This is a genomic window from Desulfomicrobium aestuarii, assembly GCF_055385525.1.
Map to the genome: position 1 here is coordinate 1 of NZ_AP042427.1, position 113609 is coordinate 113609.

The window sequence follows — 113609 nt, forward strand, 5'->3', positions numbered from 1 at the left end:
AAAAGGGAGGGGCTTTCCCCCTCCCTTTTTGACGGTAACTAGATGTGTTTTAATGGAATGACTGATCTTGGGATTCTTGCTCGCTGGAGTGGCAGGGACAGCGATTTTGGAGTTTTGGGCGTGGCTATCGCCATATGGACAAGCCTGGATATTGAATGAACCGACAGGCAATTGGAGACCACTCCTATGACTGATACAATAAAAATTACATCCTTCGCCGGCCAACCCGTCCCCGACGACGGCCTGGTCGTTCATCCACCACAGGGCGGGGAACTGACCATATGGCCCGACGGAGGCTATGCGTTCATGCCTCCGGAAGGGGGCGTGGTCGTCGACGGGCAGGCGCCTGTGACGACCTATTACAGCTTTGTCATGGAAGACATCGACGGTTCGACCTCCATCGGCACTTTCGCTCTCAATCCGGCGGAGGAAGTGCCCGGGTCGATGGACGACTTTCGGGCGTGGTCGTTGCCGGAGTTGTTGCAGGATGAGGTCGATGCGGCTTTGCTCTTGGAAGGCGGGCAGGATGTGCATGTCGATACCGCCGGCGTCGATGCGCATGGGCCGCTTCTGCATGTGGAGTTCGCGGCGGCCGATTCTTTTGACGACGATCTGACGCAACTAATCATGCAATCGCAGCAATCATGAAGGGTCTTACGGAAATGTAGGGCGGATTTTTTTGTAAAAAAGGGTGCGTAGCGCCCTTTTTTCGTTTACAAAGACTCATAGCGTAGTTACAGGGGCAACAATATCGGAATTCATTCTGAACTCACCGAGACCTCATCAAGGAGAGGAAGTTATGTCCACATCGAAAATCGGTCTTTCCCTCGCATTCGCGATGTTATTGACTGGCAGCGCTGCCTACGCCGAGGACCAGATCACCGTGCAGAAAAGCGTGATCGATACCTTGCGCTACGCCCCTCGCCTGGAAATGATCAAGCAGAACCGCCATGCGGTCGAGCAGGACCTCGAAAAGTCACGGGGCCGCTGGTACCCCAAGGTCGACGTGCGCGGCGGGTACGGCGCGGATTCGTTCCATGACGGGCTCGACAACGGCAACGACTATTCCGAAGACTGGCACGAGCGCTCCGAGCTGGGCGGCTATCTGACCCAGCGCCTCTATGACGGCGGCGAGGCCTCGAGCCAGATCCGCCTGGACGAATCCCGCCTGGAATCCCTGCAGTACAGGGTTTTCGACAACGCCGAATCCCTGGCCCTGGACGCCATCATCGCCTCCCTGGAAGTCTACCGGCAGCGCGAGCTGCTCTTCCTGGCCGAAGAGAACGTCAAGGCGCACAAGGACATCCTGGCATCCCTCAAGGAACGTGAGAAGGCAGGCGCCGGCAGCGTGGCCGATGTGACCCAGACCCAGGCCCGCCTGTCCATGGCCCAGGCCTCCCTGGAAAAGACCCACACCAACCTGCGCGACGCCCTGTATGAATTCCAGCGCCTGACCGGCTACATGCCCGGCCAGATCGAAATGACCCCGTACCCGGCCGACAAGCTTCCCGGCACCCTCGAAGATATGACCGCCCAGGCCAAGGCCGGCAACCCCAAGATCAGCGCCGGTACCCAGGACGTGAACTCCGAGCAGGAACGCGTCAACGCTGCCAAGGCCAACTACCACCCCTATGTCTACGGCGAGCTGTCCTCGCAGTACTCCGACGGCGTGCAGGATTCGGAAGACTGGGAACGCACCGACGCGGCCATGCTCCGCTTCAACTGGAACCTCTACAACGGCGGGTCCGATGTGGCCGCGACCAAGGCCGCCAAGGCCCGCAAGCGCCAGAGCCAGGCCGACCTGGAAGACCTGACCCTGGCCGTCGAGGACGAAACCAAGGTCACCTGGGCGCAGTTCAACTCGGCCCAGAAGGAAGTGGCGGAATACACCGAGGCCGTGAAGCAGAACCGCGCCACCAAGGAAGTCTACCTCGAACAGTTCGGCGTGGCCCAGCGCAGCCTGCTGGACGTGCTGGATTCCGAGAACGAAGTCTTCCAGTCCTCCAACCAGCTGGTGACCTCCTCGGTCAACGAGCACATCGCTGCTTACAAGCTCATGGCCCTGTCCGGTTCCCTCATCAAGAACCTGGGCGTGGACCCCGAACTGTACAAGAGCGCCGCCCGGAACCAGGAAGACTAACCGCTTTTGCCCAGGCACACCAAAGGAGGCGCAAGCCTCCTTTTTTTATGAATTTTTCCGATTTTTGCGGCGTGTATGCATATACCCATGGACGAGCGGTCAGCGCCATGGTAGGCGCTGGTGCGTTCCGGCCGTTCGTGAAGGCTGATGACCGTCACGGATGCCACGCGCTGATCATTAATTTTTTTTCACTCAATATATCCATGGGTTGTCGCCTTGGGGCCGAGTGGGCGCAGACGCGCCTACGAGGCCGGCGAAGGCTGGGGCTGATACAGAATTGTCCGCAACATTGAAGGAGGGGAACGTGCTGGCAGATTTTGGAAAGAAACTGATTTTGGGGCTTATCGCCGCCGCCTGCGTGGTCGGCGTGCACGCAGCCATGATCTCTTCCGTGGCGGGATGACGTTTCACAGCATTCCGCCAGACGATATATTCCGCGCAGTTAAGACGCGCGACGAAGACCCCGGGCCGACAAGGCTCGGGGTCTTCGCGTATGGATGGCAATGAGGAAGGGGGGCAGGACTGTGCGCCTGCCGCCCCGTGCGGAGGGAGGATGGCGAGACGTTGTTACGCGGCCAGGCTGTCCCTGTTGGCTGCGATGCGGGCGTAGAGCCAGTTGTCCGTACCCACGTGCCCGGCGACGATGCGCAGGGACGAGGACAGGCAGCGTCTGGCCTGGAGGTGCCTGTTCTGCTGGGCGTAGACCAGGGCCAGGCTGTTCAGGATCTTGGCCTTCATCATGGGCATTCCGGCCCGGCGCAGGCCGCCCATGGCCGTCTTGAGCAGGGCTTCGGCCTCGCCCGCCCTGCCGTCGTTGGCCATGGCCATGGCCGTCTTGCATTGTTTGGCGGCCTTGATGGCCGGGTGGCTGCATCCGGAACAGGGAGAAAACAGCGGGGTCATGGTGCCTCCTTGATGTGCGATTGGCTGACTGGTGAAAAACTCAAACTATACAGGCCGTTCAAAAATGGTGAGATGCAAGGACGCAAAAAAAGCCAGGGCGCGCAGTGTACTCTCGCATACATGAGCGGTCTGGCTTTTTTCGCTGACGCAGCAGATTGCCGTTTTGGGGCGGCCTGTTAGAGGGCCGAGCCGAATTGATAGATGCCCGTGGATACGCCGAAGGCCAGGACCGTGTTGAAGGTCACGGAGAAGGCCGCCCATTTCCAGCCCAGCTCCCGGCCGATGACGGCCACGGTCACGAAGCAGGGCGCGTAGAGGAGCACGAAGGCGATGAGGCTCGCGGCCGTCCACACGCTCCAGGCCGGGTCGGTGCGCAGCTGTTCCGAGAGGCCCGCGCTTTCCTCGGGGTCCACCTCGCCCAGGGAGTAGGCCGTACCCAGGGTCGAGACGATGACTTCCTTGGCCGCGAAGCCGCCGACCAGGGCGATGTTGGTCCGCCAGTCGAAGCCCGCCAGGCTGGAGACGGGCTCCAGGGCCGTGCCGATCCGGCCCGCCACGGAGGCGCGCAGTTCCTGCTGGGGCTGGGCGTTGTCCACCAGGGTCAGCGCTTCGCTCCTGGCTTCGTCGGAATCCCAGACCGAGGCCTCGATGCTGACACGCTGGGCGTCGAATTCCGCGATCGTCTCCTCGGACGGGCCCGGGAAGGTCATGGCCGCCCAGAGGAGGATGGAGATGGCCAGGATGACCGTGCCGGCCTTCTTGACGTACTGCCAGACGCGCTCCCAGGTGTGCAGGCACAGGCCCTTGAGGGTGGGCATGCGGTAGGGCGGCAGCTCCATGACGAAGGGGGTCGCCTCGCCCTTGATGATGGTCGAGCGCAGGAGACGGGCCGTGAGCAGGGCCATGACCCATCCGCCCAGGGTGATCCAGAACAGGGCGCTGGCGCCGGAGTTCGGGAAGAAGGCCGCGGCCAGGAGCAGGAAGACCGGCACCTTGGCGCCGCAGCTTAAGAAAGGCGCCGTCAGGACCGTGGCGATCTTCTCCTTGGGGCTTCTGAGGGTGCGCGCGGCCATGACGCCGGGCACGGCGCAGCCGCCGGGGATGCCGCCGGAAATGATGAAGGGCATGACCGAGCAGCCGTGCAGCCCGAAGACGCGGAAGACGCGGTCGAGCATATAGGCCATGCGGGCCATGTAGCCCGAGTCCTCCAGGAAGGACAGGAAGAAGAACATGATCATGATCAGCGGCGTGAAGCCGAGCACGCCGCCCACGCCGTCGATGATGCCCGAGACCACCAGCGAGGCCAGGAGCCCTTCGGGCAGGATGGCCGTGGCCGTGTCGCCGAGCCAGCCGAAGAAGGCCTCCAGCCAGCCCATGGGCACCTCGCCCAGTGCGAAGGTCAGCTGAAACATGCCGTAGATGATGGCGAACATGAGTACCGGGCCGGCCAGGCGGTTTGTCAGGACGCTGTCGAGCCTGTCCGTCAGGTCGAAGCGGGCCCGGGACGTGGGCCGCGTGATCACGCCGTCCTTGAGCAGGGCCGCGATGAAGCCGTAGCGGTAGTCGGCGATGATGGCCTCGGGGTCCGCGTCGAGGGTTTTGCGGCAGTGTTCTGCCAGGCCGGCGGCCATTTCCCGCAGGCGGTCGTGCACCTGGGGCGACGCCGCGCCCTGGGCCATGACCTCGGCGTCGTTCTCGAGGTACTTGAGGCCGACCCAGCGGGCGGGGTAGCGGCCTTCCAGAAAATTCGAGGATTCGATGAGGGCCTGCATGCGGTCCAGGGTTTCGTCCAGGTCGTGCCCGTAGGATATGCGCAGGCCAGGGTGCGGGGTCCTGTCGCGCATGGCCTTGCGGGCCTCGGCCAGCAGGCTGTCCCGGCCCTCGCCCGTGCGCGCGACCATCTCCAGGATGGGGGTGCCCAGCAGCGCGGACAGGCGCTTGGTATCGATGGTCACGCCCTTGCGGCGGACCTCGTCCATCATGTTCAGGGCGATGATGGCCGGCGTGCCGAGCTCCAGGATCTGGAGCACGAGGTAGAGGGAGCGCTCCAGGTTGGTCGCGTCGAGGACCGTGACCACCGCGTCGGGGCTCGTGTCCACGAGGAAGTTGCGGGCCACCAGCTCGTCCTGGGTGTAGGCCGTCAGGGAGTAGGTGCCGGGCAGGTCGACCACGGTGATGTCCGTGTCCTCGATGCGCAGCCGCCCTTCGCGCTTCTCGACGGTGATGCCGGGGTAGTTGCCGACATGCTGCCGGGCGCCGGTCAGGTTGTTGAAAAGGGTCGTCTTGCCGGAATTGGGGTTGCCCATGAGGGCCATGGTCGCGTTCATTGCAGGGTTTCTCCGTTTTCGCCGACGCGGACGGTGATCAGGTCGGCCTCGTTGTTGCGCAGGGTCAGGGTGAAGTCGCGCAGGCGCAGGGCCACGGGGTCTTTGAGGGGCGCGCGGCCGACGATGGTGACGGCGGTCCCGGGCACGAGGCCCATGTCGCGGATGCGCCGCCCCAGCTCGCCCGTCGCGCTGACGGAGAGGATGGTTCCGGACTGGTTTTCCTGCATGTGTCTGAGTGGGATGGAGAGAAACATGGGGACTCCTGAATTAGATATGGCTAACTATGTGCGTAAAAAAAGGCCTCTGCGACGAGAGGCTGATTGTCGTGGGACTGCGGTCAGTCTTTGCGGGATGGGCACGAGCCGTCGGGCCTGGGTTGGATCTCCCCGGAGCAGCCCGAACAGCCGCAACACCCGCCACTCTTCTTCCGGAAACGGGAGACCAGGTATATCCCTGCGACGAGAATGACGCCGATGGTGACGAGAAGGTCGAAATTCATGGTGGCTCCGTAAAAAGTTTGTCTTGATGAACTCTTTATGAGGTCGAGAGAGGGGAAGTCAATAGAAAAGTTAGGCATGGTGAAAAATATCGAATGCCATTTCCAAGCCATCGGCGAAAGGGAGGAGTGCGAAGGACATCATCGCGGAGGGGGAGAAGATGTGGCCCGCGTCGGCGAGAAAATGCGCCGTCGCTCTGGGGCCATGGCCGATGCGGCGGCCGATTCCAGTCTGATGAGACGATGTGTCACCTACAAAAAATGACGATCTCGAATTTCTGTGGGTGATTCCGGGATTGATGAAGCACATGGATCCCCGTCTTCACGGGAATGACGCGGGGCGTGGCGGACGTGCGGTTTGTCATTCCCGCGCAGGCGGGAATCCATGTATTTGGTCATTCGAGGACCATGGATCCCCGTCTTCACGGGGATGACGCGGAGGCATGGTGGACGTGCGGCTCGTCATTCCCGCGCAGGCGGGAATCCATTCCTTTCCGCGTTCTTGCTGCGATTTCGCGTGATTTACGGCTTGATGTAGGCGCAGCCCTGCTGCTGGAGCTTGATCAGGGCGACGACGCCGGCCGGGATGGGAGAACAGCCTGGGCAGAGGGCGTCTTCGGGGATGTCGAAGGCGCGCAGGGCGTTCTGGCAGACGAAGATCATCACGTCTTTGTCCAGCAGACCCTTGACACGGCTCAGGTGCTCTTCGGCGAAGTCGGCACGGAAGAATTTCACCGCCGGGCCGTTGACCACGAGGTTGATGCGGGCCTCGGGTTTGGCCGTGCGCAGGTTTTCCATGTTGGTCAGTGCGATGCGCAGAATTTTTTCCTCGTCCAGGTCCAGGTGGAAGACGACCTTCATCGGGCACTCCTTATTCGCGGTTGCATGTCCGCGTGATGCATACGATTCAACGGCTCAGATTGCAATTGCGCAGGTTGTCCAGGTGGGTCGAGACATAGAAGGGCGCGGCGTCCGGCGGGAGCGGCAGGGGCCGGTGCCGGCGCAGACCGTCGAGGTAGGCTACGGTCCGTTCGATGATCTCCGTGCCGCCGCACGGGCCGTGCGAGGGGATGACGGTGCGTATCCGCGTGTCCGCGCGCCAGCGTTCGAGCTCGTCGATCCAGCCGTCGAGATCGCATCCGCGGGGCACGCAGGGGCAGGGCAGTTCGACGGTGTCCCCGGCCAGCAGGAGGTTCAGTTCCGGCACCAAGGCCACGACGGCGTCGGGCGTGTGCCCGGGAAGGGCCCGCAAGGAGACGGTGACGCCGCCGAGGTCGAGGTCCAGGCTGTGCTCGAAGGTGATGTCAGGGGTCAGCAGCCGGACGGCGTCCCACTTTCCGGGACTCGCGTTCCGAAGCTCGGTGAGGGCCGCCGGGGCCTCGGTCTGAAAGCGCTTGACGGCCGCCCGCTGGGCGATGATCAGTGGGGAGGCGAAGGCGCCCGTGCCCAGGATGTGGTCCCAGTCCGCGTGGCTGTATACCACGATGGGCGGCGCGTCCGCGCAGGCCCCGGCGAAAGGGGCCATGTCGTCGGGATGGGTCAGGGTGTCCCAGACGAGGCGGCGCTTGGAGCCCTGGAGGAGGACGCTGCGGACCCGGAAGTCCCCAGCGTCGACTTCATGGATGACTGGACTGGTGTGCATGCGGTTTTTGTACGGATTTTCGTGCCGGCAGGGAAGGGGAGGCGGTCATGACGGATGAGTGCACGAACACGGGCCTGGCGCCCAAGGACGATGCCGCGCGGCGATGGGACATGCTCCTGGACCGGCTGCGCGGCTTGGGCCGGCTGACCATAGCCTTCTCCGGGGGCGTGGACAGCCGCTTTCTGGCTTACGCGGCCTTGTCCGCCGGGATGGTCCCGGAGCTCGTCCATGTGCGGGGCCCCCATGTGGCGCCGGCCGAAACCGCCTACGCCCTGCGCTGGGCCCGGCGTCAGGGGCTTGAGGCGCGCGTCCTGGACCTCGACCCACTGGCCCTGCCCGAGGTTGCGGCCGGCGACAGGGAGCGCTGCTACGCCTGCAAGTCCTTCCTGTTCCGCCGGATCGCGGATTGCGCCCGCGGGGCGCTGTGCGACGGCTCCAACGCCTCGGACGCCGCGCAGTATCGGCCCGGTCTGCGCGCCCTGCGGGAGCTAGGCGTAATGTCCCCACTGGCCGAGGCGGGCCTGGCCAAGGACGACATCCGCGGGTTCGGCCGGCGGACGGGCCTGGAGTGGCCCGACCAGCAGTCCAGGGCCTGCCTGTTGACCCGGCTCCCCTACGGGATGTCCCCGGAACGGGGACTGCTGGCGCGTCTGGCCGAGGGCGAGCGGGTTGTGGAGGGCATTCTGCATCAGGCCGGGCTTACGGACGCACCGTTTCGCCTGCGCGTCCGCGACACGGACAGTTATGAACTGCATGTGGCCGCCGCGTCACTGTCCGTGAACGTGATTGAACAGCTGATCGGTACGCTTCGCGACCTCGGCTTTCCATCCAGTGCGGTACGCTGCATGAGCGCTGTCAGCGGCTATTTCGATGCGACAAGCCCCGCATGAAATTCACATCCCTGAGCTTGCACAGCGTGGCGCAGTGATGTTAGATGCAGGACGAGACGATTGATCAGTTCCGTTGCGTGCGCGTCATGGTGGCGCCGCGCTCCTATCCATGCTTGGAGTGATCAGTCGTCTCTTTTTTTTCAGAGCCAGCGGTTGCGCTTGAAGATGATGACGATGCCCACGGCCACCGCCATCGTTCCCAGACAGAAGGCCGCGAACCCCATGGGGCTCTCCGCGCCGGGAATCCCGCCCACGTTGATGCCGAAGAGCCCCGTCAGAAACCCCAGGGGCAGAAAGACGACCGTGACCACGGACAGCAGGAACATGCGCCGATTCAGCTTTTCCGAGAAGTGATTGACGAATTCCTCGTGGGCCAGGGCCGCGCGTTCGCGTACGGCGTCCAGGTCCTCGATGTGGCGGATGAGTTCGTCGGCGGTTTCGCGGATGCGGAAGTGGTCGTCGGTGCCCATCCACGGCACGCGCTCCGTGACCAGCCGCGAGAGGGCCTCGCGCTGTGGGCCGAGATAGCGGCGCAGAGCCACGGCCTCGCGGCGGACGTCGGCCAGAATCTGCCGCGTTTGGGGCTGCGGGTTTTGCAGGAGCTGTTCCTCAACGTCGGCCATGCGGTCTTCGAGTTCCTCGATGACGCCGCCGATGTTCTCCGTCATGCGGGCCAGGAGTGTGACCAGGAACTCCCCGCAGTTGCGCGGCCCCGAACCGGCCTCCAGGTCGGCCTGGATTTCCTTGACGGATTTGAGCTGGCGCTTGCGCGTGGAGATGATGCGTCCGTCCTCGATCCACAACCTGATGGAGACCATGTCCTCGGGCTCGGCGCCGGGATTGAGGTTCACGCCGCGCAGGGTCAGCAGAAGCCCGTTCTTGTGGTGCAGCACCCGCGGGCGAGTCTCCTCGTCGCAGAGGGCCTCGGCCACGGGCGTGTCCAGCAGGCCCGAGCCGAGAAGCCACGTGCGGGCCGTCTCGTCGGCGTAGTTCAGGTGCAGCCAGGGCAGGCCTTGCGCCTGGGGCAGGCTGTCGCCGGGTTGCCAGGGCAGGCGCTCGCCGCGTCCCTGCCCGTCAAGGGACCAGAGGCTGCTCGGGATGGGGGATGGGTCCATGTCAATCGCTGCCGAAGGGTAAAAAATGGTGAAGGATTGCCGAGGGTTCTGCTGCGACTTTGGCATTGCTTTTTGGCCCTGGCAAGCGTAAAGGCGAAGCGTCTCACGTATGATGATCCGGGCATCCCGCCCGGACGAATGAACAGGAGAACAGACAGTGGATTCTGGCGACAGTTGCGGCCCTAGGCCCTGCTTCCGACATTTCAATCTTTTCTGCCGAGCCCCCCGTCCCCACGCCTGATCAGGCCGCCTGACGGAGCCTCGGCGTTCCGGCAGGTGGACCATGTTTTCAATCTTTCTTTCCCGTCGCCTGGCCTTCCGGCATCTTTTCGTCCGGACCGGCCGGGCAGTGACTGCCGCGGGTCGCGCCGCGGACCCCTACTCGCGATTTCCTGAACGGTCTTAGGCATCCGGGCCCGCCCTGCGTCAAGCGGGTGCGTCCGCCAGCGCATCTTCAGCCACCGCAAGGAATCGCATCATGATCACCATCCGCAAGACCATCGACGGGAAACTCGTTCCCATCGACCATCTCGACTTCGACTGCTGGGTCAACCTGATCAACCCGTCCCAGGAGGAACTGCAGCGGATCTCCATCCTGCTGGGCGTGCCCCTGGACCACCTCTCGGACCCTCTCGACGCCGACGAGCGCGCCCGCATCGAGATGGAGGACGGGGTGCTTCTGCTGGTCATCCGCGTGCCCCTGGAGAACGAGGGCGACGCGCGGGTACCGTACCAGACCCTGCCCATCGGCGTGGTCATCACGCCCACGGCCGTCATCACCGTCTGCCGCTCGGGCCGCGACCTGGTCACGGAGCTCCTGAACGGCCGCACGCGCATCGTGGACACGGCCCAGCGCATGCGCTTCGCCATCCACCTCATGCAGCGCACGGCCCTGCAGTACCTGCACTGCCTCAAGGACATCAACCGCCGCTCCGACGTCATCGAGCAGCGTCTGCAGGCCTCCACGCGCAACCAGGAGCTCGTCGACCTCCTGGGCATCGAGAAGAGCCTCGTCTACTTCGCCACGTCCCTCAAGGCCAACGACATCATCATGGACAAGGTCCTGCGCATGCGCAGCGTCCAGCTCTCCGAGGACGACTCGGACCTGCTGGAGGACGCCATCACCGAGAACCGCCAGGCCATCGGCATGACGAGCATCTACAGCGACATCCTGTCCGGGACCATGGACGCGTTTGCTTCCATCATCTCCAACAACATGAACACGGTCATGAAGTTCCTGACCGGGTTCACCATCATCATGATGATCCCCAACATCGTCAGCGGCATCTACGGCATGAACATCCCCCTGCCGTTCCAGGCCGAGGCCCACGCCTTCTCCATCGTCTCGGCCATCACTGCCGGGGCCTGCCTGCTGGCCTGGATGGTCTTCATCAAGAAGCGCTGGCTCTAGGCGACCGCCCAGAAAACGTTCTGGACTGCGTTGCTCCCCGATTTTGAAGGGCTCATGTAGACGGCTACACCTCACCCTTCAAAATCGGCTCGCGCCTTGCCAGAACGCTTTCTGGACGGTCGCCGGCGACTTAAAGAAGAAAACGTTCTGGACTGCGTTGCTCCCCGATTTTGAAGGGCTCATGTAGACGGCTACACCTCACCCTTCAAAATCGGCTCGCGCCTTGCCAGAACGCTTTCTGGACGGTCGCCGGCGACTTAAAGAAGAAAACGTTCTGGACTGCGTTGCTCCCCGATTTTGAAGGGCTCATGTAGACGGCTACACCTCACCCTTCAAAATCGGCTCGCGCCTTGCCAGAACGCTTTCTGGACGGTCGCCGGCGACTTAAAGAAGAAAGCGTTCCGGACTGCGTTGCTCCCCGATTTTGAAGGGCTCATGTAGACGGCTACACCTCACCCTTCAAAATCGGCTCGCGCCTTGCCAGAACGCTTTCTGGACGGTCGCCGGCGACTTAAAGAAGAAAGCGTTCCGGACTGCGTTGCTCCCCTATTTTGAAGGGCTCATGTAGTCGGCTACACCTCACCCTTCAAAATTTGGGAATCGGCTCGCGTCCCCTCCATTGCCGGAGAAGCTTGCTTCACACTTCGAATACCCCTGGATTGCCGCGCTTCGCTCGCAATGACTTGGGTGTCAAATCGTCATTGCGAGGAGTCTTCGACGTGGCAATCCATGCTTTTCCGGGGCCTTCTTCGTCCCGCCGCGAGGATTTTGCGGGACAAGGCCCTTGTCCTTGAGCGTGGTCGGGATTACATTTCAATATCTCGAAACGAATGAACGTAGCGCATTCTTCATCAAGGAGGCCGAGGGGTTGCTGGTGGTTGTATGCAGGAAACCAGGACATGTGATTGCCCTCTAAAATGTCTTGCGCTGAGAGTTCCATGTCCGTTCATGTCAAAGGTTGAGGGGCGCTATGCTGCATATATCCTGGACAAAAACACGTAATACATCGGCTTTTATCCGTGCTTTGTGCATGCAGTGCATCGTGTTTTGCCTTGTCTTGCTCTCCGTTTCCGGTTTGTGCGGCGAACTTGTCGTGGGCAATGAGCCCAGTTACCCTCTCTCCCAGGCCGTCACGAGCCTCGAAGATCCAGATGGGCAACTGACAGTCGAAGAGGTGGCCGAAGCTTCCGCGCAGGGGCGCTTCGTCCCGCTGGGGCCGGATTCGCGGCAGACCAATTTCGGGCTGACCCACTCCGCGTTCTGGCTGCGGGTGTCCCTGCTCAGGGGACCGGATGCCCCTGCGGACTGGCTGCTGGAGGTGGACTACCCTTCCCTGGACAGCGTGGAACTCTACCTCCCGCGGGAGGGCGGCTTCGACCGCCAGGTCTCCGGGGACCTGCTGCCCTTCGCGGCCCGCCCTGTGGAGCACGTCAGCCATGTCTTCCCGGTCAGCCTCCAAGATGCCTCACCCCGGGTCATCTTTCTGCGAATCCAGTCCCAAGGCACCGTCAGCGCGCCTTTGCGCCTCTGGCAGCCCGAGGCTCTCTGGAAGAGCGATCACAGGAAATATGCGGCCCTGAGCCTCTATTTCGGCATGCTGGCGGGTTTGGCTCTCTACAACCTCCTGCTGTATCTGTCGCTTCGAGACAGGATCTATCTTCTCTATGTCCTGTTTGTGGCGTTCATGGCCCTCGGACAATCAGCCCTGACAGGGTTCGGCGCTCAGTTCCTTTGGCCGAACCTTGCGTGGTGGACCAATGTCTCACTGCCAGTGGGTATCGGCTTTACGGGCATTTTCGCGACGATTTTCGCACGCGAGTTTCTTTCCACGGCCACAAAGCTCCCTCGTCTCGACAAGGGAATGATGCTGCTCGTCATCTCCTTCGCGATGTGCGTTCTTTTTTCGTTTTTTCTCCCGTACTGGATTCCGGCATGGCTCATCAACATCATCGGCGTGCTTTTTTCCGTGTACATCGTTCTAGTCGGCATCGTCAGCTACAAGCGCAAACACCCCGGCGCCCGCTACTTCATCCTCGCCTGGACACTGCTGCTGCTGAGCGCCGCGGTGCTCTCGGTGCACAACATGGGCAAGCTGCCGTCGAACCTGCTGACGACCAATGCCCTGCTCATCGGTTCCGCCTTCGAGATGCTCCTGCTGTCCTTCGCCCTGGCGGACCGCATCCATGCGGCCAGGCAGGAAACGGCCCTGGCCCAGGCAGAGGCCATCAGTGCCAAGCAGGCCATGGTCGACACGCTGCTCGAGACGGAGCGCATGCTCGAATGCCGTGTGACCGAGAGGACGCAGGAACTGGTGCAGGCCAATGAACGTCTCAAGGAGAAGGAGGAGCAACTCAGGCATCTGGCGCACTTCGACGCCCTCACGGGGCTGCCCAACAGGAAGCTTTTCACCGATCGCATGGATAGCGCCCTCAAGCGGGCGCGCCGCAATTCCGCACGGCTGGCCCTGCTCATGGTCGATCTCGACGACTTCAAGGCCATCAACGACACGTACGGCCACTTTGCCGGGGACATGGTCCTCGTGGAGGTGGCCAGGCGTTTCGAGCCCCTGCTCCGCGACACGGACACCGTGGCGCGTCTGGGCGGGGATGAGTTTGTCGTCATCGTCGAGTCGCCGGAAGACCGCTCGGCGGCTGAGGTGGTCGCGGCCAAGGTCGTGCGGGCCATGCGCGAGCCCATCGAACTGGGCGACGGGCAGGAGGTCCGTGTCGGGATGAGCGTCGGTGTGGCGCTTTACCCGGACGACGCCCGCAACGCGCGCGGGTTGATGGTCCATGCGGACCAGTCCATGTACCGGGTTAAGGCCGGGCGTCGTCAGGACGCCTGACTGCGAAGAGGCCTCAGCGGTCCGCCCAGACCAGACGCAACCCCAGCAGCACGAGGACGGCCCCGGCGCCCTTGTGCAGCCAGGCCGAGAGGGACGGGCGCGCGGCCAGGCGGGTGTTCAGAGCCCCGGCCCCCAGCGCCACAAGGCCGAAGCCGAGCATGGTCAGGACGACGAAGGTCAGCCCCAGGATCAGCATCTGCATGGCCGGGTTTCCCTGGGCCGGGCGCACGAACTGCGGGAAGAAGGCCAGGAAGAAGATGGCCACCTTGGGGTTCAGGAGGTTGGCCAGGACGGACTGGCGGAAGATGAGCCGGGCCGTCTTGTGCTCCCCCGCCGGGTTCAGGGCCAGGGCTGGGTCGGCGGACCAGAGCTTCCAGCCGATATAGATCAGGTACATTCCGCCGGCGATCTTGACCGCCGTGAAGGCCACGGCCGACGAGGCCAGGATGGCCGAGAGCCCGAAGACGGCCAGCAGGGTGTGGCCGATGTTGCCCAGGCTGAAGCCCAGGGCCGCGGCCAGGGCTGCAGTACGGCCCTGGGCCACGCCGCGGGTCAGGACGTAGATGATGTCCGGGCCGGGCGTGAAGATGAGGATGAGCGACGCGAGGCTGAAGAGGGCAAGCTGGTCGATGCTGATCATGAGTGCTCCGGGGTTGATCCAGGGTCGATAATCGATGACCCGGCCAGGGGCAAGACCGACTGCCCGACGAAAAAAAAGAATCCCCGCCGGCGCAAGCAGGCGGGGATTCGTGTCGTCATGGTTCGCGGACTATTTGGCAAAGGTGCACTTGGGGTAAGTGCACGTGTTGCACTGCAGGCAGACGCCGCCCTCAGCCAGCCGGGCCAGGTCGCGCCGCGTGATGGGCGCGCCGGCCAGCAGGCGCGGCAGGAGCACGTCCAGGCTCGTGGTCTTGAAGAACAGTGCGCAGGCCGGCACGCCCAGGACCTGGGCCTGGCCGATGCGGCCCACCAGGGTCATGGCTCCGGGCAGCAGGGGGACGCCGTGCAGGGCGTCGGTCAGCCCGGCGTCCTCCAGGCCGCCGCGGGTCACGTCGTCGGGGTCCACGGACAGGCCGGCCGTGGTCACGATGAGGTCCGCGCCCAGGCTCAGGAGCTTCTTCACGCCGTCGGCGATGGCCTGGCGGTCGTCGGGGGCGAATTCCTCCCCGATGACTGTGGAACCCAGGGCCTCGGCCTTGGCGCGGATGATGGGCGCGAATCGGTCCTCGATGAGGCCCTGGAAGACCTCGGTGCCCGTGACCAGGGTGCCGATCCGTGCCCGGCGCAGGGGCAGGATGGACAGGAGCGGGGTTTCGCCCAGGGCGGCCAGGGCCCGGCTGAAGTTTTCGCGCGAGAGGAAGAGGGGGATGGCCCGGGTCCCGGCCACGAGGCGGCCTTCCTCGACCAGCGCGTACTGCTGGCGCGTGGCGCACATGACGTGGGGCACGAGATTGAAGCGCTCCAGGGCCTCCAGGTCCACCTGCAGCAGGCCCGCCGACGCGGCATGGAAGTCGATCTTCCCTTCACGCGGAGTGTCCGAGCAGGCGATCCCCTCCCCGGCCATCCTTTTCGCGAAGGCCAGGGCCGCGTCGTTCTCGTGGATCCAGGCGCCTTCCGGCAGGCTCTCGTCCTGGACGTAGACGGTGTTTCGGCCCATCTGCTGCAGGCGGCAGACGTCCCCGGCCGTGATGGTCTGGCCGGCGGTGAACTCGGCGCCCTTGCTCTCGCCGGCCACGATGCGCGTCATGTCGTGCAGGGCCTTGCGGCCCACGGCCTCGGTCACGGGCACGCGCGTGGGGCGGGCGATTTCGCAGGCGGCCGCCGCAGCCCCGGACTCGACGTAGGGCGCCTCGCCCTGGCAGCCGCGGCAGATGGCCCCGTCGCTGACCGGGTAGGCCTCGCGGCAGACCGGACAGGCCTCGATGCGGGTCATGTGCGCATGTCCGAGCAGGCGCGGCTGGACCGTGACCTTTTCCAGGCGCAGGATGCCGTCCCCGGCGTCCTCGATCTCGCGGAAAAGGGCCTCGGTGTCCTGCTCCTTCTTGGGCGTGAGCTTCAGGAACCAGCCCTTGATGTTGGGCCAGGCTTCGAGCTTGTCCAGGTCCACGCTGACGCGAACCCCCTCGCCCGTGTACTTGTCGAACAGGGACACGGCGTAGCGGCCGAGATTGACGATCTTCATCCAGTTGTTGCCGGTGCTGCACAGGGTCAGGAGCTGCACCGCGTCGGGCAGGCATTTCTTGCTTTCGACCACGGCCTCGAAGAGGATGCCCGCAGGCAGGGCGGCCTTGGCCATCTCGACCATGTACCCGCCGATCAGCAGCCCCGGGGCCGGGTAGCCGTGGAACGCGGCGGCCCTGTCCTTGAATTCCTGGAAGGTGTATTGTCCAATATTCATGAATACCTCACGATTTGAGAAAGTTTCGTGACCGGGAAGACCTAGCAGGCGTGGCGGCAAAAGAGAAGCTTGTGAAAAAGATTCGTAGCGCGGCGGTGCTTCGGGGCCTCCCATCGGCTGGCGCCCCAAAACAAAAAAGCCGGTCGCGATGACCGGCTTTGATGTCTGGAGCCCACAAGCAGGATTGAACTGCTGACCTCGTCCTTACCAAGGACGCGCTCTGCCGACTGAGCTATGTGGGCTTGTGTCTGGTCGGGATGAGAGGATTTGAACCTCCGGCCCCTTGAACCCCATTCAATTCTTGTATGGTGGATTGGGATGGGTTGGGAAGGTATTTGTCATTTAATATTGGGAAGATGAGGTTTTAAAGTTTCCCAATGCTTCCCAATGTGAGATTGTGTTTCCATCAAAAAAGTGGCACAAAAGTGGCACAACTGGATTGCCAACGCCGTATTGTCTAGCCGGAGAATTTCTGATGGAAGAGAAAGTTGAAAGAAAATGGGTGAGGGTTGAAAGAGGGATTCGTTACCGCGAGCACCCTTCTCGAAAGCATGGTCTCAAACCGGACAGGTACTATATCCTGCGCTACATAGTCGATGGTGTAAAACGGCAAGAGGCGCTTGGCTGGGCATCTGAAGGAGTAACCTTGGAAAAAGCTCGGATCGAATTAAGCAGGCTCAAAGAAGCAAATCGATTAGGCGAAGGACCGCGAACTTTGGCCGAAAGGAGGGATTTGGCGAAAATTAAGAAAGCTCAAGAGGATGCGTTGCGGTTGTTGGAACTCAGAAATTCCATGACGTTTTCCGAGTTCTGGGAGCGGTATTACTGGCCAGCCCAAGGGCATAAGGCGGATGGAAGCTTGGTCGCAGAAAAAGCTCTTTATTCCAAATGGATTGTGCCTGTACTTCGGGATAAAGTTCTGTCGCAAATTTCTGCGAACGATGTTGAGCGAATAAAAATAGCAATGTCCCGAGCAAAGAAAGCACCATCAAGTATAAAGTACGTGATGGCAATTATTTCACAAGTTTGGACACTTGCAACAAGAGACTGCTATGTCACAGAAAAATGCCCTGTTCGTCAAATTTCTCTGCCAAAAAAAGATAACAAAAGGCAAAGATATTTGACAAAAGTTGAATCTTTGAAATTATTAAGCGAACTGCAAAAACATTCTCCAGTTGTTTACGAAATGGCATTATTAGCTCTTGATTGTGGTTTGAGATTCGGAGAAATTTCTGCTTTAAAGTGGAATGACTGCAATTTTTCAAATGGTGTCATGCTGATACGTGATCCGAAGTCATCAGTAAATCGATTTGCATTTATGACAGATCGTGTCCGAAAAATGTTAGAAAAATATGAAAAAAAGGAAAATGGGCTAATATTCGTTGATAAATATGGAGGTCGCGTAGCAAGAGTGTCAAATACATTTCGTAGAATTGCTGACGAGATGTTTAATGAAGGGATAAAAGATTCACGTATGAGGGTGTGTTTTCACACGTTACGCCATACTTTTGCTTCTCGACTGGTTCAGAATGGAGTATCTTTGTTTGAAGTAAAGGAGTTGTTAGGACATTCTGATTTTTCTATGACTCAAAGATATAGCCACCTCTCTCCAGAGGGATTACAGCGAGTGGTTAAAATTCTTGATGGTGATTTATGAGTAATGTAAAGAAAATCGATGAAGAGTTTATTAAAATCGCAAAAGATGCTGCTGGGATATATTTTTGGGAGTCTGAATATTGGAAGCGTAAATTTTTATTAGACAATGAAGGCAGTATAGATTCGATTAAATCTGATATATGTCTTTTGAATGAATATTTTGACGAATTAGCAAGTTCTGTTGATAAAAAAAATCCGATCATGTATCCGTTGACTCCAATAAAGATAATGCAAAGAGAATTTTATAGAAAAGCCAATAATGCTCAAGTGGTATACGGAGACAATGAAAAATTAATATCCAGCTTGTTGCTGACGTTGCAAGAAAGAGAATTTCCTGACGATATAGATAAAATTCTCAAGAAATTTAATCACTTGAGTTTTTGCTATCATTATTATGTCGATGATTTGATTGCTCCTGCGGATATGGACGAATTGGCCCCATTAATATTGGATGATAGTAGCTCGCTTCCTCCAGCGCCATGTCCTTTTCACCACAAGGATGCTGTTTGTGAGATTAGCGAAAATGTATATCGAAGCGGTTTTTCGGTTCATAGTGATGAAAAGATAAACATATTAACCGTTAAGGGTGAGTTTGAATGCGATTTTATGGCGTTAATAAATTTTAGACATCGAAAATTTAATTATAGCGATGTTGTCAATACATTTCGAAAACAATTGGCATACTTAATATACTGTCAAAAGGGGTTCGGTAATTTGACGGATGAAGAAAAAAAAGATCTTATATATACGTTTAAATCAGATGCTGGGAAGGGATATGGTTCAGAATTTATAGTTTCACGGGCAGTTGGGTTGTGGCTTTGGGATTATAGATTTAAGAATAAAGATATTAAAACGAGCATAAAGATTTTTAGAGAAATAGAGAATACGAAGTACCATAAACATTTTGATGTGAAAAATTTAAATTCTCACAGTGGTGTTTATGCAAAATTAAGTAGAATTTTGGACAAGACTAATCGATGTGTTGAGTCAGGAAAAGTTTTAGGGTTGTAATATTTTTGCGTTTACGGTTGAGTGATCTTGTTTTCCTGCTTCGACACAAGCCGAAGCAGGATTTTTTTTGTGTAACTTTTGACACCCCTTATATCATATGCGTTTATTAAGTCTGACAGATTGCTATAAGTATAATAGTAATATCCTTATTCTATTTATATAGTAATTAATATATATTAAATATATATAGAAAGAATTATTAGAATATTCATTTCTTAAACACAAAAAGAAATACAGTATGCGATACGATACGATATTTTTCTAGGAAAATTAAAATTTCTTAACTCAAGGAGGGCTCTTATGTGTTAATCAGTGGTGGTGTATTCAATGGCTTGAATGTGAACTGTGGTCGTAATAACCAGTTCGAATTAAGGGATGACATTTTGGAAGCGATTGATTCGAGACTTCGCTTTATGACAGAATGCCATCCCTTTGTTTTGATCCTTCGATATGACCTGCGTTTTCCTCAGTATGCCCAGTTTCAGGATTATAGGCATGCGCTTCAGAACTTCATGAATTCCTTCTCTGTCTATCTCAAAAGACGAAATATTCACTACCATTATGTTTGGGTCAAAGAAATTGAGAGCAGTGTAAATCCTCATTATCACTGTGTCTTCATCATTAGTGCTGGTCAGTACAGTTCTTACTTTTTGACATGTGAGGCTCAGAACATTTGGTCAAGGATTTGTTCTGAGTCTTCCGGTTACGCTTCTGATTCGCTTTTGCATTGTTGTCCGCGAATACTTCGTGATGGATCTTTTCAATGGGATGTGCTGATTTCCAGAGATGATCCAAATTTTGAAGTCGAGCTCAGAGACATTTTTTATTGGCTAAGTTATCTGGCAAAGATTAATACGAAAACTTTAAATCCAGGGAGGGGCAATCGATGGTGGGGAAGTTCTAGATGTGACTTGTGTGGCTAGTGTCTCAAATGTTTGTTCTTTATTCACAATTAATTGGAGGTAGTTGGTATGTCTGATTCGAATAATTTATTTGCTGCTGTTGTCAGTTCTTCCAATCCTGCTGAGATAGCTGATTATGTCCGCGAATTTGAGGACGGCTTGGCTGTTTACATTCATCAGAAGTGCAATGATCTGAATATAGCGAATGTTAAACAGACCTTAGAGGCTTTTTTGCATGAGACGACGGGTAATACTGTTATTGCTAAATCGGAGGTCATTTTGATGGATGGTCGTCATGTCTCTAGTCTCGGTTACGCGAATGCTCAGAACTTTCAGACGAACAATATCGAGTTGTTATCGTCTCTGGCTACCGCTGACTCTTTTGTCAAAGTAATATCTTCTATCGAGTCCTTTCCAGATCCCGGTCGGAATGTCCCTGAAGTGCCGGTTCGTCGTTCCACGAACATATAGGTGGCGAGTGCTGCTCCTCAAACTATTTTGCTAATCGTCTTCAAAAAGACATTCCTTTCGATATCTCCCAATTTTTCTTAAAACATCTGTAATAACTAATAAAATTGCTCTTAGCATGGCGATTCTATTGCTGTTCAGTTGAAGTTTACTGCTTTGAGGAATTCCAGTCCTTTTTGCAGTAATCTTTGTCGCGGAATTAATTGGGAAAATTTTATTTGATGGAAACTAAAGGCTGGCACCGCGTACTTCTAGCCTTTTTTGTCCTTAATGGTCAGGGCCAGAACTAGCATACCGGGTTACTCCATGACCGTGGAGACGTGGCGCTTTTGTGTATTATCCACGCCAATTTGGTGTCAAAAAAATTTATTTCAGAGGATATCGATCAGAAGATTGCTATCCTCGTGAGGTTTATCATGTCTAGCAATTACGATGATTTTAGTGGCGATGTCTCTCCTGTTTCCAATGATTCTTCTGCTGATTCTAAGTTGACCGACTTCATTTTACGCAAGGCTCAAGAGTTGAAGATTCGTAAGGTAGGGCAGGATATGCCGATGGCTCCCACGGAACGTAATGGTTTTACGGTCGTGACAAAGACCACTGTTGTCCTTGATGATCAACGTGAGTTCACGAAGCTCAATTGTATTTGTGGTCAAAAGCGAGGGATTCAGGATATCGAGATGCTGGTCTATGAATCCCTTGCTCGGTCCACTGCGCAGGCCATCGGATTGGTGGAACACCTGCCTGCTGCTCCGACGGTGGTGGAAACTCCGCCTGTGGCAAGTAGATTTGTTCCTGTTGGAGCTCCTCAGGAACAGAAAGTCTACAATCATCGTCGTGACAAACCTATGTCTCCAAAACAGTTGAAGACTATTCGAGACATGGCTAAACAGAAGCTATTGCATCCTGAAACTTTTGTGAGTGACAATATGAGTAGCCGAGAGTTGAGTAAGTTGAACAGCGCAGAGGCTAACGAGGTTATCCAAGCTCTAATGAAAGTGAGGACATTCAAGAATTAGATAAATAAGGGCAATTACTTTTGATTCTCTGCTTTTACTCCTTCCTTCTGCCTTTCCCTTTACAACACTCCGAATTCATTGTGTTGGCATAACATTTTTCATTGGTATGCTGATAATTCTTGCTATTCAGTAGCATTCTATTGCCATGGGATTTTCCGATCTTCTAATGCAAAGTGATGTTGCGAAAATAGCATCGACTGGTTGACGTGTCACAATAGCATAAAGTGGGTAGTTAATCGCGTAACTATCCGCTTCAGTTGCCCGATTAGAGCAGTCAAAATTCTAATACAAGAATAGATATATGATCAATTGATTTCTTATTGCTTGTGCCTGTTAAGTCACAACTCCATTAGATGTTTGTCTATTAAAAATGAGAAAGGCTGGCAGTAAGTGATAATCTGCCAGCCTTCATTGCCCCAATGGACTAAAAACATCAGATATTTTACTCGACTTTCGGGGTTGTTAGCAAAGTCGCTGAAAAAGAAATCTATCCGGAATAATTGAATATTTCGATTGAGGGAATCCCCCTTCTGTAGTAGTTCTTTTGTTACCACACACAAGAACGTCAAAAAAAGGATTCCCGCATGCAAACTACAAATAATGCCATCGATTTGCAACTCATTAAAAACGAGTGTGAGAGCAGAATCGATTCGTTTTTCAGTCAGTTCGGAATTGCGACCATTGCGCGAAATTCAAGCATCAAGAAAGCAAGAGGATATTCTGCTTTGACTATTCTTCTGAACATCTTTGTTCTTCCGTTTATCGGAAAGAATATCTATCGAAGCATCGTCATCAATCCAAAAAGCGATGTCGGAAAAGATGCCATCTATGAGTTCATGCGCTCAAGCAATTTCGGTTGGAGACGATTCTTGCTCAAACTGGCCTTTGGCATTCATGAATTCATTGACGGGTTGACCAGTAAAGATCGCGAATCCGTGCTTATTCTCGATGATTCCACCATTGAGCGCCCCAGATCGAAGAAGGTTGAACTGCTGGCCAAAGTTCATGACCATACGACTGGGCGATTCCTCAAGGGTTTCAAGTTGCTCACCCTGGCATGGTCCGATGGATCGACCCTGTTGCCTCTCGACTTTGTGCTGCGCTCTTCTGCGAACAAAAATCAACGATACCAGGAGGTTTCTAAAGATCTTGATAAGAGATCATGCGGCGCACGGCGGCGCCAGGAGGCTGTGACCAAATCCACGGAACTGATCGAACCCATGATCGAGCGCGCACTGAAAGCTGGCATCAAGGCCAAGTTCCTGCTCATGGACAGTTGGTTCGCCATGCCTGCCCTGATTTCCGAGGTTTGCAAGCACATCCCCGTCATCTGCATGGTCAAGCGCACTCCCAAGGTCCACTACATCTTCGAAGGACAGGTGGTGGACGTGACGCAGATTTACAGCCAGATCCGAAAACGTAGAGGCAGGGCCAAGATCCTGGCCAACGCACAGGTTGAGTTCAAGGGCGGCCTCAAAGCCAAACTCGTCTTCGTGCGGAACAAGCACAAGAGAGACTGGCTGGTCTTGCTTACCACTGACCTCATCCTTGCCGATGAAGACGTTGTCCGCATTTACGGCAAGCGCTGGGACATCGAAGTGTTCTTCCGCACGGCCAAGCAGCACTTGGAATTGGAGAAAGGCTGCCAGGGCCGGGACTTCGACGCTCTCATTGCTCACACGACCATCGTGATGACCCGATACATCTTCCTGAGCATCGAGAAACGCAGGACGGAAGATCCAAGAACCCTCGGCCTGCTGTTCCATCGTTGCTGCGAGGAGGCCGAGGACTGCACTCTTGTCAAAGCACTGTGCCAAATCCTAGGCATCACCCTGGAAAACCTAAAGAAGCTTGGCGAAGCTCAGAGCCAGGCAGAACGCATACTGCTTGAGGCATTTCAAGAAGGAATGCGGAGTTTGGGGCGCAATTTCGATTATATCTTCAATGAACAAAGGTTGTTAGCTGCTAATGGCTAACCCCGAAAGTCGAGTATTTTATTCGCTATGTTGAGCTGGCGAAGTTATTTTTCTTTCGATTTTTGTTATCGATATGGCATCTGAGGGCACCTTTATGACCTTCGACGCGTCGATTTTTTGGTTTAACCCAATGAATTTATTGAGAATATTTTCAATGCTCATTTTTAAGTCGACCATTTCGTTGCTTAGTGAGCTCAATTCCTGAAATTTGTCTTCAGCGGCCATCTTCGTGAAGTACTCTTGCATTGACTGAATTTTCTTGCGGTGAAGATCTGCGCCTTTTAACAGCCCGTTGATTTATTCATGATCAACACCGCTCGACGGTAATCTGAGTTCCGACGAATTCTTCGCCGGTCTCGCTCTTCATCTCGACTAAAATCATCGAAACGACCATCCATCCCCAAGCGAAAACAAAAATTTGCGCTGAATTGAGGTAAAAATACCCCTTCGGGGTCCCGAAACCTATCAACTGGCGCATCAGCAGGCCGAGATTGAACCCGGCTACGCACAGGAGATATCGTTTGTGGACGTTTTCCTGCCCACGAAGGTGCGTTCGCCGCATTCCTCCACGATCGAGCACATGCTGGAAACTTCGCTCGACCAACTCCGTTCTTCGCTTTGCCAACTCGCGCCCTGTGGATGACTTCAGCCGAGCGCGGTTGTTGTAAACGGCCCGCCGCGCCTCGTGGTCACCCTTCCAGTTGTACAGCCCGTTCGCCTTCGGCTCAGCGATCCTTGTCTTCCAGACTCCACCATCCAGCTCTTTCACTACTTCCCGAGAATGGTAGCCTTTGTCCGCAATGACTTCCGTCGGGGCCGTGGTTATCGGCGTACAACCGATGTCGGAAAGATTCTTCCTGGCGGATTCCAGCGTCTTGTCGATCGTCGTCGTATCCCCTTGGTCGGCCTTGTGGATGTCGGCGGAAACAATCGCTCCGGTGTCCAGATCCACGGCGTGCTCGGGCTTGTAGGCGAGGTGAGTACGACCGTCCTTCATCTTGGTGATACGCGCGTCCTCGTCGCTCTCCGACTTCCAGTCCTTGTTCGAAAGCTTCTTTCCCTTGCGCTTGCGATCCATGCGAGCCAGTTCTTCACGGGTCGGCGTTTTAATCCCACTGTCCTTGGCAATGCGCTCAAGCATCTGCTGGTATGTTTCGCCTGTATCCCGGCGCACGATCGAGCGCATGGCCGCGTTGGCTTCCATGGTCGAAGCGTCGATTCCGAGACGCTCCCCAACTATCAGGCCGGACTTGGTCAGCGCCTGCAACACCCAGCCGAATACTTCCTGATGGATTTCCAAGGGCAACCGTTGCCGGATTCTGCTCAGGCTGGAGTGATCTGGAACCCTCTGGGTCAGGGAGAGTCGCAGAAACTTTCGCAGCGACAAGGAGTCGGAACACCGCCACTCAAGCCCGCGCTCGCTCTCGATTCCCTCGAAATAGCCAATCAAGTGCATCCTGAAATATCTACCTGGAGGAATGGATTTCCTGCCAGGACCGGACGCATAATACGGTTCACAGAGCTTCTCGACAAAGCGGTCAAAGCCGCCCTTGATCAAGACAGACTGCAAGCGGTCATAAAAAACGTGTCCAGGCGAGCGCGGTAAATCCGCACACATGACAAACACCTGACTCTGATCATCACCCTGGTTGCCAAGTCCCATAACAGCTCCTTGTTCATGGCAACCTTCTATATTTTTGAGATTTTTTCAATATATAAATAGTTTCGTATATAAGAAAATCATTTGTTAAAATTTGGCAAGATGCTTGTCTTGTTTAAAATTTTGTCCGCCAACTGACGAACGTCTGAAAGACATCAGCGACCTTTCGGATTTTTTTCAGCACACTGGCATCCGCCAGCCTTTTTTTCATTCATAATACGTTCAAAAATTGTAGATTTTCCGTTTTGAATAACATCCTGCTCGATATCATCTGATGTATAGCTAAAACAATAGCATACGAGTTCTGACATAATCAAACTCCTTAAAGAATTTTTTTGATGAATGCATGATTTTCTCTGAATGGATTACGGCCAGGATGACGGCGATGTCAATTTTTGGCTCTGACGTCGGAAGGAATTTTTCAACACGCTGTTAATCTGCCTCGGGTTGCCTTTTCCTGGGATTCTGCTTCAACCTTGGCCTCGTAGGCAGAAAAGAGTTTTTCCTGCGCTTCATGGGTGCGTTTTGTTGCGATTTTTTTCAGTTCACGAAGGGCAAACCGCTTATCTCCACGGACTTTTTTTCGAATATTTTCTGAAAGGCAGTTGAGCGACAATATTTCGGAGACAGTATTCGAGGCCTTCCCAATTATTTTCCCAAGATTTTCGTGGGTTTTGTCGCCAAATCTATCAGCAAGTTTTTTGAGAGCCTCTGCCGTTTCCATAACCGACAGGTCCTCTCGGACCAGATTTTCCACTAGGGCAAGTTCTTCAGCGTCCCCTGTCGTAAACCATGCTGGTATTGTTTCACGTTTCAGAAATTGATGAGCCCGGAATCGGCGTTCGCCAGATACGATGATGATTTGCCCGTCTTCCAGTTTCTTGACCAGGATGGGCTGGAGAAGTCCTTTATCATTGATCGAATCTGCGAGGTTTTTGAATTCATCTTCTGAGAAAACTTTTCGGGACTGATCAGGATTTGGCACTAGTTTGCTCAGTTCGAGATTGTAGAGTTGGCCGCATTCAAACTTATCCATGGTGTCTCCTCGTAGATGAATCATTTGATGGTGTTGAACATCGGCTTTGGTCATAATGCAATATTTGCTATTTCGACAATCAGATTTGGAATCGCTGGAGGCCATGATCTGGTTTTGGTGCTGGGTGCATTAATAGCTTGCAACTCCCCGAAATAATGTCTTGTGTCTTACGCTTACTCTGCGCTATGGCCCTGAAAGTTTTGTTGACAGGAGGAGCTTTGACGCCGCTTTTGTTTGTTTCGAATAGCATCTTTTTTCCTGGAGATTTGATTTTCATGGCTCGTCCCAAAAAAAATGACACCAAACCCACGGCCAACCTTGGTTTCGAGGCCAAGCTCTGGCTCGCTGCCGACAAGCTGCGGAACAACATGGACGCGGCGGAATACAAGCACGTTGTCCTTGGGCTTATTTTTCTCAAATATATTTCAGACACTTTTGAGGAGCACCGCGCCAAGTTGATCGCAGGCGTTGGTGATTATGAGGGCGCGAATCCCGAAGATCCGGATGAGTACAAAGCCGAGAACGTCTTTTGGGTTCCGGCGGATGCCCGTTGGCCCTATCTCCAGGCCAATGCCAAGCAGCCCACCATCGGCAAGATCGTGGATGATGCCATGGTCGCCATTGAGCGCGACAATCCGCGCTTGAAAGGCGTACTGCCAAAGGACTACGCCCGGCCCGGTCTCGACAAGCACAGACTTGGCGAACTCATCGACCTAATCGCCACCATCACCCTCACGGCCGCCAGCGAGGGTGAACAGACGCACCGTTCAGTCGATCTGCTTGGACGCGTGTATGAGTATTTCCTGACCCGCTTTGCCAGCGCCGAGGGCAAGAACGGAGGGCAGTTCTACACGCCATCCTGTGTCGTGCGTTGTCTGGTCGAGATGCTCGCGCCGTACAAAGGGCGCATTTATGATCCATGCTGCGGTTCCGGCGGCATGTTTGTGCAGTCCGAAAAATTCGTGGAAGCCCACGGCGGCAAAGTTGGGGACATCAGCATCTACGGTCAGGAGAGCAATTCGACCACTCGGCGTCTGGCGGTGATGAACCTGGCCCTACGCGGCATCGAAGCCGACTTCGGTCCTGAACACGCCGACACATTTCGCCGAGACCTGCATCCTGACCTGCGAGCCGACTATGTTCTGGCCAATCCGCCCTTCAATGATTCGGATTGGTTCCGCAAGGACGATGACGTACGCTGGCAGTTCGGCATCCCGCCCAAGGGCAATGCTAACTTTGCCTGGGTGCAGCATTTTATCCATCATCTTGCGGCCCAGGGCATGGCCGGTTTTGTCCTGGCCAATGGCAGCATGTCATCCAACCAGTCAGGAGAGGGCGACATCCGCCGCGCCCTGATCGAGGCCGACCTCGTGGACTGCATGGTGGCGCTGCCCGGCCAGCTTTTCTACAGCACTCAGATTCCGGTCTGTTTGTGGTTCCTGACGAAAAACAAAGGTGCCGAAAGCAAACGCGGTTTCCGCGACCGCCGCAAACAGACCCTGTTCATAGATGCTCGCAAACTTGGCATCCTCATCGACCGCGTTCACCGCGAGCTGACCGACGCCGACATGGCCAAGATCGTGGGCGTGTATCATGCGTGGCGACGTGCCGAGAACGTGGACGTGATGGGCTACGCGGACGTAGCCGGATTCTGTAAATCCGCCACCACAAGCGAAATCGCCAGTCATGGATTTGTGCTCACTCCGGGGCGTTATGTCGGAGCCGAGGAAGTGGAAGACGACGGCGAACCCTTTGAGGACAAGATGAATCGGTTGGTGGTCGAACTGCAGGGAGCGTTCGAGGAGTCCGCGAAACTGGAGCAGGCCATTAAGGCGAATTTGAAGGGGTTGGGTTATGGGGGGTAACGAGACAGCCGAGATCTCGGTTGGTGAAATCGCCGCGCCAATCAAGAACGCGCTCGTCGGAGGGCCATTTGGTTCCGATCTGGGAACTGCCGATTACGTCGCGTCGGGCGTGCCTGTTATACGCGGCCAAAACTTGAGTAATGGTAAGTTCGTGGGGGGGGAGTTCGTCTTCGTATCCGAAGAAAAGGCCGACAAGCTCAAATCTAATTTGGCGCGTCCAGGGGACCTCGTATTCACACAGCGAGGGAATGCAGTCCTGCACGGCGGGCAGGTTGCGATTGTCCCTGACAAACCTTTCGAACGTTACCTCGTTTCGCAGAGCCAGATGAAGCTCACGCCTGACCAAACTAAGGTCGAGTCGCGGTTTCTATACTTCGTCTTCACGTCGAAAAACTACAGGCACTATCTGCGGAGTAACGCCGTTGTGACCGGCGTTCCGCACATCAATCTTGGATTACTGCGGGAATACCCGCTGTCACTCCCACCTCTCACCGAGCAAAAAGCCATCGCGGAGGTTCTTGGGGCGCTGGACGACAAAATCGAATTGAACCGGCGAATGAACGCAACGCTGGAGGCGATGGCGCGGGCGCTGTTCCAGAGTTGGTTCGTGGATTTCGACCCCGTCCGCGCCAAACTTGATGGCCGCAAGCCTGTGGGGATGGATGAGGCTACGGCGGCGTTGTTTCCGGATTCGTTTGAAGATAATGAGGCTGGGCACATTCCAAGAGGATGGGAGGAGCGAACGATTGAGAGCGTGTGCAAGACGGTCACTCGTGGCGTTACCCCCGAGTATGGCGAAGGAACCGGTCGGTTCATCATCAACCAAAGAGTTAATCGTGGTTCCGACCTCGACTGGTCTTCACTCAAGGAGCTGTCGCAAGGTTTGGAAGTGCCGCCCGAGCGATTCGCAAAACGCTGGGACGTCCTCGTAAACTGTCTTGGAGAAGGAACACTTGGCAGAATCCATCTCTACAAAGGGGAATCGGACGTCTATGCCATCGACCAACACATGTCGATTTGCCGCGCTGAACACCGGTCTGGTGGAGCTTACATCTACCAAGTTCTTTCAGGTGCTGACGGTCAGGCGAAGATCGAGTGCCTGAAAACAGGGAGCACCGGAATGACAATGTTCAACATATCAAAATTGCGGACGTTCGACCTAGTGTGGCCGTCGGCAGACATTCTTGCCGCCTACTTCAAAACCGTTGAGCCGCTCTGGCTTAAAATCGCCAACAACGACCAAGAATCCCGCACCCTCGCCACCCTGCGCGACACACTGCTGCCGAAGCTGCTGAGCGGGGAGTTGAGCACCATAAAAGATGTCTCCAAATGAGCGCGTCATACCCAACAAAAGTTCTTTTGGCATTCCGCAGCGGTGACCGCTGCGCATTCCCTGGCTGTCCACGTCAACTCACTGTTGATGCGCCTGCCGGTGGAGATCCTGTCGTCCTTGGGGAGGCCGCCCACATTGCCGGCGAGCAAGAAAAGGCGGCCCGCTATGATGCGTCGATGACCGACGAACAAAGAAATCATTTCAGCAATTTGATCTATTTGTGTGGCGATCATCATACGCAGATCGACAAACAAGTGACCCACTTTCCCGTCGATGCGTTGTATCGGCTCAAGTCAGAGCATGAGGCAAAGGTTCGAGAAGGCCTGAACGCTGCTTTTGCACAGATCGGATTCACTGAGCTTCAGCTCGCGACGGCTTGGGTGAACAGGTATCAGCCAGATGCTGATCTCGCAGACCTTTCACTGCTCGCTCCCGAGGACAAGATTCGACGCAATGACCTTACAAATGGAAGCCGAGTAACCATCACGATGGGTCTCAGCGTTGCTCGGTTAGTTGGAGACTTCGTCCAGAACGAGGCGTTGATTGATTCAGACTACCCTGAACGATTGAAAGCAGGGTTTCTGGAGGAATATTTTCGCCTCTGGCGAGAAGGGCACCGTGCAGACGAGCTTTTCGACCTGATGTGTGAGTTCTCTCAGCGTGGACTGAAAGGGCAGTCTCAGCGGTCAGCCGGGTTAGCGGTGCTCGTTTACCTCTTCGAAAAATGTGACGTGTTCGAAAAATGATTCTGCCCACCAAACATATTCCTCTCGATCGGTCGCTACTCGGAGCTGGTGCGGTGCTTCTCTTACTTTTGGAAGCGCCCGTCACGCCGACGGCCATCTGGGACCGGGCAAAACACGCCCCCGAGATTGGAACGTATGGCAGGTTCGTTCTCACCCTCGATTTTCTCTATGCAGTTGGCGCGATCGACATGCTCGATGGCCTCGTCGTTAAAGGTGAACTCCCATGATCAAGAAGCTTTCGGCAAATCACCCGTCGTTTAAGACCATCGAGTTCAGCGCAGGGTTCAACGTTGTCTGGGCGGACCGGACGCAGGAGTCCACAAAGCGCGATTCTCGCAATGGCCTCGGGAAATCGACGCTGATCGAGATCATTCACTTCTGCCTAGGCGCGAAATCTTCGAAAGGGAAAGGTCTGCTCGTCGAGGCGCTGAAGGGATGGGAGTTTACCCTCGACCTCGAAGTCGATGGGAAAGAGTTCTCTGTCACGCGGTGCGTCGATGACCCGAACAATTTCTACGTCGAGGGCGATACGAGCGCTTGGCCGGTGAAGCCAAAAAAGAAGAAGGGTGAATACGCCTTTGGTCTGCGAGATTGGAACGCTCTTTTGGGTGACCTGTTTTACAAACTACCGCTCGAAACGGAGGAAAAATATCAGCCAACATTCCGCAGCCTTGTCTCCTACAGTATCAGGCGCGGAAAAGATGCATTCTCGACGCCGTTCGAGCACCACAGGAAACAGGTCGAGTGGGATAAGCAGGTCCACAACGCCTTTCTGCTTGGGCTGGCGTGGGCGGATGCTTCGGAGCTTCAGTTGCTCAAGGACCGCAAGAAGGGACTAGAAAGCCTGAAGAAGGCAGCGAAAACTGGCGTGGTAAAAGGGTTCGTCGGTTCCCTTGGAGATTTGGAGGCCAGACGAGTAAGGCTCCAGAAGAAGGGCGACGCAGAAGCCGCGGACTTGGCTTCCTTTAAGGTTCACCCTCAATACACCGAAATTCGAACCCAGGCGAATCAGTTGACGGGCGAGATTCATGAGGCTTCCAACAAAAACGCTGTGGATCAGCGAATGTTGTCCCTCTACGAGAAGGCCCTCACGGAGGAAAACGTTCCGGTGCCGAACGCCATCGAGAAGTTGTATGCTGACGCCGGCATTTCACTGCCGGGAGTGACTTTGCGCCGGATAGAGGAAGTGCAGGCATTTCACCACGACATCATCGAGAACCGCCGTGGGTTCCTCGCTGCAGAAGTGTCGCGACTGAAACGGGACGTGCTGGCCCGCGAACAGATAATCAAGGAGAAGAGCAACGAGCGAGCTACGGTGATGGCGGTTTTGCAAACTCATGGTGCCCTTGAGGAATACACGCTGATTCAAAAGCGGCATCTTGAGACGGTCAACGAACTCAACTCGGTTACTTCATCGATCGACAACTTGAAAGCCTGTGAGATCGGCTTGAGCCAACTGAAGATTGATCAGGAAGTCCTGCAGCAGAAGGCACGGCGCGACTACGATGAACGGCGTGAGATTTGGGAGAAAGCCATCGAGCTATTCAATGCGTTCACAGAACGCCTTTACAACGTGCCGGGGCGTTTGGTTATTGATGTCGCTGCGACAGGATTCAAGTTTGATGTCGAAATCGAGAGGTCGGGCAGCAGCGGTGTCGGAAACATGAAGGTCTTCTGCTACGACATGACGATCGCATCCTTGTGGGCGGAAAAATCTCCATCACCAAAGCTCGTAGTTCACGACAGCGCGATCTTCGACGGCGTTGATGAACGCCAGCGGGCGTTGGCGCTGGAGGTTGCGGCGAAAGAGGCGGAGGCCCGTCAGTTTCAATACATCTGCACCCTCAATTCCGACGAGGTTCCCTGGTCCGAATTTACAGAAGGCTTCGATCTTCGCGCTTTCGTCAAAGCGACGCTCACAGATGCAAATGTGAGCGGCTCACTCTTGGGTCTCCGTTTCTGACACCATGAGCACCAGCACCCCAATCAACGAAAACAGTCTTGAGGTCTATTTTAAGGGACTGGATGAACTCGTAGTTGAATGCCAAAATGCGAACACTGCTGCTCATGCAAAACTAGAAGTGCTTCTCCAGGAGAATCCATCCCTTGTGTGGCGAATGGTGGCTGCTCGCAAAGGTTTCATATCGGATTCCGACAAGGAAAAGGCATCACCATTTTTGCCCATAGGATTTTTCAGAGATTTAGACGTCGAGGACCGGGTAGTTCTGTATACGATCACGTTTGACGCTTTAGAGCGGATTCACACCGAGCAGATGATGGCGAGGCTTGAGCATTACAGCAAAGAGCAACCTCTTTTCAAAGCGCTGCCTGAGCTTTGGGCGCAAATCCGCGTGTCAGGTGAGCGGGACGCAGATCTTATCAACGCTGGGGAACTCGAGTTCGTGGATGGGACTGCGTTCGCAAGATTTAAGGGCCGATTTGTGGAACTGGATCGAGGGCTAAATCCGGGACTCTTGAGGTGGATGAGGCACCAATTTCGAACTTCACCGCTCTACGTTCGTCTCCACCCTCATCGAGTTTTTGATGAGTTGCCAAGGTCACTACTCCAAGAAGCCATCATCAGACCCATTGACCCCAATTGGTGGACAACTCTAAAAGTCTACCCAGGAAACAAAGATGGCTTAGCTCATGAGCTGTTTCCGCCAGCGACGCCGAAAGAGGACTTGGAATCATGGTGGGAATATCATGCGAAAGGCATCCGTCGTTTAGAAATGTCCGTCGGCAGGCGGAACCGCGGCAATCTTTCGGTGATGATCGAAGAGCTGACCCGCCCGGTTGGGAGTCATGAGGAAGTTCTTGGCTTGTGTGTGCATATGGATACGGATTCAGCCGTCGGAACTGCCGCCCTTGATGCCCGCCTCAACCACCTTGATTTGGCGCTTAATTGGTATCCCGGTGCGGATGGTGAATCGCGGTTAAATCAGCGCCTTGATGCTGGTATGGTTCAGACAGCTACTCGCTCCCATCTGCTGCGAGTTGAAGGCATTCCATTTACAGCGCTGTTCGAGATCACCTCGGCATTTTTTACGTCACGAGTTCTAGTGAGAGAATGGCTCTCCGCTCAGTCATTCACGATTCCACCTGCAACGCCGTAGAGAACCATGAGTCTCAACGAATCCCTCATCGAAGAAGCCACCCTCCAATGGTTCAAGGAACTGGGTTATGCAGCCCAGTACGGCCCGATGCTCGCGCCCGGTGAACTTGCGGCGGAGCGGGATTCGTTTGGTGATGTGGTTCTTGGTGCACGTCTGCGTGATGCTATCCGACGTCTGAACCCGGCCATGCCCGAAGAGGCGCTGGAAGATGCCGTGCGCAAGGTTTTACTGGTGGCAACGCCGTCATTAACGCAGACGAATCGCGCTTTTCACAAAATGCTCCGTGACGGAGTGCCGGTGGAGTATTCGCGGTCTGATGGCAGCATCGCGGGTGACCATGCGCGACTGGTAAATTTTGAAGATGTGCATGCCAATGATTGGTTGGCGGTCAACCAGTTCACGGTCATTGAGGGCCAGCATAACCGCAGGCCCGATATCGTGATCTTCGTTAACGGACTCCCGCTTGGACTGATCGAACTCAAAAACGCGGCGGATGAGGACGCGACGATTTGGAGCGCTTATGCTCAGCTCCAAACCTACAAGGCGCAGATTCCCTCGCTGCTGCATTACAATGCGCTGCTTGTGGTCAGTGACGGCTTGCAGGCCCGCATGGGCTCGCTGACCGCGAACCAGGAATGGTTCAAGGTCTGGCGCACCATTGATGGGGACGCAGATGCGCCGAAGTCGGCTCTTGAACTGGAAGTGCTGGTGCGCGGAGTGTTCGAGCGACAGCGGTTTCTCGACCTGCTGCAGCATTTCATTGTCTTCGAGGAGGACCCGGACTCCGGCGCGTTGCACAAGATCATCGCGGGCTACCATCAGTTCCACGCTGTGAACGCAGCGGTGGAAGAGACCATTCGCGCCTCGCTCACTTCGCATGATTTCGCGGAAAAAAGCGCAACGCTCAGCGAGAGCGCGGGTACCTACTGGGCGGGTCGCATGCATGGCGGCAAGCCGGGTGATCGGCGTGCGGGTGTTGTCTGGCACACGCAGGGTAGCGGCAAGAGTTTCACCATGCTGTTCTTTGCCGCTCGGGTGATCCGCGAGAGCGCGATGCAGAATCCGACTCTGGTGGTCTTGACCGACCGTAACGATCTTGATGACCAGCTTTTCGGTCAATTTCAGCGCTGCCATGACATTCTCGGTCAGACGCCGGTGCAGGCCGCGAATCGTGAAAAGATGCGCGAATTGCTGGCCGTGGCGAGTGGGGGAGTGGTCTTCACCACGATCCAGAAATTTTTGCCCGAGCGGGGAGAGCGGATGCCCTGCCTGAGCGAACGCCGGAACATCATCGTCATCGCCGACGAAGCGCACCGCAGCCAATACGACCTTATCGACGGCCTGGCCCGGCATATGCGGGACGCCTTGCCAAACGCCTCCTTCATCGGTTTCACCGGCACGCCCATCGAGAAGACGGATGCCAACACGCGGGCGGTATTTGGCGATTACATTTCCATCTACGACATTCAGCGTGCCGTTGCCGACAAGGCCACGGTACCGATCTACTACGAGAGCCGCATCTCGAAGCTTGGCCTGAACGCCAGCGAGTTGCCGACGCTCGACGCGGATTTTGAAGAGATCACCGAAGGCGAAGAAGAGACGAAGAAGGAAAAACTGAAATCCAAGTGGGCAGCCTTGGAAGCGTTGGTGGGTGATCCGAAACGCGTCGCGCTCATCGCCGCCGATCTGGTTGCGCATTTCGAGAAGCGCGTGGAGGCCATGGACGGCAAGGCCATGATCGTTTGCATGAGCCGCCGCATCTGCGTGGATTTTTACGAGGCGCTCATCAAGCTTCGGCCAGATTGGGCCAGCGCCACCAATGACGACATCGAGGCCGAGAAAGGCAAAGACTGCGTGGTCAAGGTGGTGATGACCGGCAGTGCCGAAGACGGCCCGGACTGGCAACCGCATATCCGCAACAAGGACAAGCGCCGCAAGCTGGCCAACCGTTTCAAGGACAGCAAAGACCCCTTCCGGATTGTGATCGTGCGCGACATGTGGCTGACCGGTTTTGACGCCCCTTGTCTGCACACCATGTATGCCGACAAGCCCATGCAGGGGCACGGGCTCATGCAGGCCATCGCCCGCGTGAACCGCGTCTTCCGTGACAAGCCGGGCGGTCTGGTGGTTGATTATCTGGGCCTTGCCGATCAGCTCAAGCATGCCCTGGCCAACTACACGGAGAGCGGCGGCAAAGGCGACCCGACGTTTGATACCAGACAGGCCATCGCCGTGATGCTGGAAAAGCACAATATCGCCTGCGACATCATGCACGGTTTCAATTGGGAATTATGGACTACCGGCAAACCCTCCGAACGCCTTGCCCTTATCCCTGCCGGTCAGGAGCACATCCTGAGCCAGGAAGACGGCAAGAAGCGCTGGGTGCAGGTAGTGACCGAACTTTCCCGCGCCTTTGCCCTCTGCGCCGCGAGCGATGAAGCGACGGAGATTCGTGAAGACGTTTCATTCTTCCAGGCCCTGCAAGCCGCGCTGAACAAGCAAAGCAGCAACAACCGCAAGACCCCCGAACAGATCGACGCGGCCATTCGCCAGCTCGTCTCGAAAGCCATCACCACCGAAGGCCAGGTCATCGACGTTTTCACCGCTGCCGGACTCCCAAGGCCCGACATATCCATCCTGAGCGACCAGTTCCTTGCCGAAGTGCGCGGCCTCAAACACAAGAACGTCGCCGCCGAGCTGCTGGAGAAGCTGCTCAAGGATGAACTCAAGATCCGCGCAAAACGGAACATCGTCCAGAGCCAGATGTTCAGCGAAAAGCTCAAGAAGACGCTCAACGCCTATCATAACCGTGCCATCTCGACGATGGAGGTTATTGAAGAGCTCATCACGCTGGCCAAGGAAATGGAATCCGCGACAAAACGGGGTGAGAATCTCGGGCTGACGGATGACGAAATTGCGTTCTACGACGCACTCGCAGCCAACGAGTCGGCAGTGAAGGCCCTAGGTGACGACAAATTGAAGGTCATTGCCACGGAGCTCATTACCCAAATTCGCAAGAGCGTGGCCATTGATTGGACGCTACGCGAAGGCGCTCGGGCGAAGATCCGGGTGATGGTCAAGCGCATCCTGAACAAGTACGGCTATCCGCCGGACCTCCAGGCAGAGGCGGTGAAGACTGTGCTGATGCAGGCGGAGTTGCTGTGCAAGGAGTGGGCGGCGTAACGGGTCAATAGAATGTTAGTTCACTCAATGATGCGTAAATGCCCTTTGGGAGGAATCAAATATGCCCCGTATCCTCGCGTTTACGTCTGGTCCTCAGGACTGGAAAGATCTGTTGGCCGCCCCAGTCAAACAATGGAAACGGGGATATTCAGCTCGGACTTTGGCGCATTGTTGGGAAGCTTCAGATGGCTTTCCGCCTGAGGTGGCGCAGCCATTTGCGATGAGCAATGAGCAATTGCTGGCAGGTTTGACTCCGATCCTCGCAGTTCCCGAATTCAAGGTGTGCCTGCCCGGTGGCAACCGAGCATCCCAAAATGATATTTTCGTTCTCGCCCGATCCGTGGCTGGGCCGGTCGTTGTCATGGTGGAAGGCAAAGTGAATGAGTCCTTTGGCCCGACCATTGAGGCATGGCGAAAGGATGCCTCTGCCGGGAAAAAGGCACGTCTGGAATTCCTTTCACGCACGCTCGGTCTTGAATCCAGTCCTTCCGGGTTGGTTCGATATCAACTCTTGCACAGAGCCGCATCGGCCATCATCGTTGGAGAACAATACAGAGCTGCCGCCGCAGTATTGGCGATCCACTCCTTCAGCCCCAAAAAAGCAGGTTGGAGGGATTATCAAGTTTTCACGCGATTGTTTGGGCTTGAGGCTCAAATGGGTGAAATTCAGCGCATTGGGTCGGCAACGCGCATTCCATTTTTTGGGGTTTGGGTTGCCGGGAATACAACATATTTAGATGATTGATTGTATTTTAGGCGTTCCTGATGCCTTGCCCTCCTTCTTCTATCTGTTGAAAGCCAGGGCTATACAATCCCGAAACTTGATTATAAAAAAATTGTAAGGATACTTTTTCCGACCCAATGTTCGGCCAGAGCATGCTTGTGCCTGATGGGCCGCTTTTAGAGTTTTTCTGGACTGACTATTGTAAAACCATTTATAAAATTCTCTACTGTTCAAGTAAAGAATTATTATTTCATATTTGTAAAATAATTTTTCTGTATAACATGATGAATATGAAAAAAATTAACTGAATAATATTGAGATTCAGGCCTTCCTGGTCCATTTTTTTGAGGCATTAAAATTTTACTAATAGCATTAGCATAAATCAGTGTGTCTAGAGCGATAATTATGTCCGCTCTATTTATGTTAGGAAGCATTCTCTGGATATCTCTTTGCTGAAATTGCATGATTTTTTTATCGATAATTCTCTGAGCAATAATATATGCTATGTCCTGAGAATTGTGTGGAAACGTATAATTGTTGAATGATCTCATATTTTCTGCAAGCCAATAGAAAAAATTCTCTGCCGTTTCGAATGTTTTTGACGTGATTATGTCGCAGTTTTCGTCTTGATTTTCGTATAGTTGAATAAGACCGGCAATAGTTGAAATATGGTAGCTAGCTTTTGCTCCCCAGTCACGAATGTCATAAAGAAATCCACCCTCTCTAATGGAAATTTCTATATTTGATATGAACAAATTAAATCGTTCTTTTGCTCTTTTGTCTAGACGCATTATCTTATATTGACTTTTTTTCTCTCTGACAGTTGATAAAACATGTTTTATGGTATTTTCGTAACTTCTGTATGCATAGTCTGGGAATGCGATGTCGCTGTAATGTCTGTTTCCGATATTTCTCTCATCAGCTATGCAAATTAAGCATCTTGATCGTAAGCCGCTGCTTACTATGACGTTATTTCTAAAAGTTTCACTCAGGATGCTTGGTTGTGCTGCAACGCACGGTGATATTATCGGATTAACTAGGTTTATTGGAGGTTCTTTTTTCCTTGTTTGATCTATGGGATCTCCATTGAAAAGTCTTAACATTTTGTCGAGATTGTTAGAACTTCCATCTGCTGATTTTAATGTTCGGAGAAAACCAGCTTCGCTGGTCATGACCGCTATCCGTTCATCCTGTTCTGATAGTAGTTTGATTATGCCTGGAATTGTGAAGTCATCTGTAAATAATGAAAGTTTAACTTTATTTAATGATTCCAGCTTTATTTCGAGCGCTTTAATTTCATGTTTCATTTCTTCTAATTTTGATTGGTTTGTTATTTTTCTTGATACTTTGTAAAGATGGTTAATTCTATTTGTGCAAATTTTTGCTTCTATCTCATTGTCTTTTTTTTGTTTTTCGATTTCTTCATTGATTTCATTTTGAAAATCGAGATGAGGGCGCACCAAAAAGTTGTTTATAGGTGATTTTCCGTATCCAGAAGATGCGCAAAAAATAAAAAAAGCGTTTATTACGGATTTGAATATTCCGTTATCTACCCTGTAGAACCCTCTAACTGCGCAATTCATTGCTGCTAGCATTAGAGTAATTATATACATCGGTGAAATATTGAATTTTGTTTGTGCAAAATACGCACATTCTCTTATGATAAACGGAATATTAGTGAGGTCTGGTTGATCTATATGTTGCGGACAATTTATCCCGTCTGTATTATTAGAGTTGTATTGTACTGTTTCGTTCCATTTTTGCATTATTTCATAAAATGAAGGATAGTCTTTTTCAGAATCTTGAAGACTTGAAACCATTCGTAGCGCCATGCTGCCTCCTCGTTATTGCTGATGCTTGCTATCAATTAAATAATTTTTGAACCATTCTAAAAAACTGTCTTTTTCGTAAATAACGTGCCTTTTTAATCTCATTCTTGGCGGGCCGAGTTTGGCTGCATCGATATTCGACATATGGCCGACAGTTAATATTCCGCCAATTAGTCTCGGAAGTTCCTTTCGTGTAAAAACTGGTGGCATTGACTCTTGTAATTTGTTGATGATATGCATTATGTCCATATGAGCTTGCCTCGTTTCAGGGTTATATTCTTGTATATGTCTTTGATACCTCTCCTATCCCATATTGAAAGCAAATCTATCCCCAGCGTAGTTCTCGTCCTTTTGGTCGCTTTTTTTGGAGTGTTGCAATTTTTGGTATAAATTTCAGTGTGATAGAAAATGCTCGATTTTTCTAAGCTGGATGTCTTCTTGGGGAGTTGTGAATTCGATGCCAAATTAACTCTCATCAACGTGCTGGAGCTTGCTGGTCTTTCCTAGATTGTCGTTCATCAAATTTCAGATACATATTACTCCTTTGAATGCGCAGCCATATTTCCTCTCATAGGGCAAAAAACTGTGTGAGGATCATTTTTAAAGGAGTGACCATGCACCATCAAGATTACTGTTCCCCTGAAACCACGAAACTGGCCAAAGCCCTGATCCAGGTGCAGCGCACCTTGCAGCCTGCGACCAAGGACCGTCTCAATCCTTTCACCCATTCCAACTACGCCACCTTGAACAGCGTCATGGATTCCTGCCGTGAAGCACTGCTCACCAACGGTATCTGGCTCACCCAGTATCCAGTCCCTGCTGAATCTGGTCATCTCGGCCTAGTAACCAAACTGGTCCATGCTGAATCCGGACAGTGGCAATCGTCCCATGCCGTTGTCCCTTTGCCGAAAAACGATCCCCAGGGCCTTGGCATCGCCATGACCTACATCCGGCGCTACTCCATTTCCGCCATGCTCGGCATCGTGACCGAGGAAGATACCGATGGAAACTTGCCCAAGGATTCCGGCAAGGGTGGACTGCGTCAGAAAAAGGCTCCAGCCATGCAAGACTCTGGAGTATCATCCCCTCATCCTCCCAGCCGATCACAACCAACCCAACTCCCCAAACTCGACGGGATCACCTACCAGGAGATCACCGCCACTGACGGGCAGGTATGCATCGTGGCCACCGGCAACACCCAAGCCAAGAAGGAACTCCTGGCCGGCGCCGGATTCAAATGGAATCCTCAACGCAAGATGTGGTGGAAATATGCGCAAGCGTCATGAAAATCGGGACACAAAACACAAGCGAAGGCTGCTCCACTCGGGCAGCCTTCGTCATTTTGGAGGGTAGTAAATGCCAGCACAAACTCATGAGGAGAGGGCTCAAGGGCTCATGTCGCTCTTAGCCAGGGGGCTTGTAGAAACGTCGGCTCAAAGAACCGCGTCCTCATTGGGGGACCGGAGCCGGTATATCGGCATGTCGGATATCGGCCGTGCCCTAGAATGCCCAAGGGCAGCAGTGGGGAACAAGCTTTTCGGGAATAGCGCCGAGCTGCAACCGAATCCGGATGGCCTCTCGTCAATGCTTAGCAAACAACTCCGTCTGCAGCGGGGGCATTGGTTCGAGGCAGGCGTTTCCCAGGTCTTTCAAAATCAGGGGCTTCCCGTGATCGAGCAGCTGGAAATTCAAGCCACCCATAACCAAGTGCCGATCAAGGCCCATTTGGACTTCACGTTTGTAAGCGCAGTAGGACAACCCACAGTCCGGATTCTGGAACTCAAAAGCTGCGAAAGTATCCCGTCAACGCTGTATTCTTCTTACGAAACTCAGGTCTATGGCCAAGTCGGGCTTCTACGCGCACTTTGGGATCAACCAGCTTTTGGTGTGAATGGTGAACCGGGTAGGGCGGAATGTTCCGGGCTCACTTTTCCGGAACTCTGCCGGGAGAGGCTTGGGGTAGAAATGCCAGCGGATGCATCCCTCGTGGATATCGAGGCATGGGTGCTTTGTTTGTCCATGTCCGAGGCGAAGGCATTTGGTCCGTATCTGCCTGATAAATCCATGCTGGGTCTTTGTCTGCAAACGGCGGTTGAACTTTGGACGCTCACTGATGAGGTACGGTCAAACGGTGGCGATATTTTCGAAGTGCCCACCGCCAAGGGTTTTCATGCCCTGTGCCCGTGGTGTGAATTCAATGCGGATTGCCCGAAGTTTGAAGGTGTGGATCAGCCGCAGTGGTGTCCGGATCTGGAAAGACTGGCAACGCTCAAGGGCGAATTGGCACGGCTGGATGTGGAAATATCCGCAATCGAAGATGGGCTCAAAACAGCCTACAGACTCTCCGATGTCAGCGGCAACTGGATCAATGCCGATAATCAGCGTTTTCGGGTGTCGTCCCAATCCGGACGGCGCACCCTGAACCGTGAGCAACTCCGGTGGGAACTTGCCGCCATAATGGGGGAGGACAAGACAGAGGCAATGCTTGCTCGTTGCGAATCGGAGGGAAAACCCTTTGAGCGCTTGATGGTCAGCAAAATCAACAACCGTTCATAATTCTGCATCCGCATAACAAACAGGTCCCGACTTCCCTTCACTGGGAGGCCGGGATTTTCTATTTTCTAGGAGGAAATAAACATGGCCAATACGATTCACGAGGAATTTGCGAAATTGCAGCCTGTCGACTTGGACGCCGGCAACGTCTTCAGCGGTAGCCCATCCGGCAGGATGATCAAAGGTTTTGCAACCCCTTGCTCCTACACGCCAAATCCTGATCCCGAGTACATCTTCCATGAGACCAGCCGCGACATCGTGGTCTGGCTCATGAGCACATCCGATCCCCTGTATGTTTTCGGTCCCACTGGTTCAGGAAAAACCAGCGCCATCAAGCAGCTTGCCTCCAGGCTCAACTATCCGGTCTTTGAGGTCACGGGGCACAGCCGCCTGGAATTTCCCGACTTGGTTGGGCACTTGTCCGTGCGAAACGGCAGCATGGAATACGAGTATGGTCCATTGGCCCTGGCCATGAAGTTTGGGGGGATATTTTTACTCAACGAAATCGATCTGCTCGAACCCTCAACGGCCACCGGGTTAAACGGTGTCCTTGACGGTGAGCCTCTGTGCATCGCCGAGAACGGCGGTGAGCTTATAAACCCGCATCCCATGTTCCGATTCGCGTCCACAGCCAATACCAACGGTGGATCCGATGAAACCGGATTATACCAGGGCACACTCAGGCAAAACTTGGCTTTTCTCGATCGATTTTGGCTGTGTGAGATGGGCTATCCTGCGCGGGACGCAGAGGAGAAACTTCTGGGCGGATGCTGCCCGAAACTCCCTGAGGCTGTCCGTAAAAAGATGGTCGAATACGCAACCGAAATTCGCAGGCTCTTCATGGGCGAAGCTGGTGCTGGTATCGCAAACAGTATCGAGGTCACGTTCTCGACCAGGACGCTGCTGCGTTGGGCTGATCTGACGGTCCGATTCCAGCCACTTTCTCGTCAGGGCATTCAACCTGTGACCTACGCCTTGGACCGGGCTTTGGGATTTCGCGCCACTCGGGAAACCCGCGCCATGCTCCACGAACTTGCACAGCGCATTTTTCCGCAGTCCATGGGGGAGTAGGTGGGAGTGTAACTGCTGATACCAATACAGGTGCGAGCACTCCTGATGATATGACCAAAGTGCGCATGGCCCTGACTTCGGTCCTATTGGCCATGTCCGTCGATTCGTCTTTTCTTTCGACCTGCCAAACTCCTCCTTCCATCATTCTTAAAAAATCAAATCCCCATGGCGGCAAATTCTGGAAAGGCTGTGCGCTACCGCATGGTCTGTCCATCCGCTTTGGGAGAATTGCCACTGTCGGCCAAGAACGACTCCTTGGGTTGGATCGGTGCATCCGCGCCAATCCCGTTCAGGAATTGATGAACCGGGCGCTTACCAAAATTCACGAAGGCTATCGGCTGGAGTTCGATACGGCCTGATTTTCAAAACCCAACCCGTTGAAGGGGTAATAGATATGGAATTTACAAATCTTGATTTCCCTTTTTGCCAGTCCATTGAGCTGGCCAAACAAATCCCCACGACCGGATTCCGCTACCACTGGAAAGCTGAAGCCGACGCCCTTGGCCTGACCATCCGTATCTGGCTTAGAGATACCGAAGGCGTGCCATTTCAGACATGCATCACCCGCATCATTAAGAGCCAAGAGTGCAAGAACGAAAGCCCCATCCAGGAGATGTGGCGTAGGGTGCTGGAAAAAATAGACCGGCAGGATTTCATCATTGTGAACGGAAATTAGGGCGCCACACCAGGCGCTCTTTTCATTTTAAGGAGAAGAAAATGAACACGCAAACCGACATCAAGGTCCTGGACAATATTCTCGCCCTGCACCTTGAAGTGAATATCTGGACCGCTCGCAAGAAATTAAGCCCTGAGGATTTTGACGGAGCGACTCTCCCACCTGATGATCTTGCTTCCCTGGGCAGCAAGCGGATCTGTGACCCGGAGGACTTGAGGGTATTCGGAACGCTCAAGGCCAGAGCCGTGAGCCTGTTGGACCGGCATGGTGTCCGGTTCCTTGGTGGTTGGGCCATCCCAGAGAATCAGGCAGACGCCATCGTGACAGAACTTGAAGAGATCCTGCACGACTTCAACACAGCCAAAGAGGATTTCCTGGCCCGCTATGACGAATCCGTGCGCGAATGGATCGCCAAGCATCCGGGCTGGGAGCAGATCATCTTCGATTCCACGGTCAGTGCCGACTATGTGCGCAGTCGCATGGGTTTCCTCTGGAGGCTGTATCGCATCATGCCGCCAGATCCCGCAGACCCGGTCATGGTCGGTATCAAGGACGAAGTGGAGGGCTTGGGGCAAACGCTTTTCGGAGAAGTGTCCAAGGCTGCCACTGAAGCCTGGCACAAATGCTTTGCCGGAAAGACCGAGATCACGCGCAAGGCCCTCTCGCCCTTGAAAACCATTCATCAGAAGCTCTCGGGTCTGAGCTTTGTCGAGCCACGGGTTGCTCCGGTTGCGGACCTCATTCATACCGCGTTCGAACACCTGCCCAAGCGTGGCAAAATTGAGGGTGCGAACCTGCTCATGCTCCAGGGCTTAGTGTCCCTGCTGCGAGATACGGACGCCCTCATTGAGCATGGACAGAAGATCATGGACGGGACGACCTCCAAAGACGTTTTGGCCATCCTGGTCGAAGGGCAGGGGGAGATGCCGGAGTTGGATGTCCAGGAGGAGTTGGGCATCGTGCCCACGGTGGACGATTTGCCGCCGATCTTTCGGGACATACCCATGCAGCCTGTGCTGCCCAGCTGCGGGTTGTGGTGATAGCAAACCTATTGAAACGATCGAACGCCCTGGAGTCACAAGCTCCGGGGCTTTTCGCATTTGGAGGTCTGATGATCGACACAAGAGCCGTGATGCGCTCGCTGCCATTAGTGGCAAGCGTGCTCGGCAGAAAATACGGGGTTAAGGTCGAGATCGGTGGGATGGATGCCTATACTGACGGCAAGACCATTCATCTTCCGGCCCTGCCAAGTGAGGTTCCGGACTCGTTGCTGGCAATGGCCAGAGGCTACCTTGACCACGAAGCAGCTCATGTCCGGGAAACGGATTTCTCGGTACTGGAAGAGGCCAAGCTCTCACCATTAGAGATGTTCGTTTGGAACACCGTTGAAGATTGGAGGGCCGAACACAAACTCGCGTCCATATTTCCAGGGTGCCGCCAGAACTTCGATTGGCTCATCGCGCATATCTTCGGCTCGGAAGAAAGGGACGAGTCTGTTCAGCCTGCAATGAATATCCTCAATTGGCTGCTGCTGGAAGTTCGGTCCTGGGATGTCCAGGCTCTGTCCAACAAGCGGGACACTCTGGCTGGACAGTTGGACATGGACTTTCCAGGAGTGCGGCCAAAGATCGAACGTGTGCTGAAGTCGGTTCGAGCCAATTGTCGTTCGACCCAAGACGCTATCGACTTCGCCCGTGAAATCGCGCGCGTTCTGGATCAGTTCGCGAATCCTTCCACACGGCCGGTGCCGACCGATCAGGTCGACCCCGAACAACAGAATACCCAAGGGGAAGGGAAGTCTCCGGCCTCAACCAGTTCAGGCAGTGGAGAAGTTGGCAATAATCAACAGAAGCAGGAAAATCCTTTGGAAACTGAGGGCACTTTCTCGGGCGGAGATGCCCAAGAAGGGTCAGCAGTAGAGGACTACTCACCCACTACCGATCAAGCGGATTCCTCAAGAGATGATCGCTTAGATGACCCCGGTGAAATCGGGGAGGATGCTCGGGATCACCTTCTAGATCTGCTCGGGGCTGGAGAGGATGAACTCCCGCAAAGCCTAGGGGATATCCTGGCTGACGCCCTGCAGGTCAATTCGAGTCGGTCGAAAGAAAGCGCTGTCACCGTGGCCGTTCCGACGACAAAAAATGCAGGCCCACTTTCCGTAGATGATGTTCTGGAGGCAAAGCAGGCGTCCATGGCACTACGGACCAGGCTGCAGGGACTTCTGCAAACCAAGATCCTTTCCAGAGCTTCAAGCGGAAGAAGAGGGCGATTGGATACCGGTCAACTTCATCGGCTGGCCGTTTCGGATCCTCGGGTGTTTCACGTCAAAGCCGAGCGGGTTGGGATTGATACCGCCGTGCACATCCTACTCGACTGCTCCGGGTCCATGGTGCGCAGGATTCGTCTGGCCTGCCAGGCCTGTTACGCTGTCGCTTCGGCCCTGGATGCATCGAAGATCAATGTTGCCGTGACCGCCTTTCCCAGTTCGCAATTACCAAGCGGATCCTATTCGACTGTTGCCCCCATTATCGCGCACGGCCAGAAAGTGCACATCGGTCTGGACCTTACGCCTGCAGGCGGGACGCCCATGGGGGAAGCCTTGTGGTGGGTCATGCAGGATATGCTGCCTCTGAGCGAGAGGCGAAAAATCATCCTCGTCGTGACCGACGGAGAACCGGATTCCATGGACTGCGCCGTCCAGGCAATTGAGCAGGGGAGCAGGGCAGGGTTCGAAATATACGGCATCGGAATCACCAGCCCAGGCATCAATATGCTGCTATCCGGCCGCAGCGTCGTCGTGAATTCCATGGCTGACTTGGCGCCTGCCATGTTTGTACTGCTTGAGAACGCGATTCTGAGGCGCTGACTTGTTTTCCAGAAAACCAACAATCACACGGGGGGCCAATGGTCCCCCGATTTGTTTCAACCATAGAAAATGGAGGCGTTATGAATTCAAGGTACTTCAAGGAGCTGATCTTTGGTCCGCCTGACAGGATTATCCGTTTGGGCCATACCCTGCACAATCGCCCCGGTGGGCTTTCAAAAGGAGGAAAGACCATATGAGTTGGGGACCAGCCATAGCTATCGCGATCGCAGTGCTTGAAATCGTTAGGGAGACTCTCGATGACTGAAGAAATCATGCCTATGGAGGACAGGATGGGAAAAATACTGAGTTTTATTGGTGGATGCATCGCCGGAGTTGCCGGCGTGTTCGCGGTGGCGGTGATGTCGGAACTTTCAACATCTGGTGAGAGAAATGATGGCGACAATCCGTCAGTCACCGCTCATAGTGTGGAGGTCGATATGAAGTAATTGTTATGAGGGATGGAAGGCTTATGCCTCCATCCCTATTCAGGGGTGCGGTGTAATGCTGATTGGCTATGGCCTGTAGCACCGAGTACTGCTACAACAATTTATGTTAAGTCTATGTCTGCAGTATTGTACGGGTGCATGGTGATAGTCTGGGTGTGAATTGATATAGATTGTGCGCTAAGATGATTTTCAGTCTTGGTGTATAAATAGATTTCTCGTGCATGCAACGTCAACTGGAACGAGCGAAAGCTGTTGAGCTTATGAAAAAAAATCTTTTTACGTCGTTTTAGCGCTAGATGTTAACAACAGAAAAGGAATTTTCCCTACAATTTATTGTGTCAGATGGGCCGTAAACAATAAACAAATGGAGGTGTTGTCTTCTACTTAACGTTGCAGCTTTGCCAAGAGAGTCTTCCTGGTTATCCCAAGTTTTTTTGCCGCCTCAGTTTTATTTCCTTTTGTGATTTCTAAGGCGGCCAGAATAGCCTCTCTCTCAACTTCATCCAAGGGAAGAATGTCTTCACTTTGGACAATCTTGGATGTTGCATTGTCATGACTTTCAAGGGATTGATCTATGCTCAACGGTAGTTCCCGCTCAGTCACATACTCACCCGGCACGAGCACAACAGCTCGCTCCACAGCGTTCTCCAGTTCTCGGATGTTGCCGGGCCAGTCGTACTTGAGGAGCATGTCCATGGCCTGGGGCGTGAAGCCTTTGACAATTTTTCTGTTGGTATCCGCAAACTTGTGCAGGAAATGCATGGCTAGGAGCGGGATGTCCTCTCTTCGATCTCGAAGTGGTGGAACGACGACCGTCATCACGTTCAGTCGGTAGTAAAGGTCTTGTCTAAAATTGCCCGCTTCGACCTCCTCCTTGAGATCCCGGTTCGTCGCCGCCACAATCCGTACGTCCACTTGGATGGTCTGATCGTTACCCACCCGTTGGATCTCCCTGGACTGTATCGTCCGCAGGAGTTTGACTTGCATGGCAGGGGAGATCTCGCCGATCTCATCGAGGAAGATGGTACCCTTGTGGGCATGCATGAAGCGCCCCTCCCGCCGCTTGTCGGCACCGGTGAATGCTCCCTTCTCATGCCCAAACAATTCTGATTCCAAGAGTGTTTCGCTTAGGGCCGCGCAATTGACGGTGACGAGAGGACCGTTTTTGCGAGAACTGTTGAAATGGATGGATTTGGCGATAAGTTCCTTGCCAGTGCCGGACTCGCCGGTAATGAGTACTGTGGCTTCACTTGGCGCGATCATGGCCACCATATCCATGAGCCGTCGTATGGCTTCGCTCCGGCCGACGATATTTCCGGGGTCGAAAGAAGAAACCAAGCGCTCCTTAAGCTCCTGATTCTCAGCCTTCAAGGAAACATGCTCCAAGGCCCGTTCCATGGTGAGTCGGAGCATGTCAAAGTCGAGAGGCTTGGTCAGATAGTCATAAGCCCCAGCTTTGATCGCCTCGACTGCGGACTCTACGTTTGAGTAGGCCGTCATGATGATGATTGGGATGGAAGGATTGTACGACTTGATCTCCTTTAGGGCTTCGATTCCGCCCATTACGGCCATACGGACATCCATGAGGATCAGGTCAAAGGGTTTTTCCTTGGCTAGTTCCACGGCTTTTGATCCGTCATCGACCCCCTCCAATTTATACCCCCAACCCTTGATGAGAGCCTGAAGGATGGTTCGGTGGCTCTCATCATCGTCTACGACGAGAACGGTCGTTTCATGCCTGGCGGCCATGTATTTCTCCTTATTTTCTCTGAGTGGGGATCAAGATGCTGAACGCCGTGCCCTTGCCTGCGACACTCCTGACTTTGATCTCTCCCCGGTGCGATTCGATTACCTTATGAACGATGGCGAGCCCAAGGCCGGTGCCCGAGGATTTCGTGGTGAAATACGGGTTGAATATGCTTCCGAGGTTTTCTGACGGGATGCCCTTACCTGAGTCCTCTATTTCAATGCAAATTTCTTTCACGCCAGTGGCAGATGCTCGAACGGCAAGTATTCCACCGCTTTCCATAGCTTGGACTGCGTTCAGGTAGAGGTTGAGCAATGCCTGCGTAAAACGATCAGGATCAATCTCAGCGTTGGGGAGTTGTTCGTCCCGAGTAAATTCTACTCGAATTCTCTTGGCATTAGCATCTTGGCGGATGAGGCGAAGTGAGTGTTCAATGATGTCGTTTACATTTGTCGGCCGGGTCTTCAGGTCAGAAGGTTTGGCAAACTCCAGCAGTTCAGTAATGACTCTGTTCAAACGGTCCACTTCCTTGGTCATGACCGCAACAAGTTTCCGTCCTTCACTGCCTTCTTCGCACTGACCTTCAAAATATTTAGCGAATCCTTTGATTGATGAAAGCGGATTCCTGATTTCATGAGCAATGCCGGCCGCGAGGCTGCCCAATGCGGCAAGTTTCTCCTTGCGGCGCACCTCCTCCTGGAGCCTTTTAACTTCTCCAAGATCTCTGAGGATCAAGATGTTTCCGAGAAAGTCTCCCATTTCGTTGGCGATCTTTGCGGCGCTCACACTCAATGGTATGGCCTTGCTGTCAACGGCGCACTCGATTTCACGCTCAATGATCGCTTCTCCGCTATCGATGACATCATTCAAATTGCACAAGTTCGTCGGCAGTATTTCATCAGGCAGTTTGCCCGATACGAGGGACGCTTCAAGCCCGAATATTTTTTCTGCTGCCTCATTCACGACTGCCACGCGTCCATCGCTTCCTGTAGTGATGAGACCGACTGGAAGATTTTTGATGATTTCTGATGAGAATGCTTGGGTGTTTTGGAGTTGTCTCCTGGATAGGCGGTAGCTTTGTGCCCCGAAAAGCATCATGACGCCACCGATTCCAAGTAGGAGAAGAACGGAGGAAAGAACTACAGTGTTACGAAAGTCCTCGGCTTGGGCCTCCTCGAATGGTGTAACATCGAAGCCGGCGAAGATGATTTGTCGGGCCGGACTGCGTGTGCCTCCTCCTTGCCCCCAGTCGCACCAATCTTGTCCGCCCATTCTACCGCTATGGCCAAGCGCAGGTCGCCCAGTCATAGGGGCAAAGTTGCGATAGATTTCAAAGACTCGCTGTTTGTTTGAACCGTCCTCAATCCGCCATTTTTCAACGGTGTTCACTTCCAGGGACTGAATCTTCTGCCGATCATACAATTTCTCCCCAACCTTGGTCTGATCGCTGTGGGCCAGGATCGTCCCTTCCTCGTCAGTCACTGCCATGTAAAGGATACCGGCTTGGCCTGCGGTCTCGTGGAGGAGAATTTGAAGTTGGCGTCCACTCCAGCGCATACCCATGCCAGTCCTGGCTGCCGATTCGAAGGCTCTTATTATGGTCGCTCCCTTTTCCATTAGCGTCTGGGAAGTCAAAGCCTTTTCCCGGTGTGTGTTCCGAACGGCCATGACAACGACAATTGCGGTCATGATTCCGGCCGCTCCGATGATAAGCCAAGGGGGAATTTTCATCCAGGAACGTTGTGCATCCAGGGATTTCTTCATCATTTCCAACCTCTTTAATCTGAAGGGCCAGCGCTGGTTAACGTTTGAAACAGATATATCCTGCGCGTAAAAAGTACGCGTCGCGCCACCGCTTGGCGAGTAAAATTTACGCAAAATTGGCCTTAGTTTCCATTAATAGTTTTTTCTAAAAATAAAAATAGTCATTAATTTCATGCTTTTACTCTAAAACTGCCATTTTGGCACGCCTGTTGCCTACAGTAAGATAACGAGGGCGAGTCTGGCGGTGGCTAAGGCTCATAAGCAAAAGGAGATTAATTTATGTGGAATTGCGGATATTTTCACTCTTCTCAATGGGGCAGCTTCAGTGCTCACTGGATATTTGGTGTATTTTTAACTGTAATAGTATTATTGCTGATTGGAATATTTTTACGGGGATTTTTAAGAGCGAGTAGAACTAGATTCCACGATAGGGACGACTCTTTACAGATCATAAAACATCGTTTTGCAAATGGAGATATTACGCACGAGACATATCTCGAAATGAAAAAAATTATTAAGCAATCGTAATCGTTTTAAAATAAAAAAAATCAACATCAATTTGGAGGATATTATGTTTAGCAAGATCTTAAATCGTATTTCTGTTAGTTTTGCTGCTGTGCTTGTTGTTGGAGCTATGGTTGTTTCAAATGCCGACACAGCTCGCGCACAGGATTCTGCGAATAAGCAGGCCGCGAATGTCGTGACGAGTCAGGCAACTTATGGTCAGCCTAGCAATAACAACTACCCGCACCCCATGACGGGTGCAGGGTACACCCAGACAGGCCAGCACGGTTATGGTCACGGTGGGGGAAATGGAATGTTTTGCCCCACGATGGGAGGCATGAGCCATGGTGGCGGCATGACGGGCAACATGAACCATGGTGGCGGCATGACGGGCAACATGAACCATGGTGGCGGCATGATGGGCAACATGGGCCACGGTGGAGGTATGATGGGTGGTTGGAATCGTTAATAGGTCATCCCGCTCTCTAAGGCGAGTCCGAAATTTGAATCTATAATCCCCGATGTCGCCTGATTTGGAGGCATCGGGGCAAAAGAAAGGAGTACGACAATGAAACGCACTTTAATTATCGCTTTGATGGCTGCTTTTTTGATGGCTACCGGACTTTCTACGGGCGCGTTCGCCCAAGGCATGGGTCATATGGGGATGGGCATGGGGAATGCCCAACTCTCGGTTGAACAGCAGGCCGTTTTACAGAAAATCTACCAGGAACAAGGGCAAGCCATCTCTAATCTTAGTCAGCAACTCATGGACAAGCAGTATGAATTGAACGCCCAGCTTGCAAGTCCGAATGCCGATGAAAAGCGAACCCAGGTCCTGGCAAAGGAGATCACCGAACTCAACGGCAAGATTCTTGAGGCCCGTATCAGCTTGCAGAAACAGCTCATCAAGGAGGGTTTGCCTGTCTCCGCTGGCTTCGTCTGCCCCATGATGGGTGGCACAACAGGCCATGGCGGGGGAACTGGCATGCCCATGGGCGGCCCTATGATGCACGGAGGGATGGGCATGATGGGAGGTGGAATGCGGCATGGTGGTGGAATGATGAATGGCTGCATGGGCATGATGGGTAACGGAATGCAGCCTGGAAACGGTACTATTTACCATACCCCCACCGGCCACGGAAGCAACGCCCCTGCCAATCAGTAACCTTCCCACGCCGATATCAGCCCATTGAAACCAGCAATCCCTTTCCCCGCATGGACACGAGTTCGTGCGGGGATGTTTTTTTCAAAGGCGGTCAGAAGCCCAGAGCAATAACTTCTCAAGTTGAAATGACTTACCTGGTTCCAACACGATCTTCTGTCATTTAAGTGTGAGTGGATAAATCCGTGTAGGCTTGTGCAGACTTATGTAAACTCTTGTGCAACACGTCGTCTTTTTGGTTTTTTTATTTATAATTTATTCAATAATTTCAGAATTTTTATGCTGGCCCAAGATTTGCTTTTGCCGGGTCTCTGTCCAGTATCCCGGTGATGGGACAGCAGAGCAAAATCGTTGCGGATAGCTGAAATGCGCAAGAATCACGAGTGGGGAAAAATAACAATACCCGCATACGATATTTTCATTCTCATAATGGGGGTGCTCATCGGTTCTGCCTTGAGCGCTGCCATGCAGCCAGCGGAAGAAAAAAACATGTGGGATTGCATGACGATGGCTTTGTTCAAAAAGGCGAAACACATTGCGCTCGCCATTACTCTATCCGGGGCTTTGGCCTCGTTTCACGGAGGTTAGATGTATCTCTTTGCTCACGGAGTGATGCTCTTTGCGTTGCTTCTTTCGATTTTGGGTGCCGGACTAGCTTGTATCGAGGCATGGACAGAGCGTGGTAAGGCGTTGCCTTGGCTGGAGCGGCTGAATATGTCGTCAGTCATCCTGGTCACTTTCGCGTCCGCAATTCTTCTCCGCGCGCTGGTGAGCAGAGACTTCACCTTATCTTACGTCACTCAATACACGGACAGCACCCTTCCGCTATTTTATACCGTCACCGCTTTTTGGGCTGGCCAAGCCGGGTCATTGCTCTTCTGGGCGCTGGTGATGGGCGCGGCAAGCATACTTTTTCTGTTCTCCAACACGTACCAAAAACTCAATCCCAAGACGAAGCTGTACTTCTGGATGTTTTTCCTGCCGGTGCAGGCATTTTTTCTTCTGCTTCTCACCGGCCCGAGCAGCCCTTTTGTCACACTTGTCACGCCGCCAGTCGATGGCCAAGGCCTCAATCCGCTCCTGCGAAACTTTGGCATGGTGCTCCACCCTCCGCTGCTTTTCATCGGGTATGCGGGATTCACTATCCCCGCCTGTCTGGCACTGGCCTCCACCATGACCGGAGAACGCAGATTATGGGTGGAAGGAGCTCATAACTGGAATATCGCTTCTTGGTCGCTACTCACCTCCGGTATTCTTCTGGGTGGCTGGTGGGCATATATGGAGCTGGGTTGGGGTGGCTACTGGGCCTGGGATCCGGTTGAAAACGCGTCACTGATCCCTTGGTTTTCGGCCACGGCTTTTCTTCACACGTCCATCATTGAGCGACGTTTCGGAGCCTTGCCACGCACGAACGTATTTCTTGCTTGCCTGACCCTGCTTCTTTGTATTTTCGCCACATATCTGGTTCGTAGTGGCGTGGTCGAATCCCTGCACGCCTTTGGCGAGGGAGGAGTGGCGCTGCCCCTTATTTTGGCCATTTCTTTAGGGATGGTCGTGAGCGTGGCTGTAGCTTTGGCGCGACCGGTAGGGGAAGGCTCCTCCCTTCCCAATCTGGATAGCAAGCAAGGGATGGTTGTGTTGTTGGTATGGCTACTGATGCTCTTGGGTGTCATTGTGCTCATGGGTACACTTTGGCCAGTGCTCAGTCAGTTGTGGGAAACTAATCCTGTTGGGGTTAATCAAGGCTTTTATAACACCATTTGTTTGCCGCTGTTCACAGCCATGGCTATGCTTCTAGCCCTTGCCCCCTGGCTTGGCTGGAAGGGTGGCTTTTGGAAACCAAAGGTCGCCATGATCCCGGTTGCTGCCTGGATATGCGTTTTCGTCATCGGGCTCTGGCTGGGAGTCAGGCCGTTACTGGCTGTAACGGCGGTCGGAGCGGCCGTGGCAGTGACTGTATCCGTAGTCTTGTTGGCCGTCCTTCAGCCCAAAGCCTCTCGCTCACGTGCGTTCCTGTCCAGCCACGGATCTCACGTGCTTTTCGCTGTACTCGTGCTGGGCGTGGCTGTCTCGGGGCCATTCCAGAAAACCCACGAAGTACCCCTCTCACCCGGTGAAAATTTCTCATTCGGCGGATACTTGTTCGAATACACGAAACTCCGAACAGAGAAAAAACCCGAACTGGCAATCGAAGAGGCGGTAATCACAGTCAGCAAAGACGGAAAACGCTTAGGCGAACTCACCCCGCAACGGCGTTTGTACCGCAACTACGATCATCCCAACAGCGAGGTCTCAACCCTTTTCAGCTTGGGAGATGAGCTTTACGCCACAATCCATGATATAGAAGGCGAGCGCGTACAACCACTCAAAGTGAGCATCAACCCCATGGTGAACTGGGTATGGATCGGAAGCTTAGGCATTACTCTTTTACCACTGCTGGCGTGGCGCACTCGCAGAGCGCAGGGAGATCATTCCGATGAATAACGTGTCCACATATGCTGAATTTCCAATACGAAAAATAGTCGTGGCGATGATGGGCGCAGCTATCATTGCGATTTTTTTGACCGCATTTTTTACAGGTGCAAACGCCCCATTTGAACACCAGGCTGGGCAGAAGAAAACCGGCCAATCTGACGAAATGTCAGAACTGGGTCCTCTCATGGCCAGAATCAAGGCAAACCCTCAAGATGCGGATGCCCTCATCGGTTTGGCCGAAATCTTCAGCCGTTCCAAAGATTGGCAAAAATCCGAACATTTTTGGTCAAAGGTGGTCGAACTTGATCCGAAAAATATTGGAGCACATTACCACCGAGGGTTTACGCTGATTCAACTCGAACGATATGCGGAGGCGATAGCCGAGTATGAGTTTATTTTACAGGCCCAGCCTGAATCGCCCCAAGCCCTTTATTACCTCGGTGCGATTAACAAGTACGGATTTCAGAAACCGGACGAAGCGAAAAAATTCTTTCAGCAGGCCTTGGCCCTAAAACCAGAAGACCGGGAATTGGTTATGGCGATCGAAAACGAACTTGCGGAGACTAAGTAGCCAAGGAGCATATCAATGACTCGTATTCTCTTTCTTTTCTTTGCTCTGTGCGCTCTGCTACCCGCAGAGGCCCATACCGCCGGGCAGGCTCTTGAAATATACTACACAGCCAACACCTCTGGGTATTTTGACCCGTGCCCCGACTGAGGCGGTAAACTCATTGGCGGGTTGGCCCGGCGGGCCACCCTCATTGCCTCGAAGAAAAAAGAAGGCGAAGCTGAGACGGTTCGACTTTTCTTGGCTGGTCCTTATGAGTTGTCCAGCATCGACCAAAAATTGAACCCTGCGGCCAAGTCCCCAGGAATTATTGGGCAAGCCTATAGCGCTCTGGAATACGACGCCATGATGCTCACGCCTGCGGACGTTGCTGTGCTGGGGCAGGATATGCCCGTAGCACTCAAAATTTGGATGATACCTCCCGGCACGGTGGTGAGCAAAATAATTGAGCGCAAGAACATGCGCATTGGACTGGTGTATTTCCCCGTACTCGCGACTCCTGAAACGGCACCTACCGTTTCTGATATGGAGGCAGTCAGAAAAGAGGCTCTTGCGATGCGCTCTGTCGTGGACGTGATTATAGGTATAAGTTCATGGGGCGCACAGGCTGAACAAGCGTTTTTGGACAAGTTCAATGGAACTTCAGAGCCTCTGGATGTTTTACTCGGAGGCGGATTGGGGCCTGGAAATCGAGGAATTCTGGAACCCAATAGCTCCACCGCCTGGGTGCGTCCCTTCCCCAAGGGCAAGTATGTGAGCTTGGTTCGGCTGGAAAATATCATGAGCCAGCAGTCGGAATCATTCAGAAAACATGAGCCGGAGGTGCGTTTCGACGTAGTCATTCTGGACGAAAAGACACCCGTCGATCTTGCCATGGATAACCTGCTTGCCCCAGCGCGTGTCGGGAATTGACGATCGGAATCAGGAGTTTTCGAATGCAAAAAACGACATTTGTCATCAAGGATATGGACTGCTCCGAAGAGGTTGCGGTCCTAAAAAAGGTGCTGATGCCCATTGTGGGGCAGGAATCCCGGCTGGAATTCGATTTGCTCAGTCGCAAGCTGCATGTGGACCTCTCCGGCCTGCTCACAAACGTCGAGAACGTGGCGGAGGCCATCAACTCGACGGGAATGAAGGCCGAACCCTTTGTGGACGCCCTGCCGTCCTGTGCGTGCTGCGGCGGCACGTGCCCCGCCAGGGGAAGCCTCTGGGAACGCCGAGGGCGTGAATTGCTCTGCATGGTCAGCGGGCTGCTCTGGGCGTGCGGGCTGGCCCTTATGATGGCTGAGCACGGCTCCATCCTCGCCGCCTTCAAGGAAAGCGGCGCAGCACCTTTCGCCTCCAAGCTCCTCTGGATTCTGGCGGCGCTCGGTGGCGTGTGGCACGTGCTGCCCAAGGCGATCCGTTCGCTTCGTGCGCTGCGCCCGGACATGAATCTGCTCATGGTGCTGGCCGTGTGTGGAGCCATGGCTATCGGCGAGTACTCCGAAGGGGCCTCCGTGGCCTTCCTCTTCGCCCTGGCCAATCAACTCGAAGCCTGGAGCATCGGGCGAGCGCGAAATGCCATCCAGGCCCTCATGAGTCTGGCCCCGGACAAGGCGCTTGTTTTTTCTCCGTTGTCTCCCTCGCCGATTGAAACCTCGGTGCAGGATGTCCCCACCGGTTCACGCGTCCTGATTCGGCCCGGCGACCGTGTCCCTTTGGATGGCGTCGTGCTCTCCGGCATATCGGCCGTGGACCAGTCACCCATAACGGGCGAATCCATGCCGGTGACGAAAACAGTCGGGGACGTGGTCTACGCGGGCACCATCAACACCGACGGTGCGTTGGAGGTTGAGACCAACAAGCTGTCGTCAGAATCAACCCTGGCCAGGATCATGCGCATGGTGGAGCAAGCTCAGTCTCGGCGCGCCAAGGCCGTACAATGGGTGGAAAAATTCGCAGCCGTGTACACGCCGATGATGGTCGCAGTGGCCATCGTGGTCGCAGTGGTCCCTCCCATTTTTTTTGGCGGAGCCTGGGACAAATGGTTTTATGAAGCGCTGGTCATTCTGGTCATCTCCTGTCCTTGCGCTCTGGTGATCTCCACACCGGTGAGCATCGTCGCAGCGCTGGCTTCGGCGGCCCGAAACGGCGTGCTGGTCAAGGGAGGAATATTTCTCGAAGTGCCCGCTACCCTGAACGCCATCGCCCTGGATAAAACCGGCACGCTCACTCACGGCAGGCCTTCCGTGACCGAAGTGACGGCATTCAGTGGCATTTCCGAATCAGAACTGCTGGGCGTGGCCGCCGCCCTGGAATCACGCAGCAGCCACCCCGTGGGCCAGGCCATCATGCGGCATGCCTCTTCCATGGGAGTCTCCCTGGTACATGTTGAAGATGCGCAGGCTAGGCCTGGCCTGGGAGCGCATGGACGCATCCGGGAGACCGTTTATTTCATCGGTAATCCGCGTTTTCTGGCCGAGTCGAAGAACGTTGCCAGAACAGACGAGCTTGAACAGGCCCTCGAACGTCATGCCCAGTCCGCTGGAACAGTCGTGCTGGTCTGGACGGAAGGGAAGGTGCTGGGCTGCCTCACGGTAGAAGACAGGGTGCGCTCCCAATCCAGGGATGCCTTGAAGGAACTCGCCCTGCTCGGTGTGGACACGATTGTCATGCTTACTGGCGACAACTCCATAACCGCCGCAAAGATCGCCGCTGAAACCGGGGTGACGCAGTACAGGTCCGATCTTATGCCGGAGGACAAGACCCGGGTGGTGACGGAGTTGGTGGCGTCCGGCAAACTGGTAGGGATGGTCGGCGATGGCGTTAACGACGCCCCTGCGCTGGCGGCCTCGCATCTGGGCATCGCCATGGGTTCCATCGGCACGGACGTGGCCATTGAAACCGCCGACGTGGCACTCATGTCCGACGATCTTTCCAAGCTGCCCTGGCTCATCCGACATTCGCGCCGGACGATGGGGACAATCAAGGCGAACATCTGGTTCGCACTGGGTGTCAAGGCCGTGTTTCTCCTGTTGGCCGTTTTTCAAATGGCTACGCTGTGGACCGCGATCTTGGCGGACCTGGGATCGTCACTTTTAGTTATCTTCAATGGTTTGCGTCTGTTACAAATCAAGCGATAGCAAATCAATACACTGATTAAAGTAGCTGAAGGAGAATTCGTGGTGAATCAAGGCCCCACACGCCTCGTTGCTCAGAACCGTTTAAAACGGATTGTGTTCTATTCAATTTTGTTTCTGATTGTTAGCGTTCTGACTTTGGAAGCCATCCCGGGCAACGCAGACACAGGAATTCCCATGACTGACGGACGGCTTCACAAACCGGTAAAACCTAAACGCAAGCTCGCGCCCTCTTCTAAATTTGGAATCCGGCGCGATCCAATCAACAAGCGACAGACTTTTCACAAAGGTATCGATATTTCTCGCCCGGCTGGTACAGAGGTGCTGGCTTGGTCAGATGGAGTTGTGGTCAAGGCGGGTTGGGTGGAGGATTACGGACAAACGGTAGACATTCTCCACGCAAATGGAGTGAAAAGCCGCTATGCCCACCTTCGGACTATTTTCGTCCGCAAGGGCCAACAAATTCGTGGAGGACTGGTTCTAGGCCAAGTGGGGCGAACAGGGCGCACCACGGGGGCTAATCTTCATTTTGAAATCAGGGTGAAGGGCAAATTATCTGACCCAACAAAAATAATCTCGGACACTTCAAAGATTGTTGCAGGCTAAAGAGTTATAATACGCCGAGATCAGACTGATCTTATGTTGTCTCAAACAGCGTGATATTAGATGCGATGCGAATCAGACATCTCCTATTCTTGCAGGGATGCTTTTCCATGATTTGTCAAAACAATACTGAAGTTAAAAAATCCATTTAACATTAGGAGGATAGCAAAGTATGAATTGTCCAATTTGCAGTAATGTCAACTTGATTATGTCAGAACGGCAAGGAATTGAAATTGATTATTGTCCACAATGTCGAGGAGTTTGGTTGGATAGAGGGGAACTGGACAAAATTATTGAAAGATCAGTGGTAGCGCCTACGCAAAAAAATGAAAAACCATCGCTAGCATATCAAGCCATGCCTACTTATGGTCATCAACCACATAACCACGACGGTCGTCACAAAAAGAAACGCGAAGGTTTTTTGTCGGAAATATTTGATTTTGACTAAGGAATCTCGACTTTCGGTTTTTTTACAGTCGCTAAAACTGAAATCTATCTGAAATAAATAACAATTCCCCAGAAATTGGCCAGGAAGACCCTCTCCTCGGGAGTTAGATCTGCCAATTTCTGGCTCTGCTTCTCGGGCCTGACCTACTCGGCGGTCGATCGGTGAAGACGGCGTGCCCAAAATTTTCGGAGTTCATCCTGCGCTTCGTTCAACTTCCTGAAGTCATCCGGATATTGCATTTATTGTGCATCAAATTGATTGGGTACATTTTCGACCCAAAGTTCGGACAGGTACAGACATGTGCCTGATATGCCATTTTAGAGTTTTTCAGGACTGCTTGAATATGTATTTGCTCTTGTCTCAAAATCTACATTTATGAAATGCTAAAAAAAGAGCTGAAATCGTCCACGCCTTCGAGCGGGGTTTATATATACATACCGGGATCATAAGCCTATGATCCCGGTATCCTTGATCCAGGGACTTCCAACCGCCAATGGCTTGCAGGTCCGGCAAGGAGGTGCCTGTCTGGGCTAGTCTTGTTGCTGCCGTGTGACGCAATGTACTGAATACCACCCGATCTCGCCTGTTCCGGCCTTCGTTCAGGCCCAATGCTTCAACCGTATATCGGAACGGTTGAGGTGGCTGTGTGTAGACTTTTTCGGAGCCATTTAGAAAAACAGGTCCGGCAAGCAGTCCTTTTCCGCGTAACTCGTTTAGGAAGCCCTCCAGTGAATCAGGTAGGGGATGGTTCGGTTCGTGCCGTTTTTCGTGTCACGAAATGTTGCCTCATCGATCACGTTCAACCAAAGTTTGCAAGATGGCCTGAAGTTCTGAGGTGGTCTGCGTGCTTGTCCGATGGTTTCCTCCCTTGCCGATTGTCGCGCCCACGTCACGGGCTGATGGTGGCGGCGTTGAGACAAGCTTGCGAGAATATGCGTGGCCACGCACTGCCTCTAAGAACGATGCCAACATTTTGGTGGGTTCTGTGGAGCAACAGGGTAGCAGTCACTACGCTTAGAATGTTTTTTGGCTTGGCTTTCGAATTAACATTTGTTAATTTTTTTGAAATGAAGGAGGTCTTCATTCGGCAAATATTTTGTGAACGTGGGTATCCCGTTCTGGTCGCATACGTGATCATGCGCGAGGGCGTATGGCACCTCTGCCGGGTCAACTCAAAATTGAGCAATTGGATGTGCCGCCCAGTGTGTGGACGACATGCCGACGATAACAAACTTCACTGAATCTGGCGTATCGCGAAAATCCATGCGCTCGGTTTCAACACTGGAACCAGGCGGTTGCCTTCTGAGGACGGGCGAAATTGAAAACAACAATGAATCATATTGGGGCACTTGAACGGTCAGGTAAGCTTATGTGTCGCGTGGAGGTCATGGGTCGCATGTCGCAGGACTTCGAAATGCTGACACTGCCGTTCTATCTGCATCGTATTCCGGCCGGATTCCCATCTCCCGCCGATGATTATCTCGAAACACGCCTGGATCTGAACGGCTTGCTGGTCAGGAACCCTGCGGCGACCTTTATGGTGCGGGTCAGCGGTGACTCCATGATCGGCGTGGGCATTCACGATGGCGACATCCTGGTGGTCGACCGCTCTGAGACGGCGGTTCATGGCAAGATCGTTGTCGCGGCCCTGGATGGGGAAATGACGGTGAAGCGCCTTCACCTGAAAGGCGGGCGGTGCCGGTTGGTTCCGGAAAACAAGGCTTTTCAGCCCATCCAGGTCGGCACGGAGCAGGATCTTCAGGTCTGGGGCGTGGTTGTTGGCGTGGTTCGGAGGATCTGATGCTTGCCGCCCAAAGCCGGGACTTTTTCGCGATGGTGGATTGCAACAATTTCTACGTCTCCTGTGAGCGGGTGTTCCAGCCTGCGCTCGAAGGCAAGCCGGTAGTCGTGCTCTCTAACAACGACGGCTGCGTCATCGCCCGCTCCAACGAGGCCAAGGCTCTGGGCATCGCCATGGGAGAGCCGGCCTTCAAACGCAAGTCCTTCTTCGAGGGCAATGGCGTGCGGATATTCTCTTCGAATTACGCGCTGTATGGGGACATGTCCGCCCGGGTCATGCAGGTGCTGGCGGGGTTTTCCCCTGAAGTCGAAATCTATTCCATAGATGAGTCCTTCCTGCTGTTCAGGGCCATGCGCACCGACAAGCTCGTTCAGATCGCCGACGACATCAGGCGGACGGTCCATAAATGGACGGGGATTCCGGTCTGCGTGGGAATTGCCAGGACGAAAACCCTGGCCAAGGTCGCGAACAGGTTGGCAAAGAAGACCCCTGCCAGTAATGGAGTCTGGCTGCTCGATGAGGCGCAGGACATAGAGCTGCAGCTGGCAAAGATCGATGTGGGCGACGTGTGGGGAATTGGGCGCCGCTATTCGCGATTTCTGAAGGCTTCGGGCATCGATACCGCCGACAAGCTTGAGCGGGCTTCGCGGGATTGGGTGAAGAAGCATCTGACCATCGCCGGGCTGCATACGGTCTTGGAGCTGGGGCAGATACCGTGCATCGCCTTCGAGGAGGTTCCGCCCACGGCAAAAAGCCTTGTCTGTTCCCGGTCCTTCGGGACCCGGATTGCCGAACTGGAAAGCCTGGAAGAAGCCTTGTCCGCGTATGTCCAACGCGCCGCCGAAAAGCTGCGCGCCAAGAGGCTGTTGGCCGGGGTGGTGCAGGTGTTCGCCGAGACCAGCCGCTTCCATCCCGATCCGCAGTACACAGGCAGCGGGAGCCAGGCCATGGCCGCGCCCACCTCGTACACGCCGATCCTGCACGCCCAGGCCCTGCGCATCCTGCGGCGCATTTATCGCGAGGGGTTCAGATACCAGAAAGTCGGGGTCATGTTTCTTGAGCTCGTGCCGGAGAACAACCGCCAGCTCTCCTTCATGGAGCCAAGCGGGGAGGACCGCTGGAAACAGCAAGCCCTCATGGCCATGCTGGACAAGGCCAACGACAAATACGGCCACAGGATTCTGACCCTGGCCTCGTCGGGAGTCGGGCGCAAGCCGTGGCACATGAGGCAGGAGCGGAAATCGCCACGGTACACGACGTGCTGGGCTGAATTGCAAGTGGTCAAATAATCGAGTTCAAGGAAGATGTTTTCGGAAAATGAATTGTCATCGGTGGATTCGTCGTTTCCTGTTCAAGCTCTTCGTCACCGTCGCGCGACGGTGACGAAGAGCAGCCTTCATTATTTGGAAAATTGAGCGTCAGAATCAAAGTGTCAGGCGAAAAAAAGATGATTTTTTGGAGACGGGGAGCAATTCTGTCAATTCTGTCAATTTATTTTGAGAAAAGAAGTTTTTTGGAAGCGAAAAAATTTGGGTAAGTCTTTAGCAAGAAGTGGTCCGAGCAAATAGCCTGCTTTCCTGTTGCTTCCTAATGCTTCACCCAAAAAAGTGGCACAGGAGTGGCACAAAAAAAGCCGGTCCTAAGACCGGCTTGACACCTGGAGCCCACAAGCAGGATTGAACTGCTGACCTCGTCCTTACCAAGGACGCGCTCTGCCAACTGAGCTATGTGGGCTTTCGTTGTGGTCGGGATGAGAGGATTTGAACCTCCGGCCCCTTGAACCCCATTCAAGTGCGCTACCAGGCTGCGCTACATCCCGACACGAGAAGACGCTTCTATGGAGAGCTCCGGCCTTTGTCAAACACTTTTTTGCGGGATTTTGTCGGAATGTTTCGATGCGGAAGTGGGCATCGGAGCGGCCGCATTGGCCGGCCGCCCCGATGTGTGCCGGTCTAGATCTTGAAACGTGAGACCTGTTCGCGCAGACGTTCCGCCAATCGGGACAGCTCGGCTGCGCTTGTCTGAACGGTCTGGCTGCTGGTCGTCATCTCGTCCGACGCGGCGCGGACCTTTTCGATGTCCTGGCTCACGGAGCGCGTCATGGCCGAGCTGGCGGCCACGTTGGAGTTGATCTCCGTGATGCCCGCCGAGGCCTGGCCGACGTTTTCGGCGATGTCTCGGGTGGTCACGGACTGCTCCTCAACCGCCGCGGCGATGGTGCCGACGATGTCGTTCATCTCGCCGATGACTCCGCTGATGTCGGATATGTCGTGCACGGTCTGGGTTGTCACGGACTGGATGGCGGAGATCCGGTCCCGGATGTCCTCGGTGGCGTGGGCCGTCTGCTGGGCCAGTTCCTTGATCTCGTTGGCCACCACGGCGAAGCCGCGCCCTGCCTCGCCGGCGCGGGCCGCCTCGATGGTGGCGTTCAGGGCCAGCAGGTTGGTCTGGGAGGAGATGGCCGTGATGGTCGCGGTCACGGCGTTGATCTCCCGGGCCGCCTCGCCGAGCTCGTTGACCCGTCCCGAAGCCCCCTGCGCCTTGACCACGGCGCTCGACGTCGTGTTCTTGGCCCGTTCGGAGTTCTGGGCAATCTCCTGGATGGTGGCCGACATTTCCTCGGCCGCTGCCGCCACGGTGTTCATGTTGATGGCGGCCTGCTCCATGGCCGCGGACACGGATGTCATGTTGTCCGTGACGCCGGCCGTGGCCCTGCTGACGGCGTTGGCCATGGTCGCGGTCTGGTTCGACCCGGCGGTCATCTGGGTGGAGATGCTCGACAGTTCCGTGGACGCGGCCGCCAGGGCCTGGGTCGCCGCGGTGATTTCCCCGAGCATTTCCTTGGTCCGGCCGACCATGGTGTTCATGGCGCCTGCAAGGTGGCCGATGGCGTCGCGGGCTGGGTGGCTGAAGGTCATGGTGTAGTCGCCTTCGGCCACCTTGAGGCTCTGTTCGGCGATGCGGTTCAGCGGTCGGGTGATGGTCCGCACCAGCACGATGGTGACCAGGATGCCGAAGAGCATCGCTCCCGCCCCGACGAGGAGGGTCTTGATGACGATCTTCCGGTCGATGCCCTGGACCATCTGCACGTGGTTCAGACCGACCGCGATATGCCAGTCCCAGGGCTCGAAATACCGGGTGTAGGTGATCTTCCTGTCGCCGTTCCACTCGTATTCGAGGAATCCTTCCTTATGGCCGCGGAAGGCCTCTCCGATGCCCGGCTGTTCAAAGATGTTCTTGCCTTCGAGGGTGGGGTGGATGAGCACGTCGCCCTTGGACGTGTACACGAAAAAGTAGCCCACTCCGGCTGCCTTGGTCGTGTTGATCATGTCCCGCAGTTGCGGCGTGAGAATCCTGCGCCCCACGAAGAGGACGGCCACGATCTGGTCGTCGGCGTTGCGCACGGGCTTGTAGCTGGTCACGTACCAGTCGTCGACCACGAAGGCCTTGCCGGTGAAGGTGTCCCCGTTCATGACGGTCTTGTAGACCGGGCTGTCGGAGGGGATGAAGGTGTCCACGGCCCGGTCGCTCTCGTTGATGCGGACGTTGGTGGACACGCGCAGGAGCTTTCCGTCGACGACCTGGAAAATGGTCGCAACGCCGCCCGTCATCTGCTGGATTTTGTCGACGATGCCCGTGTTGCCGTTCATGACCGTGCCGCCGAGCATCAGGCGCGGCATCTTGACCTGTTCCTGGGCCTTGGTCACCTGGTTGGTGATGGTCCTGTCGAGCATGTAGCTCGAGTCGAGGTCGAAGGTCCCGTACCGCTCCAGCTCGGCTTCCAGGATGATCATGTCTGTAGCGAGCTTTTCCTGCAGCAGGGAATCCTGCGTGCTGAGCGAGTTGAAGACCGAACTGGCAGTGCTTTCGACGGAATTCTTGCCCAGATCGAAGAGTCCCGTGCGGACATCGATCGTCGTCACCGCGATGACCAGGGCAAGGGACAGGGCCAGGATGGCCAGGATGCCTGTGAAGAGCTTGGTCGTGAATCTGATGGCTTGAATGTTCAAGGCGCCTCCCATCTGTGGGTACTACGGATATTGTAGTACTTTTCTATCCAAGAAATAAGTAATGATCAACATTACGATCAGGGGTGGATTCACATCGGGCGAGAACGCGAATCAGAAGCGCAGTGTGGCCTTGAGCCTCGAAGGGTGCAGGAGCAGGTCCAGCCCGGCCTCGATGCCGGGAACGACGATGTGAGCCGCGTTCAGGGTCGCCATGGCCACGCCCTCTGGCTGGAGCACGGCCACGGCCAGGCCGGCTTCTCGGAGCATTTCCGCGTCGTTGTTGCCGTTTCCCATGCAGGCGCAGGACTGCGGGCCCAGGGCGCGGACGAAGTCGGCCTTTGCCTTTCGTTCGTCGCCGGGTTGGAGGATGTGCACGGTCTGGTCGCCCGTCCCAAAGGTCGAGCGTACGGTGCCGAAGGTGTCGGCCGTGAGGATGTGGGTGTTCAGGGTTGCGCCGAGCTGGGTCAGGCGAGAGAGGACGCCGGGCTGGATGCGCCCGTCCAGGGCCAGGGTGCCGTTGTAGTCCAGGACGAGGTGGTGCAGCGTCAGGCGGCCGAAACCGGGGATGTCGAGTTCGATCATGGTCCCGCCTTGCCGGCCGGCATGGCGGTATGGCCGCCGCCGGGGCATGGTTGGTGGTTTTGTGTGCGGGGCGCGGTCTTCTCCTCGTACATGCGGTGGTCCGCGGCGCGGATCAGTTCGTCCAGGCTCTGGTCCGGCCTGTGGCGGCTGACGCCCACGGAGGCCGATATGCTAAGCCGCGTGTCCATGCCGCACAGGGCCGCGACATCGATCTCGCCCAGGGTCTGGCGCAGGCGCTGCACGAAGCACGCGGTCATGTCCGCATCCGTGTCCGGCAGCAGGATGACGAACTCGTCGCCGCCCATGCGCACGAAGATGTCGTATTTGCGCACCATGTTTCTGATGGCCCGGGCCACCCCGACCAGAACCAGGTCGCCGGCCTCGTGGCCCAGGGTGTCGTTGACGGCCTTGAAGCCGTTCAGGTCGATGAAGAGCAGGTGCACGGGGAGGCTCTTGCGGACGGCGAAGTCCAGGATGCGCGGGGCGTGCCGCTCCAGGTAGGCGCGGTTGTTCACGCCGGTCAGGGCGTCGCGCACGGTCAGCTCTTCGAGCTGGGCGTGCTCCAGGGCCGTGATCAGGGTGCAGGCCAGGATGTCGCAGAAGTGACCGAGGAAATCCGTGGCCTTGTCCGGGGCGTAGCGCTCGGGGTCGGGGTCGTAGGCCGAGACGATGCCGATGGTCTTGCCCTGCTGGTATTTGTGCCCGAGAGCGAAAATGAAGCAGGACCCTTGCGGCGGGTCGCTTTCGAGGCCAAGGAAGAAGCCCGGCGTCTCGATTCGCCCGACCTCGCCGAGGAAGAGCCGCGGCGCATGGGGCGTGGGCGAGAACTGCCTGATGCGCTCGCGGATGGTCCGGGCCGGAGCGTGCTTGATGCCGTCCGGGATGCGTCCCTCGAAGATGTCCCGGTCGAGGATCAGGTGCAGGGTGTGGAGGTTGCGGAGCTTGCGGATGGAATCGAGGATCGCGGGGAGGTCTTCCAGGCGCTTGACCTGCTGGACCAGGTCGATGGTCCCCCGGAAGGTTTCGAAGGTGTCCAGCAGGGCCTTGTAGGAAGCCACCATGGCGTCGAAGCCGCCCTTGGAAACCTTGAGACGCTGGCGCAGGTCCTCGTTCTCGTCGATCACGCGTTTGGCCGGAGAGGGGGCGTGAATGATCCGCTCCCTGATCCAGGCCCCCAGGGCCTTGAGGTTCGTGCGCAGGCTCCGGGCATCACCCAGGCCGGCGCTGGCCTCGACGGCGGACATGAGGTCCCGCATCTCGGCCAGCAGGGCGTTCGGGTTGCGCGCCATGGCGATCGGTTCAGGCCAGGGACTGCAGCGTCGCCAACACTTCGGCTGCGTGCCCGGCGGCCTTGACCTCGGGCCAGGCGTGTCGGACCACTCCGGCCGGGTCGATGAGGAAGGTCGAGCGGGCCACGCCCATGTATTCCTTGCCGTAGTTCTTCTTCAGGCGCCACGCCCCGAAGTGCTCCAGGACCTGGTGGTCCGGGTCGCTCAGGAGGTCGACCTGCAGTTCGTGCTTGCCCGTGAAATTCTGGTGGGATTTGACCGAGTCGGGGCTCATGCCCAGGACCACGGCGTTCAGGGCCGCGAAACTCTCCTTCAGGGCCGAGAACTCCTGGGCCTCGACCGTGCAGCCCGGCGTGTTGTCCTTGGGATAGAAATAGAGGACCACCCATTTGCCGCGGTGGTCTTCCAGCCGGACCTCGGAGCCGGAGGTGCTCTTCAGGCAGAAGGACGGGGCCGGTTCGCCGGGTGCGGGAATCTTGAAATCCATCATGTGCAGCTCCTTTTGGGGATACGTACTCATGTGCTACGTAGCCCATCCCCGAGGGGCGTGCAAGCTCAGGGCGCGGTGGCGGCGCTCAGTCCGGCCAGATAGCCTGTGGACAGGGCAGCCTGGAGGTTGAAGCCGCCCGTGTCGGCGTCCATGTCCAGCACCTCTCCGGCCAGGAACAGGCCAGGGCAGACCCTCGATTCCATGGTCTTGGGGTTGACCTCCGTCAGGCTCACCCCGCCGGCCGTGACGATGGCCTCGCGCAGGGGCCGGTACCCGCTGACCGCGAAGCGCAGCTCCTTGAGCCACAGGCGCAGTCGCTTGCGTTCCTCGGCCGAGACCTGGTGGGCGGCCTTGTCCGCAGCCAGGCCGGTCTGGTCGAGGCAGACGGGGATGAGCTTCGGCGGCATGAGCCCCTTGAGCAGGTTTTCCATGTGCATCTTGCCGTGCTCCTTGAGGTCGCGCTGCAGGCGGGCGTCGAGCTTGGCCGGGTCCAGGGCGGGTTTGAGGTCGATGAGCACCTCGGTCTTTCTGCCCTGGTCCACGGCCAGCACGGCGGCCTTGCTCAGGGTCAGGATGATGGGGCCGGACAGCCCGAAATGCGTGAAGAGCATCTCGCCCATTTGCTCTGCCGCCTTTTTCCCGTCCACCCGGAGCTCCGCGCGGACGTTCTTCAGGGACAGGCCCTGGAGCCGTGCGGCCGTGTCCCCGGCCGTGACCAGGGGGATGAGGGCGGGGGTGATGGCGGTGATGCCGTGGCCGAGGCTGCGGGCCAGGTCGTACCCGTCGCCCGTGGAGCCGGTGGCCGGGTAGGAGGCCCCCCCCGTGGACAGGATGACCCTGTCCGCCTTCAGGGTCTGGGCGCCGAAGCGGACCTCGAAGCCGTCGGCCAGGCGCCGGATGTCGCCGACCCGGCAGCCGGTGCGGATGGTCGCCCCGCTGGAGCGGGCGTGGCGCACGAAGGCGTCCACGAGGTCCTGGGCGTTGTCGCTGGCGGGGAAGAGGCGCCCGCCGCGCTCCTCCTTGACCGGAACGCCAAGCCTGCCGAGCAGATCGATGGTGTCCGGGGTGAAGAAGTGGGCCAGGGCCGGCCGCAGGAAACGGAAATTCCTGCCGAAGTGCGTCAGGAATTCGTCGAGGGGGGCCGAGTTGCCGATGTTGCCGCGCCCCTTGCCGCAGATGCGCAGTTTCCGGCCCGGGCGGTCCATGCGTTCGAGCAGGGTCACGCCGGCCCCCCGCGAAGCGGCCGTGGCCGCGGCCAGAAGCCCCGAGGGGCCCCCGCCGATGACAATGACGGTGTGTTTCATGGGCATCCTTCAAAAAGGGCCATTCTGAAGGGCGCCGGGCCGGATGTAAACCATTATTGGCGGGTCCGGCCGCGTCAGTCCTGTTTCACGCGCAGCGTGATGGTGCCCGGGCGTCCGTCGGTGATGCGATAGTCGAGCTTGAGCTTGTCGATGGCCACGGCCTGGCCGGGGATGTTGATCAGGCCCGATGACTCGCCGGCCTTGAGCTGGACGGGGATTTTCAGGGGGATGGGGTCGCCCTTGACCGGAACCAGCACCAGGCCGTTCAACTGCACGGTGGCGCCGTCGATCTTGAAGCGCAGGTTGTCGATCTTGCCCATCTTTTCGCCCACCGGGAGGGAGGCGCTGGCGCCGGAGGCGGAGAGTTCCACAGGTTCGAGGGCCACCCAGGGGCCTGCCAGGGCCGGGGCGGCCAGCACAAGGCACGCGAGGAGAACGAAAGCGGTTTTCATGTCACGCTCCATGGAAGTGGTTTGCCCCTTTGTCTACGCCGGCCCGGGGTCGTGATCAAGGACGGAAACGGACCGGCGGGCACACGCGTTCAAAATTGTTGGAAAGTTCGGCCCGACAGAGTAAAGGTTTGCAGTGACGGCAGAAACCGGCCCGGAGTGGGGTGTTCATGGCTGAAGAAAGGATGTCGAAAGGCGAACTGCGGGATGAAGTGGCCCGGCTGCGCAGGCGTGTGGCGGATCTCGAGGCCCTGAGCGTCGACGGCGCCGGCCCCGGGCCGGAGGAAAACGAGAAGCTTACGGCTTCCTTTCTCCTGGAAAATGCTCCTGTGGGGGTGATCATCCAGAATGCCGACGGGAGCTTCCGCTTCTGGAACAGGATCGCCCGGGATATTTTCGGCAGCTTTGAAATGAGCCTGGTTCCATCCTCCTCGCAGATGGGCGGCTGGACGAGCCTCCGCCCCGACGGGAGGGCCTGGCCGGTCGGTGAGCATCCGTCCATGATCACCCTGAAACGCGGCAAGCCCCTGCGGAATCAGGTCATGCGCCTGCGGGACGGAGGAGGGACGGAGCGTTGGCTGTCCATCAACACGGAACCCGTGTTCAAAGATCCCGCCGCGTCGGCGACGGCCGTCATCATCACCTTCCTCGACATCACCTTCCAGCGGGAAGTTGCCGATGACCTGGGCCGCAAGGACGCGCTGCTGCAGGCCATGCTGCGCAACCTTCCCTTCGATTTCTGGGCCAGGGACAACGACGGGCGGATCGTCATGCAGAGCGACACGTCCGTGGCCCTGTGGGGCGACCTCATGGCGACCGTGCCCGACCAGGCGGAGGTTGCCGGGGAAATTCTCGAAAACTGGAAGGCCACCAACGCCAGAGCCTACGCGGGCGATGTCGTCGAGCATGACGTGGAATATGTCGTGCCCTCGGGGCAGAGACGCGCCTTCCACGGCATTGTCGCGCCCATTCGCAGGGAAGAGGAAATCCTGGGGATTCTGGGCGCGAACATCGATGTGACCGAACACCTGCACAGTGTCCGGGCCCTGAAAAGATCCGAGGCCAATCTGGCTGCGCTGCTCGACTCCATCGAAGAGTCCGCGGCGCTGTTCGAGACCGACGGGACCATCATCACCTGCAACACCACCTTCGCCGATCGAATCGGTCTGACCGTGGCCGGGTGCGTCGGACGCTCCATCTACGACGTGGTGCCGCCGGACGTGGCCGAACGGCGGCGGGCGCACGTGGAGCGCGTCCTGCGCACGGGAGAGTCCCTGACATTCGAGGACGAGCGTCTGGGACGCTGGATGCGGCACAGCCTGAGCCCGGTCCTCGGGCCCGACGGCTCCGTCGCGGCCGTGTCGACCTTCGCCGCGGACCTGACCGAGCGCGTGCGGCGGGAACGCCTGCTGGTGGCGCGGCAGAGGCTGAGCGAGTTCGCCATCAACCACCCCCTGAAGGAACTGCTGCGCAAGCCCTTGGACGAGGCCGAGGACGTGACCGGAAGCACGCTGGGTTTCCTGCATTTCCTGAACGAGGACCAGCGCACCCTGTCCATGTACGCCTGGTCCTCCCGGACCATGGCCATGGGCTTCCGGACGGCACCCATCGATCTCCGGTACGACATGGACCATGCCGGGGTCTGGGCCGACTGTGTGCGGGAGCGCAGGCCCGTCATCCACAACGACTACGCATCCCTGGCGCACCGCAAGGGCGTTCCCGCAGGGCATCCCGAGCTGGTGCGCCAGCTCCTGCTGCCGGTCCTGCGGGGGGAGAGGATCGTGGCCATCCTGGCCGTGGCCAACAAGCCCGAAAACTACCACGACGGCGACGTGCGGACCCTGGACGAGCTGGGCAACCTGCTCTGGGACATCCTGGAGTACAAGCGGGCCCAGGAGGACCTGCAGAAGAGCGAGGACCTCCTCAACCTGACGCAGAGCCTGAGCAGGATCGGCGGCTGGGCCTGGGACGCGGACACCCAGGCCATGACCTGGACCAGGGAGATGTACCGGCTCCACGGCATGTCGCCCGACGAGTTCCCCGCCGGTTCGCAGGAGCACCTGCGGCGCAGCCTGGCCTGTTTCGACCCCGGAGGGCGGGAGCTCTTCCAGCGCTCCTTGGATGCCTGCCGATTCGGTGGACAGCCTTTCGACCTCGAACTGCCGTTCACGTCGACCGACGGGCGGAAGATGCTGGTGCACGTCCGGGCCGTGCCCGTTCGTGAAGGCGGACGCGTGGTCAGGGTGCTGGGCACCGTCATGGATGTCACCGCCCTGCGGAATCTGGAGCTGAGATACACGGTCCTTTTTCAGAACATGACCGAGGGCTTCGCACTGCACGAGATCATCGTCGACGAGGGCGGCAGGCCGGCGGACTACCGCTTCCTGGACGTCAACCCCGCCTTTGAGCGCATCACCGGATTTGCGGCTTCGGAGGTCGTCGGCAGGACCGTGCGCGAGGTCCTGCCGACGACCGAGCCGGCCTGGATCGAGGTCTACGGACGCGTGGCCCTGACCGGCGAGCCGGTCTTCTTCGAGGAATATTCCCAGGCCATGGACAAGTATTTCGAGGTTTCGGCCTTCCGGCCGGCGCCCATGCAGTTTGCCTGCATCTTCTCGGACATCACCGTCCGCAAGCGCCACGAGTCCGAGTTGCGCAATGCCAAGGAGGCCGCCGAAGCGGCCAACGTGGCCAAGTCCGCCTTCCTGGCCAACATGAGCCATGAGATCCGCACCCCGCTGAACGGCATCCTCGGCATCCTGCAACTGCTCGAATCCATGAGCCTCTCGGACGAGCACGTCCGCCTCGTGCGCATGGCGTCCGCCGCGGCCGGCCGTCTCACGGGGCTCCTGACGGACCTGCTGGACCTTTCCAGGATCGAGTCCGGCAAGCTCACGCTGGCCAGCAGGCCTTTCGAGCTGACCGAACTGAAGGACGCCGTCATGGGCCTTTTCGCCCTTTCCGCACGGGAAAAGGGTATCGAGCTGGGTTTCAGCGTGGCGGCCGACGTACCTTCCAGGCTGGTGGGCGACGAATCGCGGCTGCGCCAGGTCCTGTTCAACCTGGTCGGCAACGCCGTCAAATTCACGTCCGGCGGTTACGTGCGGGTCGAAGCGGGGCTCCTGCCCTACGGGGGAGGCGACGGGCACAGGGTGCTCTTCTGCGTCGCCGATTCGGGGTCCGGTATTCCCGAGGACCGCGTGGACGACATCTTCAAGCCCTTCGTGCAGGGCGAGGAAACCTTTGTCCGCCACCACCAGGGCGCGGGCCTCGGCCTGGCCATCGTCCGGCGCCTGATGGAGCTTATGGGCGGCTGCCTGTGCGTGGACAGTTCGCCCATGGGCACGACCATCTGCTTTTCCCTGCCCCTTGGCCGGGACGAGGGCAGCCGGGGGGCCCGCAAGGCGGTCCAGATCTGCGCGCAGCCGCCCAAGGGCGTGCGGATCCTGCTGGTGGAGGACGACCCCGTGAGCATGTTCGCGGCCGGCCGGGTGCTCGAAAAGGCTGGGCACCTGGTCACGCGGACCGGGGACGGGGCCGCGGCCGTGGAAGCGCTGCGCCGGGGGGATTTCGACCTCATCCTCATGGACGTGCAGCTTCCCGTCATGGATGGCGTGAAGGCCACGGCCGTCATCAGGAGCGACCCTTCCCTGGGGGCGAAGTCCCGCATCCCCATCGTGGCCATGACGGCCTACGCCATGGGCGGCGACCGGGAGAAGTTCCTGGCTGCGGGCATGGACGACTACATCGCCAAACCCGTCAGTCTGCCCGAACTGCTGGCGGTTCTGTGCCGAGTCGGCCTGTGCGGGGATCGTGCTTCCGGGGGGCAAGGGGGCGGCGATGCCGACTCCTGAAGCCCGCCTGCAGGCGTTGGAGTCCGAGCTGGCCAGCCTGCGTGCCAGGATGCGCGTCCTGGTGGACGGGTCGCCGCTGGGCATCTTTTTCGACGACGCGCAGGACAAGTGCGTGTTCGTCAACACGACCTTCTGCGAAATGATGGAGCTCTCCGAAGCCGAAGCCCTGGGCGACGGCTGGGCCAGGACCGTTCACGCCGAAGATCTGCCGGGGCTGCTGCGGGAGCGTGCGCGGGCCGTGTCCGAGGGCACCGCGCTTTTTCGGGCCGAGTACCGCTACGTCTGCCCCAGCGGGCGCATGGGCTGGGTGGAGGAGCAGACCCGGCCCGTCCACGGACCGGACGGGGAATTGCTCGGATACGTCGGCACCCTGGCCGAGATCACCGCGCGCAAGAACGAGGAGGCGCTTCTGGCCCGCCACAGCGAGGAGCTGGAGGAGCGGGTGCGCGAGCGCACGGCCGAGCTGAGCGGCATGAACGTCGCACTCGAAGTCCTGCTGCGCAAGCGCGAGGAGGACCGCGAGGAACTGGAGCGGGCCGTGCTGGCCAATGTCCGCCGCCGCATACTGCCCGCCCTGGAGCGGCTGGAGACGGCCTGCCGCGGGGAGGCCGGGCCCCTGGCGGCCGAGATCAGGCACGGCCTGCAGGAGCTGACGGACCCCTTCCGGCATCGCCTGTCCACGGCCTGCCAGGATCTGACCCCGGCCGAGCTGCGCGTGGCCGACCTCATCCGCGAAGGCCTGTCAACCAAGGAGATCGCCGCCCGCCTGGGGGTCGGCACCTCCACCGTCGACACCCACCGTCACGGCATTCGCCGCAAGCTCGGCCTGGACACGCGCCGGGCGAACCTGCGCGCCTACCTGCTGTCCCTGGGCGCATCCTGAATATGGATTTTTTCTCCATGTTCCGTCCGCATTAATCCGCTATTGTCTTTTTCCGCCCCCGCTGGTTCAAGGACGGTCCAATCCACAGGGAGGACGACATGAACCAGGAAACACAGGAATTGCTCAACACGGGTCTGGCCCGCATGTTCAAGGGCGGGGTCATCATGGACGTGGTCGACCCGCAGCAGGCGCGCATCGCCGAGGAGGCCGGGGCCTGCGCGGTCATGGCCCTGGAGCGCGTGCCGGCGGACATCCGCGCCGACGGCGGCGTGGCCCGCATGTCGGACCCGGGCATGATCCGCGGCATCATGGAGGCCGTGTCCATACCGGTCATGGCCAAGTGCCGCATCGGCCACTTCATGGAGGCCCGCATCCTCGAGGCCGTGGGCGTGGACTTCATCGACGAGAGCGAGGTCCTGACCCCGGCCGACGAGGCCTTCCACATCGACAAGAAGGATTTCAGGACGCCCTTCGTCTGCGGTTGCCGGGACCTGGGCGAAGCCCTGCGCCGTATCGCCGAGGGCGCGGCCATGATCCGCACCAAGGGCGAGGCCGGCACGGGCGACGTGGTCGAGGCCGTGCGCCACGCGCGCGCCGTGCGCGAAGGCATCCGGCGGGCGCGGCACATGCCCGAGGAGGAACTGGTCGCCTTTGCCCGCGAGATCGGCGCGCCTCTGGAACTGGTCCGGCAGGTCAGGGAACTCGGGCGGCTGCCCGTGGTCAATTTCGCGGCCGGCGGCATCGCCACCCCGGCCGACGCGGCCCTGATGATGCAACTCGGCATGGACGGCGTGTTCGTGGGGTCGGGCATCTTCAAGAGCGCTGATCCGGCCCGGCGCGCCAGGGCCATCGTCGAGGCCGTGACCCATCACGACGACCCGCAGACCCTGGCCCGCATCAGCGAAAACCTGGGCGGGGCCATGTCCGGCGTCGCCGCGCGCAGCCTTGACGGCGAACGCAGGTTCGCGGGCCGGGGCTGGTGATGCGCATCGGGATCCTGGCCCTGCAGGGGGCCTTTGCCGAGCATCGGGAAATGCTCGCGACCCTGGGCGTGCGTGCCGAACTGGTGCGCACGCCCGGCGGTCTCGACGGCCTGGACGGCCTCATCCTCCCCGGCGGGGAGAGCACGAGCATGCGCCGCCTGGCCGCATGGGGCGGGCTGGACAAGGCCCTGCGGGATTTCGGGGCGTGGCGTCCGGTCTGGGGCGTGTGCGCCGGGCTCATCCTGATGGCCCGCCGGGTGGAGGGCGAGGAGCCCTTTGCCGGCCTCATGGACATGGCCGTGGCCCGCAACGCCTACGGCCGGCAGGGCGAGAGTTTCGTGGCCGACCTGCATCCGGGGCGCCTCGGCGGCGGACCACTTCCCGGCGTCTTCATCCGCGCACCGCGCGTGGTGGAGGCGGGGCCGGGCGTGGAGGTCCTGGCCCGTCACGACGGCTGGCCCGTGGCCCTCGTGCAGGGACACCTGCTGTCCACCGCGTTCCACCCCGAGTTGACTCCGGACCTTCGGATGCACGCATTCTTCCTGGAGCTTTGCGCCGCGGGGGGCGCGTTGCCGTAAAGGCTTGAAGTCTGCTATGGGTGTCCCACAGGAGGTGCCCATGAACTTCACCCTGCCCGCATACCGCGACCCCGATTTCTCGGTCCCGGAACTCCGGGACGCCCCCGTGGCCCGCTTCGAGCCCGCCCCGGCCAACGGTGTGGCGCCGGCAAACTATCACGCCACATCCATCTTTCCGGAGTACATCCATCTTTCGCCCGGCAACTGGGTCCTGCCGACGCACTCGCGCATGGACTGCGTCGTCGTGCGCGAGGGCGAGGCCGTGGCCGTGCGCGAATTCCGCAACCTGCGCCGGGGCGACGCCGTGGCCGTGGGGCGCGGGGAGAACGGCGAGGACGGCATCTTCGTGCACACCGAAGGGTTCGGGGCTGCGGGGGAGGACGCCGAAAAGTTTTCCTTCCGCCGCAGCGTCAGCCGCGAGACCGCTTTTTCCGTGGACTACGACGAACTCTACGCCCTGCTGCGCCATGAGCGGGATCACGGCCGCATCGTCTGGGTCCTCGGCCCGGCCGTGGTCTTCGACTTCGATGCCCGCAAGGCCATGGTCGGGCTCATCCGCCGCGGCTTCGTGCATGCCGTCCTGGCGGGCAACGCCCTGGCCGTGCACGACCTCGAAGGGAGCATGTTCGGTTCGGCCCTGGGCCAGGACATCTATTTCCGCCGGGGTCGGCGACTGGGGCATTACAACCATCTCGACGTCATCAACGCCGTGCGGGGCATCGGCTCCATCGAAGGGGCCATCGCCGCCGGGCTCGTCACCGACGGCGTCATGCACGCCCTCCACGCCAGGGGCGTGCCCTACGTCCTGGCCGGCTCCATCCGCGACGACGGCCCCCTGCCCGAAACCATCGCCGGCGCCTACGAGGCCCAGGCCCGCATGCGCGCCGTGACCGCCGAGGCCACCACGGTCATCGCCCTGGCCACGCAGCTGCACTCCATCGCCACGGGCAACCTGACCCCGTCCTACGCCGTCTGGCAGGGGCGTGTGCGGCCGGTGTACTTCTACTGCGTGGACATGTCGGATTTCGTGACCACCAAGCTGGCCAACCGGGGGTCGCTGGGTGCCCGGGGGGTGCTGACCAACGTGCAGGACTTTCTTGTGACCGTGGACCGGGGGCTGGGCGGGGAATGCCGGGAGGGGTGAGGAAGGCCGGCCGGGCCGGCCTTCCGTGAGGGAACAGGCTCAGGCACCGTCGGCGAACATCTTGCGGGGGTCGAAGCCCATGATGAAGGATCCCCAGTGCTTGCCGTCCACGTAGATGGGCATGGACAGGTCGTTCAAAATCTCGCCGGTGTCGCGCATGTAGGTCTGCAGGAGCAGCGGTTCGGTGTGGGAGCAGCGGCGCTGCTCGGTGCGGTTGCTCTGGTAGATGCGCTGGTGTCTGCTGTGCAGCAGGTCGCGGGCCGGGTCGCCGGTCATGGGCTGGGACACGGCTCCGTGATGCACGGGCAGGTAGCCTTTGCGGTCGATGGCCAGGCAGTAGATCGTGCCCGGGATTTTCTTGACGTTCTCGTCCACCGCGGCCTGCATTTCCTTGATGAACGCTTCGCTGAAGGCCGTCACGAACTTCTGGGGGTTGGTGTTCGGCACGGGCCTGTACTGGGTGTCGAAGACGTTGACCCCGCGGTCCTTCATGGCCTGGATGCGGCCCTGGTAGTCGTCGCGGAACTGCCTGGCCGTGGCGATGACGGCGTCGAACTTCCCCTCGCCGGTCTTGAAGCGGGCCACGAGCTCGAGCATCTGTTCCGTGACCCCGTTCAGCGTGTCCACCGACGTGGCCGAGACGTTCATGTCCGCAGCGATCTCCTGGCTCAGGGCGTTGATGCTGTTGACCTTCTGCACGACGTCGCTGTTGTTGGTCGAGAGCTCCTCGATGGCGGCGGCGATCTTGATGAGCTGGTCGTTGGCCGTCTCGAAATCCCCGATCATGCGCTGGAAGTTTTCCGTGGCCGCCGTGACCACGCTGTCCGTGTCCCGCGCGTAGTCCAGGATCTGGGCCGTCTCGGCCTGGGTGCGCTCGACGATCTTGATCATGGCCGCGATGTTGTTGGAGATCTCCTCCGTGGCCGGCTTGATGCGTCTGGACAGCTCGCGCACCTCCTCGGCCACCACGGCGAAGCCCTTGCCGTGCTCGCCGGCCCGGGCCGCCTCGATGGTCGCGTTCAGGGACAGGAGGTTGGTCTGCTCCGAGATGCCGTTGATGATGGTCACGATGCTCAGGATGTTGGCCGAGCTCTTGCCCAGGTCATCGACGGTGTTGCGGAAGGACTCGACGATGTCGTTGATCCTGTGGATCTTGTCCGTGACGTCCTGCAGTTCCGCGTGGGAGCTGTGGGCCGTGTTCAGGTTGCTGGTGGTCTTCTCGGCCACGTACTGGGTGTTCTGGGCGATCTCGGCGATGGCCGTGTTGGCCTCGTTGCTGGCCATGGCCACTTCTTCGGCGATGGTGCCCTGGCGGGACGTCTTGCTGCGGGTGTCGAACACGGACTTGGCCATGCGCGTGCTGTCCAGGGCGATGTCGATGCCCATCTTCCTGATGCGTTCGACCAGTTCCCGCACGCTGCCCAGGAAGGCGTTGTAGCAGGTGGAGATGTGCTGCAGGTCCGGGTTGTCCACCTCCTGCATGGTGCAGGACAGGTCGGCCTCCTGCCCCTGGAGGTTCTGGAACACGGCGCCGATCTCGGCCATGCCCTTGGCGGCCTCGCGTTGCAGCGCCTTCATGGCGAAGACGCCGGCCGCTCCGGCCAGGACAAGGAGCGCGACGAGGACGATGCGCGTGACCGGGGGGAGGGAATCCCAGGCGGTCAGCAGCGTCCAGGCAACCCCCAGGGCGTTGAGGGCGACGAGGCCCGTTACGGCCGCGGCTATCTTACCCCGCAGCGTGGAGAGTGCGCCTTTGCCGGAGGAAGCGGAGGTGTCGGTCGTTTTCATCGGGGCCCCTTGTGTGAACGTTGTGTGGCAAATCATAGACGAGCCTGAGGCAAAAGAGAATAGCCCCGGCCGCAAAACTGTCAACTCCTCCCGTGCGGAGGGTACCGAGGCCTTTCTATGGACAACGCCACGGCGATGCCGTTATCAGGTACCTCCAAACATCGGAGGTACCCGTGAGCATACTGATCAGGAAGGTGCGCCTGAAAGGCGAGGTGGTGGACGTGCTCATCAAGGGGAGCCGCTTCGACTCCATCGGCACGGATGTCGACGCGATGGCCGACGTGGTCATCGACGGCTCGGGCAAGGCGATCCTGCCGTCCTTCCATAACGCCCACACCCATGCGGCCATGACCCTGCTCCGCGGCTACGCCGACGACATGGAACTGCACACCTGGCTGTCCGAATACATCTGGCCCTTCGAGGCCAAACTGACCGAGGACGACATCTACTGGGGGGCAAGGCTTGCGTGCCTTGAGATGATCAAGTCCGGCACGACCTTCTTCGCCGACATGTACTGGCACTGGAAGGGCGCGGCCCGGGCCGTGGAGGAGATGGGCATGCGTGCGGCCCTGTCCGCGGCCTTCTTCGACTTCGAGGACCAGGGCCGGGCCGAGGCCATGAAGAGGCAGGTCATGGACCTGCACGAGGTCAGTTCGTCCTGTTCCGACCGCATCCGGTTCATCCTCGGGCCCCACGCCATCTACACCGTGTCCCCCGATTCCCTGTGCTGGCTAAGGGATTACGCCCGGGAGCACGGCCTGCTCATTCATACCCACCTGTCCGAGACCAGGAAGGAGGTGGAGGACTGTCTGGCCCGCTTCGGCAAGCGTCCCGTGGAGTATCTGCACGACCTGGGCCTTCTGGCGCCCAACCTGAGCCTGGCCCACGCCATTTGGGTCGATGACCGGGAGATGGTGCTGCTGGCCGAAAACGGCGTGCAGGTCGTGCACTGCCCCGTCTCGAACATGAAGCTCGCCTCGGGCCGATTCGACTACGCCGCCATGCGGGCCCACGGCGTGGGCGTGGCCCTGGGCACCGACGGCTGCTCCTCCAACAACAACCTGGACATGGTCGAGGAGGCCAAGGTGGCGTCCCTGCTGGCCAAGGTCACGGCCATGGACCCGACGGTATTTCCGGCCCAGGAGGCCCTGGACGCGGCCACGGTGAACGGAGCGCGCATGTATGGCCTCGACGCCGGGCGCATCGCCACGGGCATGCTCGCGGACTGCATCCTCGTGGACCTGAACCATCTGCGCATGGTCCCGGGCCACAACCTCGTCTCGAACCTGATTTACGGCGCGGGCAGCGTCTGCGTTGATACGACCATCTGCAACGGCCGGGTGCTCATGCTCGGGGGCAAGGTCGAGGGCGAGGAGGAGATTCTGGAGCAGGTCCGCGCCAGCGTGGCCCGGCTGACCGGCCGGTCGGCGCCCGAGGCGGACGCGTGCTGATCGTCTACACGGGCAACGGCAAGGGCAAGACCACGGCCTGCGTGGGGCAGGCCGTGCGGGCCCTGGGGCAGGGGCTGCGGGTGGCCTTCGGGCAGTTCATGAAGAAGGACGGACAGGCCGGGGAGCAGAAAATGCTCGCGAACCTGCTGGGCGAGCGCTTCCTGGCCTCTGGCGCCGGGTTCTTCCGCGACGCGGAGTTCCCAGAGCACCGCCTGAAGGCCGATGCCCTGCTGGCCTGGGCCGGGGACATGCTCGACCGGGGCGTGGACATGCTCATCCTGGACGAGACCCTCTACGCCCTGAACCACGGGCTGCTGCTCGAAGACGAGGTGCGCGGCCTCATCGAACGCTGCCGCGAGTTGGGCTGCCACCTGGTTCTCTCCGGCCGGGGCGCGCCCGACTGGGTCACGGAACTGGCCGACATCGTCTCCAGCGTGACCGAGGTCAAACACATCTACGCCCAAGGCGGGAAGGCGCGGCGGGGAATCGAGTTCTAGCGCCCCTGCTCCCGCATCCCGGCCCACTCCTTCCGGATGACCTCCTGCCCGCAGTCCGGGCATGCTCCCAGACGCAGCCTGTTGCGCTGCACCGTGAAACCCGACCGTTCGACCACCGTCTTCCCGCAGCCGGGGCAGACCGTGTTCTCAAGGCCCGACCCCGGGACGTTCCCGACGAAGACGTGGTGCAGCCCTTCGGCTCGGCCGATGTCCCAGGCCCGCTTCAGGGTGTCCAGGGGCGTGGGCCGGTGGTTCATCATGCGGTGGCAGGGGTGGAAGCGCGAGACGTGCCAGGGTATGTCCGCGCCCAGTTCCGTGCGCAGGAATCGGGCGATGTCCCTGAGTTCCGCGTCGGAATCGTTCTCGTCCGGTATGACCAGGGTCGTCACCTCCAGATGCCAGCCCAGCCGTTTCATGTGCGCGAGGTTTTCGAGCACGGGCCCCAGACGGGCGCCGCAGACGTCGCGGTAGAACTCGTCGCGAAAGGACTTGAGGTCGATGTTGGCTGCCTGGATGAACCCGTCCAGGGCGTCGATGCACTCGGGGCTCTGGAATCCGTTGCTGACCATGATGTTGGCCAGGCCGTCCCGGCGGGCCAGGGTCGCGGTTTCGAGCATGAGTTCGAAGAAGATGGTCGGTTCGGAGTAGGTGTAGGCGATGGACGCCGCGCCGGACGTGTGCGCCATGCGTACGATTTCCTTAGGAGGGACGGCCCGCCCCTCGATGGGGAGGCCCTGGCGGGGCGGCTGGGACAGGGTCCAGTTCTGGCAGAAGGCGCAGTCCAGGTTGCAGCCCGGCGTGCCGAGGGACAGGGTCGTGCTGCCCGGCAGGAAGTGGAAGAGGGGTTTTTTCTCCACCGGGTCCAGATTCAGGGCCGCGATTTTGTCGTAGGACAGGGAGACGAGTTGTCCGCCGTCGTTCCTGCGCACCCCGCACTTTCCGGTTTCTCCCGCCTCGATGCGGCAGAAGTGGGAACACAGCCGGCATTGCACCGTGTCGTCCTTGAGTGGCCGCCAAAGCAGCGCAGGTGTTGTCATTTCCTTCCCCTCGTACGGATTTCCGGGGCGATGATGATCGGCCCTTCGTACTGTTGCGCGTCGTAGTCCGCGGGCGGGGGCGTGATCTGCATCAGGGTGCCGTTGTCCGGGTCCGATTCGATGCGCATGTTCCCGTCGCCTTCGCCGCTGCCGACCCCGGGCCCGACCTGCATGACCGTGTCCTTGCCTTCGCCCGACTCGATGACGATATCCGACGCCCACGCGGCCCACGCCGCGCAGCAGGCCAGGGCCAGGACCAGCCTTGCCAAGGCGCGGGTTTTTGCTTTACTTAGACCAGTCACGAGTTTATGCAACGTGGCCTCCGGTGAAATTGATTTTCAATACGCATAGCTCGTCGAAGGCGAAGAAACAAGGAGATGTACATGTCCCAGCGAGACAAGGCCTACAAGGATGCAGGGGTTGATATCCAGGCGGGGAACACCTTCGTGTCCCGCATCAAGTCCCTTGTCGCATCGACTTACACCAAGGGCGTTGTCAACGATATCGGCGGGTTCGGCGGCCTTTTCAAGCCGTCCATGTCCATGTTCAACGACCCCGTGCTGGTGGCGTCCACCGACGGCGTCGGCACGAAGCTCAAGCTCGCCTTCCTCTTCGACCGGCATGACACCGTGGGTATCGACCTGGTGGCCATGAGCGTCAACGACATCATCGTCCAGGGCGCAAGACCCCTCTTCTTCCTCGATTATTTCGCCACGGGCAAGCTCGACATCGACAAGGCCGAGGCCGTCATCAAGGGCATCGTCGACGGCTGCAAGGAGGCCCAGTGCGCCCTCATCGGCGGCGAGACGGCCGAGATGCCGGATTTCTACGCCGAGGGCGAGTACGACCTCTCGGGCTTCTGCGTTGGCATGGTCGACAACGACAAGGTCGTGGACGGATCGAGCATCGGCGTGGGCGACCTCATCATCGGCCTCGGCTCGTCGGGCGTCCACTCCAACGGCTATTCCCTGGTCCGCAAGCTCTACGCCCAGTCCGGACTCGCTCCCGAAGATATCTTCCCCGGCACGGACAAGACCGTGGCCGAGGTGCTCCTGGCCCCGACGCGCATCTATGTGGAGGCCGTGCGCAACGTCATGCGCGACTGGGAAATCCACGGCATGGTCCATGTCACCGGCGGCGGCTTCTACGACAACATCGTGCGCGTCCTGCCCAAGGGCGTGACGGCCCAGATCCGTTTCGGCTCCTGGAAGGTGCCCCCGGTTTTCGAGTGGCTGCGTTCCGAGGGCAAGCTGTCCTGGGAGGAGATGCTGCAGATTTTCAACACCGGCATCGGCTACATCATGGTCGTGAAGAAGGACGTGGTCGTGGATGTGGTGCACCGTCTGGGCGCCTTGAAGCAGGATGCCTGGGTCATCGGCGAGATCGTCGAGCGCGCCGAGGGCGAGGAGCAGGTCCGCATCGACTTTCCCACTCCCGCCGCCGACAACTGCGCATAGCGGCCGTTTCCGGCCTTTCTTTCAAGCGCTTGCCAAGGCCGCAGAACCCTGCGGCCTCTTTTTTTGCTCTTTTTCCAGGCCGATCAGCAGGCAGGACGTCAGGACGAGGACCATGCCCGCGGCGCTGACGGTGGTGACGGTCTCCCCGAAAACGGCCACGCCGATGGCGATGTTCGCCACCGGCGTGACCAGGGCGATGACGGACCCCTGGGACGCCGAGAGAGCCTTGTAGGAATAGGTCATGAGCAGCTGTCCGATGGCTGCGGTGACGCCGATGCCTAGCAGGATGAAGCCGCCACCGATGCCGATGTCGGACGGCAGGACGTTGGCCGGGATGAGCATGAGCCAGAAGCCGACCACGCACTGGGAAAAGAAGATGGCGTAGGAGGATTCCGTGGCCCGGAGCTTGCGCACGATGACGATGGCCAGGCCCGAGAGCATGCCCCCGGCCAGGGCCAGGAGTTCGTTCAGACCGATGGCGGTCAGCAGGTCCTCGCCGCGGCCCGCGGAGGTCAGCGCGACCCCGAGAAAGGACAGCAGGATGAGGCCCCAGGTGCGAGGCGAAACCCGCTCGCCGAGCAGCAGGACGCCCCAGATGGCCGCGAAGACCGGGTAGGTGTAGCTCAGGAGCGTTCCCTTGCCCAGGCCGATGGCGTTGATGGACCAGAAAAAGAGAAAGACGGAGACCCCACCGGTCAGGCCGCGGGCGAAAAGCAGGGCCGGGTTGTGGAAGTCGAGGCGGATGCGCCGGCTCATGGCAGCCGTGCCCAGCAGGGTCAGGCCGATGGCGAAGCGGAAGAGCGACGTCTTGAACGGGTCGATGCCCGGCGCCAGGCGGATGAGCGTCGAGGTGGCCGAGAAGAACAGCGTCGAGGCCAGCATGCTGAGAAAGCCCCTGGTCCGGTCGTTCATGGCTTACGTCCAGAGCACGGGTTCGCCGTCGCGCAGGAACGGGTTGAAATACCCGTAGTTGATCCAGGGGCAGGCTTTCCGGAGCCGTTTCATGAAATTGGCCAGGCCCATGCACGGTTCCGTCGGGTCGCCCACGCAGCCCAGGTAGAGGTCCGGGTCGAGGCTCAGGTTGCGCATCTGGACATAGTCCGGCCTCGTGGAAGAGATGAGCCCGGTCAGGGCTTCCAGTTCGCTCTCTGTGTCGCTCACGCCGGGGAAGAACAGGTAGTTCAGGGACACGAACAGCCCGTTCTCCTTGGCCGTGGCGATGGTCCGCAAAACGTCGCCGAAGGCGTAGCCGTGGGGACGGTAGTAGCTATTGTAGACCGCCTCCCGCGCGCTGTTGAGGCTGACGCGGATGGAGTCGAGACCGGCCCTGGCCAGGCCGGGGATGGCTTCGGGGAGGCTCGCGTTGGTGTTCACGTTGACCGTGCCCTGTCCGCCCTGGGCGCGGAAGCGGCCGATGGCCTCGGCGATGAGGGCCGCCTCGGTCAGTGGCTCGCCCTCGCAGCCCTGGCCGAAGGACAGGACCGGGTTCTTGGCCCGGCGTGCGTGCTGCAGCATGACCTCGGCGATTTCCTCGGGGGTGGGCGTGAAGTCGATGCGGTTCTGGGGCGAGGGGAAATCCGAGCCCGCCGGCTGGTGCGAGATGCAGCCGTAACAGCGCGCGTTGCAGGCCCTGGCCGTGGGCAGGGGGGCTTCGTAGCGTCCCAAGGCCAGGTTCTTGGCCGCCGGGCAGCAGAAGGTCAGGGCGCAGCGGGCCAGATGCTGGATGAGGCGGTTTTTCGGGAAGCGTTTGAGCAGGTCCTCGGCGCCCTTGGAAATTCTCTCGGGGGCGACGCCCGTGAAGACCTGGCGCCGGTCCTTGTCGACCTGGGTGGCCGCGACCCAGAAGCGGTCACGGGCGAACCCAACCGCCCCGTAGGCGAAAAGGGGCAGGTTCGGCGCGCCTTCCGCCTTGAGATAGGCGGCGGTGGCCGCAAGGGTGTAGGACGGGCAGACGAAGGCGGCCACGGCCCGCTCCTCCATGGCTTCGGCCTTGCCCGTGGCCGGGTCCAGGCCCAGGGCGCTGCGACCGGGGAGGAGGTAGAGGTCGCTGCCCTCGGGCAGGGGGATGAGCTCGTCAGGGCGCGGCAAAGCCAGTTCCCGGCCCCTGCGCACGAGCATGAGCAGGTCCGGGTGGTCGTACACGCTGCCGTCCGCATCCGCGAACACCAGGGCCGGTTGAATCTTCTTGCTGCTCATGCGGCGCTCCTTGCAAAAAAGAAGGCAGAGGTGCGCATGCACCTCTGCCCCGGAATGTTCGAAAACAAGAGGCGATTAACGCTTGGAGTACTGGAACCTGGCGCGGGCTGCGCGCTGACCGTACTTCTTTCTTTCCTTGACGCGGGAGTCGCGGGTCAGGAAGCCGGCGCGCTTCAGGACGCCGCGCATTTCCGGATCGAACTCCAGCAGGGCGCGGCTGATGCCGTGGCGCACGGCCTGGGCCTGGCCGGAAAGGCCGCCGCCGGTGACGCGGCAGGCGATGTTGAACTTTTCAAGGGTCTTGGTCAGCTTGAGGGGCTGACGGATGATCATCTGCAGCGTGGCGCGGGGGAAGTAGTCGGCCAGCTCGCGTCCGTTGACGGTGATGGTTCCGGTGCCCTTGTACAATCTGGTCCGGGAGACGGAAGTCTTTCTTTTGCCGGTACCGTAGAAGAAATCTTGGCTCATAATCCTCTCCATCCCTGCTTAGATGTCCAGCACTTCAGGCTGCTGGGCCTGGTGGGGGTGTTCCGTGCCGGAGTACACTTTCAGTTTCTTGATCAGCTGGTAGCCCAGGGCGCTCTTGGGGAGCATGCCGCGGACCGCCTTGTGGATGACCGTTTCGGGGCTCTTGCCCATCATTTCTTCCAGGGTGGTCTCCTTGAGGCCGCCCACGTAGCCGGTGTGACGGTAGTACACCTTCTGGGAGGGCTTCTGCCCGGTCACTTTGATCTTGTCCGCGTTGATGACAATGATGAAATCGCCGTTATCCATGTGCGGCGCGAACTCGGCCTTGTGCTTTCCGCGGAGGCGGGTGGCTATTTCCGTTGCAAGACGGCCCAGGACCTTGTCCTTGGCGTCGACAAGGTACCATTTGTGGGTCAGTTCGCTTGCTTTGGGGCTGTAGGTCTTCATTTCTGTGGCTCCTGCCGGTAAAACCCGTGTCGTTGCGGGTGCTTTCAACCTTGAAATCGGTGGTAACGTGCACAAATGGTTGTGCTTTACCCCTCTAACCGCTACAACGTAACGAAACAATGCTTGTGGGATAAGGAACGAATCAGCTATCTGTCCTGGGCCCGCTTGTAAAGTATTTTTCGCAGGATTTCGAAGAAAATTTTTCACCCGCCGGGACGGTCCCGGCAACACCCGGAGGTCGATGGTGGCCAGCATACGCAAGGGCCTGCTTCAGCTCGTTTTTTCCGGTAGCTTCATGAAGCGCTGGAACGACAAGATGCGTCCCATGGAGCTTGTGGAGGTGGACAAGCAGGCCCACAAGATGATCGCGGCCTGGCTCCTGTTCGAGCTCAACTCCCAGGGCATGTCGCCCGAGGAGAAGTCGGCCCTGGGCGAGGACATCGTCCGCGGCGGCATCTTCGACTACCTCTACCGGCTGGTCATCACCGACATCAAGCCTCCCATCTTCTACCAGATCAAGGCCAACCCGGCCCACTACGAAAAGCTCACGGCCTGGGTCCTGAACGAACTCCAGCCCAGGGTCCAGCCCTTGGGCAAGGATTTCTGGGAGGCCATGGGGACCCATTTCGAGCGCCAGGTGCGCCGCGACGAGAGCCTGGCCTCGCGCATCCTGGACGCGGCCCATCTCTTCGCCAGCCGCTGGGAGTTCCACCTCATCCGCGACCTGAACCAGTGGGACGAGGAGATGGACGAGATCGAGGAGAACTTCCGCCAGGGCCTCGAAGCCCACCTCGACCTGGCCGGAGTGCGCCAGCTCCTGGAGGGGCCCGGGACCAGGCTCGGCAAGTTCGCCTTCATGTGCGGGCGCCTGCGGTTCCAGAAGCGCTGGTCCCAGACGCCGCGCATCCCCGAGACGTCGGTCCTGGGGCACATGTTCATCGTGGCCTGCCTGGCCTATTTCTTCAGCATCGCCGTGGGCGCCTGCCCGGTGCGGCGGCACAACAACTTCTACGCCGGCCTCTTTCACGACATCCCGGAGCTCCTGACCCGCGACATCATCTCGCCGGTCAAGAGTTCGGTGCAGGGCATCGGCGATCTGATCCGCGAATACGAGGGCAGGGAAATCGAGCATCGCCTCTTTTCCATCCTGGACCGTTCGGTGTATGCCGACCTCGTGGCGCGGCTCTCGTATTTCCTGGGCATCGAGGTCGGCTCCGAGTTCGAGGCCACCATCCTGCAAGACGGCGCGGCGCGCATCGTCAGCTGGGAGCAGCTCCAGGGGGTGTACAACGAGGACCGGTTCTGCCCCAAGGACGGGCGCATGCTCAAGATCTGCGACCACCTGGCGGCCTTTCTCGAAGCCTACACCGCGCTGTCCAACGGCATAACCAACGCGCATCTGCAGCAGGCTTCCTGGCGGATCAGGAACCTCTACCAGAACCAGTCCCTGACCGACGAGCTGCACATCGGGGCGCTGCTGGCCGATTTCGACTAAGGACACCACAGGGGCGGACCCTGTTTTTCCACATACTCAACACGGGAGTTCATCATGCTGGTTCGCAAGAGGGTCTGGGATATCATGCGGTCGGATTTCGCCGTCGTGCGCGAGGACGCGAGCCTGTCCGAAGCCATCGGCGCCCTGCGGGACATCCGCGGCAGGCAGCCCGACGGCAGCTTCGTGCTGGTTTTTTCCAAGAGCGAGAAGTTCATGGGCATCCTGTCCATGTGGAACCTGATCCAGGGAATCGGGCCGTGCCTGCTCAAGGGCTCGGTCCTGGACGGCAACGAGGTGGACTGGGACCGGGCGTTCTCCATCGCCTGCCGCAGCTGCGCCCAAGTCCGCATCACCGACTGCCTGCAGCACGACATCCCCATGCTCAAGCCCAACGACCCCCTGGCCAGGGTGCTTGAGGTCTTCCTCGACTACCGCCGCGGTCGGGCCGTGGTGGAGGAGGGCGGGCGCATCATCGGCGTGGTCTGTCTGGCCGATCTCTTCAAGGAGATTTCCGATTCGCTCATCCCGTAAACCGGCAGAGGGGAGGGGGCCGGAAAGGTTTTCCTCTTTCCGGCCGCTTCGTGCTGCGGATTGCGTTTCGCAAGGGGCGCAACTCTAGTCAGCATGGGTTGGGCCGAAACATCATTTCGTGTCGCCCGACCTTTCAACTCAGCCATGCCTGGCGGCGTAGGGGGCTTGTCCATGGCGATCGGGATTCCAGTCCTTCTCGGGTTTGCGAGCCTTTCGGTTGCGCTGGCCGCCGTCGTGGTCTGGAACCTTCGCCTGCGCGGAAAGGTCCGGGCCAAGACCGCGGAACTGGAGGCGTCCCTGCGGGCGTCGGTCGAGAGGGAGGACAACTACCGCCTTCTCGTCGAACACCAGACCGACCTCGTGGTCAAGGTCGATTCCGAGGGGCGCTTCCTGTACGTCAGCCCGACCTACTGCCGCGTATTCGGCCGCAGCGAGGAGGAATTGCTGGGTCGGGCGTTCATGCCCCTGGTCCACGAAGACGACCGTCAATCCACCCGGGAGGCCATGCAAGCCCTCCTCGTCCCGCCGCACACGGCCTACCTGGAGCAGCGCGCCATGACCGTGGACGGCTGGCGTTGGTTCGCCTGGAACGACTCCGCCGTCCTCGGGCCTGACGGGAAGATCCGGGAAATCATCGGCGTCGGTCGGGACATAACCGAGCGCAAGGAGGCCGAGGAACTGCTCCGCCTGAGCGAGGAGCGCTTCGCCAAGGCCTTCCATTCCAGCCCCGCCCCCCTGGTCATCTCCGACATCGAGAGCGGCCGTTTCATCGACGTCAACGCGCGCTGGGTCGAGATGCTCGGCTTCGCCAAGGAGGAGCAGATCGGCCGGACCTCCAAGGAGGTCGGCATCTGGGCCGACCCGGCCCAGCGGGACAATGCGATCGCGCTCATCCGCAGCCAGGGGCATTTCAAGGAATTCCCCATCGAGTTCATGACCAGGGACGGACAGATCCGTTCGGCGCTCTGGTCCGCGGAGGTCATCAGCCTCCAGGGGCGCGAGGTCATGCTCTCGCTCCTCTTCGACTACACCGGGCGCAAGCGGACCGAAGAGGCCCTGCGCGAGAGCGAGAGCCGCTACCGCTCGGTGGTGGACAACATCCAGGACGTCTTCTACCGCACCGACGCCGCCGGGCTGCTGGTCATGGTCAGCCCCTCGGGAGCGCGTCTGCTCGGGTATGACAGCCCTGACGAGATGTTCGGCCGTCCCAACGAGACTTTCTGGTACGATCCGGTGAAGAGGGCCGAATTTCTGGGGCTCATCCGGACCCATGGCCGGGTCTCGGATTACGAGGTGACCCTGAAGCGCAGGGACGGCCGCCCCGTCCTCGTGGCCACTTCGTCGGGCCTGTATTTCGACGCTCAGGGGAACGCCCTCGGGGTGGAGGGGATTTTTCGCGACATCGCCGAACGCAAAAGGGCGGAGGAGGCCCTGCGCGTCTCGGAGGAAAGGTTCCGCAGCATCGTCGAGGCCTCGCCCATGGGCATGCATTTCTACCGACTTGACGAGGGCGGACGGCTCATCCTGGACGGGGCGAACCCGTCCGCGGACACCATGCTGGGCATCGACCACGCCTCGCTGGCCGGGCTGGCCATTGAGGAAGCGTTCCCCGGCCTGGCCGGCACGGACATTCCCGAGATGTATCGTCGCGTGGCCAGGGGGGAGTTCGAATCCCAGTTTTTCGAGACGGCCTACGATGACGGCCGCATCTGCGGATTCTACTCGGTCACGGTCTTTCGCATCGGGACCGACGCCGTGGCCACGGCGTACCTCGACATCACCGACCGGCGCCGGTCCGAAGAGCTGCTGCGCCAGTCCGAGGAAAAATTCTCGCAGCTCTTCAGGCTGTCCCCCTACGCCATATCCCTCTCGGACCCGGAGAGCGGACTCATCGTCGACGTCAACGACGCCTTCGTCCAGCTTTCGGGCTATGCACGAGACGAACTCTTAGGCCGGACTTCGCTGGAGCTGGGCCTCATCGTCGACCCTTCGAAGAGGGCCGGGATGGTCGAAAGGCTGCAAAAAACCGGACAGGGCGGCAGCGTCGAGATGGAAGTGCGGTGCAAGGACGGCTCCCTGATACCGTGCAGCGTCTCGTGCCAGTTCGTGACCATCGACCGGCGGAGTTTCATGCTGTCCGTGACTCGCGACCTCACGGAAACCCGGCGCATGCAGGAGATCATGATCCAGACCGAGAAGATGGTTTCCGTGGGGGGCATCGCCGCCGGCATCGCCCACGAGATCAACAACCCCCTGGGCATCATCGTGCAGTCCGCCCAGAACCTGGTGCTGCGGACGCGGCCCGACTTCCGGCGGAACATCGAGGTGGCCGAGGGCATCGGCCTGGACATGGCCCTGCTCGAAAAATACATGTCGGAGCGCAAGATCCTGTCCTTCGTGGTCGACATGCAGGCCGCGGCCGTCAGGGCCGCGGACATCATCCGGCATATGCTCGATTTCAGCCGCCGCAGCGAATCAAGGCGCACCGCATGTTCCGTGGATGTCCTGGTCGAGCGTGCCGTGGAGTTGGCCAGGAGCGATTACGATCTCAAGAAAAGCTATGATTTCAGGAAAATCGAGATCGTTCGGGAGTTTGCCGACGGGCTGCGGCAAGTTCACTGCACCGAAACCGAAATCGAGCAGGTACTGCTGAATCTCCTGCGCAACGCGGCCCAGGCCATGGCCACGTCCGAACCCGCCGAATGCCCGCGCATCGTCATCCGTGCTGCCAACGTCGAGAGCGGGGTGCGCATTGAGGTGGAGGACAACGGTCCGGGCATGGCCCCGGCGGTGCAGCGACGCATCTTCGAGCCCTTCTACACCACCAAGCCCCCCGGCGTCGGCACGGGCCTGGGCCTTTCGGTCTCCTACTTCATCGTCACCCGCGGACACGGCGGCAGGATGTGGGTCGAGTCAGAGCCCGGAGCAGGAGCGAAATTCATCGTGGAACTGCCGTGCGACGCGGCTGCCGCAACGGGCGGGGACCGTCCCGGAGCGTGAGTCGCCGCCCCTCGGGACACGGGTCCCGGAGGTGTTCGGTTCCGGAGCCCGCACCAAACGAGAATCCCCCGGAACGCCCATGCGTTCCGGGGGATTTTATGCATTGAAGCGAATCGTGTTCAGGACGGCTTGCCCGAACGCACCTCGGGCCAGATCTCGTCGATGGTCTCGATGGTCCTGACCGTGAGGCGCTTTCTGAGCTCCTTGGGGATCTCGTCCAGGTCGTGGGCGTTGCGGGCCGGGATAAGGACCTTGCTCACGCCGTGGCTGACCGCGGCCAGGATCTTCTCCTTGATGCCGCCCACGGGCATGACCCGGCCGCGCAGGGTGATCTCGCCCGTCATGGCCACGTCCGAGGCGATGGGCTCGTTGGTGATGGCCGACATGAGGGCCGTGACCAGGGTCACGCCGGCCGACGGGCCGTCCTTGGGCGTGGCGCCTGCCGGGACGTGGATGTGGATGTCATGGGTGTCGAAGAAGTCATCGCCGATGCCCAGCATCGCGCTCTTGCTGCGCGCGTAGCTGAGCGCCGCCTGGGCGCTCTCCTTCATCACGTCCCCGAGCTTGCCCGTCAGGATGAGCTTGCCCTTGCCCGGCAGGAGGCTGCACTCGATGTGCAGGATCTCGCCGCCGTACGGGGTCCAGGCCAGGCCCAGGGCCACGCCGGGGGGCATGGCGCTCTCGCGTTCCTCGTCCATGAACTTGGGCTGGCCCAGCAGCTTGACCAGGGACGCGCTCGTCACCCGGAAGGGGCCCTTCTTTCCTTCGGCCACCCGGCGGGCGTACTTGCGGCAGACGGAGCCGATCTCGCGCTCCAGGTTGCGCAGGCCCGCCTCGCGCGTGTAGCCCCGGATGATCTCGGCCAGCACGGCGTCGGAGATGACCAGGGTCTCATCCGTGAGGCCGTTCTCCTTGACCTGGCGGGTCAGGAGGTAGCGGCGGGCGATGACGATCTTTTCCTGCTCCGTGTAGCCGGGGATGCGGATGACCTCCATGCGGTCCAGCAGGGCCGAGGGGATGGTGTCCAGCATGTTGGCCGTGCAGATGAACATGACCTTGGACAGGTCGTAGGGCACGTTCAGGTAGTGGTCCGTGAAGGAGTTGTTCTGCTCCGGGTCCAGCACCTCCAGCAGCGCCGAGGACGGGTCGCCGCGGAAATCGCTGCCGAGCTTGTCGATCTCGTCGAGCATGATGACCGGGTTCACGGTCCCCGCGTCCTTCATGGACTGGATGATGCGCCCGGGCATGGCCCCGATGTAGGTCCTCCGGTGGCCGCGAATCTCGGCCTCGTCGCGCATGCCGCCCAGGGACATGCGCACGAACTTGCGGCCCAGGGACCTGGCGATGGATTTTCCGAGCGACGTCTTGCCCACGCCGGGAGGGCCGACGAAGCAGAGGATCGGGCCCTTCATGGTCGGGTTGAGTTTACGCACGCTCAGGTATTCGAGGATGCGCTCCTTGACCTTCTCCAGGTTGTAGTGGTCCTCGTGCAGGATTCTGGCCGCCTCCTTGATGTCGAGGCGGTCCTTGGAAACCTTCTTCCAGGGCAGGTCGATGATCCAGTCGATGTAGGTGCGCAGGATGGTCGCCTCGGAGCTGTCCGGGTGCATGGACTCCAGGCGCGAGAGCTGCTTGTCGGCCTCCTTCTTGACCTTCTTGGGCAGGCCCAGGGCGTTGAGGGTCTTTCTCAGCTCCTCCATCTCCTCGCCCTCGCCGCCCTTGTCGCCCAGCTCGCGTCGGATGGCCTTCAACTGTTCGCGCAGGAAGTATTCGCGCTGGGCCTTGTCCATGCCCTCCTTGGCCATGCTCTGGATCTTGGCCTGCATGGAGGCCACCTCGACCTCCTTGACCAGTTGCGAGTTGACCAGGTTCAGGCGCTCGATGGGGTCGTGGCTCTCCAGAATGCGCTGGGCCTCTGAGGACTTCATGCGCAGGTTGGAGGCCACCAGATCGGCCAGGCGGCCGTGCTCGTTCACGGCATTGAGCACGTTCATGATCTCGGCCGCGTCGATGCCGCGCAGGGTCAGGATCTTCTCGCTCTGCTCCTTGACCGAGCGCAGCAGCGCCTCCTCCTCGGGGCCCGGGTTCTCGACCACGAGCTCATCGATGGTCTCGATGCGGACCTTGTCGTAGGGATCGTGCTGCACGAAGTCGAGGATGCGCGCCCGGGTCAGGCCCTGGACCAGGACTTTGAGCCGCCCGTCGGGCATCTTGAGCATGCGCATGATCATGGCCACGGTGCCCGTGCGGTAGAGGTCGTCGGGAGTGGGGTCGTCGACGCTCTCGTCCTTCTGGGTGCTGATGAAGATGTAACGGCTGCCGTTCAGGGCCGCGTCCACGGCCTGCACGCTTTTTTCCCGCCCGACGAACAGGGGCAGGATCATGTAATTGAAGACGACGATGTCGCGCACCGCCAGAAGCGGCATCACGGTCGGGATCTCCGCCTCCTGGGCTGCGCTGTCGGCGCTGGCTGTATCGGAATTTTCACCCTGAATTTCTTCATTTTCGGGGGAAAAAGTTTTTTCGTCGCTCACTGTGGTCTCCTCGTGGGGTTGTAATCGCGAAATTTCGGCCGCGAAAAACGAATTCAGTCAACTATAAGGCCAATCGATCCTCAGGCAAGCGGAAAAATGGGATTTCGGCCCCTTGAGGCCAAAAAAATCAGATCAGGCCGAGGGCGCGGAAGCTGGAACAGCTGCGGCCGGTGACGATGATGTGGTCCAGCAGACGCAGGCCCAGGTCCGTGGCCAGACGGCCGACGGTTTCGGTCAGGTTGCGGTCCTGGCGGGACGGGGTCGGGTCGCCGCCGGGGTGGTTGTGGACGAGGATGAGGCCGCTGGCATGGTGGCGCAGGGCAAGTTCGAGAATTTCGCGCGGGTAGGCCGCGGTCTGATCCACTGTGCCCCGGAAGACGCGTTCGAAGCGGATGAGGCGGTTCTGGTTGTCCACGAGGATGACCCAGAACTCCTCCTTGGTCAGATGCCCCAGGCGCGAGCAGACCATGTCGCGGACCTGGTCGGGCGAGGAGAACTTCTCCCTGACGGCCAGAGGGCGGCAGGCCGCACGGGCGGAGCATTCGCGCAGGGTGCGCCAGAGGGAGGCCGCGGCCTCGCCCAGGCCGGGCACTTCGGCCAGGTGGTCCGGGTCGGCATGCAGGGCGTCGGCCAGGGACCCGAAGCGCGTGATCATGTCCTTGGCGATGGGTTTGGTGTCCCTGCGGGGCAGGACGTGGGTCAGGAGGAGTTCGAGGAGTTCGTAGTCGGACAGGGCCCGCGGGTCGGCGGCCAGGCGCTCGCGCAGGCGCCGGCGGTGGCCGTGGTAGTGGGCCGGCGCCTCCCTCACCACAGGCGGGCCGCGTCCTTGACGAGGTTTTCCATGACCTGGGCGGGTCTCAGCCGCCCGGTCTTGATGTCCGTGTCGGCCTTCAGGACCAGATCCCAGAAGCGGCTGATGCGAACGGGGCCGAGGCGTTTGGCCAGGTTCGCCTTTTCGGCCTTGAGGCTCGGGTAGAGCTGCACCTTGCCGTCATCGCCGTGCAGGAGCTGCCAGAGCATGCGCGCCTCGCGCAGCATGAGGGAGGATACGGGGAAGACCATGTCGCCGCTGGCCATGGCCGGGTCGTTCATGAGCCGGTCCCAGGCCTGGCGTCGGCCCTGCGGGCTCTGCAGGGAGCGCAGGAAGGAGAAGAGGTCGAAGGGGTCGTCGGAGCCGAGGACTGTCAGGTGTTCGGGCTGGATGGCCTTTGCATCGCCGGCCAGGAGAAGGATCTTTTCGAGTTCGTTTCGCAGGGCGATGGTCGTCAGGGGCAGGGACTCGGCCAGGGTCTTTTTCACGCCCGGCGCGAAAGTCAGGCCGTGCCGGGCCGCGAAGCGGTCCAGTTCATGGCCGATGTTCGAGCGGGTCAGGCCGGGGTGCTCCCAGACCCAGCCGCGCTTCTGGGCCGCGGCCCAGTACTTGCCCTTGGTCACGGCCTTGGCCGTTTTGGGCTTGCCCTTGTCCCACTCGGCTTCGAGGCAGAAGATGGGCCAGACCGAGGGCCTGGCCATGGCCAGCAGCGGTTCGATCCGGCCCCAGAACTCGTCGGGCTGCTCCTGGGCGCGGCGCAGGATCACGGCGTTGGGCGGCCCCATCATGGAGGGCACCGTCAGGGTCTGCCAGTAGCGGTCGGTCAGGTCCTCGTCACCCCAGAATACCCGGGCCGCGAAGCCCTTGCCTTCGAGGAGCTCGTCCACCCGGTCCCGGATCAGCTCCGGGTCCGCGCAGACGAGGAAGGAGAACCCTTGTCTGTCCATGGCCCGGTCAGAACTTCTGGCTCAGCCTGTCGGCCACCATGCGCACGGCCAGGTCGATGGCGCCCTGGGTGGCGTCCTTCTTGCCGCCTGTGCCGCGATAGGATTCCGAGGCCACCACCGGCCCCGACGTCCAGATGAGGGCGCTGGTCTTCGTGCTGAAGAAACTGACCTCCATCTGGATGGTGACCCTGGACTTGAAGGTCACGTCGTCGCGTCCCTTGACCGCGTCGGAGGTTCTGTAGGAGCGCACGTCGACGTTGACCGTGGCCTCGGCCTCGTCCCGGTCGACCCATGTCACGTTGCCCCGGCTGGTCAGCTCGTCGCGCAGGCTGCTTCTGAGCATGGGTTCGAGCCAGGTTTCCGTGGTCGGGTTGGTGACCTTGGCCAGGAAGAGGCGCGTGCTGTCCTTGGGCAGGTCGATGGGCGCGTTGGCCGTGAGCTGGTACCCGCAGGCGGGCAGCAGCAGGACGACGCCCAGAAGCAGCAGGACGAACCTACCGGACCACGACATTGACCAGTTTTCCGGGGATGACGATGACTTTGACAATGTTCTTTCCCTCGATGTGACGTGCCACGTTTTGATCGTTCAGGGCCTGGGCCTGGATGTCCTCGGAGGAGGCTTCGGCCGCCACGCTGATCTGCCCGCGGAGCTTGCCGTTGACCTGCACGACCACGGTCACCTCGCTCGTCTTCAGAGCTTCGGGGTCGTGGGTCGGCCAGGGCTCCAGGGCCAGGGTCCGGGTGTAGCCCAGGCGTGCCCACAGCTCCTCGCAGATGTGCGGGGCGATGGGCGAGAGGGCCACCAGCAGGGAGGAGATGGCCGAGGACAGGAGCCTGGGGCCGTTTGCGCTGCCGCGCACCTCGTCCTTGGTCGCGTACAGGGTGTTGACCAGCTCCATCATGGCCGCGATGGCCGTGTTGAACTGGAACTTGTTCTCGATGTCGCGCTCCACGCGGCGCACGGTGTCGTGCTCCTTGCGGCGCAGCTCGGCCTCGGCCTCGGTCAGGGTGCCATCCGCGGCCGCGCAGGGGCCGACGGGCGAGAGAACTTCTTCGAGTTCGTCCACCAGGCGCCACAGGCGGCTCAGGAAGCGGCTCGAACCTTCGATGCCCTTGTCGTTCCACTCCAGGTCCTTCTCGGGGGGGGCGGCGAAGAGGCAGAACAGGCGCACGGTGTCGGCGCCGTACTTGACGATCATCTCGTCGGGGTCCACCACGTTACCCTTGGACTTGGACATCTTGGAGCCGCCGAGGAGCACCATGCCCTGGGTCAGCAGATTCTTGAAGGGCTCGTCGTGGTTCAGGTAGCCCTCGTCGCGCAGGGCCTTGACGAAGAAGCGCGAGTAGAGAAGGTGCAGAATGGCGTGCTCGATGCCGCCGATGTACTGGTCCACGGGCATCCAGTACTCCACGTCGCGCGGGTCGAAGGCCGCGTCCTCGTTGCGGGCCGAGAGGTAGCGGGCGAAATACCACGAGGACTCGACGAAGGTGTCCATGGTGTCGGTCTCGCGCCGCGCGGCCTGTCCGCACTTGGGGCAGGTCACGTTGACGAAGCTCTCGCACTCGGGCAGCGGCGAGCGGCCGTCGGGGTTGACCTTGACGTCCAGAGGCAGCTCCACGGGCAGATCCTGCACTGGCACGGGTACGATGCCGCAGGCGTCGCAGTAGATGACCGGGATGGGCGCGCCCCAGTAGCGCTGGCGGGAGATGTTCCAGTCGCGCAGGCGGTAGTTGACCGTGGGCTTGCCCAGGCCGGCCTCCGCCAGATGGTCGATGATGGCCTGCTTGGCCGCCTCGCTGTCCATGCCGTCGAACTTCGCGGAGTTGGCCATGACGCCGGGCTCGGTGTAGGCCTCGGTCATGGACGAAAGCTCCAAGGTCCCCTCGCGGGGCATGATGACGACCTGCATGGGCAGGTCGTACTTGGTGGCGAACTCGAAATCTCGCTGGTCGTGGGCCGGGACGGCCATGACCGCGCCGGTGCCGTAGCCCATGAGCACGAAGTTGGCCACGTAGATCGGCATCTCGCGGCCCGTGACGGGGTTCACGCAGTAGCGGCCCGTGAACACGCCTTCCTTCTCCAGGTCTTCGGCCGTGCGCACGATGCGGTCCATCTTGGAGATGCGCTCGACGAAGCTGCGCACCTCGGCCTCCTGCCCCGTGCCGGGGATGAGCTTTTCCACCAGCGGATGCTCGGGGGCGAGGCTCATGAAGGTCGCGCCGAAGAGGGTGTCGGGGCGGGTGGTGAAGACGGTGATGTTTTCGTCCAGATCCTTGACCTTGAAGGAAATCTCGGCGCCGACGCTCTTGCCGATCCAGTTGCGCTGCATGGTCAGGACGCGCTCGGGCCAGCCGTCGGTCAGGGTGTCCAGGGCCGAGAGGAGCTCTTCGGCGTAGTCGGTGATGCGCAGGAACCACTGGGACAGCTCCTTCTGCTGCACCTCGGAGTCGCAGCGCCAGCACAGGCCTTCCTCGACCTGCTCGTTGGCCAGGACCGTGTGGCAGCTCGGGCACCAGTTGACCGGGGCCTTCTTGCGGTACGCCAGGCCCTTTTCCAGGAACTTGAGGAAGAACTCCTGCTCGAAGCGGTAGTACTTCGGGTGGCAGGTGGCGATTTCACGTTCCCAGTCATAGGAATAGCCGAGGCGTTTCAGCTGGGAGCGCATGTAGGCGATGTTCTCGTAGGTCCACTTGGCCGGGTGCGTGTTGTTCTTGATGGCCGCGTTCTCGGCGGGCAGGCCGAAGGCGTCCCAGCCCATGGGGTGGAACACGTCGAAGCCCTGCATGCGCTTGTAGCGGGCCACCACGTCGCCGATGGAGTAGTTGCGCACGTGCCCCATGTGGATGCGCCCCGAAGGGTAGGGGAACATCTCCAGGACGTAGTACTTCCTGCCGTCGCGGGTCTCGCTGGTCCGGAAACAGGCCTGGTCCTCCCAGGCCTTCTGCCATTTTTCCTCGATGTCCTTGAAATCGTAGTGCCTCATGCTGTCCTCAGGATGTCGTGTGTCCGGACTGTATTATTCTCTGTCCCGCTCGGCGTCCTTGGCCGCAGCGTCCAGGACGCCGTTGACGAAGGTCTTGGAGTTGTCGTCCCCGAAGTCCTTGGCCAGCTCGATGGCCTCGTTCATGGCCACCTTGAAGGGGATGTCGGGGGTGAAGAGCATCTCGAAGAGCGAGAGCCGCAGGATGGTCAGTTCGACCTTGGCGATGCGGTTCAGCTTCCAGTGCTGGGAATGCCGGGTGATGATCTCGTCAATGGCCGCGCGGTTGTCAAAGACCCCCTGCACCAGGGTCCAGGCGTAGGAGTCCTCGCGCTCGATGTCGAACTCCTCCTCGGCCCAGAAGTTCTCGAAGGAGCGGACGAGCTGCTCCTTGCTCATGGCCGTGGCGAAGTTCAGTGAATAGATGACCTGAAAGGCGAAGCGGCGTTGATGCCGTCTGTTGTGCGTCACGTGAATCCCCGGCCTCTCTAGAGCTGCTGCAGCACGCGCAGGGTTTCCAGGGCCGCGGCCGCGGCTTCGACGCCCTTGTTGCCGCCCTTGCTGCCGGCGCGCTCGATGGACTGCTCCAGGGTGTCCGTGGTCAGCAGGCCGAAGCCGATGGGCACGCCCGTCTCCATGGACACGTGGGCGATGCCCTTGGTGGCCTCGTTGCAGACGAAGTCGAAGTGCGGGGTCGCGCCGCGGATGACCGCGCCCACGCAGACGATGGCGTCGGCCTTGCCGCTTCTGGCCACCTTCTGGGCCACCAGCGGCATCTCGAAGGCGCCGGGCACGCGGATGATGGTCAGGTCCTCGCGGGCCGCGCCGTGGCGGACCAGGTAGTCGACGGCGCCGCCGATGAGGCGGTCCACGATGAAGTCGTTGAAGCGGCTGGCGATGATCGTGATCTTGAGATCCTGGGCCTGAAGCTGGCCCTCGATGGTCTTGATATGCAGCATGGCGTCTCCTTGTGCGAAATTATTTTTTCCCGGCGTCGAGGTGCAGTAGGTGGCCGAGCTTGGCGTACTTGGTGTGCAGGTAGCACTTGTTGTCGTCGCAGGCCGGGATCTCGATGGGCACCCGTTCCTCGACCTTCAGTCCGTAGCCTTCGAGGCCGATGATCTTCTTGGGGTTGTTGGTCATGAGGCGCATGCGCTTCACGCCGAGGTCCACCAGGATCTGGGCGCCCAGGCCGTAGTCGCGCAGGTCCGGGGCGAAGCCGAGCTCCAGGTTGGCCTCGACGGTGTCGCGGCCCTCGTCCTGCAGGTGGTAGGCCTTGATCTTGTTGCCAAGTCCGATGCCGCGGCCTTCCTGGCGCATGTAGAGGATGACGCCCGCGCCCTCGTCGTTGACCATCTCCATGGCCCGCTGCAGCTGGCTGCCGCAGTCGCAGCGCATGGACCCGAAGACGTCGCCCGTCAGGCACTCGCTGTGCACGCGCACCAGCACCGGGGTCTCCTCGTTGATCTCGCCCTTGACCAGGGCGATGTGGGTGTGGCTGTCGATGTCGTTCTCGTAGGCCACGATGGTGAACTCGCCGTAGCAGGTGGGCATGCGCGCTTCGGCCACGCGGCGGACCAGCGAGTCCTTGCGGGAGCGGTAGGCGATGAGATCGGCGATGGTCGCGATCTTCATGTCGTGCTCTTCCGCGAACTTCTTCAGGTCGGGCATGCGCGACATGGTGCCGTCGTCGTTCATGATCTCGCAGATGACGGCCGCACCCTTGAGGCCGGCCAGGCGGGCCAGGTCCACGGAGCCCTCGGTCTGTCCTGCGCGCACCAGCACCCCGCCGGGCTTGGCGCGCAGGGGGAAGATGTGGCCGGGGGTGGCCAGGTCGTCGGGGGTGGTCTCGTCGGCCACGGCCGTCTGGATGGTCAGGGCGCGGTCGTGGGCCGAGATGCCCGTGGTCACGCCCTGCTTGGCCTCGATGGACACGGTGAAGTTGGTCCCGAACTTGGAGGTGTTGCGGCGCGCCATGAGCGGCAGCTGCAGCTTGTCGACCAGGGACGGGTCCAGGGCCAGGCAGATGAGGCCGCGGCCGTACTTGGCCATGAAGTTGATGGCCTCGGGCGTGACCTTTTCGGCGGCGATGGTCAGGTCGCCCTCGTTCTCGCGGTCCTCGTCGTCGACCAGGATGATCATCTTCCCGGCCTTTATCTCGTTGATGGCCTCTTCGGCCGTGCATCTGTGCATGGTATCCTCGTGGTTGGACGCCGGACGGCTCGGATCAGAATCCGTGCTCTTTCAGGAAGTCCGGGGTGATTTTCGAAGGTTGGGGCCGGGCCGGGCTCTCGTTCCAGGGGGCGAGCATGCGCTGGACATACTTGCCGATGACGTCGGTCTCCATGTTGACCCGCCGTCCCGGAGCCCAGCCGGAGATGGTCGTCTCCCGCTGCGTGGCCGGGATGATGTTTACTTCCAAATAATCCCGACCGCAATCGTTGACTGTCAGGCTGATCCCGTCCAGGGCCACCGAGCCCTTGGGGATGACCTGGGAGGCGTAGGCTTCGGGGAAGCCCAGACGGTAGATGCGCGACTGTCCGGCCTGGCGGACGGACAGGACCTCGGCCAGGCAGTCCACGTGCCCCGAGACGATGTGGCCGCCCAGACGGTCGCCCATGGCCAGGGCGCGCTCCAGGTTGACCGAGGCGGACACGCGCAGGCCTCCGAGGTTGGTCACGGACAGGGTCTCGGCCGAGGCGTAGGCCGTGAACCAGCCCTGGCCGAAGGTTTCCACCGTCAGGCAGACGCCGTTCACGGCGATGGACTCGCCCAGGGCGTAGTCGGTCAGGGCGAAGTCGGGGCGCAGGGTGAAGCGCGTCTCGCTCCCCCCGCCGTCCACGGCCGCCACCCGGCCCAGGCCTTGAATGATGCCGGTGAACATGGCTACTCCTTTGGTCGCAGTCGAAGGTACATGTCGGTTCCGAAAAAGCCCTGCTCCTCAAGCCGGAATTCCCAGCAGTCGCTCATGGCCGCAAAGCCGCGGCCGGCGAAGAGGGGCCGCGCCAACTCGTCGCCCAGGACCTTCATGGCCTGGAACAGGCGCAACTCATCCACCAGGCCCTGGCGTTGCATGGCTCCGGCCAGGTGGCCGCCGCCCTCGGTCAGGGTGTAGTGGCAGCCGTGCTCGCGGCGCAGGAGGCGCAGACCTTCGGCCAGGTCCAGACTGCCGTCCGGGTCGCCGGCCAGGGCCGGCAGGCCCCGGACCGAGACGCCCAGGTCGGCCAGACGCGCCGCACCGGCGGTTTCGCTCTGGGCCCTGGTGGTCCAGAAAACGGTCTGTCCCGGCCGGGAGGAAAGAAGGTTCGAGGGACCGGCCGGGTCGGGCAGGGTGCGGGTCACGACCACGGCCAGGGGCTGCGGGCCTTCGTGGCCGGGCAGGCGGCAGGTCAGGGACGGGTCGTCGGAGCGGTAGGTGCCGCCGCCGACGATGACGGCCCCGCACCAGGCTCGCAGCTTGTGCACTTCCCGGCGCGAATCCTCACCCGTGATCCAGGCGGCGCGGCCGTCGCGCGAGGCAATCCTGCCGTCCAGGGTCGTGGCCAGCTTGAGGATGGAGTAGGGGCGGTCCGTGGTCTGCCAGACCAGAAAATCGGCGATGAGGTCCCGGCACTCCCTTTCGCGCACCCCCATGCGCACCGTCACCCCCCGGCTGCGCAGAAAACCGGCGCCTCCGCCTTCGACGGTGGCGTTGGGGTCGGCGCAGCCAACGACAACCTCCGGCACGCCGGCCTCCAGGATGGCCTTGGTGCACGGCGGGGTCTTGCCCTGGTGGTTGCAGGGCTCCAGAGTGACGTACAGGGTGCAGGCGCGCGGGTCCACACCCTTGGCCGCCGCGTCGCGCAGGGCCTCGACCTCGGCGTGGGCCTTGCCCCAGGCCGTATGCCATCCCTCGGCCACGACCTCTCCGTCGCGCACGAGCACGGCCCCCACGCAGGGGTTGGGCGCGGTCAGGCCGCGTCCGCGCTCGGCCAGTTCCAGGGCCCGGCCCATGAAACGCGCGTCATCTGCCATCGGACTCCCTCTCCATGCGCTGGTAGGGGATGCCTGCCTCGTCGAGCATCTCGCGCGACATGTCGTCGGGGTAGCCTTCGGCGAAATGGATGGCCCGCACCCGGCAGTTGATGAGCATCTTGGCGCACAGGATGCACGGCTGGGTGGTGCAGAAGATGTCTGCGCCCTCGATGCTCACGCCGTGGATGGCGGCCTGGATGATGACGTTCTGCTCGGCGTGCAGGGCCCGGCAAAGTTCGTGGCGCTGCCCCGAGGGGATGCCGAGCTGTTCGCGGAGGCAGCCGATCTCCAGGCAGTGGGTCAGGCCTGCCGGCGCTCCGTTGTAGCCCGTGGCCAGGATGCGCTTGTCCTTGACGGCCAGGGCCCCGACCTTGCGGCGCAGGCAGGTCGAGCGCTCGGCCACGAGGTAGGCGATGTTCATGAAATACTGCGGCCAGGGGATGCGGTTGTCCATGGTCACCTCTTTGGAAACGAATCAACCACAGGGCCGTGGAAGCGGCCCTGTGGTTGGGGAAAGCCGGCGGGAAACGGCGCGGTTTACCAGGCGAAGAGCGGGAACTGGCCCGCGAACTTTTCCACTTCCCTGCTGATTTCGCGCAGCCGCGTCTCGTTGTCGAGACTGCCCAGGGTGGCGACGATCCACTTGGCCACCTTGCGCATGTCGTCGGTTTTCATGCCGCGGGTTGTCAGGGCCGGCGTGCCCAGGCGGATGCCGGACGTGACGAAGGGGGAGCGCGTCTCGAAGGGCACCGTGTTTTTGTTGACGGTGATGCCGGCGTGGTCCAGGCCGATCTCTGCGTCCTTGCCAGTGATGTCGTGGCTGGTCAGGTCCAGGAGCATGAGGTGGTTGTCCGTGCCGCCCGAAACCAGGTCGAAGCCCGCGTCGGTCAGTTCCTTGGCCAGGGTCTTGGCGTTGTCCAGGACCTGCTGCTGGTAGTCCTTGAACTCGGGGCGCAGGGCCTCTGCGAAGGCCACGGCCTTGGCCGCGATGACGTGCATGAGCGGGCCGCCCTGGATGCCCGGGAAGATCTGGGAGTTGAGGGTCTTGCCAAACTCGTCGGAGCTCAGGATCATGCCGCCGCGGGGGCCGCGCAGGGTCTTGTGCGTGGTCGTGGTGGTGAAGTGGGCGTGCTTGATGGGGGAGGGGTGCAGACCCGTGGCCACCAGGCCGGCGATGTGGGCCATGTCCACCAGGAGCTTGGCCCCGACGCTGTCGGCGATGGCGCGAAAGCGTTCGAAATCAAGCGTGCGCGGGTAGGCGCTGGCCCCGGCAATGATCATCTGCGGCTTGTGCTCGTTGGCCAGGGCCTCGACTTCGTCGTAGTTGATGCGGCCCGTTTCCTTCTCCACGCCGTAGAAGAAGGTCTTGAAGAGGCGGCCCGAGAAGTTCACGGGGCTGCCGTGGGTCAGGTGGCCGCCGTGGGACAGGTTCATGCCCAGGATCGTGTCGCCGGGCTGCAGGGCCGCGAAGTAGGCGCCCATGTTGGCCTGGGAGCCGGAGTGGGGCTGGACGTTGGCGTACTCGGCGCCGAAGAGCTGCCGGGCCCGCTCCATGGCCAGGTTCTCGGCCATGTCCACGAACTCGCAGCCGCCGTAGTAGCGCTTGCCCGGGTAGCCTTCGGCGTACTTGTGGGTCATGACGCTGCCCATGGCGATGCGCACCGCATGGGAGGTGAAGTTCTCGGAGGCGATAAGCTCGAGCTTGGTGATCTGGCGGTTGGTCTCCAGCTGGATGGCTTTGGCTATCTGCGGATCCTGGCGTGTGAGTTCGTCCATGGCTTCTCCACTCTGTTGAGCCGCGCGTGCGGCGGATCGTTACTTGAAACTGCGCAGGATGATGGAGGCGTTGGTGCCGCCGAATCCGAACGAGTTGCTGATTCCGTATTCAAGCGCCATTTCCCGGCTGGCGTTCGGCGTGTAGTCCAAATCGCAGTCCGGGTCCGGGGTGTCCTGGTTGATGGTGCCGGGGACGATGCCCGTCACGAGGCTCATGGCCGTGAACACGGCTTCGGCGCCGCCGGCTGCGCCCAGAAGATGGCCGATCATGCTCTTGTTGGCGGTGATGGGCATCTTGTAGGCGTGGTCGCCGAACACGGCCTTGATGGCCTTGGTCTCGGTCTTGTCGTTGAGCTTGGTCGACGTGCCGTGGGCGTTGACGAAGGTGATGCGGTCCGGGGCCAGCTCGGCGTCGCGCAGGGCGCATTTCATGGCCTGGGCCATGCCCGTGCCGGACTCCTCGGGGGCGGCGATGTGATAGGCGTCGCCGGAAGCGCCGTAGCCCACGACTTCGGCGTAGATCTTGGCGCCGCGCTTCTTGGCGTGCTCCAGCTCTTCGAGCATGAGCAGGCCCGCGCCCTCACCGATGACGAAGCCCGTGCGGTCGGCGTCAAAGGGGCGGCTGGCCTTGGTCGGCTCGTCGTTGCGCGTGGACAGGGCCTTCATGGCCGTGAATCCGGACACGCCCATGGGCGTGATGGTCGACTCCACGCCGCCGGTGATGCAGGCCTTCACGCGGCCGAGCTTGATGTCCGAGAAGGCGTAGCCGATGGCGTGGGTGGCCGAGGCGCAGGCCGAGGTGGTCACCAGGTTGGGGCCCTTGGCGCCGGTCTGGATGGAGATCTGCCCCGAGGCCATGTTGGCGATGAGCATGGGGATGTAGAAGGGCGAGATGCGCCCGGGGCCGGACTTGAGGAGCTTGGAGTGGAAGTCCTCGATGGTGGACAGGCCGCCCAGGCCGCAGCCCAGCAGCACGCCGACCTCGGGCGCGGTCTCCTCGTCCATGACCAGGCCGCAGTCTTCCATGAGCTGCTTGCCTGCGGCCACGGCGATCTGGACGAAACGGTCCATGCGCTTGGCGTCCTTGACCCCGACGTAGGCCGTTGGGTCGAAATTCTTCAGCTCGCCCGCGATCTTCGCGTCAAACTCCGAGGCGTCGAAGAGGGTGATGGGGCCGATGCCGCTCACGCCGGCCACGAGGTTGGCCCAGCTGTCCTGCAGGGTGTTTCCGATGGGGGTCAGGGCCGAAAGGCCGGTCACGACAACGCGATTACCAATCATGATCTTCTCGAAAAGTGGGACATGCCCTGCGGACGGGGCCGCAAGGCGGTGCATGAAAAAAAAGGTACCCCAGCCGGACCGGGGTACCGTGTCATGTCGACGGTGCGGGTCCTTAGGACTTGGACTTGATGTAGTTGACGGCGTCCTGGACCGTGGCGATCTTCTGGGCGTCCTCGTCGTCGATCTCGATGTCGAATTCCTCTTCCATGGCCATGATCAGTTCGGTCAGGTCGAGGGAATCGGCGCCCAGGGACTCCACGAAGGAGGACTCGGGCTTCACTTCATCCGCGGAAACGCCCAGCTGCTCAACCACCAGTTCTTTGACTTTTTCTTCGATAGACATTGCTTTCCTCCAAAGTGTGTATGCGTACGTATTGAGGAATCCGGCTACAGGTACATGCCGCCGTTGATTCCGAGCACCTGACCGGTGATGTAGGACGCCTGGTCGGATGCGAGATAGGCCACGGCGTCGGCGATTGCCTGCGCCGACCCGAGGCAGCCCAGGGGAATGCGTTCAAGGTACTTGTCCCGCACTTCCTTGGGAAGTGTTTCAGTCATGTCGGTCTCGATGAACCCCGGCGCGATGGCGTTGACGGTGACGCCGCGCGACCCCAGTTCCAGGGCCGCGGCCTTGGTCAGCCCGATGAGGCCGGCCTTGGACGCGCAGTAGTTGGCCTGTCCGGCGTTGCCCATCTGCCCCACGACGGAAGAAATGTTGACGATGCGGCCGCGGCGCTGCTTGAGCATGATCTTGGCCGCCTGCTGCAGGCAGACGAAGGCGCCGGTGAGGTTGATGTTCAGCACCTGCTCCCACTGCTCGCGCTTCATGCGCATGATCAGCCCGTCCTTGGTGATGCCGGCGTTGTTGACCAGCACGTCGAGGCTGACCTTGTCCTTGATGTGATCGGCGAAAAAGGCCTCCACCGCGTCCCAGTCGCTGGCGTCCAGCAGGAAACCCCGGGCCGTCCCGCCTGCGGCGGCCACCTCGGCGCACACGGCCTCGGCCAGCTCCGGGCGGCTAACATAGGTGAAATAAACCTGGTACCCCGAGCCTGCAAGTGTTTTTACGATGGCCCGGCCGATGCCGCGGGTGCCGCCGGTGACCAGTGCCGTCTTGATCGGTTCGCTCATGGTTGACCTCGTGGTGTTGCTGGAAACGCAGGAGTTGAGTGCGTACTCAATGACCGCTAAAATTGCAACAAGGCCGATGCCCAGGTGAACCCGCCGCCGAACGAGGACAGCAGGACCTTCATTCCGGGCTGGATCCGACCGTTGGCCACGGCTTCGGTCAGGGCGATGGGGATGGACGCGGCGGAGGTGTTCCCGATGCGGTCGACGTTGACGTAGACCTTGTCCATGCCGACGTCGAGCTTCTTGGCGATGGCCTCGATGATGCGGATGTTGGCCTGGTGAGGGATGATGAGGTCGACGTCGCCGGCCGTCAGGCCGTTGCGCTCCAGGACCGTCTCCGAGACCTCGGCCATGCAGCGCACGGCGTACTTGAACACGTCGCGGCCGTTCATCTGCACGAAATATTCAGGGCCCACGGGCTTCCCGAGGACCGGCTTGCAGGCCGAGCCGCCGCCGTGAATGGTCAGGAGGCCGCCGACGGATCCGTCGGCCTTGAGCATGGCGTCCAGGACCTTGACGGGACCGGGATTGGCCGCGCCCGTGACGATCGCCGCGCCGGCTCCGTCGCCGAAAAGGACGCAGGTCGTGCGGTCCTCGAAGTTGATGCGCGAGGTGCAGACCTCGCTGCCGACGACGAGGATCCTGGCTTCCGGATGGAGGCTGGTGAACGCCCGGGCCGTTTCCAGACAATAGAGAAAGCCGGAGCAGGCCGCGGCCAGGTCGAAGGCGGGCAGGCCCTTGAGGCCCAGCATGTCCTGCAGCAGGCAGGCCGTGGTCGGGAGGTTGTAGTCCCCGGTGAAGGTGCCGACGAAGATGTGGGTCAGGTCCTGGGGCGTGAAACCGGCGTTCTCCAGGGCCTTGCGGGCGGCGTTGAGGGCCAGGACCGAGCAGGGTTCGTCGTCCTGGGCGAAGTATCTGTTCGTGATGCCGGTACGGGTGACGATCCATTCGTCGGAAGTGTCGACAATGCGTTCGAGGTCCGCATTGGTCATGGCGGTCCGGGGCAGATGAAGCCCCAGGCCGGAGATGTAGCACGGTGAAGACATGTGATTCCTACGTTCCCTTGGGATCGCCGGGCCGAGTCCGGGGCTAGAGCGCCGAGGCTTCCTGCCGCGTGGCCGAAGCCTGGCCGCTTCTGGAGAACAGGCTCAGTTCCGTGTTGGCGTGCAGGCCGGCCACGAGCTGGTCGTTGGCTTTTTTCTGCACGAAGAGCGCAGCCTGCTGCAGGGCGGTTGTGATGGCGCGGGCGTTGGACTTGCCGTGGCAGACCATGGCGATGCCGTTGAGGCCCAGGATGGGGGCGCCGCCGTACTCGGCGTAGTCGATCTTCTTGGCGAAGCGCTTGAACGCGGGCAGGGCTATGAGCGTCCCGAGCCGGGACCAGATGGATTTCTTGAGCTCCGTCTTGAGCATGGAGGCCAGGGCCGATCCCAGCCCCTCGCTGAGCTTCAGGGCCACGTTGCCCACGAACCCGTCGCAGACGATGACGTCGGTCTCGCCGGTGAAGACGTCGCGGCCTTCCACGTTGCCGACGAAATTCAGGGATGAGCTTTTCAGCAGGGCGTAGGCTTCCTTGGTCAGGGCGTTGCCCTTGCCCTCCTCCTCGCCGATGCTCAGGATGCCGACCTTGGGATTGGCGATGCCCAGCACGTGCCTGGCCAGCACTTCGGCCATGAGGCCGAACTGGACCAGGTTGTAGGGCTTGCAGTCCGCGTTGGCGCCCACGTCGATGAGCACGATGGGCTTCTTGAGCGTCGGCATGATGGAGGCCAGGGCCGGCCTGTCCACCCCGTTTATGCGGCCGAGGATGAACATGCCGCAGGCCAGGGCGGCACCTGAATTGCCTGCGGTGACGCAGCCGTGGGCGCGGCCTTCGCGCACCAGGCGGAATGCCACCTGCATGGAGCTGTCCTTCTTGCGCCGCAGGATGTCCGAGGGCTTCTCGGCCATGCCCGCCACCTGGGTGGTGTGCACGACCTCGAGTTCCACGTCGGCATGCGGATGCCTGTCCAGCTCCTTGCGGATGGACGTCTCGTCACCGACCAGGATGATCCTGGCGCCGGTCTCGCGGGCGGCGGCGAGGGAGCCCGGAACGTTCACTTCCGGGCCGAAATCCCCCCCCATGGCGTCCACGGCGAGACAGATGTCTTTAGGCATCTGCGGCCTTGGTGTACTGGCGTCCCTTGTACTTGCCGCAACCGGGGCAGATGCAGTGGGACAGGCTGGCTTCGCCGCATTCGCAGTACACGACGTTGGGGATGGCCACATGGTCGTGGGAACGGCGCATGTTTCTTCTGGACTTGGATGTTTTCTTCTTTGGCAATGGCATGATGGCACCTCTATCCTGAACGAGATCTAATTGGTTTTGATTTTAACGCCTTGCAGGGCCCGGGCCAGAGGGGACTGGGTGTCCAGGTTGCAGCAGGCGCATTGTTCCAGGTTCCTGTTTTTGCCGCAGTGCGGGCATAGCCCCAAACACGTGTCGGCGCAAAGTATTTTTTCGGGCATGGCCAGCAGGAATTCCTCCCACAAAAGCCCAGCCACGTTGAGTTCCCAGCCCGCGTCCGTGGCGCGGAGGTGACTCTCCTCGCCTTCGAGGGCCTCGACATCCTCGTGAGCCTCGAAGGTGTCGAAGGCGTGGTCCAGGTCGACGCTCGCATCCTCCAGGCACCGGTTGCACGAAGCCTTGACCGCGCCCTTGATGCTGCCGTGGATCAGGAAGCCGTCCGCCTGGGGGACGATGAAGAGCGTTGACAACAGGGGGGCCATGGCTTCAAAGTCGAAATGGAACTCCTGCCAGAGTTCCCGCCATAAGCCCTGATCCTCAAATGAAAATTCCCGACCAGTCGCCGGGATATGTGTCAGCCCAATCCAATGTTCGACCATGAGTGCACCTCGAATCGAGACGTGTATATGGCTCTTCTTTTTCCTGTCAAGGATTTTTACTTGCCATTCCCGGCGGTCGGATATATGGGTGCAAATTCCTCTGGCGGCAAATTATGTTCATGGCCTGCCGGAAGGTCTCGGAGCTGCCAGGCCATGACAGCTTAAGATATTTTCACTATTCAGGAGGACGATATGTCAAAGGTATGCGAAGTATGCGGGAAGGGGCCCCAGGTCGGCAACAACGTCAGTCACGCCAACAACAAGACCAAGCGGCGCTTCATGCCCAACCTCCAGTCCGTTCGCACTCAGCTGCAGTCCGGCGAAGTGAAGCGGATGCGGGTCTGCACCCAGTGCATCCGTTCCGGCGCCGTGACCAAGCCGGTCGCCAACTAGGACGACCCTTCTTCATCAACAAAAAAGGCGGCCCCGCGGGTCGCCTTTTTTGTTGATGATCGCTTTCCGCCTTCTCACTTCTTGAGCTGCTGGTTGACGAACTCCCAGTTCACGAGCTTGTCCAGGAATTCCTGCAGATAATCCGCCCGGCGGTTCTGGTAATCAATATAATAGGCGTGCTCCCACACGTCGGCCGTGAGCAGGGCCTTGGCGCCGTGGGCCATGGGCGTGTCGGCGTTGGGGGTCTTCATGATTTCGAGCTTCCCGTTCTTCTCCACCAGCCAGGCCCAGCCGCTGCCGAACTGGGTCATTCCCGCCTCCTTGAAGGCCTTGGCGAAATTTTCGTAGCTGCCGAAGGTCTGGTTGATGGCTTCGGCCACGGCCCCGGTGGGTGCTCCGCCACCGCCGGCCTTCATGCAGCGCCAGTAGAAGGAGTGGTTCCAGACTTGGGCGGCGTTGTTGAAAATGCCGACTTTGGAGGGGTCGCCGGCGGTGGCCATGACGATTTCACGCAGGGTCTTGCCGTAGAGGTCGGTGCCCGCAATCAGCTTGTTGGTGTTGTCGATGTAGAGCTGGTGGTGCTTGCCGTGGTGGAAGTCGAAGGTTTTTGCGCTGATGTACGGGCTTAAGGCGTCCTTGGCGTAGGGGAGATCCGGGAGCACGAAGATCATACAAGCCTCCTTTTGATGAATGGAACATTGTGCCGCTTGTTCGGTGAAAAACCGTCCGTCGTGCGGATGGCGATTCACGCGGGGAAGTCGGTTCCAAAGTGAATCAATGGGGTGGTTCTGTCAACAGGAGACGAAGAAAAGGGTGCCTTCTCACGGCCCGTCAGTACAGGGAGAACTTGGCCAGACGCCCGTCCAGGCCGCCGTTTTTGAGGGGTTTTTTCCATTCGGGCTTGAGCCCGATGTGCTTGAGCAGGGCCCTGTCGCCGAAATAGACGAAGGCCGTGGAGCCCTGGCAATGGCGCTTCAGGTGGTCGCCGAAATTCTTGAACCAGGCGCCCATGTCGTCTCCCTTGCCCAGGCGGATGCCGTAGGGCGGGTTGCAGACGATGGTCGTGCCGGCGAGATCCAGGCGTTCGAAGAAATCCCTGCGTCCCACGACGACGTCCTCCCCGCCGGGCAGGCGGGAGAGGTTGACGCGGGTGGCCTCCACGGCCGCGGGGTCCAGGTCGCTCCCGCGAAGGTCTGCTTCGAGCCCCGTTTCCGGGTCGATGGAAGACGCGTCGCGCCGTTCCCGGTCCCACAGGCCCGGGTCGAAATCCGGCAGCCGCTGGAAGCCGAAATTGCCGCGCAGCAGGCCGGCGGGGAGGTCGGCCGAGAGCATGAGGGCTTCGCACAGGATGGTGCCCGAGCCGCACATGGGGTCCACCAGAGGGGAGCGGCCGTCCCAGCCGGTCATGCGCAGCATGGCCGCGGCCACGGTCTCGGCCATGGGCGCATCGACGCTCTGCACTCGGTAGCCGCGGCGGTGCATGGAGCCGCCGGAAACATCCAGGCTGATGGTCGCCGTGTCCTCGTGGATGTGCAGATGCAGCCAGAGGCTCGGCTCGCGCGGATCGACGTTCGGCCGGCGGCCCGTGCGGTCGCGGAACCAGTCGGCCACGGCGTCCTTGAGTTTGAGGCCCGCGTACTGCGAGTGCCCGATGGCGCTCTTGGAGACGTTGGCGAACACGGCGAAGGTCTGGTCCGGGGTCAGAAAGTCCGACCAGCGCACATCCCTGGCCCCGGCGTAGAGGGCCTTGTCCGTGAGGCAGGGAAATCGCACCAGCGGCGCAAGGACGCGGGAGACGAGCCGGGAACGGTAGACGATGCGGTACAGGGCCTGCCGGTCGGCCCGGAAACGCACGAAGCGGAAGCCGCGGGTACAGTCCGTGGCCCCGAGTTCGGCCAGTTCGGCCAGCGCCAGGTCTTCGATGCCGTCGGCGACCTGGGCGGTGAAGAGGTTGGTTTTCTGGTAGTCGTACATGGGGTGGACCTTGTGGACGGTATGGACGGCATGGACGTGATGGACACGGCCGGAAGAGAAGGAAAAGGCCCGGTTGCCCGGGCCTTGGCTTACAGGGTCAGGGCCTTGCGGAAGCGGGCGAGGGTGCGCTCGCGCCCGAGAACCTCCATGGTCTCGAAGAGGCCGGGGCTCATGGTCGTGCCGGTGATGGCCACGCGGATGGGCTGGGCCAGGGCCTTGAACTTGAGGCCGGTCTCCTCCAGATAGGCCGCGGCCATGTCCTCCAGAGACTTGTGGTCGAAGGCGGGCAGGGCTTCCATGCGGGAGGCCATGACGGCCAGGTGTTCGCGGATTTCCGGGGTCAGGAACTTGGCCACGGCCGCCCCGTCGTAGGGCAGGGCGCCTGCGTCGTGGAGGAAGAAGGCGGCCTGCTCGGCCATCTCCTTCAGGGTCTTGGCGCGGGGCTGGTAGAGGGGGACGATGGCTTCCAGGTACTCCGGTGCCGGGTCGAACTGCGTGGTCGACCGGACGATCTCGCCCAGCAGGCCCGCCAGCCGCGGCACGTCGCCGGTCTTGATGAAGTGGCTGTTGGTCCAGTTGAGCTTGTCCATGTCGAAGACCGAGGCCGATTTGCCCAGGCCCTCCAGGGAGAATTTCTCCAGCAGCTCGTCGCGCGTGAAGAGCTCGTCGTCGCCGTGGGACCAGCCCAGGCGCACGAGGTAGCTGAGCATGGCCTCGGGCAGGTAGCCCATGTCCTTGTACATCATGACCGAGGTCGCGCCGTGGCGCTTGCTCATCTTCTTCTTGTCGGGCCCGAGGATCATGGGCACGTGGCCGAACTTGGGCAGCGGGAAGCCCAGGGCCTGGTAGATGAGGATCTGCTTGGGCGTGTTGTTCTGGTGATCGTCGCCGCGGATGACGTGGGTCACGCCCATCTCGGCGTCGTCCACGACCACGGCCATCTGGTAGATGGCGGAGCCGTCGGCGCGGCGGATGACGAAGTCGTCCATCTCCTGCACATCCCAGGCGATGGGCCCCTTGATGATGTCGTCGAAGACGACCTTGCCCGAGAGCGGCGTCTTGAAGCGAACCACCCGGCCAGGTCCGGGCCCGAGGCCCATTTCGCGGCACTTGCCGTTGTACTTGGGCTTGAGCCCGTTGGCGCGGGCCGTCTCGCGCATCTCCTCGACCTCTTCGGGCGTGCAGGAACAGTAGTAGGCCCCGCCGGTTTCGAGCAGCTTGTCCACGTAGCTGTTGTAGATGTCGCCGCGCTCGCTCTGGAAGAAGGGGCCCTCGTCGAAGTCCAGGCCCAGCCAGTGCATGGCGTCGATGATGGCGTCGGTCATCTCCTGCGTGGAGCGGGCCTGGTCCGTGTCCTCGATGCGCAGGATGAACTTGCCGCCGTTCTGGCGGGCGTAGAGGTAGTTGAAGAGCGCCGTGCGGGCGCCGCCGATATGCAGGTAGCCCGTGGGGCTGGGGGGGAAGCGGGTCACGATCTGGGTCATGGTGTTTTCCACTATCCGGCGGCTCACGCCGGCTGCTGCCGCGCCCCGCGCATGGCGGGGTGCGGGAAAAGGGTTTGGCTGAGTCGGGAGGGCCGGTGGCGCGACGGGCTAGACGGCCTCGACGGCCTTTATGCCGGGCACCATCTTCTTGACGGCGCGCTCGATGCTGTTTCTGAGCGTCATCTGGGACATGGGGCAGCCCTTGCAGGCTCCGGTCAGGCGGACCTGCACGATGCCGCTGGGCAGGATGCCGACCAGTTCCACATAGCCGCCATCGGCCTGAAGGATGGGCCGCACGGTGTCGAGGGCCTTTTCGACCTGTTCTCTCATGGCGTTCTCCGGGGCACGGGCACTATCCGCGGCGCCGGGCCCGTGTCAATCATTCCTCGAAGAGAAGTCCGGCCATGAGCTTTTCCGGGTCGCGGCGCTCGGGCACGACCTCGTGCGGGATCCTGTCCTCGTTCCAGTCCTTGGACACGTACAGGCCGCAATAGCAGGCGCCAAACTCGGCCACGTCGGCCTCGCGGTACACGCAGGGGCAGAAGATGTCCTTGTCCAGGTCGCGGTTGCCCGAGGCCAGGCGGCAGGGGCAGGCCATGTAGCCGTATCGGTCGCGGTTGACCAGCAGGCTTTCCATGAGGTCCAGGACAAAGGCCCGGTCCCTGTTGAAAAAGTAGCCTTTGGATTCCTGCAGGGGGCGCAGCTTGTCGAGTAGTTCTTCGGGCGTCATCATCTCTCCAGCGCCTCTTTGATCTGGTCCTGCTTGAAGCCGACGATGGCTTCCTCGTCCACCAGCAGGGTGGGGAAGGACAGCTTGGGGTTGACCTTCTTGATGGCCTCGATGATCTGTTTGCGCTCCTCGCCTTCGAGCTTGTCGACGAAGATGCAGTCGTACTTGGCGCCGCAGTCGTCGAGGTACTCCTTGGTCTTCTTGCAGTGGATGCAGGTGCTCAGGGCGTAGAGC

104 protein-coding genes, 3 tRNA genes and 1 pseudogene (1 of these 108 running past the window's edge) are annotated in these 113609 nt (G+C 59.2%); 51 read left to right on the forward strand and 57 right to left on the reverse strand.

What is annotated here, in order from left to right:
* The first annotated feature begins 186 nt into the window (after positions 1 to 186).
* Both ACZ5AC_RS00005 and ACZ5AC_RS00010 read left to right on the forward strand, forming a co-directional pair.
* Positions 187 to 648, forward strand: a complete 462-nt coding sequence (locus ACZ5AC_RS00005) for a hypothetical protein (protein WP_464248927.1) — start codon at positions 187 to 189, stop codon at positions 646 to 648.
* A 151-nt stretch (positions 649 to 799) separates the two neighbouring features.
* Positions 800 to 2140: a TolC family outer membrane protein gene (locus ACZ5AC_RS00010; RefSeq protein ID WP_464248928.1), complete on the forward strand. Its 1341-nt coding sequence runs from the start codon at positions 800 to 802 to the stop codon at positions 2138 to 2140.
* Between the two features lie 567 nt (positions 2141 to 2707).
* Here ACZ5AC_RS00010 and ACZ5AC_RS00015 read toward each other — a convergent pair.
* From ACZ5AC_RS00015 to ACZ5AC_RS00030, 4 genes are all read right to left on the reverse strand, one after another.
* The gene (locus ACZ5AC_RS00015; protein WP_464248929.1) at positions 2708 to 3043 is read right to left on the reverse strand and encodes a tetratricopeptide repeat protein; all 336 of its coding nucleotides are present in this window, start codon (positions 3041 to 3043) and stop codon (positions 2708 to 2710) included.
* A gap of 176 nt (positions 3044 to 3219) precedes the next feature.
* Positions 3220 to 5370, reverse strand: coding sequence for a ferrous iron transport protein B (feoB, locus tag ACZ5AC_RS00020; RefSeq protein ID WP_464248930.1), 2151 nt, complete (start codon positions 5368 to 5370; stop codon positions 3220 to 3222).
* Positions 5367 to 5624, reverse strand: coding sequence for a FeoA family protein (locus tag ACZ5AC_RS00025; RefSeq protein WP_342663408.1), 258 nt, complete (start codon positions 5622 to 5624; stop codon positions 5367 to 5369). Before ACZ5AC_RS00025 ends, feoB begins: the two co-directional genes overlap by 4 nt.
* Positions 5625 to 5707: 83 nt before the next feature.
* The gene (locus tag ACZ5AC_RS00030; RefSeq protein WP_464248931.1) at positions 5708 to 5869 is read right to left on the reverse strand and encodes a hypothetical protein; all 162 of its coding nucleotides are present in this window, start codon (positions 5867 to 5869) and stop codon (positions 5708 to 5710) included.
* Between the two features lie 76 nt (positions 5870 to 5945).
* Between ACZ5AC_RS00030 and ACZ5AC_RS00035 the strand changes: the two genes are divergently transcribed.
* Positions 5946 to 6131: a hypothetical protein gene (locus ACZ5AC_RS00035; RefSeq protein WP_464248932.1), complete on the forward strand. Its 186-nt coding sequence runs from the start codon at positions 5946 to 5948 to the stop codon at positions 6129 to 6131.
* 257 nt (positions 6132 to 6388) lie between these two features.
* Here the strand turns inward: ACZ5AC_RS00035 and ACZ5AC_RS00040 are convergent, their stop codons facing one another.
* A complete protein-coding gene (locus ACZ5AC_RS00040) occupies positions 6389 to 6727 on the reverse strand; it encodes a DsrE family protein (RefSeq protein WP_464248933.1) in 339 nt (112 codons plus the stop codon).
* A 46-nt stretch (positions 6728 to 6773) separates the two neighbouring features.
* Positions 6774 to 7508, reverse strand: coding sequence for an MBL fold metallo-hydrolase (locus tag ACZ5AC_RS00045; RefSeq protein WP_464248934.1), 735 nt, complete (start codon positions 7506 to 7508; stop codon positions 6774 to 6776).
* Between the two features lie 47 nt (positions 7509 to 7555).
* On the opposite strand from ACZ5AC_RS00045, the gene larE reads away from it, so the two are divergent.
* The gene (larE, locus tag ACZ5AC_RS00050) at positions 7556 to 8398 is read left to right on the forward strand and encodes an ATP-dependent sacrificial sulfur transferase LarE (RefSeq protein WP_464248935.1); all 843 of its coding nucleotides are present in this window, start codon (positions 7556 to 7558) and stop codon (positions 8396 to 8398) included.
* Between the two features lie 140 nt (positions 8399 to 8538).
* Here larE and zntB read toward each other — a convergent pair whose 3' ends face one another.
* On the reverse strand, positions 8539 to 9513 hold the full coding sequence (gene zntB / locus ACZ5AC_RS00055; RefSeq protein WP_464248936.1) for a zinc transporter ZntB: 975 nt from the start codon (positions 9511 to 9513) through the stop codon (positions 8539 to 8541).
* Positions 9514 to 9991: 478 nt separating this feature from the next.
* Here zntB and ACZ5AC_RS00060 point away from each other — a divergent pair, with 478 nt between their 5' ends.
* Together ACZ5AC_RS00060 and ACZ5AC_RS00065 are read left to right on the forward strand one after the other, a co-directional pair.
* Positions 9992 to 10924: a magnesium transporter CorA family protein gene (locus ACZ5AC_RS00060; RefSeq protein ID WP_464248937.1), complete on the forward strand. Its 933-nt coding sequence runs from the start codon at positions 9992 to 9994 to the stop codon at positions 10922 to 10924.
* Positions 10925 to 12017: 1093 nt separating this feature from the next.
* Positions 12018 to 13769 carry a 7TM diverse intracellular signaling domain-containing protein gene (locus tag ACZ5AC_RS00065; RefSeq protein WP_464248938.1) on the forward strand — a complete coding sequence of 584 codons (1752 nt, stop codon included), beginning with the start codon at positions 12018 to 12020 and terminating at the stop codon, positions 13767 to 13769.
* A 13-nt stretch (positions 13770 to 13782) separates the two neighbouring features.
* On the opposite strand, the gene ACZ5AC_RS00070 is transcribed toward ACZ5AC_RS00065, so the two are convergent.
* The 3 genes from ACZ5AC_RS00070 to ACZ5AC_RS00080 all read right to left on the reverse strand — a co-directional run bounded on the left by ACZ5AC_RS00070 (position 13783) and on the right by ACZ5AC_RS00080 (position 16409).
* Positions 13783 to 14409 (reverse strand): LysE family translocator, encoded by a 627-nt coding sequence (locus tag ACZ5AC_RS00070; protein ID WP_464248939.1) that lies wholly within the window; start codon positions 14407 to 14409, stop codon positions 13783 to 13785.
* A 129-nt stretch (positions 14410 to 14538) separates the two neighbouring features.
* Positions 14539 to 16167 carry an FmdE family protein gene (locus ACZ5AC_RS00075; RefSeq protein ID WP_464248940.1) on the reverse strand — a complete coding sequence of 543 codons (1629 nt, stop codon included), beginning with the start codon at positions 16165 to 16167 and terminating at the stop codon, positions 14539 to 14541.
* A gap of 166 nt (positions 16168 to 16333) precedes the next feature.
* Positions 16334 to 16409 (reverse strand) — tRNA-Thr (locus ACZ5AC_RS00080).
* A 233-nt stretch (positions 16410 to 16642) separates the two neighbouring features.
* Here ACZ5AC_RS00080 and ACZ5AC_RS00085 point away from each other — a divergent pair.
* The 6 genes from ACZ5AC_RS00085 (at position 16643) to ACZ5AC_RS00110 (ending at position 23199) form a co-directional block, all read left to right on the forward strand.
* Positions 16643 to 17824 (forward strand): tyrosine-type recombinase/integrase, encoded by a 1182-nt coding sequence (locus ACZ5AC_RS00085; RefSeq protein WP_464248941.1) that lies wholly within the window; start codon positions 16643 to 16645, stop codon positions 17822 to 17824.
* Positions 17821 to 18834 carry a hypothetical protein gene (locus ACZ5AC_RS00090; RefSeq protein WP_464248942.1) on the forward strand — a complete coding sequence of 338 codons (1014 nt, stop codon included), beginning with the start codon at positions 17821 to 17823 and terminating at the stop codon, positions 18832 to 18834. The genes ACZ5AC_RS00085 and ACZ5AC_RS00090 overlap by 4 nt, the downstream gene beginning before the upstream one ends.
* 413 nt (positions 18835 to 19247) lie before the next feature.
* Positions 19248 to 19757, forward strand: coding sequence for a YagK/YfjJ domain-containing protein (locus tag ACZ5AC_RS00095; protein WP_464250635.1), 510 nt, complete (start codon positions 19248 to 19250; stop codon positions 19755 to 19757).
* 48 nt (positions 19758 to 19805) lie between these two features.
* A complete protein-coding gene (locus tag ACZ5AC_RS00100; RefSeq protein ID WP_464248943.1) occupies positions 19806 to 20207 on the forward strand; it encodes a hypothetical protein in 402 nt (133 codons plus the stop codon).
* Positions 20208 to 20620: 413 nt separating this feature from the next.
* Entirely contained in the window at positions 20621 to 21223 is a 603-nt protein-coding gene (locus ACZ5AC_RS00105; protein WP_464248944.1) for a hypothetical protein, read from the forward strand.
* Between the two features lie 584 nt (positions 21224 to 21807).
* Positions 21808 to 23199 (forward strand): IS4 family transposase, encoded by a 1392-nt coding sequence (locus ACZ5AC_RS00110; RefSeq protein WP_464247664.1) that lies wholly within the window; start codon positions 21808 to 21810, stop codon positions 23197 to 23199.
* Between the two features lie 307 nt (positions 23200 to 23506).
* Here the strand turns inward: ACZ5AC_RS00110 and ACZ5AC_RS00115 are convergent, their stop codons facing one another.
* From ACZ5AC_RS00115 to ACZ5AC_RS00125, 3 genes are all read right to left on the reverse strand, one after another.
* Positions 23507 to 24862 carry a transposase gene (locus ACZ5AC_RS00115; RefSeq protein WP_464247929.1) on the reverse strand — a complete coding sequence of 452 codons (1356 nt, stop codon included), beginning with the start codon at positions 24860 to 24862 and terminating at the stop codon, positions 23507 to 23509.
* 152 nt (positions 24863 to 25014) lie between these two features.
* Complete coding sequence (locus ACZ5AC_RS00120; RefSeq protein ID WP_464247928.1) at positions 25015 to 25170, reverse strand: (2Fe-2S)-binding protein; 156 nt, start codon at positions 25168 to 25170, stop codon at positions 25015 to 25017.
* Between the two features lie 110 nt (positions 25171 to 25280).
* Positions 25281 to 25895, reverse strand: coding sequence for a ParB/RepB/Spo0J family partition protein (locus tag ACZ5AC_RS00125; protein ID WP_464248945.1), 615 nt, complete (start codon positions 25893 to 25895; stop codon positions 25281 to 25283).
* 218 nt (positions 25896 to 26113) lie between these two features.
* Between ACZ5AC_RS00125 and ACZ5AC_RS00130 the strand changes: the two genes are divergently transcribed.
* The 8 genes from ACZ5AC_RS00130 (at position 26114) to ACZ5AC_RS00165 (ending at position 36883) form a co-directional block, all read left to right on the forward strand.
* Positions 26114 to 27760, forward strand: coding sequence for a class I SAM-dependent DNA methyltransferase (locus ACZ5AC_RS00130; RefSeq protein ID WP_464248946.1), 1647 nt, complete (start codon positions 26114 to 26116; stop codon positions 27758 to 27760).
* Positions 27750 to 29093 carry a restriction endonuclease subunit S gene (locus ACZ5AC_RS00135; protein WP_464248947.1) on the forward strand — a complete coding sequence of 448 codons (1344 nt, stop codon included), beginning with the start codon at positions 27750 to 27752 and terminating at the stop codon, positions 29091 to 29093. The genes ACZ5AC_RS00130 and ACZ5AC_RS00135 overlap by 11 nt, the downstream gene beginning before the upstream one ends.
* On the forward strand, positions 29090 to 29839 hold the full coding sequence (locus ACZ5AC_RS00140; protein WP_464248948.1) for an HNH endonuclease: 750 nt from the start codon (positions 29090 to 29092) through the stop codon (positions 29837 to 29839). The genes ACZ5AC_RS00135 and ACZ5AC_RS00140 overlap by 4 nt, the downstream gene beginning before the upstream one ends.
* Positions 29836 to 30066 carry an ABC-three component system middle component 6 gene (locus tag ACZ5AC_RS00145; RefSeq protein ID WP_464248949.1) on the forward strand — a complete coding sequence of 77 codons (231 nt, stop codon included), beginning with the start codon at positions 29836 to 29838 and terminating at the stop codon, positions 30064 to 30066. Before ACZ5AC_RS00140 ends, ACZ5AC_RS00145 begins: the two co-directional genes overlap by 4 nt.
* Positions 30063 to 31802, forward strand: a complete 1740-nt coding sequence (locus ACZ5AC_RS00150; RefSeq protein WP_464248950.1) for an ABC-three component system protein — start codon at positions 30063 to 30065, stop codon at positions 31800 to 31802. The genes ACZ5AC_RS00145 and ACZ5AC_RS00150 overlap by 4 nt, the downstream gene beginning before the upstream one ends.
* Before the next feature lie 4 nt (positions 31803 to 31806).
* Positions 31807 to 32955 (forward strand): hypothetical protein, encoded by a 1149-nt coding sequence (locus ACZ5AC_RS00155; RefSeq protein ID WP_464248951.1) that lies wholly within the window; start codon positions 31807 to 31809, stop codon positions 32953 to 32955.
* A 6-nt stretch (positions 32956 to 32961) separates the two neighbouring features.
* Positions 32962 to 36138, forward strand: a complete 3177-nt coding sequence (locus ACZ5AC_RS00160; protein WP_464248952.1) for a type I restriction endonuclease subunit R — start codon at positions 32962 to 32964, stop codon at positions 36136 to 36138.
* Positions 36139 to 36199: 61 nt separating this feature from the next.
* A complete protein-coding gene (locus ACZ5AC_RS00165; RefSeq protein ID WP_464248953.1) occupies positions 36200 to 36883 on the forward strand; it encodes a DUF6946 family protein in 684 nt (227 codons plus the stop codon).
* Positions 36884 to 37107: 224 nt separating this feature from the next.
* Here ACZ5AC_RS00165 and ACZ5AC_RS00170 read toward each other — a convergent pair whose 3' ends face one another.
* On the reverse strand, positions 37108 to 38694 hold the full coding sequence (locus ACZ5AC_RS00170; RefSeq protein ID WP_464248954.1) for a DUF3987 domain-containing protein: 1587 nt from the start codon (positions 38692 to 38694) through the stop codon (positions 37108 to 37110).
* Positions 38695 to 39305: 611 nt separating this feature from the next.
* Here ACZ5AC_RS00170 and ACZ5AC_RS00175 point away from each other — a divergent pair.
* From ACZ5AC_RS00175 to ACZ5AC_RS00210, 8 genes are all read left to right on the forward strand, one after another.
* Entirely contained in the window at positions 39306 to 39977 is a 672-nt protein-coding gene (locus ACZ5AC_RS00175) for an ERF family protein (RefSeq protein WP_464248955.1), read from the forward strand.
* A 382-nt stretch (positions 39978 to 40359) separates the two neighbouring features.
* Positions 40360 to 41247 (forward strand): hypothetical protein, encoded by an 888-nt coding sequence (locus ACZ5AC_RS00180; protein WP_464248956.1) that lies wholly within the window; start codon positions 40360 to 40362, stop codon positions 41245 to 41247.
* Between the two features lie 81 nt (positions 41248 to 41328).
* A complete protein-coding gene (locus tag ACZ5AC_RS00185; protein ID WP_464248957.1) occupies positions 41329 to 42315 on the forward strand; it encodes an AAA family ATPase in 987 nt (328 codons plus the stop codon).
* Positions 42316 to 42365: 50 nt separating this feature from the next.
* A complete protein-coding gene (locus ACZ5AC_RS00190; protein ID WP_464248958.1) occupies positions 42366 to 42674 on the forward strand; it encodes a hypothetical protein in 309 nt (102 codons plus the stop codon).
* 35 nt (positions 42675 to 42709) lie between these two features.
* On the forward strand, positions 42710 to 42991 hold the full coding sequence (locus tag ACZ5AC_RS00195) for a hypothetical protein (protein ID WP_464248959.1): 282 nt from the start codon (positions 42710 to 42712) through the stop codon (positions 42989 to 42991).
* Between the two features lie 41 nt (positions 42992 to 43032).
* Positions 43033 to 44031 (forward strand): DUF3150 domain-containing protein, encoded by a 999-nt coding sequence (locus tag ACZ5AC_RS00200; protein ID WP_464248960.1) that lies wholly within the window; start codon positions 43033 to 43035, stop codon positions 44029 to 44031.
* A 71-nt stretch (positions 44032 to 44102) separates the two neighbouring features.
* Positions 44103 to 45860 carry a cobaltochelatase CobT-related protein gene (locus ACZ5AC_RS00205; protein ID WP_464248961.1) on the forward strand — a complete coding sequence of 586 codons (1758 nt, stop codon included), beginning with the start codon at positions 44103 to 44105 and terminating at the stop codon, positions 45858 to 45860.
* A 257-nt stretch (positions 45861 to 46117) separates the two neighbouring features.
* Positions 46118 to 46306, forward strand: coding sequence for a hypothetical protein (locus ACZ5AC_RS00210; protein WP_464248962.1), 189 nt, complete (start codon positions 46118 to 46120; stop codon positions 46304 to 46306).
* Between the two features lie 384 nt (positions 46307 to 46690).
* Here ACZ5AC_RS00210 and ACZ5AC_RS00215 read toward each other — a convergent pair whose 3' ends face one another.
* Positions 46691 to 48055, reverse strand: coding sequence for a sigma 54-interacting transcriptional regulator (locus tag ACZ5AC_RS00215; protein ID WP_464248963.1), 1365 nt, complete (start codon positions 48053 to 48055; stop codon positions 46691 to 46693).
* A gap of 10 nt (positions 48056 to 48065) precedes the next feature.
* Positions 48066 to 49820 carry an ATP-binding protein gene (locus ACZ5AC_RS00220; RefSeq protein WP_464248964.1) on the reverse strand — a complete coding sequence of 585 codons (1755 nt, stop codon included), beginning with the start codon at positions 49818 to 49820 and terminating at the stop codon, positions 48066 to 48068.
* Between the two features lie 568 nt (positions 49821 to 50388).
* On the opposite strand from ACZ5AC_RS00220, the gene ACZ5AC_RS00225 reads away from it, so the two are divergent.
* The 9 genes and pseudogenes from ACZ5AC_RS00225 to ACZ5AC_RS00265 all read left to right on the forward strand — a co-directional run bounded on the left by ACZ5AC_RS00225 (position 50389) and on the right by ACZ5AC_RS00265 (position 58699).
* Positions 50389 to 50790: a hypothetical protein gene (locus ACZ5AC_RS00225; RefSeq protein WP_464248965.1), complete on the forward strand. Its 402-nt coding sequence runs from the start codon at positions 50389 to 50391 to the stop codon at positions 50788 to 50790.
* Positions 50791 to 50889: 99 nt separating this feature from the next.
* Positions 50890 to 51486 carry a periplasmic heavy metal sensor gene (locus tag ACZ5AC_RS00230; RefSeq protein ID WP_464248966.1) on the forward strand — a complete coding sequence of 199 codons (597 nt, stop codon included), beginning with the start codon at positions 50890 to 50892 and terminating at the stop codon, positions 51484 to 51486.
* 363 nt (positions 51487 to 51849) lie between these two features.
* A complete protein-coding gene (locus ACZ5AC_RS00235) occupies positions 51850 to 52071 on the forward strand; it encodes a hypothetical protein (protein WP_464248967.1) in 222 nt (73 codons plus the stop codon).
* A complete protein-coding gene (locus ACZ5AC_RS00240) occupies positions 52072 to 53967 on the forward strand; it encodes a heme lyase CcmF/NrfE family subunit (protein WP_464248968.1) in 1896 nt (631 codons plus the stop codon).
* Positions 53960 to 54529, forward strand: coding sequence for a tetratricopeptide repeat protein (locus ACZ5AC_RS00245; protein WP_464248969.1), 570 nt, complete (start codon positions 53960 to 53962; stop codon positions 54527 to 54529). The genes ACZ5AC_RS00240 and ACZ5AC_RS00245 overlap by 8 nt, the downstream gene beginning before the upstream one ends.
* 15 nt (positions 54530 to 54544) lie before the next feature.
* Positions 54545 to 55438: pseudogene (locus tag ACZ5AC_RS00250) on the forward strand (UshA-like (seleno)protein family 2).
* 23 nt (positions 55439 to 55461) lie between these two features.
* The gene (locus ACZ5AC_RS00255) at positions 55462 to 57651 is read left to right on the forward strand and encodes a heavy metal translocating P-type ATPase (protein ID WP_464248970.1); all 2190 of its coding nucleotides are present in this window, start codon (positions 55462 to 55464) and stop codon (positions 57649 to 57651) included.
* 39 nt (positions 57652 to 57690) lie between these two features.
* A complete protein-coding gene (locus ACZ5AC_RS00260; RefSeq protein ID WP_464248971.1) occupies positions 57691 to 58254 on the forward strand; it encodes a M23 family metallopeptidase in 564 nt (187 codons plus the stop codon).
* Positions 58255 to 58423: 169 nt separating this feature from the next.
* Positions 58424 to 58699, forward strand: a complete 276-nt coding sequence (locus tag ACZ5AC_RS00265; protein WP_464248972.1) for a TFIIB-type zinc ribbon-containing protein — start codon at positions 58424 to 58426, stop codon at positions 58697 to 58699.
* Positions 58700 to 59059: 360 nt separating this feature from the next.
* On the opposite strand, the gene ACZ5AC_RS00270 is transcribed toward ACZ5AC_RS00265, so the two are convergent.
* Positions 59060 to 59428 (reverse strand): tyrosine-type recombinase/integrase, encoded by a 369-nt coding sequence (locus ACZ5AC_RS00270; RefSeq protein ID WP_464250636.1) that lies wholly within the window; start codon positions 59426 to 59428, stop codon positions 59060 to 59062.
* 667 nt (positions 59429 to 60095) lie between these two features.
* On the opposite strand from ACZ5AC_RS00270, the gene ACZ5AC_RS00275 reads away from it, so the two are divergent.
* Together ACZ5AC_RS00275 and ACZ5AC_RS00280 are read left to right on the forward strand one after the other, a co-directional pair.
* Positions 60096 to 60500 carry a LexA family protein gene (locus ACZ5AC_RS00275; RefSeq protein ID WP_464248973.1) on the forward strand — a complete coding sequence of 135 codons (405 nt, stop codon included), beginning with the start codon at positions 60096 to 60098 and terminating at the stop codon, positions 60498 to 60500.
* A complete protein-coding gene (locus ACZ5AC_RS00280) occupies positions 60500 to 61789 on the forward strand; it encodes a Y-family DNA polymerase (protein ID WP_464248974.1) in 1290 nt (429 codons plus the stop codon). The genes ACZ5AC_RS00275 and ACZ5AC_RS00280 overlap by 1 nt, the downstream gene beginning before the upstream one ends.
* Before the next feature lie 369 nt (positions 61790 to 62158).
* Here the strand turns inward: ACZ5AC_RS00280 and ACZ5AC_RS00285 are convergent.
* The 8 genes from ACZ5AC_RS00285 to ACZ5AC_RS00320 all read right to left on the reverse strand — a co-directional run bounded on the left by ACZ5AC_RS00285 (position 62159) and on the right by ACZ5AC_RS00320 (position 68627).
* A tRNA-Thr gene (locus ACZ5AC_RS00285) sits at positions 62159 to 62234 on the reverse strand.
* 8 nt (positions 62235 to 62242) lie between these two features.
* Positions 62243 to 62319, reverse strand: a tRNA-Pro gene (locus ACZ5AC_RS00290).
* A gap of 133 nt (positions 62320 to 62452) precedes the next feature.
* Complete coding sequence (locus tag ACZ5AC_RS00295; protein ID WP_464248975.1) at positions 62453 to 64510, reverse strand: methyl-accepting chemotaxis protein; 2058 nt, start codon at positions 64508 to 64510, stop codon at positions 62453 to 62455.
* A gap of 111 nt (positions 64511 to 64621) precedes the next feature.
* The gene (locus ACZ5AC_RS00300) at positions 64622 to 65092 is read right to left on the reverse strand and encodes an HAD family hydrolase (protein ID WP_464248976.1); all 471 of its coding nucleotides are present in this window, start codon (positions 65090 to 65092) and stop codon (positions 64622 to 64624) included.
* Positions 65089 to 66381, reverse strand: a complete 1293-nt coding sequence (locus ACZ5AC_RS00305) for a sensor domain-containing diguanylate cyclase (RefSeq protein WP_464248977.1) — start codon at positions 66379 to 66381, stop codon at positions 65089 to 65091. The genes ACZ5AC_RS00300 and ACZ5AC_RS00305 overlap by 4 nt, the downstream gene beginning before the upstream one ends.
* A 10-nt stretch (positions 66382 to 66391) precedes the next feature.
* Positions 66392 to 66871, reverse strand: a complete 480-nt coding sequence (gene bcp / locus ACZ5AC_RS00310; protein ID WP_464248978.1) for a thioredoxin-dependent thiol peroxidase — start codon at positions 66869 to 66871, stop codon at positions 66392 to 66394.
* 65 nt (positions 66872 to 66936) lie between these two features.
* Positions 66937 to 68175, reverse strand: coding sequence for a BaiN/RdsA family NAD(P)/FAD-dependent oxidoreductase (locus ACZ5AC_RS00315; protein ID WP_464248979.1), 1239 nt, complete (start codon positions 68173 to 68175; stop codon positions 66937 to 66939).
* 74 nt (positions 68176 to 68249) lie between these two features.
* A complete protein-coding gene (locus ACZ5AC_RS00320; protein WP_464248980.1) occupies positions 68250 to 68627 on the reverse strand; it encodes a hypothetical protein in 378 nt (125 codons plus the stop codon).
* 167 nt (positions 68628 to 68794) lie between these two features.
* Between ACZ5AC_RS00320 and ACZ5AC_RS00325 the strand changes: the two genes are divergently transcribed.
* The 5 genes from ACZ5AC_RS00325 (at position 68795) to ACZ5AC_RS00345 (ending at position 76066) form a co-directional block, all read left to right on the forward strand.
* Positions 68795 to 72478 (forward strand): PAS domain S-box protein, encoded by a 3684-nt coding sequence (locus tag ACZ5AC_RS00325; RefSeq protein WP_464248981.1) that lies wholly within the window; start codon positions 68795 to 68797, stop codon positions 72476 to 72478.
* A complete protein-coding gene (locus ACZ5AC_RS00330) occupies positions 72465 to 73361 on the forward strand; it encodes a PAS domain-containing protein (RefSeq protein WP_464248982.1) in 897 nt (298 codons plus the stop codon). The genes ACZ5AC_RS00325 and ACZ5AC_RS00330 overlap by 14 nt, the downstream gene beginning before the upstream one ends.
* Before the next feature lie 98 nt (positions 73362 to 73459).
* Positions 73460 to 74344, forward strand: coding sequence for a pyridoxal 5'-phosphate synthase lyase subunit PdxS (gene pdxS, locus ACZ5AC_RS00335; protein WP_464248983.1), 885 nt, complete (start codon positions 73460 to 73462; stop codon positions 74342 to 74344).
* Complete coding sequence (gene pdxT / locus ACZ5AC_RS00340; protein ID WP_464248984.1) at positions 74344 to 74922, forward strand: pyridoxal 5'-phosphate synthase glutaminase subunit PdxT; 579 nt, start codon at positions 74344 to 74346, stop codon at positions 74920 to 74922. Before pdxS ends, pdxT begins: the two co-directional genes overlap by 1 nt.
* A gap of 40 nt (positions 74923 to 74962) precedes the next feature.
* A complete protein-coding gene (locus ACZ5AC_RS00345; protein WP_464248985.1) occupies positions 74963 to 76066 on the forward strand; it encodes a putative NPN-dependent ornithine cyclodeaminase in 1104 nt (367 codons plus the stop codon).
* Positions 76067 to 76105: 39 nt separating this feature from the next.
* Here the strand turns inward: ACZ5AC_RS00345 and ACZ5AC_RS00350 are convergent, their stop codons facing one another.
* Entirely contained in the window at positions 76106 to 77854 is a 1749-nt protein-coding gene (locus ACZ5AC_RS00350) for a methyl-accepting chemotaxis protein (RefSeq protein ID WP_464248986.1), read from the reverse strand.
* Positions 77855 to 78027: 173 nt separating this feature from the next.
* On the opposite strand from ACZ5AC_RS00350, the gene ACZ5AC_RS00355 reads away from it, so the two are divergent.
* Both ACZ5AC_RS00355 and ACZ5AC_RS00360 read left to right on the forward strand, forming a co-directional pair.
* Positions 78028 to 79305, forward strand: coding sequence for an amidohydrolase (locus ACZ5AC_RS00355; RefSeq protein WP_464248987.1), 1278 nt, complete (start codon positions 78028 to 78030; stop codon positions 79303 to 79305).
* Positions 79299 to 79802: a cob(I)yrinic acid a,c-diamide adenosyltransferase gene (locus ACZ5AC_RS00360; protein WP_464248988.1), complete on the forward strand. Its 504-nt coding sequence runs from the start codon at positions 79299 to 79301 to the stop codon at positions 79800 to 79802. The genes ACZ5AC_RS00355 and ACZ5AC_RS00360 overlap by 7 nt, the downstream gene beginning before the upstream one ends.
* Here ACZ5AC_RS00360 and amrS read toward each other — a convergent pair.
* Together amrS and ACZ5AC_RS00370 are read right to left on the reverse strand one after the other, a co-directional pair.
* Entirely contained in the window at positions 79799 to 80839 is a 1041-nt protein-coding gene (amrS, locus tag ACZ5AC_RS00365) for an AmmeMemoRadiSam system radical SAM enzyme (protein WP_464248989.1), read from the reverse strand. The two genes, ACZ5AC_RS00360 and amrS, sit on opposite strands and share 4 nt — an antisense overlap.
* Positions 80836 to 81153: a hypothetical protein gene (locus ACZ5AC_RS00370; protein ID WP_464248990.1), complete on the reverse strand. Its 318-nt coding sequence runs from the start codon at positions 81151 to 81153 to the stop codon at positions 80836 to 80838. Before ACZ5AC_RS00370 ends, amrS begins: the two co-directional genes overlap by 4 nt.
* A gap of 69 nt (positions 81154 to 81222) precedes the next feature.
* On the opposite strand from ACZ5AC_RS00370, the gene purM reads away from it, so the two are divergent.
* On the forward strand, positions 81223 to 82296 hold the full coding sequence (purM, locus tag ACZ5AC_RS00375; protein WP_464248991.1) for a phosphoribosylformylglycinamidine cyclo-ligase: 1074 nt from the start codon (positions 81223 to 81225) through the stop codon (positions 82294 to 82296).
* Positions 82297 to 82317: 21 nt separating this feature from the next.
* Here the strand turns inward: purM and ACZ5AC_RS00380 are convergent, their stop codons facing one another.
* The 4 genes from ACZ5AC_RS00380 to rplM all read right to left on the reverse strand — a co-directional run bounded on the left by ACZ5AC_RS00380 (position 82318) and on the right by rplM (position 85407).
* Complete coding sequence (locus tag ACZ5AC_RS00380; protein WP_464248992.1) at positions 82318 to 83208, reverse strand: DMT family transporter; 891 nt, start codon at positions 83206 to 83208, stop codon at positions 82318 to 82320.
* 3 nt (positions 83209 to 83211) lie between these two features.
* Positions 83212 to 84492, reverse strand: a complete 1281-nt coding sequence (locus ACZ5AC_RS00385) for a radical SAM family protein (protein WP_464248993.1) — start codon at positions 84490 to 84492, stop codon at positions 83212 to 83214.
* A 75-nt stretch (positions 84493 to 84567) separates the two neighbouring features.
* A complete protein-coding gene (rpsI, locus tag ACZ5AC_RS00390; protein WP_464248994.1) occupies positions 84568 to 84960 on the reverse strand; it encodes a 30S ribosomal protein S9 in 393 nt (130 codons plus the stop codon).
* An 18-nt stretch (positions 84961 to 84978) separates the two neighbouring features.
* The gene (rplM, locus tag ACZ5AC_RS00395; RefSeq protein ID WP_464248995.1) at positions 84979 to 85407 is read right to left on the reverse strand and encodes a 50S ribosomal protein L13; all 429 of its coding nucleotides are present in this window, start codon (positions 85405 to 85407) and stop codon (positions 84979 to 84981) included.
* Between the two features lie 244 nt (positions 85408 to 85651).
* On the opposite strand from rplM, the gene ACZ5AC_RS00400 reads away from it, so the two are divergent.
* The 3 genes from ACZ5AC_RS00400 to ACZ5AC_RS00410 all read left to right on the forward strand — a co-directional run bounded on the left by ACZ5AC_RS00400 (position 85652) and on the right by ACZ5AC_RS00410 (position 90433).
* Positions 85652 to 86902, forward strand: coding sequence for an HD domain-containing protein (locus ACZ5AC_RS00400; RefSeq protein WP_464248996.1), 1251 nt, complete (start codon positions 85652 to 85654; stop codon positions 86900 to 86902).
* Between the two features lie 54 nt (positions 86903 to 86956).
* Positions 86957 to 87433 carry a CBS domain-containing protein gene (locus tag ACZ5AC_RS00405; protein ID WP_464248997.1) on the forward strand — a complete coding sequence of 159 codons (477 nt, stop codon included), beginning with the start codon at positions 86957 to 86959 and terminating at the stop codon, positions 87431 to 87433.
* Between the two features lie 171 nt (positions 87434 to 87604).
* The gene (locus tag ACZ5AC_RS00410) at positions 87605 to 90433 is read left to right on the forward strand and encodes a PAS domain-containing sensor histidine kinase (RefSeq protein ID WP_464248998.1); all 2829 of its coding nucleotides are present in this window, start codon (positions 87605 to 87607) and stop codon (positions 90431 to 90433) included.
* A gap of 119 nt (positions 90434 to 90552) precedes the next feature.
* Here ACZ5AC_RS00410 and lon read toward each other — a convergent pair whose 3' ends face one another.
* The 19 genes from lon to ACZ5AC_RS00505 form a co-directional block, all read right to left on the reverse strand.
* Positions 90553 to 92967 carry an endopeptidase La gene (gene lon, locus ACZ5AC_RS00415; RefSeq protein ID WP_464248999.1) on the reverse strand — a complete coding sequence of 805 codons (2415 nt, stop codon included), beginning with the start codon at positions 92965 to 92967 and terminating at the stop codon, positions 90553 to 90555.
* A gap of 127 nt (positions 92968 to 93094) precedes the next feature.
* Positions 93095 to 93775 carry a RadC family protein gene (gene radC, locus ACZ5AC_RS00420; protein ID WP_464250637.1) on the reverse strand — a complete coding sequence of 227 codons (681 nt, stop codon included), beginning with the start codon at positions 93773 to 93775 and terminating at the stop codon, positions 93095 to 93097.
* Entirely contained in the window at positions 93772 to 94725 is a 954-nt protein-coding gene (locus ACZ5AC_RS00425; RefSeq protein ID WP_464249000.1) for a DNA polymerase III subunit delta, read from the reverse strand. The genes radC and ACZ5AC_RS00425 overlap by 4 nt, the downstream gene beginning before the upstream one ends.
* Before the next feature lie 7 nt (positions 94726 to 94732).
* Complete coding sequence (lptE, locus tag ACZ5AC_RS00430; protein WP_464249001.1) at positions 94733 to 95236, reverse strand: LPS assembly lipoprotein LptE; 504 nt, start codon at positions 95234 to 95236, stop codon at positions 94733 to 94735.
* Positions 95220 to 97709, reverse strand: a complete 2490-nt coding sequence (gene leuS, locus ACZ5AC_RS00435; protein WP_464249002.1) for a leucine--tRNA ligase — start codon at positions 97707 to 97709, stop codon at positions 95220 to 95222. Before leuS ends, lptE begins: the two co-directional genes overlap by 17 nt.
* A 33-nt stretch (positions 97710 to 97742) precedes the next feature.
* A complete protein-coding gene (gene nusB, locus ACZ5AC_RS00440) occupies positions 97743 to 98177 on the reverse strand; it encodes a transcription antitermination factor NusB (protein ID WP_464249003.1) in 435 nt (144 codons plus the stop codon).
* 17 nt (positions 98178 to 98194) lie between these two features.
* Complete coding sequence (gene ribH, locus ACZ5AC_RS00445; protein WP_028577133.1) at positions 98195 to 98665, reverse strand: 6,7-dimethyl-8-ribityllumazine synthase; 471 nt, start codon at positions 98663 to 98665, stop codon at positions 98195 to 98197.
* A gap of 19 nt (positions 98666 to 98684) precedes the next feature.
* Positions 98685 to 99899, reverse strand: a complete 1215-nt coding sequence (locus tag ACZ5AC_RS00450) for a bifunctional 3,4-dihydroxy-2-butanone-4-phosphate synthase/GTP cyclohydrolase II (protein ID WP_464249004.1) — start codon at positions 99897 to 99899, stop codon at positions 98685 to 98687.
* 34 nt (positions 99900 to 99933) lie between these two features.
* Positions 99934 to 100590: a riboflavin synthase gene (locus ACZ5AC_RS00455; RefSeq protein ID WP_464249005.1), complete on the reverse strand. Its 657-nt coding sequence runs from the start codon at positions 100588 to 100590 to the stop codon at positions 99934 to 99936.
* Between the two features lie 2 nt (positions 100591 to 100592).
* Positions 100593 to 101720 carry a bifunctional diaminohydroxyphosphoribosylaminopyrimidine deaminase/5-amino-6-(5-phosphoribosylamino)uracil reductase RibD gene (ribD, locus tag ACZ5AC_RS00460; RefSeq protein WP_464249006.1) on the reverse strand — a complete coding sequence of 376 codons (1128 nt, stop codon included), beginning with the start codon at positions 101718 to 101720 and terminating at the stop codon, positions 100593 to 100595.
* On the reverse strand, positions 101710 to 102174 hold the full coding sequence (locus ACZ5AC_RS00465) for a deoxycytidylate deaminase (RefSeq protein ID WP_464249007.1): 465 nt from the start codon (positions 102172 to 102174) through the stop codon (positions 101710 to 101712). The genes ribD and ACZ5AC_RS00465 overlap by 11 nt, the downstream gene beginning before the upstream one ends.
* Positions 102175 to 102257: 83 nt before the next feature.
* On the reverse strand, positions 102258 to 103496 hold the full coding sequence (gene glyA, locus ACZ5AC_RS00470) for a serine hydroxymethyltransferase (protein WP_464249008.1): 1239 nt from the start codon (positions 103494 to 103496) through the stop codon (positions 102258 to 102260).
* A gap of 39 nt (positions 103497 to 103535) precedes the next feature.
* Complete coding sequence (fabF, locus tag ACZ5AC_RS00475) at positions 103536 to 104777, reverse strand: beta-ketoacyl-ACP synthase II (RefSeq protein ID WP_464249009.1); 1242 nt, start codon at positions 104775 to 104777, stop codon at positions 103536 to 103538.
* Between the two features lie 112 nt (positions 104778 to 104889).
* Entirely contained in the window at positions 104890 to 105120 is a 231-nt protein-coding gene (gene acpP / locus ACZ5AC_RS00480; RefSeq protein ID WP_028577126.1) for an acyl carrier protein, read from the reverse strand.
* Positions 105121 to 105164: 44 nt separating this feature from the next.
* On the reverse strand, positions 105165 to 105908 hold the full coding sequence (gene fabG, locus ACZ5AC_RS00485; RefSeq protein WP_464249010.1) for a 3-oxoacyl-[acyl-carrier-protein] reductase: 744 nt from the start codon (positions 105906 to 105908) through the stop codon (positions 105165 to 105167).
* A 56-nt stretch (positions 105909 to 105964) separates the two neighbouring features.
* A complete protein-coding gene (locus ACZ5AC_RS00490) occupies positions 105965 to 106954 on the reverse strand; it encodes a beta-ketoacyl-ACP synthase III (protein WP_464249011.1) in 990 nt (329 codons plus the stop codon).
* Between the two features lie 43 nt (positions 106955 to 106997).
* Positions 106998 to 108065, reverse strand: coding sequence for a phosphate acyltransferase PlsX (gene plsX / locus ACZ5AC_RS00495; protein WP_464249012.1), 1068 nt, complete (start codon positions 108063 to 108065; stop codon positions 106998 to 107000).
* Complete coding sequence (gene rpmF / locus ACZ5AC_RS00500) at positions 108058 to 108237, reverse strand: 50S ribosomal protein L32 (protein ID WP_012805285.1); 180 nt, start codon at positions 108235 to 108237, stop codon at positions 108058 to 108060. Before rpmF ends, plsX begins: the two co-directional genes overlap by 8 nt.
* A 26-nt stretch (positions 108238 to 108263) precedes the next feature.
* Positions 108264 to 108794 carry a YceD family protein gene (locus ACZ5AC_RS00505; RefSeq protein WP_464249013.1) on the reverse strand — a complete coding sequence of 177 codons (531 nt, stop codon included), beginning with the start codon at positions 108792 to 108794 and terminating at the stop codon, positions 108264 to 108266.
* Positions 108795 to 108986: 192 nt separating this feature from the next.
* On the opposite strand from ACZ5AC_RS00505, the gene rpmB reads away from it, so the two are divergent.
* Complete coding sequence (gene rpmB, locus ACZ5AC_RS00510; protein WP_464249014.1) at positions 108987 to 109187, forward strand: 50S ribosomal protein L28; 201 nt, start codon at positions 108987 to 108989, stop codon at positions 109185 to 109187.
* Positions 109188 to 109261: 74 nt separating this feature from the next.
* Here rpmB and ACZ5AC_RS00515 read toward each other — a convergent pair whose 3' ends face one another.
* The 6 genes from ACZ5AC_RS00515 to ACZ5AC_RS00540 all read right to left on the reverse strand — a co-directional run.
* On the reverse strand, positions 109262 to 109858 hold the full coding sequence (locus tag ACZ5AC_RS00515) for a superoxide dismutase (protein ID WP_464249015.1): 597 nt from the start codon (positions 109856 to 109858) through the stop codon (positions 109262 to 109264).
* Positions 109859 to 110018: 160 nt separating this feature from the next.
* A complete protein-coding gene (locus ACZ5AC_RS00520) occupies positions 110019 to 111161 on the reverse strand; it encodes a THUMP domain-containing class I SAM-dependent RNA methyltransferase (protein ID WP_464249016.1) in 1143 nt (380 codons plus the stop codon).
* An 89-nt stretch (positions 111162 to 111250) separates the two neighbouring features.
* Positions 111251 to 112645, reverse strand: coding sequence for a glutamate--tRNA ligase (gltX, locus tag ACZ5AC_RS00525; protein ID WP_464250638.1), 1395 nt, complete (start codon positions 112643 to 112645; stop codon positions 111251 to 111253).
* A 108-nt stretch (positions 112646 to 112753) separates the two neighbouring features.
* A complete protein-coding gene (locus ACZ5AC_RS00530; protein WP_028577117.1) occupies positions 112754 to 112975 on the reverse strand; it encodes a NifU family protein in 222 nt (73 codons plus the stop codon).
* 49 nt (positions 112976 to 113024) lie between these two features.
* A complete protein-coding gene (locus ACZ5AC_RS00535; RefSeq protein ID WP_464249017.1) occupies positions 113025 to 113375 on the reverse strand; it encodes a ferredoxin-thioredoxin reductase catalytic domain-containing protein in 351 nt (116 codons plus the stop codon).
* A protein-coding gene (locus tag ACZ5AC_RS00540) for a glutaredoxin family protein (protein WP_459822151.1) crosses the window boundary here: on the reverse strand, positions 113375 to 113609 show its 3' portion. 20 nt of this gene lie beyond the right edge of the window; only the last 235 of its 255 coding nucleotides appear in the window; its start codon lies off the right edge, out of view — the gene reads right to left on this strand; the stop codon is at positions 113375 to 113377. Before ACZ5AC_RS00540 ends, ACZ5AC_RS00535 begins: the two co-directional genes overlap by 1 nt.

Coding starts and splice junctions, on each gene's coding strand:
- ACZ5AC_RS00005 (WP_464248927.1), top strand. CDS start 187: ATGACTGATACAATAAAAATTACATCCTTCGCCGGCCAACCCGTCCCC.
- ACZ5AC_RS00010 (WP_464248928.1), top strand. CDS start 800: ATGTCCACATCGAAAATCGGTCTTTCCCTCGCATTCGCGATGTTATTG.
- ACZ5AC_RS00015 (WP_464248929.1), bottom strand. CDS start 3,043: ATGACCCCGCTGTTTTCTCCCTGTTCCGGATGCAGCCACCCGGCCATC.
- feoB (WP_464248930.1), bottom strand. CDS start 5,370: ATGAACGCGACCATGGCCCTCATGGGCAACCCCAATTCCGGCAAGACG.
- ACZ5AC_RS00025 (WP_342663408.1), bottom strand. CDS start 5,624: ATGTTTCTCTCCATCCCACTCAGACACATGCAGGAAAACCAGTCCGGA.
- ACZ5AC_RS00030 (WP_464248931.1), bottom strand. CDS start 5,869: ATGAATTTCGACCTTCTCGTCACCATCGGCGTCATTCTCGTCGCAGGG.
- ACZ5AC_RS00035 (WP_464248932.1), top strand. CDS start 5,946: ATGGTGAAAAATATCGAATGCCATTTCCAAGCCATCGGCGAAAGGGAG.
- ACZ5AC_RS00040 (WP_464248933.1), bottom strand. CDS start 6,727: ATGAAGGTCGTCTTCCACCTGGACCTGGACGAGGAAAAAATTCTGCGC.
- ACZ5AC_RS00045 (WP_464248934.1), bottom strand. CDS start 7,508: ATGCACACCAGTCCAGTCATCCATGAAGTCGACGCTGGGGACTTCCGG.
- larE (WP_464248935.1), top strand. CDS start 7,556: ATGACGGATGAGTGCACGAACACGGGCCTGGCGCCCAAGGACGATGCC.
- zntB (WP_464248936.1), bottom strand. CDS start 9,513: ATGGACCCATCCCCCATCCCGAGCAGCCTCTGGTCCCTTGACGGGCAG.
- ACZ5AC_RS00060 (WP_464248937.1), top strand. CDS start 9,992: ATGATCACCATCCGCAAGACCATCGACGGGAAACTCGTTCCCATCGAC.
- ACZ5AC_RS00070 (WP_464248939.1), bottom strand. CDS start 14,409: ATGATCAGCATCGACCAGCTTGCCCTCTTCAGCCTCGCGTCGCTCATC.
- ACZ5AC_RS00075 (WP_464248940.1), bottom strand. CDS start 16,167: ATGAATATTGGACAATACACCTTCCAGGAATTCAAGGACAGGGCCGCC.
- ACZ5AC_RS00085 (WP_464248941.1), top strand. CDS start 16,643: ATGGAAGAGAAAGTTGAAAGAAAATGGGTGAGGGTTGAAAGAGGGATT.
- ACZ5AC_RS00090 (WP_464248942.1), top strand. CDS start 17,821: ATGAGTAATGTAAAGAAAATCGATGAAGAGTTTATTAAAATCGCAAAA.
- ACZ5AC_RS00095 (WP_464250635.1), top strand. CDS start 19,248: ATGACAGAATGCCATCCCTTTGTTTTGATCCTTCGATATGACCTGCGT.
- ACZ5AC_RS00100 (WP_464248943.1), top strand. CDS start 19,806: ATGTCTGATTCGAATAATTTATTTGCTGCTGTTGTCAGTTCTTCCAAT.
- ACZ5AC_RS00105 (WP_464248944.1), top strand. CDS start 20,621: ATGTCTAGCAATTACGATGATTTTAGTGGCGATGTCTCTCCTGTTTCC.
- ACZ5AC_RS00110 (WP_464247664.1), top strand. CDS start 21,808: ATGCAAACTACAAATAATGCCATCGATTTGCAACTCATTAAAAACGAG.
- ACZ5AC_RS00115 (WP_464247929.1), bottom strand. CDS start 24,862: ATGGGACTTGGCAACCAGGGTGATGATCAGAGTCAGGTGTTTGTCATG.
- ACZ5AC_RS00120 (WP_464247928.1), bottom strand. CDS start 25,170: ATGTCAGAACTCGTATGCTATTGTTTTAGCTATACATCAGATGATATC.
- ACZ5AC_RS00125 (WP_464248945.1), bottom strand. CDS start 25,895: ATGGATAAGTTTGAATGCGGCCAACTCTACAATCTCGAACTGAGCAAA.
- ACZ5AC_RS00135 (WP_464248947.1), top strand. CDS start 27,750: ATGGGGGGTAACGAGACAGCCGAGATCTCGGTTGGTGAAATCGCCGCG.
- ACZ5AC_RS00140 (WP_464248948.1), top strand. CDS start 29,090: ATGAGCGCGTCATACCCAACAAAAGTTCTTTTGGCATTCCGCAGCGGT.
- ACZ5AC_RS00145 (WP_464248949.1), top strand. CDS start 29,836: ATGATTCTGCCCACCAAACATATTCCTCTCGATCGGTCGCTACTCGGA.
- ACZ5AC_RS00150 (WP_464248950.1), top strand. CDS start 30,063: ATGATCAAGAAGCTTTCGGCAAATCACCCGTCGTTTAAGACCATCGAG.
- ACZ5AC_RS00155 (WP_464248951.1), top strand. CDS start 31,807: ATGAGCACCAGCACCCCAATCAACGAAAACAGTCTTGAGGTCTATTTT.
- ACZ5AC_RS00160 (WP_464248952.1), top strand. CDS start 32,962: ATGAGTCTCAACGAATCCCTCATCGAAGAAGCCACCCTCCAATGGTTC.
- ACZ5AC_RS00165 (WP_464248953.1), top strand. CDS start 36,200: ATGCCCCGTATCCTCGCGTTTACGTCTGGTCCTCAGGACTGGAAAGAT.
- ACZ5AC_RS00170 (WP_464248954.1), bottom strand. CDS start 38,694: ATGGCGCTACGAATGGTTTCAAGTCTTCAAGATTCTGAAAAAGACTAT.
- ACZ5AC_RS00175 (WP_464248955.1), top strand. CDS start 39,306: ATGCACCATCAAGATTACTGTTCCCCTGAAACCACGAAACTGGCCAAA.
- ACZ5AC_RS00185 (WP_464248957.1), top strand. CDS start 41,329: ATGGCCAATACGATTCACGAGGAATTTGCGAAATTGCAGCCTGTCGAC.
- ACZ5AC_RS00190 (WP_464248958.1), top strand. CDS start 42,366: ATGACCAAAGTGCGCATGGCCCTGACTTCGGTCCTATTGGCCATGTCC.
- ACZ5AC_RS00195 (WP_464248959.1), top strand. CDS start 42,710: ATGGAATTTACAAATCTTGATTTCCCTTTTTGCCAGTCCATTGAGCTG.
- ACZ5AC_RS00200 (WP_464248960.1), top strand. CDS start 43,033: ATGAACACGCAAACCGACATCAAGGTCCTGGACAATATTCTCGCCCTG.
- ACZ5AC_RS00205 (WP_464248961.1), top strand. CDS start 44,103: ATGATCGACACAAGAGCCGTGATGCGCTCGCTGCCATTAGTGGCAAGC.
- ACZ5AC_RS00210 (WP_464248962.1), top strand. CDS start 46,118: ATGACTGAAGAAATCATGCCTATGGAGGACAGGATGGGAAAAATACTG.
- ACZ5AC_RS00215 (WP_464248963.1), bottom strand. CDS start 48,055: ATGGCCGCCAGGCATGAAACGACCGTTCTCGTCGTAGACGATGATGAG.
- ACZ5AC_RS00220 (WP_464248964.1), bottom strand. CDS start 49,820: ATGATGAAGAAATCCCTGGATGCACAACGTTCCTGGATGAAAATTCCC.
- ACZ5AC_RS00225 (WP_464248965.1), top strand. CDS start 50,389: ATGTTTAGCAAGATCTTAAATCGTATTTCTGTTAGTTTTGCTGCTGTG.
- ACZ5AC_RS00230 (WP_464248966.1), top strand. CDS start 50,890: ATGAAACGCACTTTAATTATCGCTTTGATGGCTGCTTTTTTGATGGCT.
- ACZ5AC_RS00235 (WP_464248967.1), top strand. CDS start 51,850: ATGCGCAAGAATCACGAGTGGGGAAAAATAACAATACCCGCATACGAT.
- ACZ5AC_RS00240 (WP_464248968.1), top strand. CDS start 52,072: ATGTATCTCTTTGCTCACGGAGTGATGCTCTTTGCGTTGCTTCTTTCG.
- ACZ5AC_RS00245 (WP_464248969.1), top strand. CDS start 53,960: ATGAATAACGTGTCCACATATGCTGAATTTCCAATACGAAAAATAGTC.
- ACZ5AC_RS00255 (WP_464248970.1), top strand. CDS start 55,462: ATGCAAAAAACGACATTTGTCATCAAGGATATGGACTGCTCCGAAGAG.
- ACZ5AC_RS00265 (WP_464248972.1), top strand. CDS start 58,424: ATGAATTGTCCAATTTGCAGTAATGTCAACTTGATTATGTCAGAACGG.
- ACZ5AC_RS00275 (WP_464248973.1), top strand. CDS start 60,096: ATGTCGCAGGACTTCGAAATGCTGACACTGCCGTTCTATCTGCATCGT.
- ACZ5AC_RS00280 (WP_464248974.1), top strand. CDS start 60,500: ATGCTTGCCGCCCAAAGCCGGGACTTTTTCGCGATGGTGGATTGCAAC.
- ACZ5AC_RS00300 (WP_464248976.1), bottom strand. CDS start 65,092: ATGATCGAACTCGACATCCCCGGTTTCGGCCGCCTGACGCTGCACCAC.
- ACZ5AC_RS00305 (WP_464248977.1), bottom strand. CDS start 66,381: ATGGCGCGCAACCCGAACGCCCTGCTGGCCGAGATGCGGGACCTCATG.
- bcp (WP_464248978.1), bottom strand. CDS start 66,871: ATGATGGATTTCAAGATTCCCGCACCCGGCGAACCGGCCCCGTCCTTC.
- ACZ5AC_RS00315 (WP_464248979.1), bottom strand. CDS start 68,175: ATGAAACACACCGTCATTGTCATCGGCGGGGGCCCCTCGGGGCTTCTG.
- ACZ5AC_RS00320 (WP_464248980.1), bottom strand. CDS start 68,627: ATGAAAACCGCTTTCGTTCTCCTCGCGTGCCTTGTGCTGGCCGCCCCG.
- ACZ5AC_RS00325 (WP_464248981.1), top strand. CDS start 68,795: ATGGCTGAAGAAAGGATGTCGAAAGGCGAACTGCGGGATGAAGTGGCC.
- ACZ5AC_RS00330 (WP_464248982.1), top strand. CDS start 72,465: ATGCCGACTCCTGAAGCCCGCCTGCAGGCGTTGGAGTCCGAGCTGGCC.
- pdxS (WP_464248983.1), top strand. CDS start 73,460: ATGAACCAGGAAACACAGGAATTGCTCAACACGGGTCTGGCCCGCATG.
- pdxT (WP_464248984.1), top strand. CDS start 74,344: ATGCGCATCGGGATCCTGGCCCTGCAGGGGGCCTTTGCCGAGCATCGG.
- ACZ5AC_RS00345 (WP_464248985.1), top strand. CDS start 74,963: ATGAACTTCACCCTGCCCGCATACCGCGACCCCGATTTCTCGGTCCCG.
- ACZ5AC_RS00350 (WP_464248986.1), bottom strand. CDS start 77,854: ATGAAAACGACCGACACCTCCGCTTCCTCCGGCAAAGGCGCACTCTCC.
- amrS (WP_464248989.1), bottom strand. CDS start 80,839: ATGACAACACCTGCGCTGCTTTGGCGGCCACTCAAGGACGACACGGTG.
- purM (WP_464248991.1), top strand. CDS start 81,223: ATGTCCCAGCGAGACAAGGCCTACAAGGATGCAGGGGTTGATATCCAG.
- ACZ5AC_RS00380 (WP_464248992.1), bottom strand. CDS start 83,208: ATGAACGACCGGACCAGGGGCTTTCTCAGCATGCTGGCCTCGACGCTG.
- ACZ5AC_RS00385 (WP_464248993.1), bottom strand. CDS start 84,492: ATGAGCAGCAAGAAGATTCAACCGGCCCTGGTGTTCGCGGATGCGGAC.
- rpsI (WP_464248994.1), bottom strand. CDS start 84,960: ATGAGCCAAGATTTCTTCTACGGTACCGGCAAAAGAAAGACTTCCGTC.
- rplM (WP_464248995.1), bottom strand. CDS start 85,407: ATGAAGACCTACAGCCCCAAAGCAAGCGAACTGACCCACAAATGGTAC.
- ACZ5AC_RS00405 (WP_464248997.1), top strand. CDS start 86,957: ATGCTGGTTCGCAAGAGGGTCTGGGATATCATGCGGTCGGATTTCGCC.
- ACZ5AC_RS00410 (WP_464248998.1), top strand. CDS start 87,605: ATGGCGATCGGGATTCCAGTCCTTCTCGGGTTTGCGAGCCTTTCGGTT.
- ACZ5AC_RS00425 (WP_464249000.1), bottom strand. CDS start 94,725: ATGGACAGACAAGGGTTCTCCTTCCTCGTCTGCGCGGACCCGGAGCTG.
- lptE (WP_464249001.1), bottom strand. CDS start 95,236: ATGTCGTGGTCCGGTAGGTTCGTCCTGCTGCTTCTGGGCGTCGTCCTG.
- leuS (WP_464249002.1), bottom strand. CDS start 97,709: ATGAGGCACTACGATTTCAAGGACATCGAGGAAAAATGGCAGAAGGCC.
- ribH (WP_028577133.1), bottom strand. CDS start 98,665: ATGCTGCATATCAAGACCATCGAGGGCCAGCTTCAGGCCCAGGATCTC.
- ACZ5AC_RS00450 (WP_464249004.1), bottom strand. CDS start 99,899: ATGCACAGATGCACGGCCGAAGAGGCCATCAACGAGATAAAGGCCGGG.
- ACZ5AC_RS00455 (WP_464249005.1), bottom strand. CDS start 100,590: ATGTTCACCGGCATCATTCAAGGCCTGGGCCGGGTGGCGGCCGTGGAC.
- ribD (WP_464249006.1), bottom strand. CDS start 101,720: ATGGCAGATGACGCGCGTTTCATGGGCCGGGCCCTGGAACTGGCCGAG.
- ACZ5AC_RS00465 (WP_464249007.1), bottom strand. CDS start 102,174: ATGGACAACCGCATCCCCTGGCCGCAGTATTTCATGAACATCGCCTAC.
- glyA (WP_464249008.1), bottom strand. CDS start 103,496: ATGGACGAACTCACACGCCAGGATCCGCAGATAGCCAAAGCCATCCAG.
- fabF (WP_464249009.1), bottom strand. CDS start 104,777: ATGATTGGTAATCGCGTTGTCGTGACCGGCCTTTCGGCCCTGACCCCC.
- acpP (WP_028577126.1), bottom strand. CDS start 105,120: ATGTCTATCGAAGAAAAAGTCAAAGAACTGGTGGTTGAGCAGCTGGGC.
- fabG (WP_464249010.1), bottom strand. CDS start 105,908: ATGAGCGAACCGATCAAGACGGCACTGGTCACCGGCGGCACCCGCGGC.
- ACZ5AC_RS00490 (WP_464249011.1), bottom strand. CDS start 106,954: ATGTCTTCACCGTGCTACATCTCCGGCCTGGGGCTTCATCTGCCCCGG.
- plsX (WP_464249012.1), bottom strand. CDS start 108,065: ATGCCTAAAGACATCTGTCTCGCCGTGGACGCCATGGGGGGGGATTTC.
- rpmF (WP_012805285.1), bottom strand. CDS start 108,237: ATGCCATTGCCAAAGAAGAAAACATCCAAGTCCAGAAGAAACATGCGC.
- ACZ5AC_RS00505 (WP_464249013.1), bottom strand. CDS start 108,794: ATGGTCGAACATTGGATTGGGCTGACACATATCCCGGCGACTGGTCGG.
- rpmB (WP_464249014.1), top strand. CDS start 108,987: ATGTCAAAGGTATGCGAAGTATGCGGGAAGGGGCCCCAGGTCGGCAAC.
- ACZ5AC_RS00515 (WP_464249015.1), bottom strand. CDS start 109,858: ATGATCTTCGTGCTCCCGGATCTCCCCTACGCCAAGGACGCCTTAAGC.
- ACZ5AC_RS00520 (WP_464249016.1), bottom strand. CDS start 111,161: ATGTACGACTACCAGAAAACCAACCTCTTCACCGCCCAGGTCGCCGAC.
- gltX (WP_464250638.1), bottom strand. CDS start 112,645: ATGACCCAGATCGTGACCCGCTTCCCCCCCAGCCCCACGGGCTACCTG.
- ACZ5AC_RS00530 (WP_028577117.1), bottom strand. CDS start 112,975: ATGAGAGAACAGGTCGAAAAGGCCCTCGACACCGTGCGGCCCATCCTT.
- ACZ5AC_RS00535 (WP_464249017.1), bottom strand. CDS start 113,375: ATGACGCCCGAAGAACTACTCGACAAGCTGCGCCCCCTGCAGGAATCC.